Here is a 115,343-nt window from a genome sequence, read left to right on the forward strand (position 1 = left end):
ACCCAGACACCCACCGAATAACCCGCAAAGCTGGTCCAACGGGTGGGTCAGAATTCAATGCAAATCCCGGGTCAGGATTCCGTGCAAATCAACAGAAGAGCTACTGCGATATGCCGCACAGTTCAAGATAGTGGTTCGGTTCGAGTCCCCATCTGACGCGATGCCCGGCACCACGGGGGCGCTAATGGCAGAACGGGCAACACTCTGGGAGCTCCGCGAGCCCGCGCATTTGTTCGGTGAAGGGTTCAGCCGTGAGATGAGAGCCCTGACTACCTTGAGCCGGTATCTGGAGTTCGATACCTGGACGCCTGAAGCCGCAGCTATGCTCATTTGCGGCCTTCAGGCCCCCATCATTGACGGCCAGCTATGCGTGGAGATTCCCGAAAAAGGCGCAATGGGGCTCGATAATTGTTTCATCACGGATAGCCAAGACCCGTTTCACGAGGCAAAACGAGTGCTGGGTATTTGGCGTAGCCAAGAGAATCCACCTACCAGGGTGCGTCTGCTCGAATTCATCCGCTGGTGTCAGACGAGAGGTTTCGATACTTCCTGGCTGCGAAGCATCGAGGAGGACGCGGTCAACAGGGAGCGAGAGGTAGCCCTGCTGTCACCGGACGGTCTTCCAGTAAAAGAGGACGGCCAAACATGCAGCTCAACACCAAGGTCCATCACAAAGCACGCCATCGGGACACGCAGTAATCCCCTCAGGGCGGTCATTGAAAAAGCCAAGTCTTCGGCCGCAGACCCGAGCGACATTCACTCGGTCTGGGCCTCCCTCGTGAAACTGGCACAGAACACCAACCGTCCGGCCCCGTTGCTTGGCTATGCAGACGTCGAGGGCGTCAAGTGGGACGCTAACGGAACTGTAAAATTCTTCACGAAGAAGAACCTAGCGGACCGTATGCGGCGCGCTAACACTCGCTAGGGCGCGCAAAGCCTCGCCGTAGTGCGCGCCTATCGGGGAAAGCGAAGATATGCAAAAAAATCCGTAGCACCTCAATTCAACGCCGGTAGGCGGAAAGGTGATACGAGATGCGCAAGCAGCAACCAACGGATGTTTTAGCAAGAACGGTACAGGGAGAGCGGCAGGTACGTCGGCATACTTTCCGTGTCGTGGAAATTGCCGCGCTCATTGATGCGTGTGGCCACTTCGTGGCTCAACTCGACGCGCATCAGGTGGGTGCCGCTATCAGCCTCTGCGTCGTGGCCTTAGCGGCCTCCGGCGCTGTGGCCGTTGCCTTAGCCTTGACGCTGCGTGCTGCGCTGGCTGCGTGTGGGCGCGTATCGACAAGAAAAGGGCGAAGTCGGTGCGGACGATAGCCATCAGCCTGTTACCAAGGAAACGCGCCGCCTGACTTGCTGGAAAGAGCGACATGCCCAGAGCTCGGGAAGGAACGTCGAGGTTCCAGCCTACGCGTCGCTCCCGATTTTTTCTGGCAAAGCTGCGGCATTAGGCTGCGCCGCGCCTGTACCGAGAAGAAGCGTTCCGTTGCGGTGCTCCTCCTGCGATTGCTCTCAAAACTGGCGGTCGCGAACTCGGATTCTTTGCTGAATTCACACAACACAGAAAAAGCGTTCCGCGCCCCGTTCGGTAAGGTTTTGAGGAGATTTTGCCCCCTACTACGGAACACATTTACGACAGGTCACGGAACGCTTTCGTTTGGTGCGAACAACACCTTGCGACGCGAGAACCTCTCTTGCTCCACCGTCACCGAGTCCGCCAGATTCCACGTTTTGTCTGCATCGCGCTGAAAGAGGTCAACGACTGCGTTATTGGGTGTGTCTGAAGAGCACAGTAGCCTGCCGATAAAATACAAAAAAACTACTTACATAAAAATTCAATAGCTCCCGCACTGAGAATCCGATGTTCTCCGGTTACGAGGCAATCTACGGTCACGGTAAGAGCTCGACAGACTTTATCGTCGCCCGACAGACTTAATTGTTTCCTATCACCTATCGCCCACATAGCCAGTAGTGTCTTCAAGCATATCGTCAAAATACGATATATGATTCGTCTTGTAGCGATGCAGGTGCATGGGCGCCAACCGGCGTTCCACGCCTGCGTGTTGTTGGCAACCATGCAACCGACCCGAACGACGCCCGACATCGACGCGATTCACAAAGCGCTGGCCAACCCGTTACGCCGGGAGATTCTCGGCTGGCTGCGGGAACCGTATGCGCATTTCGCCGATCAGGAATTGACGCTCGACCATGGCGTATGCGCCGGCAAGATCGACGCACGTTGCGGTCTGTCGCAGTCCACCGTGTCGGCGCACCTCGCGGCATTGCAGCGCGCGGGCCTCGTCACGTCGAAGCGGGTTGGCCAGTGGGTGTTTTTCAAACGCAATGAGCCCGTCATTCAAGCCTTTCTCGAACACATGAACGAGCAGCTTTGAGGGTTTCATCCGCGTCAGCACGCCTTTTTCATCACGTCTTTTTTCAGGCCGGGCCACAAGCTCGTCGCCGAAGGTGAACTCTTATGCCGACTCTTTTCGATCCGCTTCAAATTGGCGATATCACGCTGTCGAACCGCATCATCATGGCGCCGCTCACGCGCCAGCGCGCTGAAGAAATCCGCGTGCCGAACGCGTTGATGGCGCGTTACTACGCCGAGCGCGCAAGCGCTGGCCTGATCATCAGCGAAGCCACCTCGGTCACCCCGCAAGGCGTGGGCTACGCCGACACGCCGGGCATCTGGTCGCAGGAACAGGTTGAAGGCTGGAAGCTCGTCACGAAGGCCGTGCATGACGCCGGTGGCAAGATCTTTCTGCAACTGTGGCACGTCGGCCGTATTTCGGATCCGATGTTCCTCAACGGCGAATTGCCCGTGGCGCCGAGCGCGATCGCCGCGCAGGGGCATGTGAGCCTGGTGCGCCCGGAACGTCCGTTCGTTACGCCGCGCGCGCTGGAACTCAACGAAATCGCCGGTCTGGTCGACGCGTACCGCAAAGGCGCCGAGAACGCGAAGACGGCCGGTTTCGACGGGGTTGAAGTGCACGGCGCGAACGGCTATCTGCTCGACCAGTTCCTGCAGGACAGCACCAACCAGCGCACCGACGCCTACGGCGGTCCGATCGAAAACCGCGCGCGTCTGCTGCTGGAAGTCACCGATGCATGCATCGAAGTGTGGGGCGCGAATCGCGTGGGCATGCACCTCGCACCGCGTCGCGACGCGCACGACATGGGCGACTCCGATCCGGCAGCAACGTTCGGTTATGTGGCTCGCGAACTCGGCAAGCGCAAGATCGCGTTCATCGCGGCCCGTGAAGCGCTTGGCGACGACCGCCTCGGCCCGCAACTGAAGCAGGCCTTCGGCGGCCCGTACATCGCCAACGAAAAATTCACCAGGGAAAGCGCGCAACACGTGCTCGACGCGGGTGAAGCAGACGCGGTGGCATGGGGTCAACTGTTCATCGCGAACCCGGATCTGGTGCGCCGCTTCGAAACGAATGCCCCGCTGAACCAGCCGAATCCGGCGACGTACTATGCGCGCGGTGAAACCGGGTATGTGGATTATCCGACGCTGGAAACCGTGGAATAAGCGGGTGGAATAAGCGGGTGGAATGAGCGCCTGCTACGTGGCAGCGCGCTCGCTGTAGCAAGCCGTAAAACGACGCGGTGGATGTGACCGGAAAGAAATAACGGTCACATCCGCCGCGTTTTTCTTTGCGCTGCCGCCCGCGTGCTTCATTCGCACCGCCTCACGCGCCGTCAACATCGGCAAGCCGCAACCCACCCCACCTCAAGCCAGATCGCGCCGCATGAACACGCGTTTCGATTCGTCGAGCCCGCGCGCGATATGCGCGTCGCGCCGTTCGATCAGATGCGCGTCGAGGTCCGCTGTTTCGATATCGCGAAACCCGAGCCGTCGATAGTACGGCGCGTTCCACGGCACCTCGCGATAGGTGGACAGAATCAGTTGCGTGAGCTGCCGGTCCGATGCGTGTTGCGCGACCTGCTCGATCAACGCCGCGCCGATACGGCGCCCCGCATGCGACGTCAGCACATCGAGTTCCTGAATATAGATGCGCGTGGGTTGCGGTTCGAACATAACGAAACCAACGCGCGTCGCATTGGCATCGACGGCGACGATGATCTCGCGCGCGGCGATCTTGTTCTCGACACGCTCGATGTCCATCGGCGGCGCATCGGCAATGCCCGTCAAGCCGACGCTGGCGAAACGCTGACCGGCTTCGAATTCGATGGCGCGGATCGCGTTCGCATCGGGCGGCGCGGCAAAACGGAAAGTGACGGAAGAAGCTTGTGGCATAAAGGTTTCGCAGGTTTGTTTCCGGTTTTATTTGCGCGTGACACAGCGCGATATTGACATCTCTCCAAGGAAATAGACAGGTACTCGCGCCGCCACCGGGCTACACTCCCGAACATCCCAATTCCCCCGCGCCCCGAGATGGATCTGATGCATGTGTTGCAGGTCGCCCTGCACTTCGACCAGCACCTGAGCGGTCTGATCGTGCAATACGGCACCGCCGTTTACGCGATGCTGTTTCTCGTGATATTCGTCGAGATCGGTTTTCTGCCGCTGTTCTTCTTGCCCGGCGATCCGCTGATTTTCATTTGCGGCGGCCTCGCGGCGACCGGTGCGCTGAACGTCTGGCTCGTGATTCCCGTGCTGTTCGCGGCCACTGTCGCCGGCAGCATCGTCGACTATGCGATTGGCCGTGCAATCGGCGAAAAGGTTTACACCGCCGACTATCGCTGGCTCGACAAGAACGCACTGCGCAAGGCGCATGTGTTTTACGAAGCGCGTGGCGGACTGACGTTTCTGCTGTCGCCGTTCATTGCGGTGGTGCGGACCTTTGCGCCGTTCGTCGCGGGCGTTTCGCGCATGACGTTCGCGCGTTTCCTGTCGTTCGTCAGCGCGGGCGCGGCGCTGTGGATCGTGTCGTTGGTGACGGCCGGTTATCTGTTCGGCAATGTGCCCCTGGTGCGCGATCATATGAGTTCGATCGTGTTGCTGGGTGTGGGGCTTGGTGTCGGGTCGTTGCTGGTGAGTGCGGTGTGGCGGTTCGTGAATCGGCGCTGGCGCGCTCGCTGATTTTTTCGGAGATTGTGATGACAGTATCGGCTTTGCTGGTTTTTGCCGTGGCGTTGATCGTCGTGGCCGGCACCCCAGGCCCCAGCGTTGCCGCGCTGGTAGCGCGCGTGCTGACCAATGGCTTTCGCGACGTGCTGCCGTTTCTCGCCGCCATGTGGCTGGGCGAAGCGCTGTGGCTCACCTGCGCGGTCGCCGGACTCGCGGTGCTCGCGCGCAGCTTTGGCATGCTGTTCGTCGTTTTGAAGTTCGCCGGCGTAGCGTACCTGCTATTTCTCGCATGGAAGATGTGGCGCGCGCCGGCGAACGTCGCGGGCGACGACTTGCCACGCGGCCAGTCGCCGTGGCGCATGTTCGTTGCCGGGCTGCTCGTTACGCTTGGCAACCCGAAGATCATGATGTTCTATCTCGCACTGCTGCCAACCATCATCGATCTGTCGCGCGTCGGCACGCTCGCGTGGTTGGAACTGACGCTCACCATGCTGTTCGTGCTGATGACGGCGGATTTCGCGTGGGCGTTGCTCGCTACGCGCGCGCGTAAATTGCTGACCACGCGGCGCGCGGTCAGAATCAGCAACCGCGCGAGCGCGACGGTGATGGCGAGCGTGGCGGCGGCGATTGCTACGCGGTGAGCCGCGGTGATAGTGTGGCTTTGGACCGACGACGTCGGCTGTTCGCATCGTTGCGAATCACGCTCGGCAAACAACATCGCAGCCAGTTCGCATAACCAACCATTTTCAGAATGAATTCAGACTGACTCCCGTTGCGCGCGTCTACGATTTCGTCTTACATTACGGTCCTCCAAAACACGTTCGTGCATGGCGTGCGGCGCGGCAATTTCCGCCTCCATCCCGACGGCCGATTCGGCATCAACGAAGGATGCATCGCCATACAGTCTCCCGCGAGATTCGACCAATTGCGTGCGTATCTGATGGCGCAAGACGCCAAAGCTATTCCCGGCACCAACATCCGATATTTCGGCACGGTAGACGTACGATGAAAACCCTACTGCGCGGCCTATTAGCAATCGCCTTGACCGTACCCGTTTTCCTCGGCATCGCACCGATCAACGCCCTGCTCGCGTGGCTATACAGCGAGAGCGGATATCAGGCGCTTGGCCCGCTGTTCCATCTGTTTTGCACGGTCGGCGTAGAAGGCCACGAAAGCGTGATAACAAGCCTGCTGCTCACTCTGAGTTTCGTCCTCTCCGCGCTCATCGTGTGGCTCGGTGCCGCTTTGCTAAGCCGCAGGCGGTAGACCCCCATCCCCCACTTCCGCGCGCAACGCTGCCAGCAAAGCCTGCCACCACTCCCCATGCCGCAATAGAAACACCCGATCGGGAAAATGATGGCGCGCCACGTGTTCCTGCGGCACCGTATCCCAGCCACGATGCTCGACGGTCACCCGCGTCTCGTCTCCCATCGCTTCGAAACGCACCTCGACATGCGTATGCTGCCCAGCGGAAAAACTCGCCTGCCGCCAGCCGAATGCCAACCGCTCGCCCGGCTCCCACGTCGTGACGCGGCCCACCTCGAACACGCTGCCGTCCGGTTGCGTTTCGATCAGGCGTCCATGGCCGTCGCCACCTTCCTCAACCGGTTCGAACGATAAAACCCCCGCTCCTTGCGGCGTGAATTGAAACAGACCATTAGGGCGCCACCATCGGCCGATATCGCGCGTAAACACTTCGAATGCACGCAACGGCGAAGCGGCAACGCGTAACGACACCTGCACGCGCGAGCTCATTCCTGAGCCTCCAAATGTGCCTTGAACGACAAAAGTTGTTCGGACCACAACGCTTCGGTCTGCTCGAGCCACGCTTTCAATTCGTTCATTGGCGTCGATCGCAATACATAAAGCCGCACGCGCGCGTCGACGCTGTCGCCGCGCGATTCTTCGATCAGTTCACTCGAACGCAGCACCCGCAAGTGCCGGCTCATCGCTTGTGGCGAAAGGCCGGTGGCCTGCGCAAGTTCACCGGCGCGCATGGGTCGCCGGCTCAGCAGATCGACCACCTGACGCCGGTTCGGATCGGCCAGCGCGGCCAGCGTGCGGTCGAGCCGGTCGAGCGAAACGCTCGCGGGTAGTCCCATGCGTTACACCCAGCCTTCGATTGTCAGTCCGCTCTCACGCTCGGCTTCTTCACGCGACACCGCGCGCACCGTCTGCCCAAAGCTCCAGACATGCCCCTCCGGATCGCGAGCCACGTACACACGATCGCCGTAAAACTGATCGGCCAATTCACGCGTAATCACCGCGCCCGCGGCGCACGCGCGAGCGCAGTGTTCGTCGATACCGTCACGTAGTTGCACGTGCACCGACTGCGTATTCTTGCCGCCGATCGACGCCGGGCTCGCCGCATCTTCCGACCATTCGCGGCAGATCATCACGTAGCTGTCGCCGAAACGCATTTCCGAATGGGCCAACTGGCCGTCGCTGTCCGTAATGACCATCTGCCGCTCGAAGCCGAAAGCCTTTTCCAGCCAGTCGAGCGCGGCAAACGCGTCCTTGTAGTACACCGACGCCCCCAACGAAGGACGTTCAAACGATCCGCTCATGATTGCCTCCCTTGATAAACCCTACGGTTAATATTTCACATTATAGTTAAATAAACCGACAAGGCAAGGACGGCAGGTGCAGGCGTGTTCGGCCATGACAACGGCGAACCTGCAGCGAGGCGTTACACGCCTTCCTCCTACGGCACGAACACCGTCCGGCAAGCACTATCCGGATGCCCCCAATGGGTGCCCAGCGCCGCCAGCGGCACCGTTTGAGTCGTCACCTGCAAACCGGCAGGCCCAGCGGCATCGAACACCGCTTTCAGCGCCCCGAACAGATGCGCCAACGGAACGCTGCCGATCCCGCTGCCCACCAGCCTGATATCCGCCGAACGCAGCACGGCCGCCGGCAACGCAATCTCCGCGCCGCTAATCGCGCCGATCTGAACCACGCGCACCGCGTGACCGTCCACCGATGCCTTGGCTGCCGCGATCAACAACGACCGCGCGCTCGCGCCCCACAGATAATCCAGCACCACGTCCACGCCCTCGCGAAACACCGCTTCGAACGCGCGGCTCAGGTTGGCTTCGTCCTGATCGAGTGCAATCGTGTCATCGGCGCCGATGAGCTTGAGCGCTTCCAGCGAAGCCGCGTTACGCCCCGTCGCGATGATTCGCACCGCGCCGAGGTGCTTCGCGACCTGCACGGCCAAGCGTCCAGAGGTGCCCGTTGCACCGTTGATCAACACGGTTTCGCCCGCCACGAAACCCGCCCGCTCGACCAGCGCCGCCCACGACGACATGCCTGGAATCGCGATCGCCGCGGCCGTGACGTCGTCGAGCGTATCGGGCAACGCAATGCAATGCGTGTCCGCGACGAGGCTGTGTTCCGCCATCGCACCGAACGGCGCCTGCGGTTTGAAGAAATAGACGCGTCGTCCGTCGTCCAGTCGGCCGGTGCCGTCCACGCCGGCAACGAACGGAAAGCCGCCCGCGGACGAATAATGCGAGCCCGCGGCCCTGGAACGGGTGACGTGACTGAGCGCGGACGCCGTGACATCGACGACACGCAATCCACCCGACGCTTCGGGTCGAGCGAAATCCGCGTAGACGGGCGCCTCGCCCGCCGCTTTGACAATGGCTGCTTTCATGACGGCTCCTTGCTGTTAGCCTGGGATTGCGTTGAAGCCTGGGATTGAAGCGCTTGGCGTTGCCGCATCTGAACCCACTCGCGCAACGCGTGATCGCGAATCTCGAGCACGTCGAACAGGCCGAGAAGCTGCAATGCAGGCAGCGCATCGACCATATCGGCTTCAGCTTCGGCGTACGCCGCTTCGCTTGCGTTGGGATCGGTCCACACACGCGCATTGGCGAGAAAAGCCGCGACGGTGCCCTTGCGGATCGTCGTACCGCCAATCTCGGTCTGATTGATCGAATCGGGAAGAACCTGTTCAGCTCGCATCGCACTGCACTCCTTGCTGGTCACAATGGAATTCAGTGTAGGCGTGCAAAAGCGGCCGGTCTCCGGTATAAAGGCCAATCAATACGGTATTCAGGCCATGATCCAACCTTTGATTCGCCCGGATCTCGTCACCTCGCCCGCCGGCCCTTTCCTCGCCGCGGCCGAGCTGACGCAAACCGAGGCGCGTTCGACCTCCTCGCATAGTCATGCGCGCGGGCAACTGATGGGGGCGTTGAGCGGGCTCGTCTCAGTGGGCCTCGACCGGCAGCAATGGGTCGTGCCCGCGATTCACGCCATCTGGATTCCGCCGCATTACGAGCACTCGGTGCGCTCTTACGGGCCGTTTTCCGGCTGGAGCGTGTTTATTACCGAGCAGCGCTGCGCGCAACTGCCGCGCGAGCCGCGTGCGATCAAAACCACGCCGTTGCTGCGCGAAGCCGTGCGGCGCGTGGCGAGTTGGCCGGGCGTCGAACTCGACGACGCGCAAACGCGCATCGCGGAAGTCATCGTCGACGAACTCGCGGCGTCGAAAGAGGAATCACTGGATTTGCCGCGGCCCGACGACGCCAGGCTCGTGCGTCTCACGGACGCGCTGATCGGCGATCTGTCCGACAATCGCCGGCTCGACGAATGGGCGGTGTGGGCGGGCCTCGCGCCGCGCACGCTGAGCCGTCGTTTCGTGGCGGAGACCGGTATGACGTTCGCGCAATGGCGGCAACAGGCGCGCCTGCTGCGTGCGCTCGAACTGGTAGCGGACGGCATGCCGGTCACGACGATCGCGCTCGAACTCGGCTACGACAATGTGAGCGCGTTTATCGACATGTTCCGCCGCGCGATGGGCACGACCCCTGGGCGCTATCTGGCGGCCGAAGCGCAGGAGTCGCCGCCGGATTAGTCGGCATCAGGCGTATTGGCGAACTCGCGCGGGAATGAGCCGCGCGGATTCGGCGACTCAGGCCGTCGATCAATCAGCGGCCTACGAGCCTATTCAGCCGCCCCGCCGGCATAGTTACGCTGACCGCGCAAACGCTGCACGATACGACCGAACGCATACCACTGCTGCGCGATCACCCCCCCGCCATACGAGCGGCCCGCACCGTGCGGCACGGGCAACTGATCGCGAATGCCGGTCGGCTCGACGGTGCGATCCCACGACACGGTGCGGAACATCATGTCCCACCACGGAAACAGCACGCCGAAGTTGCACCCATAACGCGTGCCTTCATGCCCATAGCCCACCGCATGATGCCGGCGATGAAAAATCGGGCTGACGATCGCGCGCTCCAGCAGCCATCCATAAGGCAAACGCGCATTCACGTGCTGCACGCTCTGCATGAAATTGCCAACCGCGACCAGCACGACGAACTGCGTCGGCTGCACGCCGATAAACAGCGAAATCGCCGCAAAAAACGCCGCCTGAATGATGTCGTCGAGAAAGTGGTTACGGTCGTCGGCCCACAGCGACATCTGCTGCTGGCTGTGATGCACCGCGTGCAATTCCCACCACACGCCGAAACGGTGCTGCCAGCGGTGATACCAGTAGCCGAAGAAGTCGAGCAAGATCAGGTAGATCAGGAACGACACCACCGGCTGATCGGTCACGCCGGGCCACAAACTGTCTACGTCGATATTCGGCACGTCGTAGATCGCCATCAGGCTCTGCCAGTGATTGAACAGCGGCGTGAGCAGGAAAAAGACCGCGATGTTGATAATGCCGAGCTTGGCGATCCACGTGTAGATCACATCGGCGCGCAGCGCGCGGCGATCCTGCCAGGTCTCGATCGGCCGCAACGCTTCGAGCGGCCGCAACGCGGCATACGTCACGACGATTTCGAGCACGCCGATGATCACCCAGTAGAGCGCGTCGTACGTGTCTTCGTCATAGCCCATCAAGCCGAACTTGAAGAAGAACGGCTGCACCACGTCGACATACAGCAGCGTTTGCAGCGCCGAGATGCCGTTGTCGAGCAGCGCGAGGATATCGTGAATCATCGAAAAACCTCTGAAAAACAGGTGCTGTAATGAAAGCGCAAGCTTGCCGCTTCAATGGGCCTCGAGCCTCCAGCCTTAATCCGGATTCGGCGCGGTGACCGGCGCGCGATTCGCGAAATACAGGCCATGCGGCGAACGTCCGACAGCAATCGTGTCGATAAGTTTTCGCGTCGTGAGATCGATAATGCCCACGTGCTTCGCAAAACGGAACGTCACCCACAGGTAGCGGCGATCGGCGGACAACTCCATGTCGTCCGGTCCCGGCATCAGACCGGTAATGTCGCCGACTTTCGTCAGCGTGTTGTAATCGAGAATGCTGATCGTGCTCTCCACGCGGTTCGACACCGCGATGTGCTGACCGTCGTCGAGATTACGGAAGTTATGCGCGCCACGACCGGTCGGGATCTTCTTCACGAGTTGCTGCTTGTGCCAGTCGACCACGGCCACGTCGTCTTCACCCGTCATGCCGATCAACAGATAGCGATCGCCGGGCGTCATCCACAAACCGGCCGGCGTGTTGCCGATATGCAGCTTCCACAGCACCGTCTGGGTCGCGAGATCGATCGCGGCGACTTCGCCGGTGTCCTGCAGCGTGACGAACACCGTGCGGCTATCCGACGAAAAGGTCATGTGGCTCGGCGTTTTCGACAGCGGCACGCGCTTCGCGAGCGACACGTTCTGACCGTCGTAGCGATACACGTCGACGCGATCCAGCCGCAGCCCCGCCGTGACGAACCACTTGTGATCGGGCGAAAAACCCAGTTGATACGGGTCTTCGATATCTTCGACACGGCGCTGCACTTTGCCCGTGTGCGGGTCGAGAAACATCAGGTCGTTGGACACCGAATCGGCCACGATCAGCGAGCGGCCGTCGGGCGTGATCATCAGATGGTGCGGTTCCTTGCCGGTCGGCTCGGTGCCGATCACCTGGTGGGTGGCTTCGTCGACGAGCGAGAGTTTCGCTTCGCCGGAATCGAGCACGATGACGTTGTCCGCGGCCTGCGCGAGGCCGGTCGCGAACAGGCCGCACAGCAGCGCGGCGCGCACGCCTGCCTTGGAAATCGTCGTGATCGTTGAAAGTGGAAATGACATGTGATGAATTTCGCGCGCGAAAAAAACCGATGGGGAATGGGGGGCAGACTGGCGAGCATCGGCATCGAGATCGACGACAACGACGGCAAGCACGGCTGTCCCTTCATAACGTGACAACCCGGCTCGCCGATGACACGAATCGGTCATTCGCGGCAGGAAACACCGGAAAAAATGCCGGAGGTTACGCTGTCATTCATTTGACTTAAGCCCAGCTTACATTCACGGCTCAAACTTAATCCCAAAGAGGACACAATCCGTGAACCACTCCTACCGCATCGCGGCGGTCGGCTGCTGTCTGGCCGTTTCCGTCTGTCAGTCGAACACCAGTTTCGCCGCCTCGGAAGCTTCTTCCTCTTCCTCCGTCACGTTGTACGGCATTATCGATACCGGTGTCGAATTCCTCAACAATGCTTCGGCCACCAAGGGTCAGACGCACGACGTCACGCGTTTGACCTCAGGCAATCTGTCAGGCTCGCGTTGGGGCCTGACCGGCACGGAAGATCTCGGCGGCGGCTCGAAGACTTTCTTCCGGCTGGAAAGCGGCTTCAACGTGGACAGCGGCGCGCTGCTGCAAGGCGGCCGCGAATTCGGTCGGCTCGCGTACGTAGGCCTGTCGGACACCACTTACGGTTCGCTGTCGCTGGGTCGTCAAGGCGGCCTGTTCCTCGACTGGATGAGCCTCTACAACCCGCTCGGCAATGCGGTCTACGCGATCAAGATGCAGGACCCGGCGTTCTCCGACAGGCTCGACAACACGGTCCGCTATGAGCACCATTTCGGCCCGGTCACCGCGCTCGTCCAGTACAGCCTCGGTTACGACAACGTCACGTACGGCGCGCAACCGGCCGGCGACACGCGCAATGCGCGCGTGATCGAAGCCGGCCTGCGCTACAAGAGCGGCCCGCTCAGCGCAGCGATCGCGTACGACCAGAAAAACGGCGGCAGCACCAGCCCGACGGCGGCACACACTACCAAGGCAGGCGGCTACGAAGGCGACGTGGACCGGCGTATCGGCGTCGGCGTGCGCTATGCGCTGGCCTCCACGGATCTGTTCGGCGGCTACCGCTACCTCAATTCGAAAGCGATCCACCTGAGCACGCTCTCCACCGGCCCGGTCGAAGCGACCAGCCTCTACTGGCTCGGCGCGACTTATCACGCGAGCGCCGCGCTGAACCTGTCGAGCACGGCGATGTACCAGAACTTCTATGGCACCTCGCGCGATCCGTGGTCGTTCCAGGTGGACGCGGATTACTTCCTGTCCAAGCGCACCGATCTGTATCTGAACCTCGCGTATGCGCTGAACCGCAACGGCTCGAATCTCGGCCTGAACGGTTTCGCCACCGACGTCGTGGCGGGCAAGAATCAGGTCGGCCTGATGGCCGGCATTCGCCACACGTTCTGAGGACGGCGGGATGGAAAGCGCGAGCGTATCGATCCGCGTGCGCGGACTTCGTCAGACTTTCGGCGCGCAGGCCGTACTCGACGGCGTCGATCTCGACGTGCCGGCGGGCACCACGCTCGCGCTGCTCGGACCGTCCGGCTGCGGCAAGAGCACCTTGCTCAAACTGCTGGCCGGGCTGCTGAAACCGGACGCGGGCCGCGTGATGTTCGGCGACGAAACCGTCGCCGATGCGGCGACCTGTGTGCCGCCCGAGTCGCGCGGCCTCGGCATGGTGTTTCAGGACTATGCGTTGTGGCCGCATATGACGGTGGCCGGCAACGTGTCGTTTCCGCTGGAAATGCGCGGCGTCGGCCTGCGCGAGCGCGGCGAGCGAGTTGCCGCGGCGCTCGCGCGCGTCGGTCTCGACGGGATCGGCGCGCGGCGTCCGTCGGCGTTATCGGGCGGCCAGCAGCAGCGCATCGCGCTGGCCCGCGCGATCGTCGCCGAGCCGCGCATCCTGTTGTTCGACGAACCGCTGTCGAACCTCGACAGCCCGTTGCGAGCGAGTCTGTGCGACGAGATCGGCGGGCTGCTCGCGCAACTCGGCACGACGGCGGTCTATGTAACGCACGAGCGCAAGGAAGCCGAAGCCCTCGCCCATACGATCGTCACGCTCGCACACGGGCGCGTGGAAAGCGTCCTTCACCGGTAAAGGAATCGCTACAATGTTCAAGTCAATTTTCTTCGTTATTCTCACCATGTCGTTGACCCTCGGGCTGGGCACCTCCTCGGCCGAAGCTGTTTCTATTACCGTCTATACCGCCGGCCCCGGCAACCTCAGCAAGAAACTCGCGCTCGGTTTCGAGCGCAAGACGGGCATCAAGGTCGATCTGTTTCAGGCCACCACCGGCAAGGTGATGGCGCGTCTCGAAGCCGAGGCGAGCAATCCGCACGCGGACGTGTTGATCTCCGCTTCGTGGGACACCGCACAGGATCTGGAAAAACGCGGCTGGCTGCTCGACTATCAAAGCCCGAATGCCGCGCACGTGTCGCCCATGTTCAAAGGCCCCGCGTATGTCGCGCAAGGCATCTCGGCGCTCGGTATCGTGTGGAATACGCGCACCGGCAAGCCGGAACCTCACGACTGGCGCGATCTCGCGGCACCGGCTTATCGCAATCAGGTGACCACGCCGAATCCGGCGCTCTCGGGTGCCTCGCTCGATCTGCTGCTTGGCTTGCAGGATCGGCTAGGTGAATCCGCGTGGTCGCTGTTCGACAGCCTGCACAAGAACGGCATGGTCGTGCTCGGTCCGAATGCGCAGGCTATCAACCCGGTGCTGCAAGGCGCGAAGTCAGCGGTATTCGGCGCGGTCGACTACGTGGCTTACGGCGCGGCCTCGAACGGCGAATCGGTCAAGGTGATCTTTCCGAGCAGCGGCACCGTGATCGCGCCGCGTCCCATGATGATCCTCAAGACCTCGCACGTGCAGAACGAAGCGCGCGCGTTCATCGACTACGTGTTGTCCGACGAAGGCCAGAAGCTGGTCGCCGACGCGTGGCTGATTCCGGCGCGCGACGATATCGCCGGTACGCGTCCGCCGTTGAAAGATCTGAAGCTGCTGCCGCAAGACGACGGCTCGAACACCAAGACGCGTGCCGAAGTGCTCGCGCGTTTCAATACGCTGTTCGGCGATCACTAATGGCTCGCGTGATGATGCGCGCCGCGCCGCCGAACGGTGCGCCGCGCGGCGGTTCGGCCTGGCTGCTGACGCCGCTGCTCGCCGCGCTCGCCGTGCTGATCGCGTTGCCGATCGGCTTCGTCGTGCTGCAGGCGATCTTTCCGTTGCTCACCCGCGGCTCGTTCGCGCATCCGTTTAGCGCGTTCGGCGCGGCGCTGGTGCGCGCCGATACCCTCCCCTTGCTCGGCAATACGGTGCGCTTCGGTGTGAGCGTTGCGCTCGCCAGCGTGGCGCTCGGTTTGCCGCTTGGCGTCGTGCGTGGTTTGTTCCGGCTGCCGGGCGCGCGCGTGTGGGATCTGCTATTTCTCGCGCCGTTTCTGATTCCACCGTACCTCGCGGCGTTCGGCTGGATTCTGCTGCTGCAACCGAACGGGTATCTCGAACAGTTGAGCGGCGTGAATCTCGGCCGCTTTCTGTTCTCGTTCAACGGCGTGGTCGCGGCCATGACGCTCGGCGTGTTTCCGGTCGTCTACTTTTCGGTGTCGCGCACGCTGGCCGCGTTGGGCGGGCGCCTCGCCGACGTGGCGCGGGTGTTCGGCGCGGGCCCGTGGCGCAGTTTCGCGCGCATCACGTTGCCGTTGATGCTACCCGCCCTCGCCGCCAGCGCACTGCTGACCTTCACGATGGCGATCGAGGAATTCGGCGTACCGTCCGCGCTGGGTTCGCGTGCCGGGTTTAGTTTGATGGTGACGTCGATCGAAGAACGCTTCTCCGATTGGCCGATCGATCTGCCCGGCGCCTCGGTGCTCGCGCTGCTGCTTGCCTTGCTCGCATTAGCGGCCTTTGTGCTGCAACGGCGCCTGCTGGCGGGCCGCGACTTCGAAACGCAGACCGGCAAGCCCACCGCAACGTTACGGCGCGAATTGGGCCGCTGGCGTTGGCCGGTGCTTCTGATGTTCGGCTTCGTTGCACTCTGCGCCGCGATCGCGCCGTTGTTCGCCATCGTCACGACGGCGTTCTCGCGCACGCTGTCGGGTGGCTTCGCGATCGACAACCTCACGCTCGCGCACTTCAAGGCGCTTTCCGCAGGCAGCGACGGCGCGAGCGCGCTCGGCACGAGTCTCGCGCTTGCCGCCGCGACGGCTTTCGTGACGGGTGCATTGGGTTTTCTCAGCGCATGGGTCGTCGTGAAAACGCGCCTGCGGGGCCGTGCCGCGCTCGACGCGTTGACGCTGCTGCCGCATGCGTTGCCCGGCATCGTCGTCGGCGTGGGGTTGATACTCGCGTGGAATCTGCCGATCTGGCCGGTCACGCCGTACAACACGTGGGGCATTCTGTTGCTGTCGTATAGCTGCCTGCTGTTGCCGTATCCGATTCGCTATACGAGCGCGGCGTTGCGTCAGCTCGGTTCGGGACTCGAAGCCGCGGCGCGCGTGCATGGCGCGACGAGCACGCGCGTGTTGCTGAGAATCGTGTTGCCGCTGGTTGCGCCGGCGTTGATATCGTCCGTGATGATCGTGTTCGCGGTCGCTTCGCGTGAGCTGGTGACGTCGTTGCTGCTCGCACCGAGCGGCGTGCAGACCGCGTCGATCTTTATCTGGCAGCAGTTCGAGCAGGGTTCGATCGGCGACGGCATGGCGATGGGCACCGTAACCCTGTTGATCAGTGGCGCGTTGCTCGGTTGCGGCGCGCGCTGGGCGAAACGTTTCGACGACGCGGCTTGAATGTGACTGGAAGCGAGTGCGGTGAGTTGATCAGTTTCACCGCACTCGCCTGGGTTCTGCGCTAATGCTGTGATTTTTGCATTAACGCAGAACCGCTCTACCGTCCTACCGCCTTACTGTTTTACTGCCCGCAGAACGTCGGCTGATACTTGTACACCCACGCGGTCTTCGTCGAACTCGGCGACTGCACCCAGTTCGTCATGCCCTGAATCACGCTGAACATGAGTTGCGAGCGCGAGGTCACCTTGTCGGTGAAAACACCGTCGCTGTTCACGTCGACCTCGAAAGAAATCTCCGCCAGTGCGGGCGTCGTCGACCCGTTCGCGTACCAGACCGTCATCGTGAAGTCGGCATCTTCCTGACCGAGATCGCTGAGCACGCCGTCGTACGTGACTTCGTGAATCGACAGCCCACTCACCGGCACCAGCGTTTGACCGCTGATGCTGTCGAACACGTGCGTGGTCGGGAACAGATCCTTGATGTCGCTCAGGTGGTTGATGTTCTTCGAGTCCGACAGCGGTTCATTGGTCGAATGCGAATAGGTCTGGTTCGACGGCGGCGTAATGTCGTCTTCGAGTTTGCTCTTCGCTTTCGATGAACTGCCGCTCACGTCGGTATTCGCCGACGTCGTCTGGTTCGGCGAGCCGAACTTCAGTTCGATATTGCGGCCGCTGCTGTCGTCGCGTTCGCGCATCGAATAGCCGGCCTGCTTCACCGCGCAAGTGCCCGGTGAGTCGTAGTACAGCACGGTGCGATCGTTGTCGGCCTTGAAGCTGCCGGTGACCGTGCGATCGAAACCATTGGCCGCGAGACTCGCCTGCAGATCGGTGAGAAAGCGATTGGCCGCATCCGCCGGCTGGCTCGCGAAACCCGCGGGGTCGAGCAGTACTTTGTATTCACGACTGCCCACCGACGGCGTGCCCGCGTGAGCGACGCTGCTTGCGCATAGCAAGGCAACGGTTCCTGCATGATGCCATCTGATCTTTGTCATTTCGGTTCTCATGGATTGAAAGGGTACAGCCCCTCCAATCTACGAGTACCGAGTGACAACGCAGTGAAGCGAAGCGATTCAAAATCAGATTCCGTGAGACCGCTTCGCGTTGCAGCGAACCGGCGTTTGCGTCACGGTCGTATCACTGTCGCGTCGCGCTCCGATCCGAACGTCGCTCCACGAAACGCCTCACATAGTCGTCCGCCGGTCGCGTCAGAATTTCGTCGGGCGTGCCTTGCTGCACCAGCTTGCCGTCGCGCAGAATCGCGATACGATTGCCGATCCGCAGCGCCTCGTCGAGATCGTGTGTGATAAACACAATCGTCTTCTTCAGCGTGGCCTGCAATTGCAGCAACTGATCCTGCATCTCCGTGCGAATCAGCGGGTCGAGTGCGGAGAACGCTTCGTCCATCAGCAACACGTCCGTATCCGCGGCGAGCGCACGCGCAAGGCCGACACGTTGACGCATGCCGCCGGACAACTCGTCGGGATAGTGCTCGTCGTAACCGTTCAGGCCCACCTTGCCGAGCCACACGCGCGCCTTGTCATTAGCCTCGGCGCGGCTTTCGCCGCGCACGCGCAATGCGTACGAGGTGTTGTCGAGCACGGTTTGATGCGGCAGCAGCCCGAAGTTCTGGAACACCATGCTGACCTTATAGCGGCGCAATTCACGCAAGCCCTGCGCGCCAAGCTTGATGACGTCCGACCCATCGATCACGATCTCGCCTGCGGTCGGTTCGATCAGCCGGTTGAAGTGGCGCACCAGCGTCGACTTGCCGGAGCCGGAAAGTCCCATGATCACGAAGATTTCGCCCGAACCGATGTTCAGGCTGACGTCGTTGAGACCGACATTGCAGCCGGTTTGCGCGAGCACGTCGGCTTTACCTTTGCCGCCGCGCAACAGGTCCAGCACACGCGCGTGACTCGTGGGCGGGCCGAACAGCTTGTACACGTGTTTGACTTCGATCGCTGCCATCTCGCTCTCCTGGTGCTTTGCTCTGAATGGACTATTGGGCTATCGGGTGCGGCAATTACTTCGCCGCGCGGGTTTCGAGCCCGCTTTCCGCCGCGCCCTGCTCATTCGCCTGCGCGCTACCCACGCGATACGGAATCCGCGAGGCCGCTTTTGCCTTTCTGCGCTGCGCGAACAGACGCCGTGTACGACGGTCCTGCCCATAGCCCTGACTGATACGGTCGATCACGATCGCGAGGATCACGATGGCAATGCCCGCCTGCATGCCCTTGCCCACGTCGAGCGTCTGAATCCCGGCGAGCACGTCTTCGCCGAGACCGCGCGAGCCGATCATGGAGGCGATCACCACCATGGAAAGCGCCATCATCGTGGTCTGGTTGATGCCGGCCATGATGCTCGGGCGCGCCAACGGCAGCTGCACGTTGACCAGCAACTGCCAGCGCGTGGTGCCGAACGCGCGCGCCGCCTCGACCACTTCACCATCCACGTGACGAATGCCGAGGTCGGTCAGGCGAATCAGCGGCGGCAACGCGTAGATGATCGTCGCAAGAATCGCCGGCACCTTGCCGAGACCGAACAGCATCAGCACCGGGATCAGGTAGACGAAGCTGGGCAGCGTCTGCATCACGTCGAGCGTGGGCAACAGCAGGCGACGCAGCCACGCGCTGCGCGAGGTCAGAATGCCGAGCGGCACACCGAACGACACCGACAGCACCGTGGCCACCAGCATCAACGCGAGCGTCTGCATCAGCTTTTCCCACAGGCCGAAGCAACCGATCGCGTAGAGCAGCAAGATAAAGAACCCGGCGATGGTCAAGCGCCGGGTCGCATTCCACGTGATCGCGCCGACCGCGAGCAGGATCAGCCACGGCGGCAACGCGCGCAGCGCGCCTTCGAGCGGCACCAGCACATAGCGCAACACGGTAATGCTGAACTGATGAAAACCGTCGCCGTAGCGGGTCACGAACGATTGCACGGCGTCGTTCACCCAGTCGGCAATCGAAAGATGCAGAAAAAACGAATTCATGATCAGGCCTCCACGGCAAACGCAAAGCGAGTCGCCGCGCTTGTGCGTCTGCGGTCCGGCGTGAACCTGTCCAGGCCTCACGCCGTCGAAATCGGCCGGACGTTATAACCGCCCGGCACTGCGCTATCGATCAGGCGCCGCTGAGTCCGGCCTGCACTTTGGACGCGACGTCGGCCGGCACCCATTGCTTCCACATCTCCGGATGCTCGCGCAGGAACTGCGTGGCCATGGCCGAGCCATCGAGTTTCTTCATGCTCATTTCGAGGATCGTGCTGTTCAGAAAGTCCATCGGAAACTTGACTTTGTTGAGCATGGACACGAGTTGCGGATCGGCGTCGTAAAACGGTGTGGACACGCCTACGGTGACATGCGAAACCATGTACGACGATGCGCATTGCGACGTACTGCTCTCATCGCGCAAGGTCTTCCAGCAGGCGTCGTTATAGGCCGGCATTTTCAATTCGACGAATTTGTACTTTGCCATCAACGCGGCCGGTCCCCAGTAATAGAACACGATCGGCGCGCCGCGCTGATATGCGGAGGCGATCGCCGCATCCAGTGCCGCGCCGGTGCCCGGATGGAAGTTGGTATAGGTCGCGTCCAGATTCAGTACTTTCAGCAGGCGCGTATTGACGCGTTCGCAGTCCCAGCCGGTCGGGCAGTTGAGAAAGCGGCCCTTGTCCGGTTCCTCGTCGTCGGCGAATACGCTTTTGTATTTCGGCAAATCGGTCACCGCGACGAGACCCGGTGCGAGCGGTTTGATACCGCGTTTCGGATCGCCCTTCACCACGTATTCCGGCACGAACCAGCCCTCTTTCGTACCGCCCGGCAAGGTATCGCCGACCAGTTTCACGCTGCCCGACGCGACCGCCTTCTCGGTGATCTCGCTGCGGCCGGTCCATTGTTCGGCCCACACCTGCACGTCGTTGTGCGCGAGCGCGGTTTCGGTGGCCGCCGTACTGCCGGGCACGACGTCGGTTTTGCAGCCGTAGCCCTTCTCCAGAATCTGCCGCAACACTTCGGTCGCGAAGGAACCGCTTTCCCACGTGATACCGGCAAAGTGGACGGTCTTGCCTTGCGTGCACCAGCTATCCGCGGCGTGCGCGGTCGTGCCGGTCAAGGCGATGGCGGCGGCGCACAGCACCGCGCGGAGTTGTCTGCATTGCATCGTGGATCACCCTTGGAGTAATGAATTGCATGGAATGGGTTGGCAGGGCAAGCGTCGGCCGCAATGTCTCCGAATGCGGCCGCGCCGGGCGTTCAGGCCAGCAGGCGTTTCTCGAATGGATAGTCGGAGAGCAGTTCGACACGGCCGTCGTCGCGCACGTACACCTGCTCTTCCAGCTTGACGCCCTCACCGCCGGCTTCATGGCCGATATAACTTTCGATGCACAGCGTCATGCCGGGCTCGATCACGCCGTCGTACCCCTTGGCCTCGTTATCCTCGCGATGGACGATGTACGGATACTCCCCCGTCATGCCCACGCCATGCGCGAGCGCGAAATAGCGGCGCGCCTGATACGGACCGGGAATCTTCCACGCCTTCGCGATGAACTCCTGGAAGGTCGTGCCGGCGCGCACGTTCTCCATATTCGAATGCACCTGCTCGTAGGCAAGCTGGTAGAGCGTCTTTTGTGCGGTGGTGGCGGGCAGATCGCCACACAGGAAGGTGCGCGAGAAATCGGCGTAATAGCCGAAGCGTCCCACCACGTCGGTGTCGAGGCCGACGAGTTCGCCCGCCTGGATCTTGCGCGGACTGCTCTCCTGGAACCACGGATTGGTGCGTGGCCCCGAACTGATCAGGCGCGTCTCCACATAGTCGCCGTCGGTCTCGATGATGTGCTTGTGCAGATACGACCACAGTTCGTTTTCGCTAATGCCTGGCACGAGCGCCGCTTCGAGTCGACGCACGCCTTCTTCGGCGGCACGCAGCGACGAGCGGATCATCTTGATCTCGTTGGGCACCTTGATCGAACGGGCGCGTTCGAGCGGTTCCTGGGCGTCGCTGATCTGATAGCCGCGCGCCTGCAGCGCGAAAGCCGCCGCCGAAGTCGCGCTTTCGATCGCGATCCGCTTGCCGCCGCCGCTTTGCCTGACGAGTTCGTCGATCTCGTCGGCCCAGCGTTCGGTGACGCGGCCCAGCATGTCGTCGCAGAAGTAGTAGGAAATCGCGGTAGCGGGTCGCACTTCGTCGACGGTGTCGAGCCCGTCGGCGAGGAAATCACAGCCCGCGTATTCGAACAGCACGACCTTGCCCTCGGCCGGTACGAACAGATAGCGCGCGGGATTGCGCATCGAATACACCTGCATGTTGCGCGAGCCGGTGGCGTAGCGCATATGCGTCGGGTCGAACAGGATCGCGGCGGTGAGGTCGCGTTTTTTCAGTTCACGGCGCACGGCGGCGAGCCGGTCGCGTTGAATCTGTGCGATTTCTTCCGCGGTCGGTTCGCAATCTTCCGGAAGATGAGTCGGGCGAATAATCGTCATGGTTTCTCGACAGGGGGACGGAGTTATCAGTTTGGTAAAGCGGTTTCAATCGACCAGGTTGTCGGCACGTACCAGTCTCTGCTCGGCCTCCAGGTGCATTTCGGAGACGCGCCCGTATAACTGCCGGGTTCGTTCGAGCCGGCCGATCACACCCGGCTTCTGCGAGTACGCGAAGATCGCCGTATGACGTTCCACGGTGCCTTCCACCCGCGTGACGCGGTGCAGCGAAAAGCGCCCTTTGAACAGTTGCAGATCACCCGGCTGCAACGTGATTACGTTGATCGGCGCGCGCGTCTCACCGCGCACCACGCTGCCCACGCCGCCGTAGTTCTCGCCTTCGGGCGAGCGGATATTCGGGCAATACTCGAAATCGCCGCCCGCTTCGGGCTGTTGCGTCATCATCGATACGATGAATTCGTTGGTGTCGTAGTGCCACGGCTGTTCGGTGCCCGGCGGCATGACGTTCTGCACCAGGCCGGCGTAGGGGTCCGCGTATTCCCACACGCGCGTTTCGCCGAGGCAGGCGGCGACGAACCGCTTCATGGCCTGCGCCACATAGATGCGATGCACGATCGCGTCGGCCGGAATCACGTCGCGCGTCACGAAGCCGCTGGTGCGGTCCATGAAGACGCGGCGCGGATCGTCGGCGGGCAGGGATGGATCGTCCGCGGTGAAATAGGCATTGACCTTACGGGTTGAAAAGTAGGTCTTGGCGGCCAGCGCCACGCCTTCGGCGCGCGCCCGGGCCAGCGCCTCGGGCCGCAGGAAGCCGTGCAGCACGGCACTGCCGTTGCCCGCCAAGTGGGCGCGGCAGCTCGCCACCAACTCGCGCATGCGCGGGTGGTCCGGATCGTGCAGCGGATAACGCCCGGTATCGACGATGTCGCTCAAATCGTTGCATTCGGCATCGGCAAGAGAAAGACGGACTGACACGGCGGGACTCCAGATTAGGGGTTCGGACTGATTTGTGACGCGAATTGTTTTCGACAACAATCACCTCACTGACGCCCCCATGTTTTGATCGCCAAATTTCTTTGGAAAGCGAGTAATTCCGATGGCTTCCATCAGCGGACCCGATTGGTCAAAACTGAGTTCACTCGATCCCGAACTGGTGCGCGCCTTCGTGGCCGTGGTCGACAGCGGCGGATTCACCGCGGCGGCGAAGTTGCTGCACCGCACCCAATCGACCATCAGCCTGCGCATTCGCACGCTGGAAGAGCGGCTGGAAACGCATATGTTCCTGCGCAACAGCCGGCGGCTCGCGCTATCACGCGACGGCGAAAACTTTCTGATTCACGCCCGCCGCATTATTCAGGTGCAAAACGAAGCAATCGCCGCACTGAACCGGAGCAATAGCGACGGCGTGATCCGTTTCGGTTTGCCGGAGGACTACGCGGAGCTCTGGCTGCCGGAGCTTCTGAAAAAGTTCTACGCGCTGCGGCCCGGCGCGCGGCCGCATATTCATTGCCGGATGTCGCTCGAATTGCTGGAGCGCCTGCAGGCCGGCGAACTGGATCTGGCGCTGGTGGTGCGGCACGGCTCACAGACGAGCGGGCGGCATCTGGGACGTGAAGAGGTGGTGTGGGCGGCACATCGGGATTTCGTGCTGGAGCCCGACGCACCCGTGCCGCTGGCGCTGTTTCCCGAAACCTGCTGCTATCGCCAGCGCGGACTCGAAGCACTCGCCGCCTTCCAGCGGCAATACCAGGTGGTCTACACCAGCCAGAGCCCGACGGGGATCAAGGTGGCCGTCAATCACGGGGCGGCGGTGACGATTATCGACCGCTGCACGTTGCCGGAGAACTGGCGCGTGCTCGGCGTGCGTGACGGCCTGCCATTGCTGCCGGCGGCGGATCTCGAGTTGCATCGTTCATCGGTCAATCGCGATCCGGCGGTGGACGATCTCGCCGCGCTGATCGAAGCCATGGTCGAAGAACGCAGAAACGTGGCGCTCGGCGTGGCGGCTTGACCGTGAAGTCCGCCTTTGCGGTCTTCATTGCAAGGCGGTGACTTTTCCGGCGGCGCTACGCAGAGCGCCGCCGCGTTTCATCGAAACACTTAGCCTGACCTCACACGCTTCCTCTCTCCGGCGAAACCCTTCGCCTCTCCTCGAAGTACTTCGGATCGCCAACGTTTGAATGCGAGCTCGCGTTCTCCAGCGCTTGCTCCATCGGCGAAGCCGATCGATCCCATCAGAATTCCTCGCTTTGCAAAAAGTATTGGCCGGAAAATCATGCCACGGCCCCTAACCAATACACACTGGAGATCTCATGAAAAAGAAAGTCATCGCCCTCGCCCTGCTGGGCGCCGCTTCCCCCGTGTTCGCGCAAAGCAGCGTCACGCTCTATGGCGTGATCGATGAAGGCATCGACTACACGAATAACGTCGGACACGGCAGCGTCGTCGAACTCGCCAGCGGTTATGCGCAAGGCAGCCGCTGGGGCCTGAAAGGCGCGGAAGATCTCGGCGGCGGACTCAAGGCGATCTTTCAACTCGAGAACGGCTTCGATCTGAATTCCGGGCGGCTCAATCAGGGCGGCCGCATGTTCGGACGTCAGGCGTATGTGGGGATTAGCAGCGATAAATTCGGCACGGTGACGTTGGGCCGTCAATACGATTCGGTGGTCGATTACCTCGCGCAGACCACCGCCAACGGCAATTGGGCCGGCTATCTGTTCGCGCATCCGTACGACAACGACAACACCGACAACTCGTTCCGCCTCGATAACACGATCAAATACGCGAGCCCCGAGTTCTCGGGTTTTCAGTTCGGCGGCACGTATAGCTTCAGCAACGACACGAACTTTGCCAATAACCGCGCATACAGTTTCGGCGCGCAATACGCGACCGGCGGACTGCTGGTCGCCGCGGCCTATTTGCAGGCGGACAATCCGGGCGTGGGCTCGAACGGCGCGATCACGGCGAACGACGCGAGCTTTATCGCCGGCCGCATGCGCGTATTCGGCGGCGGCATCAACTACACGTTCGGTTCCACGACGCTGGGCTTCGCGTACACCAACTCGAATTACCAGAACCCGACCGGCAACGGCTATATCGGCATTCCGCTGGCCGCGGCCGGCGTCACGCTGAACACGCTGAAGTATCAGAACTTCGAGGTGAACGCGAAATACCAGTTCACGCCCGCGTTCTTCGTCGGCGCGCAGTATGTCTACACGATGGAGAACTACGACGCGTCGTCGGGCAGCGTGAAGCCGAAGATTCATTCAGTCGGTCTGATGGCGGACTACAACCTCTCCAAACGCACGGACGTCTACGTGCAGGGCGAATATCAGAAGGTGGCCGGCAGCTCGACCCACTCGATTCTCGACGACGCGTTCATTCCGGGCGTGCAGTCGCCGTCGTCGACGCAGAATCAGGTCGTGGCCCGCGTTGCGCTGCGTCATAAGTTCTAAGGTCCGCCGGCTAAACCTCGGACGGCGCGTGCTCTCGGTTTAATTCCGGGCGGTCGCGCCGCCACTCAACCGCTCTCCCCCCATCGCCTTGACTCGACGCAGATATGAAGGTAACCTTTGTAGGTAACCTTCATATCTGTAAGCCATGAGTCAGAGCGATACACCGTCCGCTTCACCTGCCTCAGCACCCGATGCCGACGCGCTGCACACCATGGCGGAAGATCTGCGCGTGGTGACCGGCAAACTGCGCCGGCGACTGCGGGAAGAAGCCCATATCGGCGACTTCACGCCGTCGCAGATTCAGGTGCTGAGTTTGCTGGAACGCGAAGGCTCCGCCACCGTCAGTTCCCTTGCGCGCCTGCACGGCATGCGCCCGCAATCCATGGGCGAGATGCTTTCGGCGCTGAAAGCCGCCGGGCTAGTGACCGGCGCGCCCGATCCGAACGACGGCCGGCAAACGGTGCTCTCTCTCACCCCCGCTTTCCGCAAGAAGGTCAAAGCCAGCCGCGCGGCGCGCGAAGATTGGCTGTTCCGCACCATCCAGACACGCTTTTCGGCGACCGAGCAGCAGCAACTCGCGATCGGCGTCGACTTGCTCAAGCGCCTCATCGACTCGTAACCGCAGGAGAAACTCCATGGCACTTACCACGCTCGACGCAAAGACCGCACTGGTCGTGATCGATTTGCAGCGCGGCATCGTCGCACTGCCCACCGCACACCCCACCGCCGAGGTCGTGCAACGCGCGGCGCTGCTGACCAAAGCATTCCGCCGTCACGGCTTGCCGGTCGTACTGGTCAACGTTGCCGGCGGCGCGCCGGGTCGCGCGGACCAGACAGGCCCGAAGGGTGACTTCCCCGCCGGTTTCGCAGACCTGGTGCCTGAGCTGAACCAGCAGCCGTCCGATCACGTAGTGACAAAACGTACGTGGGGCGCGTTCACGAACACCGATCTGCAAGCGTATCTGCAGCAGCAAGGCGTCACGCAAGTGGTGCTGCTCGGTGTGGCGACCAGCATCGGCGTCGAATCGACCGCGCGTTTCGCGCATGAACTCGGGCTGAACCTCACGCTGGTGGTCGACGCCATGACCGATATGCATCTGGAGGCGCACAACAACACGCTGGCGCGCATCTTCCCGCGCATCGGCGAAACCGGTACGACGCAGGAAGTGCTCGACCTGCTCGAACGGTCCCACGCATGAGCGAGTCTGCCAGTCCGCGCGCCGCGCCGGTCTTCACGCTGTTCTTCACAATGGGAACGATCCGTTGAAAGGTACTTTCCGTTCGCTGCGCACATTCAATTACCGGGTCTGGGCTAGCGGCGCGATCGTGTCCAACATCGGTACGTGGATGCAGCGCACGGCGCAGGACTGGCTCGTTCTCACCGAGCTTACGCATCACAACGCGACGTCCGTGGGTGTCGTCATGTCGCTGCAGTTCGGCCCGCAAATGCTGCTGTTGCCGCTCACCGGCTATGCGGCCGATCACTTCGATCGCCGCAAGCTGCTGTTCATCACGCAGGCGGCGATGGGCTCGCTGGCGCTTGGGCTCGGGATTCTCACCGTCACCGGACTCGTGCAACTCTGGCAGGTCTACGTGTTCGCGGGGTTGCTCGGCTGTGTCACTGCGTTCGATTCGCCGGCGCGCCAGACCTTCGTGTCAGATCTGGTCGGCGAAGAGGATATGTCGAACGCGGTCGCATTGAATTCGACTTCGTTCAACGCCGCGCGCATGATCGGGCCGGCGGTCGCGGGGCTATTGATCGCCTCGGTGGGCACGGGTTGGGTGTTTCTGATAAACGCGCTCTCGTTCGTCGCCGTGCTCGGTTCGCTGCGCATGCTGCGGCTCGACCAGTTGCATCTGAAGCCGCGAGCGACGCGTGCACGCGGCAGTTTCGTGGAAGGCTTCAAGTATGTATGGACCCGTCCCGATCTGAAGGCCGCATTGTTGATGCTGTTCCTGATCGGCACATTCGGACTCAATTTCCCGATCTTCATCTCCACCATGTCGGTCACCGCATTTCATGCGGGCGCAAGTCAATACGGCGTGTTGAGTTCGACCATGGCGATCGGCTCGGTGACCGGTGCATTGCTCGCGGCCCGCAGGTCGAAGCCGCGCATGGCGCTGCTGCTCGGCGCGGCGGCAATTTTCGGCGTGGGCTGCACGGTGGCGTCGCTGATGCCGAACTACGTGCTGTTCGGTATGGCGCTGGTCGTGATCGGCATGTCGACGCAAACTTTCACCACGTCGACCAACAGTCTCGTGCAACTCTCCACGGAACCCGCCATGCGGGGTCGCGTGATCGCGATTCTGCTGGCTATCGCGCTGGGCGGCACACCGCTCGGCGCGCCGGTGGTGGGCTGGGTTGCGGACCGCTTCGGTCCGCGTTGGGCGCTCGGCGTGGGGGCGGCGTCGGGATTCGCGGCGGCGCTGGTGGGATTGATGTATCTGGTGAAGTACCGGCAGTTGCGCGTGTACGTGGAGCGTGGACGGTTGCGCTATACGATCGACGATCCTCGGCAAGGGCCGGCTTATGTGAGTCCGGCCACGGCGGTACAGAACGCGGTGTTGAACGAGGCGGAAGAAGATACGTCGTCGAGCGTGTGACGTGTTAGAGGTGAGGCGGACGCGGCGGCGAGCGGGTAGTTGACGTATCCGCTATCCATGGACCTATCCGCCGCCGCGTTCGGGAGTCATCAAACTTGTCCCGGCGAGGTCAACTCGTTCGGCGCCGGTTTCAACCGGCGTTCGATTCATCGACACCAAGGCTGGCTGCGAGTGCCTTGAGTGCTTCCTCGTCTGCCGTGCCAATCATGACGACCAGCGCGATAAAGATTGCCGCCGGCGCTTCATTTCTCCGCTGCAGCGGTGTGTTGCCGTCCCTCAGCAATACGCCGAACATCGTCTCTTCCGCCATACAAATCACCGACACCACGCCCTGGATAATCATCAGATCGAGCTGCATGCAGTCGATCCGTTCCATCGTCGACCACGTCATGTCCGACTGACTCACGATGTCGTCCCAACCCACCGCTAGCTGCGACGATGTATAGCGACAAATCTCCTGCCCCTCGTCGTCGACCCACATCCAGTTTTCGTGCGATGGAGAAGTGAGCCAATGCCCGGTTGTCAGGGTCCACGGTGCGTGACGGCTTAACCAGCTACGATTTACTTCGGAGGAGAAATCGGCCAGTGTCAGGCGTACCAATTCTTGCTTGTCATTCATGATGTGCTCTCGTCTTCAGAATAAATCCAGTTTGTCGCGCCCCATCTGCTACCCGCAAAGATCGGCATGATTTCTCCCGCTTCGAAATAGCGACGGCTGTCCGCCTTCGCGGGGGTTTGCCACCATCCCGCTTCGGGGCACGGGCTACCACCCGGCACGCTGTGGCGAACGGGTTTACGTTCGACAGGGAACGGAACGATGGTCGGCGGCTCGGGAATGGGCGGCGCATCGGGTAGATCGAAACGCGCTGTCCATGTCCGCGCATTCTTCGCGTCGGCATGCGGAAGATGCGGGTCGTATAGATGAAGGCCGTCCGGTTTCGGGTCACGCAGCACTCGCAAGACGCTGTTCACGAAGACGTAAGGTTCGGGTAGACCCTCTTCGGGCGCGCCGAGACGCGGGAAATCGCCTGCGCGAATCAGTAATGACGATCCGATATGCTCGATGTGGATGTCGGGGCGGTCGAGTGCTTTGCGTAGTGCGGTTTCGCTGCCAAAACGCTCGACAAAGAAATCGCCGAGAATCGTGTACCAGTTCACGCCTTTGATGAAACCCCATCGACCGACCTTTGCTCCGGGGTGCAGGTGATCGTAGGCCGCAGTCAAATCATCCCTCGACTCACCTTCATATGAAACCGGGTCGTAGCTATAGATCGACAGATGCGCCGCACTGTCGATTTCCAGCCCACTGAATCGGCTGGCAAGTACCCATTCCTGCGATGTATAGCGGTGATAGCCATAGGGAAGAATCGGAGAAAGGCCACCATAACCGCCGCGCACAACCAACTTTTCACACACGTAACGCAGGAAACTTTCGTACTGCGCGATGCCCTCTTCCGTCGTCACCAGATCCATCGGCACATTGAATTTCAGATACGACAAGCCGGACTCTTTGCCCTTGGGTACTTTCAATCGCCCCGTGGGCGAAATATAGTCCTCGGGATTCGCGACCCCGGTTAGTGTCTTTATGTTGTAATCGGCCGCCGCGTCCTGATTGGTTGCGCTAGAACGAATCGCGCTGACTCCCAGGTACGACGGAGTATCCAGGATAGCGCGCCTTATCTTTTCGACGCCAGCGGCGGTGCGCTTGGTGAAATTGCCGAGGTCGATGTCTTTGCCGCCCTTCAGATGCTCGCCGAACATTTCCTCGAAGTAATCGAAGCAATCGAGAATGGCTTGACGCACAAGTGGTTGGGAACCGCGCTCAAAGTACACCGTGCCAATCACACCCGGTAGCACGCCCATACTGTTATCCGCGAGGCGCACGCTCAAATCTTCCTTGTAGCGTGCCAGCGCCTGCAAGGGAGTCAATACGGGTTTTGAATCACGCAGCGTCATAGTCTGTCCTGTATCTGTGGAGTCTATTGAAGGATTAACCAGCGGACGCAACCACTGTCACTCGCGCGAACCAAACTGAGACTCGGGTCCGACGAAAAATCGGCCATCGTTCGACGTACCATTCCTTGTCCTTCAGTCATGACATACTCTCGTCTTCAGACCAGATCCAGTTTGTCGCGCCCCAGCGGCTACCTGAAAAGACCGGCATGATTTCTCCCGCTTCGAAATAGCGGCGACTGTCCGCCTTCGCGGGCGTTTGCCACCATCCCGCTTCGGGGCACGGACTACCGCCCGGTATGCTGTGGCGAACGGGTTTACGTTCGACAGGGAACGGAACGATGGTCGGCGGCTCGGGAATGGGCGGCGCATCGGGTAGATCGAAACGCGCTGTCCATGTCCGCGCATTCTTCGCGTCGGCATGCGGAAGATACGGGTCGTATAGATGCAGACCGTCCGGCTTCGGGTCACGCAGCACTCGCAATACGCTGTTCACGAAGACATAGGGTTCGGGTAGATCTTCTTCGGGCGCGCCGAGACGCGGGAAATCGCCCGCGCGAATCAGTAATGACGATCCGATATGCTCGATGTGGATGTCGGGACGGTCGAGTGCTTTGCGTAGTGCGGTTTCGCCGCCAAAACGCTCGACAAAGAAATCGCCGAGGATCGTGTACCAGTTCACGCCTTTGATAAAACCCCACTCGTTGACGATCGCGCCGGGCTGCAGGTGACCGTACGTTGCGGTCGGATCGTCCCTGGATTCGCCCTCATATGAGGCGGGATTATAGGTATCGATCGATAGATGCGCCGTACTGTCGATTTCCAGTCCACTGAATCGGCTGGCAAGTGCCCATTCCTGCGATGTATAGCGGTGATAGCTATAGGGAAGAATCGGAGAAAGGCCACCATATCCGCCGCGCACAACCAACTTTTCACACACGTAACGCAGGAAACTTTCGTACTGCGCGATGCCCTCTTCCGTCGTCACCAGATCCATCGGCACATTGAATTTCAGATACGACAGGCAGGACTCTTTGCCCTTGGGTACTTTCAATCTACCTGTGGGCGAAACATAGTCGAAGTTTGTCGCGACACCGATTAGCGTATGAATACTGTACTCGGCGGCAGTATCCTGATTGGTTGCACTTGAGCGAACCACGCTGACTTCGAGGTGTGACGGAGTATCCAGGATGGCCCGCCTGATCTTTTCGACACCAGCGGTAGTGCGTTTGGTGAAATTACCGAGATCGGTATCCTTGCCTCCCTTCAAATGCTCACCGAACATTTCCTCAAAGCGGTCGAAGCAATCGAGAATGGCTTGACGCACAGCCGGTTGGGCACCACGTTCAAAGTTCAACGTGCCAATCACACCCGGCAGCACGCCCATACTGTTATCCGCGAGGCGCACGCTCAAATCTTCCTTGTAGCGAGCCAGCGCCTGTGAGGGAGTGAGCACGGGTTTTGAATCACGCAGCGTCATAGTCTGTCCTGTATCTGTGGAGTCTATTGAAGGATTAGCCAGCGGAAGCACTTACCGTCGCGCCAAGCGCCAAGGCAAGTGCCGCAAGCGCTTCTGCACTCGCCGCAGAAACAATCGTGGCTAGCGCGGTGAACATGGCGACCAGCACCGGAGCAAGCAGGACGACAATTGCGACACCAGCAACCACGACGACAATTGCAGCCAGCACCTTGAGCGTAGTAATGGCGACCTGAGCCCAATCAATCTGTTTAAGCAACTCCCAAGTCATGTCGGTGGTGCGCACAATCTCATGCCAGCCGGCCTGTAACTGCTCCATCGTGTAGCGATAAATTTCCTGCCGTTTTTCATCGACCCACACCCATGCATCACTGGCCTTGTCCTCAACCCACTGACCAACCGTGAATATCCAAGGTGCCTGCTCGTGGAGAAAAGCGCTCGTTTCTTCCGACAGGTAGGTGTAGCCGCGATGAACCGCGTCCCATATCGGCGCGACCGCTTCGGCGACGTCTTCGACGTGCCGTTCCGCCGACGACCACCAGTCCTCATACCAGACCGGTTCAGTCACGGGCGCGATTGTGCGGATAGGCACGCGTCGTCGTTGTCTTCCCTTGGTGGACTGCAGAGCAGGCGCGTTCGCCAATGCGCGTTGACGCGCTTTTTCCAACTCCCGGTTGCAATCGCTAACGTCAATCACCGTCATGCGATTCTTGAAGTCACCTGCGATCATTCGGTATGCTTCCTCTTGCCCTTCGCCCCACGTATCGCCGGGAAACTTAACCTCAACTAGTCGCAGCATATTGTCGCGATGAGATACACCAACTCGATCGACGTTACCGCGACCGGGCCATCGGTCTGCCGGATTCTTTACGATAATCACGTCCGGTCGCCGCAGGAACTTCGGCTTCCTACCTTGCGGAAACGGGTTCACGCTATGACGTTGGCCTCCCGGCCCTAGCGGCTCGTCGCTCAGGAAGGGAATGGGTGCTTCAGCACCACGCGAGATGGCGGTTGGCCACATATCAAAGCTCACCTCCGCCTTGTATTGCCATAGAAACTTGTTCGCCTTGTTGTCGAGGTTGCGGTTTTCATCGTAGCGAATCGCCAACGTCATCGCGACCTGCTTCAACAAATTGACCGTCGTCCTACCATCCGGCAACCGGATGTACACGATCTTCGGCATTTGCAACGCGTGCTCGACCTTCTCCTGTAAATAACCCTTTCTGCCCGGCGGAATTCGCGCGTACTCCGGTTTCTCATCGATCGTCGTGCAGGTCGAACCTCCTTCCTCAAGCGACGCCCCCATGCTATATAGCCTCCTGTCTCATTCAATCGTTACCGGCATCGACCAGATAGTCCGCCTCGATATCTGCCTGCCCGCCACCCGCAAACTTCCATGGCTTAACCTCGGCCGTATCCTGTTCAAGCGCCCGCAAACGCACATCCTGCGCACTGGACGTAAACACCCGCACCGTCTCCCCCAGATCATTCGTGCGCCCCTGCAACGTGCGCCCAGAAGGCAGCTTCAATTCATAAGGGTGGTGAATCATCGGTGTGCCGTCCGTTTCGCTTTCCAGAACGTATTGCGCCTGATATGGCGGCCTGAACGGCGGCAAGGGATAAGGCTGACTAGCTGGCCCATCGAAGCTGTACTGACTACCCTTGAAAGAGATCTTGCCGGGCGCCTGAATATTGACTTCGCCGCCAGCTAACTCGATATAGCCTTCGCCCGACGACAGCCGGATGCCATCCAGCGCCGCGATATCGACTTTCCCCTTGATAGCCAGCAACTTGATCACCCGCTCGGCGATCACTTCGATATCGTCGTCGTGAGCCTGAATCCGGACCGGCCCCTTCGCGGCAAATAAATCGATCCCGCCGCGCTGTACGAACAGGCTGATCTTCTCGACCGCCCCCGCAATGAACGACTTTCCGGCCGCCACGAAAGTACTCAGGCCACTCGCGAGATTGATGTGCCGATCGGCAGTTGCGTGAATGGAAGCCTTGCTCGAAAGACCAATGTCCTCCGGGCTTCCAAGCGCCAGCAACGGTTTGGCAAAGACATTCGCATTCCCGGTGCCGCCGCCTGCTGTCCGCCCTCCCTTCGACGTGCCTGACACGCTGTGCCGCGTCGCATCCGAAAAGCCCTTCAGTTCCTGATGCCCCGGCTTCAGACTTTCGGCCTGGATCTGTTCACTTGCGTCAGCTAAGGTTTCAAGCAGGCTTGCCGAATTGCCGAGTTGCTCCTGCGTCTCGCGCGCATCGAGCGGCTGGCCGTTCGACGGTTTCGTATACGTGCTCACATACAGGCCGCGATTGGCCCGTATCGCGCCCCATGCATCGGTCTTCAGATCGAAGCCCGAGCCGAGATAGGCGCCGCGCGCATTGTCGTTCTGATCGATCAGGTAGCCTATTTGCAGCAGGGTGATGCCGTTACTGCCGCTATTGAACAATTGAGCGCGTGTCTGGCCCGTCGCATCGTCCATGACGAAGTGACTGAAATCCGAGCCGTGATATTCCTTCGACCGGTAGCCCGAAAGAATGCCGTTCGTGTGCCACGCCGGACGCACCGCGCCGTTGTAGACGCGATGGACCGCAAGCGGTCTGTCGCAATCCCCGCCCACGTGATCGACGATTAACTCTTCCCCTACTCTCGGCACATGCACGCCGCCGTAACCTGCGCCGGTATCGGCCTGCGCGGCACGAATCCAGCATGACGCTCCCGCGTTGCCGGGGTTGTGCCGGCCCCACAAAAACACCACCTTGATACGGTTCAGGTCGTCCGTGTAGACCTCTTCGCCCTTCGGTCCAACCACCATCGCGGTCTCGAGATGCATCACTGGCTTTTTATGTTCGAACGGACTGCGATACGGCACCGTCGTACGCTGTGCTTCGATCTCGACCAGACAGCATCCTTCACTGCCGTCGAAGTGACGAATCTTCAAGAACTCGTGGTCGGCGCGGCCCGCCATCGCCTGCTGCAACTCGCGTTTCAGGCTGTGCGGATAATCCGGCTCCTCACGCGAGACGGGCAGATTGTTCTCGAGGTAGCGCCATACCTTGAGCGCAACGAATTGCCGCTGCTCTTCCGGCTCGCGATCATGTTCGGGATGGTCCACCAGTTGGAAAACGCGACCCGCATCGATACCGGGCAGACCACCCAATCCATGAAACCGCTTCGCGCGCGACTCCCATTCTTCGACGCGAATCTTCGACAGCGCCTGACCCCGCTCACTTTCCCGGTACGTGTACGCACCAGTGAACTCGAAGATTTCAGTCTGCCCCGGCAACGCCCCCTGATTCGGGCGAGCGTGAACAAGCGTGCCTTTCGGACGCGACGGTATAGGCGGATGCTTGTAATCGGAGGTACGTGTCGCATACGCGGCACTTTGCAGCGTGCGCGAACCCGACCACAGCGTGAGCGCACCGACGTCGCTGCCGTGTAGATCGGATCGGTAGTAGCGCACGGGCGCGATCTCGTCGACGTACCGAAGATTGTCCGTAATAACGAACGTATGCGATTGACCGTCGGCGCTGTATCGGAAGAATCCGTATAGCCCCTCCGACTCCATTAGTCGGTGGACGAAATTCCAGTCGGTTTCACTCTGCCGGCAATACGACAGCAACGGCAAGGATCGCGATAGTGCGAAGGTGAATTTGCCCTGCGCCTGCGGGTGCTCGTTGAAGACGTCGCTGATAATGTCGTCGACGGAACGGTCCTGCCAGATTCGCATGTCGCTGCGCAAGTGCAGAAAATGCAGCCATGACGCGAAGCTGATCTGATAGCTGGTCAGGTCGCCGTTGGCGCCGAGCCGCCGGAACCGATGAACATAGCCGTTGATAGGCAGATAGGATTTATCGGCCTGCTGAATCCAGAGCGTTATCGACTGAGACATTAACGTCTTGAGTCCGATATCGCTGTCTACCGAGACCATGTCGATCGTGACGCTGAAATCGCGACCGAGTTCGGCATACGTCACCGCCCGGCGCGGTAATAGCGTGTTGGCAGGCAGCGACGGAATATCCGTTTTTAGCAGTCGCTCATGCTGGATCAGATCGCTGCGAATGGCCTGAATCAAATCAGTTAGCTTCATTCTCCTTGCCCAATTCTTGTCTCCCTCGGCTCGTGTTGCTAACGCTAGCGGGCCAGAATGCGCGATTCTACGTAGGACGCGATGACGAAATTGACGAGGCAAAGATGAGAAATTTCAGAAAGCCTTCTGATTCAATGCATAACGAATATCTAGCGCATTTATAGGCCTGAAATAAAAAAACCACGCCTGAATCAGGCGTGGTTTTCTCGTTACAGCAAGTCTTCTTTTTTATTCTCTATCCACTACTTCGCGACCGGCATCGTGAACTCCGCACCCTTCGCGATGCTATCCGGCCAGCGCTGCATGATGCTCTTGTAACGCGTATAGAAGCGCACACCCTCTTCGCCGTAAGCATGATGATCGCCGAACAGCGAGCGCTTCCAGCCGCCGAACGAGTGCCACGCCATCGGCACCGGAATCGGCACGTTGATGCCGACCATGCCGACCTGAATCTGGCGGCCGAATGCGCGTGCCACGCCGCCGTCCGACGTGAACAGCGACACGCCATTGCCGAACTCATGCGCGTTGATCAACGCAACCGCGCTCGCGAAATCGGGCACACGCACCACGGCCAGCACCGGGCCGAATATCTCTTCCTGATAGATCTTCATTTCAGTCCCGACGTTATCGAACAACGTGCCGCCGATAAAGAAACCCTCTTCTTCCGCCACCGGATGTGTGCGGCCGTCGACGATCAGCTTCGCGCCTTGCTCCACGCCCGAAGCGATATATCCGGCCACCTTGGCCTTATGTTCGGCGGTCACCAAGGGTCCCATCTCCGCGTCGAGATGCTCGCCGTTCCTGATCACCAGCGACTTGACGCGCGGCACCAGCTTCTCGATCAACGTGTCGGCGACATTACCCACCGCGACCGCCACCGAAATCGCCATGCAACGCTCGCCTGCCGAGCCGTAGGCCGCGCCGATCAGCGCGTCGACCGCCTGGTCCAGATCCGCGTCGGGCATCACCACCAGATGGTTCTTCGCGCCGCCGAGTGCCTGCACGCGCTTGCCGCGCTTCGACGCTTCCGTGTGAATGTATTCGGCGATCGGCGTGGAGCCGACGAACGACAGCGCCGCGACGTCCGGGTGCTCGATCAATGCATCGACCGCGACCTTGTCGCCGTTCACGACGTTGAACACGCCGTCCGGCAGACCGGCTTCCTTCAGCAACGCCGCGATCCGCAGCGACGCGGAAGGATCTCGCTCCGAAGGCTTCAGCACGAACGTATTGCCGCAAGCCAGCGCGACCGGGAACATCCACATCGGCACCATGACCGGAAAATTGAACGGCGTGATGCCCGCGACCACGCCGAGCGCCTGACGCAGATTCCAGTTGTCGATGCCGCCGCCGATCTGGTCGGTGAAGTCGGTCTTGAGCAGGTTCGGAATGCCGCACGCGAATTCGACCACTTCGATACCGCGCACCACTTCGCCTTGCGCGTCGGTAAACACCTTGCCGTGTTCGCGCGTGATCAGCATGGCGAGTTCGTCGTGATGCTGGTTCAGCAATTCCTTGAACCTGAACAGAATGCGCGCGCGCTTGAGCGGTGCGGTTTCGCTCCACGCCGGGAACGCGGCCTTGGCGGCCTGCACGGCCGCGTCCACTTCCTCGACCGACGCCAGCGCAACCGAACCGGTCACCTTGCCGGTGGCCGGATTGAACACGTCCTTGAAGCGGCCGCTGCTCGCCGCAACCGGCGCGCCGCCGATGTAGTGGCCCAACTGCTGCACCGACAGCTTCGCCTGCTCGTTCACTGCATTCATGTCCTTACCTCGGGTTCGGGATCGGCCGCGACGCAGGTCGGGTTCCCGGCCGCTGGCAAAAAGATCAGGCCGAGCCGCGTCGCACACGAGCGGTATTCCGCTCGCCGGCCGGCTCGCCAAGACCTGCAAACTGTATCGACGGCGCCGGTGGGATTCCCGATACAGCACGATAAAACCGCGCCGCACTGTATTGTTTTTTGCGCGGCAACTGTATTGGTTAAAGGGGTGTGGCCGCTGGCGCAATCAGCGCCAAAGCTCCGTCAGCTCGTTGGCCAGCACCATCTTCTCGCGAACCCGTTCAATGAACGCTGTATCGGTCGCGCCTTGCGCCTTGAGGAATTTCAGCGCGGCGGAGTGAACAGCGCGCATGGACCGTCCGTCGATGCCGGTCATGCGCGCTGCGCTGCGCCGCGTCGCGTCCACCAGGTCGCGCGCGCTGCCGAAATCGGGCGAAAGACCGCATTGCGTCTCGAACGCGGCGCGCAAGCCGGCCGCGTAATCGCGCGACTGCCCGAGTTGGTCCATATCGATCAGCAGATCCACGCCGTCGGCCATGCGCAACGCGCAAAGAATCCACAACGCGACGAACGCCCGGTACGCGTTATTGGCTTCCGCGCTGCGCGCGTATTGCTCGCACGCCAGCGCATACGCGTCGTCCGAGTTGGGCGAGACGGGCGGCAGGCTCACGCCGCAGACCGCGATGGCCTCCCTGACCAATGGGTCCGACTGATTCAAACCCAGCACACGAAACGGCGCCGCGACAAAGAACGCGTTGCTCCATTGCTGACTGAGCAGCCAGCCCGACGCGAACTGCGACGCCGGATTGCGCAACACGCCCACATGCATGGCCTGCGCAAAGGCCTGCTTCAGCCACGGCAAGCGGCCCGACGAACGGCAGAACTTGAACACCGGCACACGCCCGTGCTCCAGCGTGCGGTCGGACAGATTGCGCAAATAGGCCTGCAATGCGGGGAATTCCGCATCCGGTGCGAGGGTGAAGCGATCGATACCGAAGCGCTTTCCATAGCCTTCGACACCGCGCGCACCTTCGTGGAGAAACGGCCGGTATTCGTCGAAATAAGGCGCGGCGAGCGGCGGATGACCGGATGTCAGCGTGGGGCGCGACGCGGCGACATCCGCGAGGCTCAAATCCGCGAGCACGTTGCTGAGCGGTTCGTAGAAACCGGTCGCAGTGTCGAGCGCGCGCAGACGCGACCAGACCCACGTTCCCGCGCTACGCCAGCCCGTGTGCAGAAATACCCCTTGTTTCAGGGGACTTTTTTGCGCGGTGGCATCCGGCTGCCGGGCCGGATCGTTCGACGAGGCGGCGCCTGACGGATTGGCTGAAGACGACATGGAACTTCTCTTCCAATGAAAGCGGCAACGATGCGAAGGAAAAAGGACGCGGCCTGCGCCGCTTCAATGCTGGCGCACACTTTAGCGGGTCAAGCTGTCGACTGCGTTACAGAAGCATCACTTTACCTTGCAATGGCGGCCGCGCATTTTGGGCGGCGCAGACAGGACAGCGGTGGAAACCTCGTGTCCAGAAACGCTAAAACGCTTTGAAGCCCTTTGAAAGGCTTTAAGCTGCCGGATTCCCGCATTCAATCATCGCCGATATGAACGATTCGACCGATATCCGTTTCCTGCTGACCATTCGCGACAGCGGCAGCCTGATCGCCGCGGCACGAAAACTGGGGCTATCGCCGTCGGCGGTGACACAGCGTCTTCAGCAACTCGAAAAGAAGTTGGGCACGCAACTGGTGAATCGCACCGCACGCCGTCTGCAATTCACGGAAGAAGGCGCACTGCTGTGCGAGCGCGGCGCCGAACTCGTCCAGCAGTTCGACGCCTTGTTCGACGATTTGCAGATGCGCCGCGGCGGCCTGATCGGTACCTTGAAAATCAACGCACCGCTCGGTTTCGGCCGACGCCACCTCGCGCCGGCGGTGGCGGCGTTCCAGCAGGAGAACCCGGATATCGACGTAGCGCTCACGCTATCCGACCAGCCGTTGACGGAGACGATGGATCGCTTCGACATCGTCGTGCATATTGGCGAGCTGCCGGTGTCGAACCTGGTCGGCTATACGATCGCACCGAACGCGCGCTTTGTCTGCGCCGCGCCCGCGCTGATCCGGCGTGCCGGTGCGCCGGAATCGCCGGAACAATTGAGCCGGCTGCCCTGCATCGTGCTACGCGAAAATAACGAGGACGTCACGCTCTGGCAGTTCAGCAAAGGCCGCGCGCGTCACAGCGTGCGCGTGGCGCCCCGCATGAGCTGCAACGACGGCGACGTGATCCGCCAGTGGGCGTGCGAAGGCCGCGGCGTGATTTTGCGCTCGGAATGGGATGTCGCCGACGACCTCGCCAAAGGCAAGCTGGTGCGTTTGCTGCCGGGATGGAAGGCACCCGACGCCAACGTGATCGCGCTCACGCACCAACGCGCCGGACTGCCGGCGCGCACCCGTCATTTCATGCAGTATTTGCAGGGCCGGTTCAGGCCGCTGCCGCCATGGCGGCGCTGAACATCGGAGCGCCGTGCATGACGTGCGCGCAGGCGCAAGATTCAACCCGGCTGAATTTATGAGTAAATCCGGCTGAACGCCGCGATGCCGAGGCAAATCTATAATCGGTTCACACTCAACGCCGGGCACATCATGACTGACACATCCGCACCCTCCGCGTACCCGAAAGCGGTGCTGTTCGACCTTCTGACCGCGCTGCTCGACTCGTGGACGTCGTGGAACCATGCCGCCGGGTCCGAACCGACTGGTCGCGCATGGCGGGCGGCCTATCTGCGTTTGACCTACGGCTGCGGCCAATACGTTCCGTATGAACAACTGGTGCGCGACGCGGCCAAGGAAGTCGGCTTGCCCGAATCCGCGCCGCTCGCGCTCGAAGCCGACTGGCTGAAACTCGCGCCCTGGAGCGGCGCTGTCGAGGCGTTGCAGGCGCTCGCACCGCATTGCAAACTGGCGGTGGTCACCAACTGCTCCGCGCGCCTCGGCAAGCAGGCCGCGAATCTGTTCCCGGTTCACTGGGACGCGATCGTCACCGCCGAAGAAGCCGGCGTGTACAAACCCGATCCACTGCCCTACCGCCTCGCCCTCGACCAGCTCGGCGTAGCCGCGCACGAAGCCGCGTTCGTCGCAGGCTCCAGCTACGACATGTTCGGCACCGCCGCCGTCGGCTTGCGGACATACTGGCACAACCGCGTCGGCTTGCCGCTCGTGAGCGGCGCGCAGCCGCCCGAAATCGAATCGCCCACGCTCGACCAGTTGGTGCCGTGGCTGCGCCGCTTCGGTCTGAACTGAACTCTCGCTATTCACCGGTGAATACACGAAACTCGACATGAAACTCGACCACATCGAAACACCCGCCGCGCTGATCGACGTCGCGCGCATGCAGAAGAACATCGCCCGCATGCAGGGGCAGATGAACACGCTGGGCGTGGCGTTCCGCCCGCACGTGAAGACCACCAAATGCATCGACGTGGTGCGCGCGCAGATCGCCGCCGGTGCGCGCGGCATTACGGTGTCGACGTTGAAGGAAGCGGAGGCGTTCTTCGCGGCTGGGGTCGCCGACATTCTGTACGCGGTCAGCATGGTCCCCGCCAAATTGCCGCGCGCGTTGGCATTGCGCCGCCAGGGCTGCGATCTGAAGCTGGTGGTGGACAACCCGGGCGCCGCATCGGCAATTGCCGCGTTCGGCGACCAGCACGGTGAAACGTTCGAGGTCTGGATCGAGGTCGACACCGACGGACACCGCTCCGGCATCACACCCGAACAGGACACCTTGCTCGTGGTCGCCCGGATTCTGCATGAGAACGGCGTCAAGGTAGGCGGCGTGATGACCCACGCCGGTTCCAGCTACGAACTGAATACGCCCGAGGCGCTCGCCGCGCTCGCGGAGCAGGAACGTGCGGGCTGCGTGCGCGCGGCGCAGCGGCTGCGCGAGGCCGGCATTGCCTGCCCCGCCGTCAGCGTGGGTTCGACACCGACCGCGCTGGCCGCCGCGCAACTGGACGGCGTGACCGAAGTGCGCGCCGGCGTCTACGTGCTGTTCGATCTGGTCATGCACAACGTCGGCGTGTGTGCGCTCGACGACATCGCGTTGAGCGTGCTCGCGACCGTGATCGGTCATCAGGCGGACAAAGGCTGGGCGATTCTCGACGCGGGCTGGATGGCGTTGAGCCGCGATCGCGGCACCTCGAAGCAGGCGCACGATTTCGGCTACGGCCTGCCGTGCTTGCTGAACGGCACGCCGCTCGCCGGCTACGTGGTGAGCGGCGCGAATCAGGAGCACGGGATTCTGTCGTCGGCCACGCCCGAGACCGAGAGCGGCGCAGGTTTCGCCGACGACATCACCCAGCGCTTTCCGCTCGGCATGAAGCTGCGCATTCTGCCGAACCATGCGTGCGCAACCGGCGCGCAGTTTCCCGAGTATCACGCGGTCGCGCCGGACGGCGCCAGCGTGGAATGGCGACGCTTTCATGGCTGGTGAGGGGCTCGGATTCGCCCCTGGCTCGCCGTGATCAGAACTGGTGCTGAATACCCGTTGTCACCACCAGTTGCCGGCGCGTGCTCGACGGACTCACGCCATGGATCTGCTCGGCCAGCGGGACAACGCCAACAACACGATGACCGCCGGCGCGGGCAACCAAGCCACGGGCTTACTCGTCCTCGTCTTCAAGCCCGGCCAGCAGATCGTCCACCGCGCGATACACACGCTCGACGATCTCCGGTCCGACCTTGCGCTCCAGCTCGCGGTAATGCGCTTCGAGATCTTTTGAAATCACCCGCACCAGTTCCACGCTGGTATCGGTGAGCGACACCAGCACGCGGCGCTGGTCTTCCGCGAAACGCTCCTTGATCACCAGTTCCATGCTCTCCATGCGCGCGAGCACGCCGGCCATGCTCGGGCTCGAAATCGTACAGATGTCGGAGATGTGACGCGGCTCCATCGGACCATGCTCGTTGAGCGCGCGGATCACGCGCCATTGCTGCTCGGTCAATCCATGCGCGGTAATCAATGGGCGAAAACGCTCCATCATTTTTTCTCGGGCGCGCAGCAACAGCATGGGCAGGTTGCGGTGCAAAACTCGGGTGGAGGCAGCGGACATGTTCGAAGAAGAATTAAAAAAAGCAGCCGTCGAAGCTTAAGGGAAAACCCGTGATCAGCCGACATGGCTATTGACCATGGATCATATCAAGCGCGATACTACTAACATGTTAGTGTTTTTGCCGAGAGACAGCCAGACTATGTTTGCACTTGCCGATCATCTGCTGCATCCCGAAGGCGACGCGCTGCCTCGCGATGTGGACGCCGCCAGCGCGGCCGCCCTGCTGGGCCGCGGCGTCGCGTGCCGCGCTCCGGTCAGCGGCGCGGTTTATGGCACCTTGCTGAACGACCGCGCCGCGCTCGCGGCGCTGGGCGACGCGATGCTCGCCGCGCCGTACAAGGCGCCGCCGCAAGCGCCGGTGCTGTATCTGAAACCGCGCAATACGTTCGCCGGGCATCGCGCGCAGGTTGTCGTGCCGGACAACGCGTTGGGCGTGGAAGTGGGTGCGTCGCTCGGTATCGTGATCGGCCGCACTGCAACACGGGTTCGTGCGCAAAATGCGTTGGAGTACGTTGCCGGTTACACGCTGGTGGGCGACCTCAGCGTGCCGCATGCGAGCGTGTACCGCCCATCGGTACGGTTCCGCGCGCGCGACGGTTTTTGCGTGATCGGACCGGCGCTCGTTGCAGCGCATCATGTCGCCGCGCCGGATCGTCTCGACATCGCGGTGTCGCTCAACGGCGCCGAGCCGTTCACGGCGAACACGGCTTCGTCGGTGCGTAACGTGGCGCAACTGCTCGCCGACGTCACCGATTTCATGACCCTCGGCGCAGGCGACGTCATCATGCTCGGCGTGCCGTACGGTTCGCCGGTCGCGCATGTCGGCGATATTGCCACGCTCTCTATCGGCGCATTGCCGCCGCTGACCATGTCGTTTATCGCCGCGCCAGATGCCGCAGCGGGTGCAACAGTACAAGCAGGAGAACCGTCATGATGCGCGGCCGTGTAGCGTATGCCGGCGCGATTCACGAAGCCTATCCGGATGCCCAGGGCGTGCGCCTTGCCGATGGCCGCGTGCGTCGCGAGGATGAAGTGGTCTGGCTCGCGCCGGTCGACGTCGGCACGATCTTCGCGCTCGGCCTGAACTATGCCGAGCATGCCAAAGAGTTGCAGTTCAGCAAGCAGGAAGAACCGCTGGTTTTTCTCAAGGGACCGGGCACGGTGATCGGCCATCGCGGCGTCACGCGTCGGCCCGACGGTGTCGCCTTCATGCACTACGAGTGCGAGCTGGCGGTGGTGATCGGCCGCACCGCGCAGAACGTGACACGCGAGCACGCCATGCAGCACGTGGCCGGCTACATGATCGCGAACGACTACGCGATCCGCGATTACCTCGAAAACTATTACCGCCCGAACCTGCGCGTGAAGAATCGCGACGGCGGCACGGTACTGGGCCCCTGGTTCGTCGACGCGGCGGATATCGCCGACGTCACGCAACTGGAGTTGCGCACGTTCGTGAACGGCACGCGCCAGCAGCACGGCAACACGCGCGATCTCGTCACCGGCATTCCCGCGCTGATCGAATACCTGAGCGGCTTCATGACGCTCGCGCCTGGCGACGTGATCCTGACCGGCACGCCGGAAGGCATCGTCAACGTGAATGCCGGCGACGAAGTGGTCTGCGAAATCGACGGCCTTGGCCGTCTCGTCAATACGATCGCCTCCGACGCGGACTTCGACCGCGTCTGATCGCCCGATCGACACTGAATAGAGAAAGGACAAGGCAATGCGAATCGACCATCTGATCAACGGCAAAGCGAGCGCCGCGCAGGATTACTTCGAAACGGTCAATCCGGCCACGCAGGAAGTACTCGCCGAAGTGGCCCGGGGCGGCGCGCAGGAAGTGGACGCCGCCGTGCGTGCGGCCAAAGACGCGTTCCCCGCATGGGCCGCGAAACCCGCCGCCGAACGCGCGAAGCTGATCCGCAAGCTCGGCGAACTGATCGTGAAGAACGTGCCGGAGATCTCCGAGACCGAAACGAAAGACACCGGCCAGACGATCTCGCAAACGCGCAAGCAACTCGTGCCGCGCGCCGCCGACAACTTCAACTACTTCGCCGAGATGTGCACGCGTGTCGACGGCCATACGTATCCGACCGAGACGCATCTGAACTACACGCTGTTCCATCCGGTCGGCGTGTGCGCGCTGATCTCGCCGTGGAACGTGCCGTTCATGACCGCCACCTGGAAGGTCGCGCCCTGCCTCGCCTTCGGCAACACAGCCGTGCTGAAGATGAGCGAACTGTCGCCGCTCACCGCCTCGATGCTCGGCCAGCTCGCACTCGAAGCCGGCATTCCGGCGGGCGTGCTGAATGTCGTGCACGGTTTCGGCAAGGACACAGGCGAACCGTTGGTCGCGCATCCCGACGTGCATGCCGTGTCGTTCACGGGATCGACCGCGACCGGCAACCGGATCGTGCAGACCGCCGGCCTGAAGAAGTTTTCGATGGAACTGGGCGGCAAGTCGCCGTTCGTGATTTTCGACGACGCCGATTTCGAACGCGCGCTCGACGCCGCCGTGTTCATGATCTTCTCGAACAACGGCGAACGCTGCACCGCCGGTTCGCGCATTCTGGTGCAGCGCTCGATTTATGCGCGTTTTGCCGAGCGCTTCGTGGAGCGTGCCAGGCGCCTGACGGTGGGCGATCCGCTCGCCGACAGCACGATCGTCGGACCGATGATCAGCCAGGGGCATCTGGCGAAAGTGCGCAGCTATATCGAACTGGGCCCGAAAGAAGGCGCCACGCTCGCGTGCGGCGGCCTCGACGCGCCGCACTTGCCGGACGCCATGCGCAAAGGCAATTTCGTGAAACCGACCGTGTTCGTCGACGTCGACAACCGCATGCGCATCGCGCAGGAAGAAATCTTCGGCCCGGTCGCGTGCCTGATTCCGTTCGACGACGAAGCCGAGGCGATCCGGCTCGCCAACGACATTTCGTATGGCCTGTCGAGCTACATCTGGACCGAGAGCACGGGTCGCGCGTTGCGCGTCGCGGCGGCGGTCGAGGCCGGTATGTGCTTCGTCAACAGTCAGAACGTGCGCGATCTGCGTCAGCCGTTCGGCGGCACGAAAGCCTCGGGCGTGGGTCGCGAAGGCGGCACGTGGAGCTATGAAGTGTTCCTCGAACCGAAGAACGTCTGCGTGTCGCTCGGCTCGCATCACATTCCGCGCTGGGGCGTTTGAGGCGCCACACTGCATAGCGCCGCAACCGCGTTGCGGAGATCAAGAAACGCACCATGCGGCCCGGGCCGGCGCTGAAGCGCTAACGCGGGTCGACAGGAGACTGAGATGGGCAAGCTCGCACTGGCGGCAAAAGTCACGCACGTCCCGTCGTTATATCTGTCCGAACTCGACGGGCCGCATAAAGGCTGCCGTCAACCGGCGATCGACGGTCATCATGAAATCGGCCGCCGCTGCCGCGAACTCGGCGTGGATACGATCGTGGTGTTCGACGTGCATTGGCTGGTGAACAGCGAATACCACATCAATTGCGCGCCGAAGTTCGAGGGCGTCTACACCAGCAACGAACTGCCGCATTTCATCAAGAACATGCCGTACGCGTACCCCGGCAATGTCGGGCTCGGCGACCTGATCGCCGAAGTCGCGAACGAAATGGGCGTGAAAAGCCGCGCACATAGCCAGACCACGCTCGAACTCGAGTACGGCACGCTGGTGCCGATGCGCTATATGAACGCCGATCAGCACTTCAAGACCGTCTCGGTGGCAGGCTGGTGCATGTGGCACGACCTCGCCACCAGCGCCCGCTTCGGGCTCGCGGTGCGCAAGGCGATCGAAGAGCGCTACGACGGCACCGTCGCGATTCTGGCAAGCGGGTCGCTGAGCCACCACTTCGCCGATAACGGCACCGCCGAGCAGTTCATGCATAAGGTGTGGAACCCGTTTCTCGAACAGATGGATCGCAAGGTGGTCGAGATGTGGGAAGCCGGCGACTGGAAAACCTTCTGCGAGATGCTGCCGCTCTACAACGAGAAATGCTGGGGCGAAGGCGGCATGCACGACACCGCGATGCTGCTCGGCGCACTCGGTTGGGATCGCTACGACGGCAAGGTGGAAGTCGTCACGCCGTATTTCGGCAGTTCGGGCACCGGCCAGATCAATGCGATCTTTCCGGTCACGCCGCTGCCCGTTTGAATCAGCCTGAATTAGCCTTGAGGAGCCGAACGTGCCGCATCTCACACTCGAATACAGCGCCAATCTCGCGGACGCCGAGCGCATCGGACAACTGTGCAGCGCACTCGCACAGAGCCTCGACGCCCAGCGCGAAAACGACCAGCGGGTCTATCCGATCGGCGGCATCCGCGTGCGCGCGTTGCGCTGCGAACAGTACTGCATTGCCGACGGCCGTCCCGACGCCGCCTTCCTGCACGCGAACCTGAAGATCGGCGCGGGCCGCTCGGAGGCGGCCAAAAAGGCCACCGGCGAAGCCCTGTTCACGCTGATCAAACAGCACTTCGCCGCGGAATTCGAGCAGCACGGCCTCGCGTTGTCGCTGGAAATCAACGAGTTCAGCGAAGCCGGCACCTGGAAGCACAACAACCTGCACGCGCGGCTCAAGGCGTGATCCGGCAGGAAAAACCGCGGCTCATCGGGAACCCATCATGCTAGACGAACAGACTATCCGCGACCTCGCGGCCGAACTCGACCACGCCGAGAAAACCCGCACGCAACTGCGCCACTTCTCCGCCCGGTTTCCAGCAATGACCGTCCAGGACGGCTACGCGATTCAACGCGAGTGGGTCAAGCTCAAACTCGCCGCGGGGCACGTGATCAAAGGCCGCAAGATCGGCCTGACGTCGCGCGCCATGCAGCGTTCGTCGCAGATCGACGAGCCCGATTACGCACCGTTGCTGGACAGCATGTTTATCGAAGCCGGCCAGGACATTCGCGCGGATCGCTTCATCGCGCCGCGCGTGGAAGTGGAACTGGCGTTCGTGCTGAGCAAGCCGCTGAAAGGCCCCGGCGTGACGCTGTTCGACGTGCTCGACGCCACCGCCTACGTGACGCCCGCCGTGGAAATCATCGACGCGCGCATCGAACAGTTCGACCGCGAGACCAAAGCGCCGCGCAAGGTCTACGACACGATCTCGGACTTCGCGGCCAATGCGGGCATCGTGCTGGGCGGGCGTCCGGTGCGGCCGCTGGACGTCGATCTGCGCTGGGTCGGCGCGCTGCTGTACAAAAACGGCGCGGTCGAGGAAAGCGGCCTGGCTGCTGCGGTGCTCAACCATCCGGCGACCGGCGTGGCCTGGCTCGCCAACAAGATCGCGCCTTACGACGAATCGCTGAACGCCAACGACGTGATCCTGAGCGGTTCGTTCACGAGCCCGATCCCGGCGCGCGCGGGCGACACGTTCCATGTCGATTACGGCCCGCTGGGCGGCATCGGTTTGAATTTCATCTGAGGCGGCTCATGTCCCTATCCCTACCGCACAACCCCTTCAAACGCGCGCTGCGCGAAGGCACACCGCAATTCGGCCTGTGGGCGGCGCTCGCCGATGGCTACGTCACCGAATTGCTGGCCACGGCCGGTTTCGACTGGCTGCTGATCGACAACGAACATGCGCCGAACGACGTGCGCAGCACGCTCGCGCAATTGCAGGCCGTGGCCGCGTACCCGTCGCATCCAGTAGTGCGGCCGGTGCGCAGCGACAGCGCGCTGATCAAGCAGTTGCTCGACATCGGCGCGCAGACCCTGCTGCTGCCCATGATCGATACCGCCGCGCAAGCCGCCGAAGCGGTCGCCGCCACGCGTTATCCGCCGCAAGGCATTCGCGGCGTGGGCAGTGCGTTGGCGCGGGCCTCGCGCTGGAACCGGATTCCCGATTACCTGAACGCTGCGGCGAGCGAACTGTGCGTGCTGGTGCAGGTGGAGACCGTGCAAGGCCTGGAGAATCTGCCGGCCATCGCGGCCGTGGTGGGGGTCGACGGTGTGTTTTTCGGACCGGCGGATTTGAGCGCGTCGATGGGCTTGCTGGGCAAACCCGGCGACCCGAGCGTGCGTGAAGCGATCCGCCGAGGCATCGACGTCGTGCGGCGCGCAGGCAAGGCGGCGGGTGTGCTGGCGCCGGACCCGGCGCTCGCGGCGGATTATCTCGCGGCGGGCGCGACGTTCGTCGCGGTAGGAACGGACACGGGCTTGCTGAGTCGCGCAGCGGCGGATCTGGCGGCGTCGTATAAAAACACGGCGGGCGCGGCGGCGGCGGTTAAAGGCGGGTATTGAGTTCGCCGCCTGAGTGCACCGTCCGGTGACCGCTAACCGGTCACCGCTTACCAATCACGCAAGCCCCGGCTTGCAGTGAGCGCAGACCGCTCACTGGCAGACCCGAGCCGCTAATCCCCCGCCGGCCACGGCAACCCCAGCGCCGACCAGTCCAGCTCCACACCAATCACCGAGCGCCCGGTCGCGAACTGCACCGCCAGCGTCACGGCGACACACGGCCGGCCGCTCGCCAGCGAGAGATAAGGATTGCTCGCCACCGCCACGCCCGGCAGCAGCACCGCATTGCGGTAATACGGCCGGTGATCCCAGCGCGCATCGCGCGGATTCGCGACCGGATGCAGCGACGCACCCTCGCTGCTGTGCGCCGGCCCAGGCACTTCATGCCCAACCTGCCGGCCGGCGTCGTCGAGAATGAAGCAACTGATGCAGCGCTCGAAGCGCGCCAGCGCGGCAAACGCGTCGTCCATCACGACGCCCGCCTGAAGCGCTTCCGCGGCGGCGCGCAAACCCACCCGGTAAGGCTCCACCTCCGACTCGAACAACGCATGCTGATGCGCGCGACCCTGCGCGATCACGTCGAATGCATCGTCGATACGCCGGTGCACCGACTCCGGCGGCGCAATCTCCGCCGCCGGCCGCCCGAGCAGATAGCCCTGCGCGAAATCCACGTTCGACTCCACCGCGAGGATCAGCTCCTCGGTCGTCTCCACGCCTTCGACCACCACCAGCATGCCCGCCTGGTGCAGCAGCGACACGAGCTTCGGCAGGATCGGCTGTTCGGTGCCGGGGCTGGTCGCGCGAATCAGTTCGCCGTCGAGCTTGACGAGATCCGGGCGGATACGCAGCAAGCGGTCGAGATTCGACTGACCGGCGCCGAAATCGTCGACGGCGATCAGGAAGCCGTGCTCGCGATACAAGGCCGCCGCGCGCGACATGTCGTCGACGCTGCCGCCGTGCGACTCGAGAATTTCGAGGATCACGCGTTCAGGATCGAGCCCGACCGTCCGCACGATCTTCGCGAGCTGATCCGCATAACCGTCCGCGATGAAGGTGGCCGGCAAGATATTGAGGAACAGCCAGGAATCGCCGGGCAGCGACTTGCACGCATTGCCCAGATGGACCGCATGACTCGCACGGTCGAGCGCGCCCTCGTCGCTGGACGGCCTCGGCGCGAACAGCACCACCGGCGGCACCAGCGTGCCGTCGTCCTGTTCGCCGCGCAGCAAGGCCTCGAAGCCGACCTGCTTCTGATGCGACAGGCTGTAGAGCGGCTGGAAGTGCGACGTCAGGTAATACTCCTCCCAGCGATGCCGGCGCAACTCGCCTTCGACGGAAAAATCGTCGCCGAGCAGTTGCAGCGCTTCGAGCGGCAGCGCGCGTTCGGCGCACACGCGGTTGCGCCCGGAGTGCTTGGCGCGCAGCAGGGCTTCGTCGGCGCGATCCAGCAGCACCATGATGCTTTCGCCGCGCCGATGCTCGGCCACCCCGAAGCTCGCGCTCAGATGACCGTCCGGCCGCTCGATCGCAGCGATCGCGCCACGCAGCCGCTCGGCCAGATGCAACGCGCCGGCCAGCCCGTCGCGCCGCAGCACCGCGAACTCCTCGCCGCCGATCCGGCTCACGCTGTCTTCCGCCGAGGTCTCCTCCATCAGCACCTGAGCGACCTGATACAGCGCATGGTCGCCGACCGCGTGACCGAAGCGGTCGTTCAGCGATTTGAAACTGTCGATGTCCAGAAAGATCGCGCTGATGCGCTCGTCGGGCGCACCGGCGTCGAGCCGGCGCTCGGCCTGCTTGACGAACGCGCGACGGTTTTGCAGGCCGGTCAGTGGATCGGTCGCCGCGAGTTGCGCCAGTTGGCTTTCGAGCAGAAAGTGGTTGCGCCGGAACCGGTAGAACCCGAAGTGAAACACCACCGAAGTCGGCATGCCGATTGCCGCGATCCACATCCACATGACCACGTTGACGTCATGCGGGTGCGGCTCGCCGGACAGCAGCGCGAGGGCCGCCGCATAGAACAGCACGGTGCCGGTGAAAAAATGCGTGGGCGTGAGCCACAGCGGCGCGGCGCAAATGGGGATCACCGCGAGAGCCGGCAGCACCCACAGCAAGGGCGCCTCGACACCGGCTACGTTCAATGCCATGCCGGCCACCAGCACCTGCAGATAGACAATGCCGATCACACCGAATAGCCAGATGGTTCGGGCTCGGGGAATCGCCAGCACCAGCAGGGCGAGTACGAGCGCGCACGTGAGCCGGTAGGCGAGCGGCGCGGCCGGACCGCCGACCAGGTTACGCGCCCCGACGAAACAAAGGAACGCGACCACCGTGAACGCCATGGTCACCGTGGACAATGGACGCTGGTGTTCAAGCGATCGTCTGTGGAAGCGATCGCGTAAACCGGAATCGGACAGATGTTGCGTGGAGTTCGAAAGCATATTGATGGGTATCAGGCTCGTTCCGGTCACTCTGCCCATGGTTATCGGCAAACATCTGACTAATATTTAACCTTTCCACGCAAATCGATACGAACGCCCGTTCGCATCAGGCTGCTTCAGGCCGTTCCGGGCTCCCTCACCCGGCTCCCGTGCACCTCATGCCGCTTGCGCCGTGGCGGCCATCACGCGGTTGCGACCGGCCGCCTTGGCGGCATACAGCGCCTGGTCGGCGCGCACCATCAACTGCGCGAGCGACTCACCCTGCCGATACTGGCCCACGCCGACGCTAAAGGTGTAGCGCAAGCCGCCGGGCGGCAACTCGGCCGGCGCGGCCGCGGCCAGCCGGGCCCGTAGCCGGTCGAGCAGGCTCACCGCCTCGGCGGCGCCGGTCGCCGGGCAGAGTACGCCGAACTCTTCGCCGCCGAGCCGGCCGAGCACATCGCCGTCCCGCAGATGAGCGGCGACGAACGCCGCGAAATGGCTCAGCACCTGGTCGCCAGCCGCGTGACCGTGACGGTCGTTGACGGCCTTGAACGAATCGATGTCGATGATCGCCAGCGCCAGCGGCACACCGCTGCGCCGCGACGCGTCGAGCAGCGCGTCGCCGAGTTTCAGGAACGCGCGGCGCGCCAGCACGCCGGTCAGATCGTCGATGTTCGCCAGACGTTCGAGCCGCTCGGCCAGCCGGTCGTGCGCGAGCATCACCACGCCGATCGACAGACAGGGCGGCGCCAGCACCCCGAGCGCGAGAAAAATAACGTTGGACGGCGTGACCTGCATCAGGTCGGTCTGGACCAGCCACCCGAAGCCGTACATCACACCGCGCAAGGTATGCCCAGCAGATAGCAAGGCGGCCGCGACCGCGAGGAAGTAATAGCTGTAGCACGGCCGGTTCGACGGCCGGCCGCGCAGCAGGATCACGGCCAGCACCGCATACAGCACCGCGTGGAACACCGACACCAGCGTGACGCGCGCGTTGAAGTCCGGCGCGGCGAAGGTCCAGTAGCACAACCCGGCGAACAGAGCGACCAGACCGGCGTAGGCCACCGAGGGCCGCGCGGGGCGCGCGAGAAAGCGCCGGCAGCCCGCCACGATCAGCAGCGGCGAAACGGCCAGCAACATGTTCGAGGCCACGAAGGTCAGCCAGCGTGGCGCGTGCCCTTGCAACGAGAAGGCCAGTAACGCGACGATCGCCAGCGCGTTCGCCACGATCCAACTGCCGACGCCGGGAATGGCCGCGCGCCGCAACGAGCCGAGCACAGCCATCGCCATGGCGCTCGACAAGACGGTGACCAGCAGAATACTGAGTGGATTGAGCATCGCAATGAATGGATCGAACGGCAATGCAACGGCGCGCTGCACATGCTTGCCTGGTTAAGTCCGCACCCTTGTCCGACACAGTCGACCGTTGTGCGTCCGTAAGCTTAGCTGGCCGCGGCAGAAGATGGGGGCTCGGCAAACAGCAGGAAGCAGGAAAGAATCGGAAAGAATGTCTGCTTGGACCCGTGTGCCCATGCCTGCTCTTACGGCGTAGCGTTGCACTCAACACGAAAAAGAAAAGCTAAAACAACCGCGCAAACTGCCGTTAGTCAGGTGAAGCGATCGATCTTACGCGGTGCGCCAAGCGCAAGCTCTGACACAACGCAATCAGAAAAAATTACGTTGTTGCGCTGCATCCGAAGCAATCGATTGCGCGTATCAAAAGACGAATGGAAAGTGGCTAAAACTTAACGTCTTAAGTAGACTCCTGCGCATTGTGTCTGACAAAGTTTGACAAACCAGGCAAGCCGGTAAAAACAACCTGGCCGCGTGCAAGACGCGACTCCCGAAACACATTTTTTTTGCACCGGCCGTCATCGCCTGCCTGTTTTACGAGGAGGCACAACGACCACTTCCCGGAAAACATGGTCCCCATTCTCGATTACCTGCTGGAACGCCAGATCTCGCCACAATGGCGCGGCATGCTGAGCGCACTGGCGACCGAGTTCGAAGCGCAGATTGGTCGCGATGAACTACGTCAGCTGATGCACCGCGTCGGCAGCCGCTTCGCGAGCGCGCATCCGCTGCCGGCCTGCGGCTCGACCGCCGAACTCGCGCACACGTTGAACCTGGTTTGGCATGACATGGATTGGGGCTACGTGGAACTGGCGGACGAACCCGAGTCGTTGCGGATCGTTCACTTCTGCTCGCCGCTGCTCGCCTTCGGCGGCACGGCCTTGACGTGGACGCCGGCGTTTCTCGAGGGCGTCTATCAGACGTGGCTGAGCGCGTTGGGTGCGCAAGGCCTGTCGGTGGCGCAGACGAGCGGTTACGGTGAGGACACTGCGATCGAGTTCCGGCTGGGACGCCATCCGGGTTGAACGTGGCTTGCGATCAGAGAGTGAGTAAGCGCAATCGCGCTAGCAAAGACAGCCGCGGTAGCCGTTGCTTTTACGCGGGCGGCATCAGGTAGTTCAAGCAGTGGAACAACGCGCCAGACCGGTGCGCGTGCAATGGCAGGATCCGCTTTCCAGCGCCGGAAGCAGGCAGGCACGTCACGGCGCCGGGGTTACGCAAGTCACGAACAAGACGGTGGCACTATGAGTTCATCCAGCGACATCGAAAAGCTTTTCGATCATTTCGGCGGCGACGCCAATGCGTACCAGGAAATCGGCCGCGAAAACGAGGCGCGCTCGGCACGCACGCGTTGGCCCTTGCTGGTCAAGCTGGATCTGAGTCAACCGGCGATTCCCGCCATCGGTCAGCGCGTGGCGCGGGCTCAGCCGCCAGTGGCCGTGCCGCTCGCCGTCGATCCGCACGACACCACGCCGAAAGACGCCGCCTCGGTGACGCGCGCGAAAGCGCCGTTGTTCACCCGTTCGCATCGGCGCGATATTCCGCCGGTGGCGGTGGCCGCTGCGCCGTCCACGGCGCCGCGCGGCGCTTCGCGTTTCGGCGAACTCGATCTGCCTGAAACCGTGGCGAAGATCGATGCCGTTGCGCCGGCGGCACCCGCCGCCGTGCGGGTGGACGCGGTGGCGGCGGTGGCGGCGGAGGTCGTGCCGGCTGCCGTGCCGGTGGCTCCGGCCGCCCCAACCGCCCCAATCGCCCCGGTCCAGTTCCGTACGCCGGTGATGCAACCGATCCCGCCGATCCAACCCGCCGCGCCAGCCTGGGCGCAACCGGCACAACCGGCACAACCCGCCGCCCCCGCCGCGCCGCCTTCGATCCTCGGCAAACTCTTCACCCCCGAGCCCGCCGCCACGCCGCCGCGACCCGCCGCGTCCCAGGCCGCCGGCGCACCGCTGCACTCGGTCTTCGACCGGCTGCGCGGCACGCCCGCCCCGATAGTCGCCGCCCCGGTCAGCGCCACGCGCGCCGCCGCGCCCGCCCCTTCCAACTCGTGGCTGGTCAACGGCCCTCGTCGCTCATGAAAGTCATCGCGGTGGTGTCCGCCAAAGGCGGGGTCGGCAAGACCACCCTCGCCGCCAATCTCGCCTGCGTGCTGGCTGCCGGCGGCCGGCGCGTGATCGCGATCGACCTCGATCCGCAGAACGCGCTGCGTCTGCATTTCGGCGTGCCGCTCGACAGCATCGACGGTTTGTCGCGCGCCACGCTGACGGGCGACCCATGGCAAACGGTGTTGTTCGACGGTCTGGACGGCGTGACCGTGCTGCCCTACGGCGCGGTGCTCGAAGACGACCGCCGCCGCTTCGAAGCGCTGATCGACCAGGACCCGCACTGGCTCGCGCAAGCGTTGCAGAACCTGCGGCTCGATGCGTCGGACGTGGTCATTATCGACACGCCGCCGGGTTCGTCCGCGTATGTCCGCGCCGCGCTGAGCACGGCCACCTTCGCGCTGAACGTGGTGCTCGCCGACGCCGCCTCGTACGCGGCGATTCCGCTGATGGAGCGGCTGATCGATACCTATGCGACGCCGCGCGCCGAATTCGGCGGCGTGGGCTACGTGGCCAACCAGATCGACCAGTCGCGCCACCTCACCAAAGACGTGCTCAAGGTGCTGCGCCAGATGCTCGGCGCGCGGCTCTTCCCCGGCGTGATCCATCTGGACGAAGGCGTGAGCGAAGCGCTCGCCTGCGACACCACGCTGATTCATTACGATCCACTCAGCCAGGCCGCCGCCGATTTCCGCGCGTGCGGCGCCTGGCTGATAAGCGCCGTCGACGCGATCGCCGTCTCGCCGAGGAACGTCGCATGAGCACGGCACAGCCGCAGGACATCGAGGCCGGCGAACCATCGCGGCTGGAGCGTTTCGTCGACGCGCGCTTCTGGAACAGCCGCGTCGTCACCGGTCTGGTGACGCTGTTCGCGCTGATCATGCTGTACTTCGTGTTTACGGTGCCGCTCGCGTTCTACGAGCAACTTACATTCGCGACCTGCTGCTTCGTGACCGCGCTGCTGTTCCGCCGCCTGCCCGGCCGTTACGCGACGATGGTGATGATCATGCTGTCGGTGGTCACGTCGGGCCGCTATATGTACTGGCGGCTGACCGCCACCACTTACTGGGAGCATCCGCTCGACGCCGCCTGGGGTCTGCTGCTGGTGTCCGCCGAAGTCTATTCGACCGTCGTGCTGATGCTCGGCTACTTCCAGACCGCCTGGCCGCTCAAGCGCAAGCCGATGCCGCTGCCCGCCTCGCGCGACCTGTGGCCGACCGTCGACATTTTCATTCCGACCTACAACGAGCCGCTTTCGGTGGTGAAGCCGACCATCTACGCCGCGCTCGCGCTCGACTATCCGGCCGAAAAAATTTCGATCCACGTGCTCGACGACGGCCGCCGTCCCGAGTTCAAGGCGTTCTGCGAAGACGTCGGCGTGAACTGGACGATCCGCACGCATAACCGGCACGCGAAGGCCGGCAATATCAACGAGGCGCTGAAGATCACCAGCGGCGAATACCTCGCGATTTTCGACTGCGATCACATACCGACCCGCTCGTTTTTGCAGATCGGCCTCGGCTGGTTCCTGCGCGACAAGCTGCTGTCCATGCTGCAGACGCCGCACCACTTCTTCTCCGCCGATCCGTTCGAGCGCAACCTCGGCACGTTCCGCAAGGTGCCCAACGAAGGCGAACTGTTCTACGGCCTCGTGCAGGACGGCAACGACCTGTGGAACGCAACCTTCTTCTGCGGTTCGTGCGCGCTGCTGCGCCGGACCATGGTCGAGGAGATCGGCGGCATCGCGGTCGAAACCGTTACCGAAGACGCGCACACCGCGCTGAAGCTGCACCGCCTCGGCTACACCACCGCGTATCTGGCGATTCCACAGGCCGCTGGTCTCGCCACCGAATCGCTGTCGGGCCACATCGGCCAGCGGATTCGCTGGGCGCGCGGCATGACGCAGATTTTCCGGATCGACAATCCGCTCACCGGCAAGGGCCTCAAGATCGGTCAGCGGCTGTGCTATCTGAACGCGATGATGCACTTCTTCTACGGCATTCCGCGTCTGGTGTTTCTGACCGCGCCGCTGTCGTATCTGTTCTTCGGCGCGCACGTGATCGAGGCCGCGGCCAGCACGATCGCGATCTACGCGCTGCCGCACATGATGCATGCGAGCATCACCAATTCGCGGATGCAGCGCTCGTTCCGCCATTCGTTCTGGGCCGAAGTGTATGAGTCGGTGCTGGCCTCGTACATCACCGCACCGACGCTGCTTGCGCTGATCAACCCGAAGCTCGGCAAGTTCAACGTGACGGCCAAGGGCGGCCAGATCGAGAAGAACTATTTCGACTGGGCGATCTCGCGGCCGTATCTGTTCCTGCTGTTGCTGAACCTGATCGGCTTCTGCGTGGGCGTCGTCCATATCTATTTCAACTGGCATCTGCGCAGCGTGGTGCAGACCACCGTGCTGAACCTCGCGTGGACCACCTACAACATGCTAATTCTTGGCGCGAGCGTGGCCGCCGCGAGCGAGCGTCGGCAGATTCGCGCGGTGCACCGCGTGGCCATGCAAATGCCCGTGATGCTGAAGTTCTCGACCGGCCGCACGCTCGCCTGCGAAACCATCGACTACTCGGAAGGCGGCGTGGGTGTCGCGCTGCCCGCGGCGATCCAGGTGCCGATGCACGAACGCGTGACCGTGTCGCTGTTTCGCGGCGACGAGGAATACGCATTCCCCGCGACGGTCGGCTTCACCGCGCCGGGCCGTGTCGGCCTGCGCTTCTCCCAGCTCACGCGCGAACAGGAATACGAGTTCGTCAAGACCACCTTCGCCCGCGCGGATGCATGGACCGGCTGGGCCGAAGGACGCCAGCAGGACACGCCGCTGCGCGGCCTGTCGCATGTGCTGACGGTCGGCGCGCGCGGCATCGTGGGCCTGTTCGAGCATCTTTACGCCGACCTTCGCAGCTCGATGAAAAGCCGTCCAGTGGACGTCAAGAAGCTAAAAACCAAAGACTGATCTATGCGCAACCGGATGGCGAAGGCACACAACGAACGCTCGCGCGACGAGCGCGGTGGAATGGGACCGGCAGCGCGCCGCTTCGCAGGTCCCGGCTCGCAACGGCTGATGCGCGGGCTCGCCTGCTGGCTCGCATTGCAGACCGCCCTGGCGGCGCCGCTCGTGTCGGTCGCCGAGGCGGCTGAAGCCGTCGCGGCAACGGCGAGCCCCGCAGCGGACTTAACCCAGACACGCCAGACACGCGCGGCAGCGGGTGAGCAAAGCGCACCGGGCGCACCAGGCGCCCCGGCCACGCCCGTCGCCACCGGCGTGGGCAGCGTGCCCGCGCCGAGCCCTGCCGTGCCGTACGATCCGAACACGCTCGCCCAAGCCGCGTTGGCGACGCCGACGCCCGCGCTCGCCGCGTCGTCGGTGAAGGCGTTGGGCATCAAGACGCCGACCACCGCCGAACCCGGCACGCTGGTGCCGGGCGGCCGGCGTCAGACGCTGACCTTCGCCGATCTCGGCGCGCTCGATCCGCTGCAACTGCGCGGCACCGACGGCCAGAACGGCGTGGCGTTCTCGGTGCGCGGCGACGAAGTGGTGACCGGTGCAGTGCTGCACCTCGTCTACAGCTACTCGCCCGCGCTGCTGCCGAACATCTCGCAACTGAAAGTGCTGGTGAACGGCGAAGTCGCCGCGACCCTGCCGGTGCCGCATGAACAGTCCGGCATGCTGGTGGCGCGCGACGTGTCGATCGATCCGCGCTTCATCACCGAGTTCAATCACCTGAACGTGCAGTTGATCGGCCATTACACGACGAGCTGCGAGGACCCGGCGAACTCGTCGCTGTGGGCCACCGTCAGCAACGCGAGTTCGCTCGATCTGACCTACGCGTCGCTCGCCAGCAAGCCGGATCTGGCGGCGCTGCCGCAGCCGTTTTTCGACCGTCGCGACGTGCGCCGGCTCGAACTGCCGTTCGTGTTTCCGCAAAAACCGGGCGCGGCGACGCTCGAAGCGGGCGGCATCGTCGCCTCATGGTTCGGTGCGCTGGCCGGTTATCGCGGCGCGGTGTTTCCGGCGCAACTGGACAACGCGCCGTTGTCGGGCAACGCGGTGGTGTTCGCCACCTCCGACCAGCGCCCGGCCGGCATCGAGATTCCGGCGATCTCCGGTCCGACCATCGCGGTAGTGGATCGCGAAGCGCCGGCGCGCGGCAAGCTGCTGCTCGTGCTCGGGCGCACCGAAGCCGAACTGAAGACCGCCGCGAAGGCGCTCGGCATCGGCCAGAACACGTTGACGGGTGCGAGCGCAACCATCACGCAGTTGAACGAACTCGGGCCGCGCGCGCCGTACGACGCGCCGAACTGGTTGCCGACTCACCGCGCGGTGCGCTTCGGCGAACTCGCCGACGCGCGCGATCTGACCGTGTCCGGCTACGACGCCGACGCGGTGCGCGTGAATCTGCGCGTGCCGCCCGATCTGTTCATGTGGCACACCAAGGGCGCGCCGATCGATCTGCGCTACCGCTACACGGTGCGCCCGCATGTCGACCGGTCGTCGTTGAACGTGAGCGTGAACAACGGCTTCGTGCAGGCCCTGCCGATTCCGGCCGAGTCCGCTTCCGTGTTCGAGCTGAGTCATTACTTCGCGCGCGTGTTGCCGGACCGGACCGCCGAGGCGCGCCGCACCGTCTACATTCCGCCGCTGCTGCTGACGCCGCGCGCGCAGGTGCGCCTGCACTTCTACTACGACATTCCCGATACCGGCGAATGCCACGGCCGTCTGCTCGACAACGTGGTCGGCGCGATCGATCCGAATTCGACGATCGACCTGTCGTCGTTCCCGCATTACATGGCACTGCCCGATCTGGCCGCGTTCGCCAATAGCGGCTTTCCGTTCACGCGCATGGCGGATCTCTCCGAGACCGCCGCGATCCTGCCGAACGACGCCGATTCGAGCGACTACAGCCTGTTTCTGCTGACCATGGGCCGGATGGGCGCGTCGACCGGATATCCGGTGAACGGCGTGAGCGTCGGCACCGCGGACGACGTCGATAAATACGCCAACAAGGACCTGCTGGTGTTCGGCGCACCGGGTAAGCAGCCGCTGCTGCAACGCTGGGCCAAATCGATGCCGTTCTCGAGCGACGGCGATTCGCGCACCTTCCAGCTCTCCGACATCGTCTTCAAACTCGAGGACTGGTGGCATGGCGAGCGCGGTGTCGAACGCACGCCGGCGCGCGCCGACCTGACGCTGGTGAGTTCGAACGGGGACGCGCTGCTGACCGGTTTCGAGTCGCCGCTGCAGAAGAACCGCAGCGCGGTCGCGCTGGTGAGCACCGCGGGCCAGTCGGACGCCGATCTCTCGGCGGCGCTGCTCGATGCCGACGTGCTGCCGGAAATTCAAGGGGCGATGGCCGTGATTCACGGCCGCACCGTGACCATTACGTCGAACGGCGAAGCGTATTACATCGGCCATCTGTCGCCGCAGGAGTATCTGCGCTGGGCGCTGTCGTCGCATCCGCTGCTGTTGATGCTGGGCGGCGTGCTCGCCGCGCTGATCATCGCGGGCCTGTTCTACCGGACGCTGCGCTCGGTCGCCGCGCGCCGCCTGAAGGACTGAGGACTGAGGACTGTTTATGCAGGTTCGAATCAACCGGAAGGCATGGCTCGCCTTGACGCTCGGCTTCGCCGCGTCGGCGAGTTTCGCCAGTGTCGTGAAGGTGGCGCAGGTGAATCCCGCGTCGGGCGCATGCGGTGAGTGGACCGGCTACCGGCGCTTCGTCGAACGTTTCGTGCAGGCCGACGGCCGCGTGATCGACTATTCGACGCCGACCCAGCAAACCACCTCCGAAGGTCAGTCGTACGGTCTGTTCTTCGCGCTGGTCGCGAACGACCGCGCGACCTTCGACCGGCTGCTCGCGTGGACCCGCACCCACCTCGCGGACAATCAGTTCGACGCGCAAAACATGCGGCTGCCGTCGTGGCAATGGGGCAGGAAAGCAGACGGCTCGTACGGCGTGCTCGATCCGAATTCCGCCTCAGACTCCGATCTGTGGATCGCCTACGACCTGCTGCAAGCCGGCCGTCTGTGGAACGACCCCGCCTACACGCAACTCGGCCAGGCGCTGGCCACGCAGATCGCGCGTCAGGAAATGACCAGCTTGCCGGGCGTCGGCCCGATGCTGCTGCCGGGGCCCCAAGGCTTCAAGGCAGGCGGCGTGACGCGTCTGAATCCGAGCTATCTGCCCTTGCCGGTACTGCGGGCGCTCGCCCATGAACAGCCGGGCGGTCCGTGGGCCAAGCTCGCCGAGAGCGCCTACCGGCTGATCAAAACCACCGCGCCGCAGGGCTTCGCACCCGACTGGGCCGCGTGGCAAAACGGCCAGTTCGTGGTCGATCCGAAAAGCGGCGACACCGGCAGCTATGACGCGATCCGCGTCTATCTGTGGGCGGGTCTCACGTCGGCCGCCGATCCGCTCGCCAAACCCTGGCTCGCGGCGCTCGGCGGCATGCGCGCGAAGGTCGCGCAAACCGGCATTCCGCCCGAGAAGGTCTCGTCGACCAGCGGCGCGGCCAGCGGCGAAGGTCCGCTCAGTTACTGGGCGGCGCTCGCGCCGTATTTCAAGGCGCTCGGCGACGAACGCGGCCTCGGCCTCGCGCGCACCCATCTCGCCGCGCTCGACGCCAACGTGCCCGGCCGCGAGCCGGTTTACTACGATCGTGTGCTGGGTTTGTTCGGCACGGGGTTTATCGACGGCCGCTATCGCTTCGACGAAGCCGGCCGTCTCGTGCCAAGCTGGAGAAACGCATGCGATTGAGCGCCCTCGCGTTGTCATTGCGCTTCGCGCTGAGCGTCACGGCGGTCTGCTACGTGGCGACCGCCGCGCCCGACGTCCTCGCGCAGGCGTCGAAAGATCCGCTTAACGTGCTGATCGATCAGGGCAAATACTGGCAGTCGCATCAGCGCGGCGACCTCGCCGAGCAGGCCTGGCTGAAGGTGCTGCGGCTCGACCCGAAGCAGCCCGACGCGCTCTACGGCATGGGCATGGTGCTCGCCGACCGCAAGGACGGCGCGGGTGCCCAGCAATATCTGGCGCGACTGAAAGCGGTCGCGCCGAACTACCCGAATCTGGATGAACTCGGTCGCCGTCTCGGCGAATCGAGCCTGCGCGACCAGACCGTGAACGACGCGCGGCGGCTCGCGCAAAGCGGCCAGAGCGCGAGCGCGGTCGAGCAATATCAGCGCGCGCTGAACGGCAAGCCCGCCACGCCCGAATTGCAGCTCGAGTATTACCAGGCGCTGTCGGCCACGCCGCAAGGCTGGGACCAGGCGCGCCGCGGCCTCGAACAGCTCGCGCGCGACAACCCCGACGACCCGCGCTACGCCCTCGCCTACGCGCAGCATCTGACCTATCGCGACGTCACGCGGCGCGACGGGATCGCGCGTCTGCAAAAACTGTCGGCCGACAGCACGGTCGGCGCGTCGGCGAAAAAGAGTTGGCGTCAGGCGTTGTTGTGGCTCGACGCGCGTCCCTCCGATTCCGCGCTGTACGAGTCGTATCTGCAAAGCGCCGGCGACGACGCCGCGGTCAAGGCGCGCTTCGATTCGATGGTGCAGCAGGACAAGGCGGCGCGCGACCGCTCGCAGGAAAACGCCGCGACAGATGCACGCGGGCGCACCGTCGCCGACGGTTTCGCCGCGCTCGACAAGGACGACATCGCGACCGCGCGATCCAGGTTTTCCTCGGTGCTCGCCAACAGCCCGAACGACACCGACGCGCTCGGCGGCATGGGGATCGCCGCGCTGAAACAGGAGCGCTTCGCCGAGGCGCGCAATTATCTGGAACGCGCGTCGCGCAACGGCAATCCGGCGCGCTGGAAAACCGCGCTCGACAGCGCGACTTACTGGACCTACACCAGCGACGCCATCGGCGCGCGCAGCAACGGCGAATTCGCCAAGGCGAAGTCGCTGTTCGAACGCGCGATCGCGCTGAATCCGTCCGACGTCACCGCGCAGGTGCTGCTCGGCGAAATGCTGCTCGCCAACAACGACCCGGTCGGCGCGGAACAGGCGTACCGGATGGCGCTGCGCCGCCAGGCCGACAATCCCGATGCGGTGCGCGGACTGGTCGGCGCGCTCGCCGCGCAGGGCCGCGGCGACGAGGCGCTGCAGTTCGCCAATCAGTTGAACGCCGAACAGCAAACCAAGGCCGGCGGCATCAACCGTCTGCGCGGCGAGGCGCAAGCCGCTCAGGCGCGCGCCGCCGAAGCGCGCGGCGACCTCGGCAGCGCCCGCAGCCTGTTCGAAGACGCGCTGCTGAACACGCCCGACGACCCGTGGCTGCGCCTCGACCTCGCGCGCATTTACGTGCGCCAGGGCGCGGTCGCGAACGCCCGCAGCATGATGGACGGCCTGCTGGCCGCGCATCCCGACATGACCGACGCGCTCTATGCGAGCGCGTTGCTGTCGGCGGAAACGCAGGACTGGTCGGCGGGTCTCGCGCAACTGGAGCGCATTCCGGCCGCCCAGCGCACCGACGCGATGACGACCTTGCAGCATCGCCTGTGGGTACACCAACAGGCCGATCTCGCGACGCGCATGGCGCGCAACGGCCAGAACCAGCAGGCACTCGCCACGCTGCATGCGGCCGAACCGGTCGCCGGCAACAACCCCGAACTGATCGGCGTGATCGCCGCCGGGTATCAGCAGGCCGGCGACCCGAACCGCGCGCTGGGTCTGGTGCGCAGCGCGATGAATGCGGCGCCCGGCAACACCGATCTGCTGCTGCAATACGCGGGCATTCTGTCGGCCACGCAACAGGAAAGCGAACTCGGCATGGTGATGCGCCGGCTCGCCGCGATGCAGTTGACGCCGCAGCAACGCACCGATTTCGGCAATCTCAATCTGGGCATCGTCATCAAGCAATGCGACGCGGTGCGGCAACGCGGCGATCTGGCCAGCGCCTACGACGTGATCGCGCCGTGGCTCGCGGCCATGCCGGACAACCCCGATCTGCAGGCGGCGCTCGGGCGTCTTTATTCGAGCGCCGGCGACGACCGCAACGCGCTCGCCAGCTATCGCGTCGCGCTGCAACGCAAGCCCGACGACCTGAACCTGTTGCAGGCGACGATTCCCGCTGCGGTCGGCGCGAAGCAGTTCAGCTACGCCGAAACGCTGGCGAATCAGGCATTGCGCGCCGCGCCCGGCGATCCGGGCGTGCTCGCCACCGTCGGCCGCATGTATCGCGCGGAAGGCAAGCTGTCGCTCGCGTCGACGTATCTGCAGCGCTCGCTGGTCGCCGCCAACACGCCGCTGATGGCCAACGCGCCGCGCACCCCGGCGAGCAACGTGCCGCGCGGCTGGGAAGTGGCCATGCGCCGGATCGGCGCGACGCCGCTGCCCGGCACCAATCCGTTCGAAGGCAAAAGCGCTACCGTCACACCGTCCGACGCCGACAATGCCGTGCTGGGCGGCGGCAATTACACCGCCGCGCGCGCCGCGCTTCCGTACTCGCAGTCCTCCTTGCCGACACAGACCGTGCCGAACTATCCGCCGCCCACGCAGCCCGCACCGTATGTCGCGCCTTATTCGGCGCCCGCGCAACCTTATGCGCCGAACGGCGCGCCCGCTGCCTTGCCGTACAACACGCCCCGCCCCGCCGTGAATTCGGGCGGCTACGGGCAGGACACTTATGGGTCGAGCCAGTCGGGCGCGCCGTTGCAGCCTTACCCGGGGCAAGGGCAACAACCGATGCAGGCACCGCAGCAGTCGTATAACGCGGGCTACGCGCAGCAGCAGCCGTATAACTCCGGTTATCCCCAGCAGGCGCAATACGGCGCGCCGGACGGTTACGCCGCCACGCCGTGGCCGATGTCGCCGGCCGCGCGCGAAGCGCAGGCCAACGCCGGTTCGATGCAAGCGCAACCGTATGCGTCTTATGGCGCAAACGCGAAACGGTCGACCTCGACCGCCAGAAAGCAGACTGCGTCGAAGAGCAAACGCAGCGCGCAGACCTACGCGCAAGCGCCTTATGGACAACCACAGCAAGGCTATCCGCAGCAACAGGGGTATTACGCCCAGCCGCCGTATCCGCAGCAACAACAGGGTTACGCGCAGCAGCCTTACCAACCGTATCCGCCGCAGCAGCAAGGCTATGGCCAGCAGCCGTATCAACCGGTGCCGCCGCAGGCTTATCCGAATCAGGGCTATTACGCGCAACAGCAGCCTTACATTCCGCAGCCGCCCAGCGGCTACGCGCAGGCGTATTACCCGCAGCAACCGGGTGCGAACGGTAATGGTGGCAACGGCGCGAACTACGCACCGTCGAATGTCGCCAACACGCAAACGCTCGGCGTCGCGGAAGAACTGGCGCAGGTCAATCGCGAGCAATCGAGCAGCGTGACGGGCGGGATCGTGTTCCGCAACCGCACCGGCGAGGACGGCCTGTCCACCCTCACCGATATCGAAGCGCCGGTCCAGGGGCGCATCAAGGCGGGCAACGGACACATCGTCATCACGGCCACCCCGGTGACGCTCGATGCGGGCACCGCCGCCGGCACCACGTCGACGCTGGCGCGTTTCGGCGCCGGCCTGTCCAACCCGCAGTCCGCGATCGCGGCGGTGGCCGGCAACAATACGTACGGCAGCCAGACCGCGAACGGTGTGGGCCTGTCGCTCGGTTACGAGGGCCGCAGCATCAGCGCCGATATCGGCGTGACGCCGCTCGGCTTCCCCGAGAAAAACATCGTGGGCGGCGTGCAGTACAACGGCGCGATCACCGACAAGGTGAGCTACTCGCTCGCCGTCGCCCGGCGCGCGGTGACCGACAGCCTGCTCTCCTATGCCGGCGCGCGCGATTCGGGCTCCGGCCTCGAATGGGGCGGCGTCACCTCCAATGGCGGCCTCGGCAGCCTCGCTTGGGACGACGGCACGAGCGGCCTGTACGTGAACGCTTCGTACCAGCACTACATGGGCTACCACGTCGCGAGCAACAACGCGGTCAAGGGCGGCGGCGGCGTTTATACGCGTCTGCTGAAAGACGCCGATCAGACGCTCACGGTCGGCGTGAACACCACGCTGATGACCTATAACAACAACCTGTCGTACTTCACGTATGGCCAGGGCGGTTACTTCAGTCCGCAGCAGTACATGATCCTGAATCTACCGGTCGAATGGATGGGCCGTAACGGCGCGTTCACGTACGACGTGAAGGGTTCGATCGGCGTGCAGCATTACCGGCAGGATGCGTCGAACTACTTCCCGCTGAACGACGGCTCCAATCGTCAAACCAACGCGGCGGGACAGGCCAATTCGCTCGGCGGCGGCCTCGACGGCAACGCGGTTTATCCTGGCCAGAGCAAGACCGGTGTGTCGTATTCGCTGAGCGCTGTCGGCGAATATCAGCTCGCGCCGCAACTGGCATTCGGCGCCACGGCGTCGCTCGGCAATGCGTACGAATACCGCGAATGGCTCGCGGCGGTTTATGTGCGCTACAGCTTCAGCAAGCAGACCGGCTTGCAGCCATTCCCGCCGACGCCGCTCAGTTCGCCGTATCTGTCGTTGTCGAACTGACGTGGGAGTTTGCGGTTTTTGCGGGTTGCGGCGATGGTGGCTGTTTCGGACCACTGTCGCCGTTGCCGTTGCCGTTGCAGGCTGCCGGGATGCTCTGTCAGTCGTCCCGGCGTTCGGTCGCGTAGCGGCGGCAATGCTCCAGGTAGCCGGCCGCATGGCTGCTCACCAGTTCCACGATGCTGGTCCACAGCCAGCCCGGTGCGTCGAGCGTCTTCGAGCGATTGCGGCGCAGTTCGGTGAGCCATGCCTTGCGCTCGCCGCTATCCATCTGCCGCGCATGCGCCTTGCCTACCACCAGCGCGAGAAAGCGTGCCGCTTTCATGGCTTCGTCGCGGGTCAGTTGTTCGATCGTCAGTTTCATGTCCTGCGGTAGCAGCTCACGGATCACGACCGCGCGGTCCGCGAGGCGTGCCGCCCGCATCCGCTCGCCCAGCGACGGCGACAGATGCCGCGCGCCCTCCACCACCCGCTCGGCGTTGTCGCGCGGCATCCGCACGCGCGGATAACGCGGCGCCGCCGCCTGCGCGGCCTCCTTGATATCGATCAGGCACAGATCGTCGCCCTCCAGCGCGGCGCCGTCGATATCGAGCAGCACCGCGTAGCGCAATCGGCCCAGCGAGCTGCAGCCCTTGACCCAGTACGCGGCGTCGAGCACTTCCACGTCGGCTTCGTCGCCGGCGCCGCGCAGCACGGTGGCCAGTCGCGCCAGCGTGCCCTTTTCGAACAACGCGTCGATCTCGCGCCGCTCGCTTTTCGCCAGCGGCCAGAAGCGCGGCCCGAGCGGAATGGTCGGCTCGATATCCTCGATCCGTTCTTCCGCCAGATGACGCCACGACCGGCGCACCGCTTCCCTCATCACCACGCGCACCGCCTCGGGCTTTTCGGCGTGGATGTCGGCGTCGCCCGCGGCTTCGTCGAAGGCGCGCTCGTAGCCGTCGGCAAGCGCTTCCATCATGCGCACCGTCGTCACGCCCGGCAGGTCGGAACCGCGCGCGGCGGTAGCCAGTGAGAGGCCGAGACGAATCAGGTCATGCGCCGGATTGCCGATCACGGTCTGGTCGAGATCGCGAATCTGGATTTCGACGCGCCCTTGCGCGTCGGCCACCGGCCCGAGGTTGCCGGTGTGGCAATCGCCGCAGATCCAGATCGCCGGGCCTTCGGGCAAGGTATGGCTCTCCATGCCTTCGAGCCATTCGTAAAACTTGCTGGTGTTGCCGCGTACGTACGCGTGCGCGGAGCGCGCCATCCTGGCGTTGCGGCGTGTGATCAGCAGCGCCTGGCGGGCGTCGGCTTTCGGTAGTTTGGCGCGTGTGGGGGTTTTCTTCGGCATGGTAGGGTCCGCGTTTATTGATGTTCGAATTCAGCGTGCTGTCCAGTTGCACCTTGCGCTCATTGGCGCGCGCGAACAAGTAGCGGGAGCAGGAATCGGGCCTGACGGGCGGCAACGGAGCAACCGGGTTTGCGCCGTGAGGTTGTGGCCTACAATGATCTGGGCCGCGCGGCCGTCGGCGCGGGCGGCGCAATTCACACGGCTTCGCTTATGGACATCCAATGCGGCACCGCTGGCTGGACCGACAAGACGCTGATCGCCTGCAAGCGCTTCTATCCGCGCGGCAGCAGTAGCGCTGAAGCGCGGCTGCGCTTTTATGCGTCGCAATTCCCGCTGGTCGAAGTCGATTCGGCTTACTACGCCATGCCGTCGGCGAGCAATGCGCAGCTCTGGACCGAGCGCACACCCGAGGGCTTCACCTTCAACTTCAAGGCGTTCCGCCTGTTCACCGGGCATCAGACCTCGCCCGATGCACTGCCCAAGGACATCGCGATGGCGCTGCCGGCAGGTATCACCGGTCCGCGCAAAAAGAACGTGTACTACCGCGACATGCCCGCCGAGATCCTCGACGAATTGTGGCGCCGCTATCTGGAAGCACTCGAACCGCTGCGCGTCAGCGGCCGCCTTGGCGCCGTGCTGTTCCAGTTCGCGCCGTGGATCACGCGCGCGCCGGATGGCCTCGCGCTCGTCGACGAATGCCGCACGCGCATGGCGGACTATCTGATGGCCGCCGAGTTTCGCAATCAGTCGTGGTTCGACGACCAGCATGCGCCGTGGTCGCTCGATTTTCTGCGTGAACGCAGCCTCGTGCACGTGATCGTCGACGCGCCGCCGGACGTGACGAACCGCGTGCATACCGTGTGGGAAGCGACGAATCCCCAGCTTGCGATGGTGCGTTTGCACGGCCGCAACACCCAGACATGGAGCGCGACAGGCGCGGCGAGTGCGGCGGATCGCTTCGATTACGATTACGACGACGACGAGTTGCGCGAGCTGGCGGCGCCGATTCGCGCGATCGCGACGAAGGCCGGGCGAACGCATGTCATTTTCAATAACTGCTTCGAGGACCAGGGGCAGCGGAATGCGCGAACGCTGGTGCGACTTCTGGGAGACAGCGCAGCCGTTCCGGTTGCCTGATCAGACCATGAATACGCGCGACGCTCGATGCGAGGTCGCGATCCTTGCCGCCTGTGTATTACCCCGATTCTGTCGCGGAAAGTGATCCCGGAAGACGGCAAATGCCGATGCTCGGTAGACTGTGCGTTTGGATCACACAAGTTGCGGGAGAAGGCAGCATGGACCGCATGACGGCGATGGAAACTTTCGTAACCGTGGTGGACGCGGGCTCGTTCTCCGGCGCCGCCCGGCGCTTGAAGTTGGGACAGCCGGCGGTCTCCAAGTCTATTGCTCAGCTGGAAGAACATCTAGGTGCCCGGCTCCTGCTGCGTTCAACGAGGGGCCTCACGCCAACCGATGCGGGTCAGCGATTCTACGAGCATGCACGACGCGCGATCGATGAGGCGGATCAGGCAGAACAGGTGGTACGGGAAACCTCGGATGGGCTCTCGGGGCGCTTGCGGATCAGTGCCGCCGTCACGTTCGCGCGGCTGCATGTTCTGCCCGCGCTGAAAGTCTTCCTCGACCAGCATCCGAAACTAAGCGTCGATATCATTCTCGACGACCGCTCTATCGATCTGCTCGAACAGGGCGTCGACGTGGCGCTGCGCATGGGCGCGCTCGACGACTCGGCGATGACCGCCAGGCGCATCCTGCGCGGACGTCGGCTGGTGATCGGAACACCGCGCTATTTTGCGGAAGCCGGCATTCCGACGACGCCGGCCGAACTGAGCCGCCACCAGGCAGTCGTCTATTCGCTGCGAGGCGGCGGCGAGTCCTGGTCGTTTAGCAGCAGTGACGGCAGCGAGGTCGCCGTGACCGTTTCGGGCCGCGTCGCCGTGAGTGCCGCCGAGGGCGTGCGCACAGCCGTGCTCGGACACATGGGCCTCGCCGTCGCGTCGGAATGGATGTTCTCCCCCGAGCTCGCCGACGGAACTGTCCAAGCCGTCCTCACCCAGTGGACGCTGCCACCGATCGACGTGTGGGCGGTCTTCCCGTCCGGACGCATGGCGACGTCGAAGGCGCGCGCGTTCGTCGCTTTCGTCGAGCAGCTGTTTGGCAAGCACAGTGACAATACGCAGGTCGACCCGGCATCCGCGTTTGCCGATTGAGCCGCTGCGCCGTACGGTAAGACAACACAATCCGGAGGCGGGCCAATTCCCCTCTACACCTTCGCGATAGCCTTCTCGAGCACCGCAAACATGTCGGCCGGATCGGGTCTGAACGTATAGTCAGGATGGACTTCCGAGTACAGCACGATACCGTCTTGCCCGATGACGTACCGCGCAGGCATGGGCAGAGTCCAGCTGGGATCGTCGTTGAAGGCCGGCAGGTCGTTTCTTAGCCGCCGGTACAGATCGACGAGGTAGTCAGGCAGCGGGAAGCGCAGGCCAAATGCCGCGCCGGTCTCGCCGTTGACGTCGCTCAACACCGGGAACGCCAGCTTGTTCTCGCGCACCGCCTTGCGGCTGTTAACCGGCGTCTGCGGCGAGATCGCGACCACGTTCGCCCCATAGGCGCGGATCTGCGGCAGCACGTCGTTGATCGCCTGAAGCTCCATGTTGCAATACGGGCACCATATGCCCCGATAGAACGTCACGACAAGGGCGCCTTGCGCGAGCAGGTCGACCGACGAGACCTCGCGTTCACTTTGGTTCTTTAGCGTGAACTGCGGGGCACGGTCGCCTGCCTTGATCGCGCGGGCTGCCTGGCCGCTTGCGATCAGTTCGGCGGTCGCGCGCTCCATGATCGGGTGGATGTCCGGCGGTGCGTAATACGGCGGCTTGCCGGCCTTGAATTCGAGTTTGAATGCATCGAGTCTGTCCTGCAGTGCCATCGCGAATCCCCTTGAGTGGTGAGGTCGTTTGGGCCGTTACGCCTGGCCGCTCACGATAGCCAGGATCATCAACGGAAGACATCCCGCGTCGATATCAGTTATTCCGGGCGGGCATGTTTCGCGTGGCGCACCTTCACCCTTTTGCCCATCGCGGCAATACCCGGCATTGCAATCGGCTTCCGATCCGCAAAGGCGTATCGCGCCAGGAATAGAAGCTATTCCTCGCCGGTGACTACCGGGTATCGCGACGCAAGCGGACGATACGCATCAACCAGTGCATGCGTGCATTGGCGCACATGCAGAAGTCCGCGAGTCCCTGCGACCAGGCATGTGAGCAGACTCATCAAACTCACTATCAAGGTAATCATGACTCAAGCTCTGAAAGGCAAACTTGCACTCGTGACGGGCGCTTCTCGTGGCATCGGGGCCGCCATCGCGGCCCGTCTGGCACGGGACGGTGCATCGGTCATCGTCCACTATGCGTCGAGTCCGGAGCGCGCCACGAACGTGGTCCAGGCGATTCGCGATGCGGGTGGCGAAGCCGAGGCAGTCGGCGCGAATCTGTCGAACCCCGAAGGTGTGGCCGCCTTGATCGGTTCGTTGAATGGCGTTTTCGGCGGCAAGTTCGAAGGCCGGCTCGACATCCTCGTGAACAACGCGGGCACCGTCGAATACGGACTCTTCATCGAGTCGTCGGACACGTCGTATGACACGCACTTCAATCTGAATGTGCGTGCACCGATCGAACTGGCGAAGGATGCGGCAAAGCGCATGATCAAGACGGGCTGGGGGCGCATCATTAATGTCGGCTCCGCTTTCGGTGAAGCAGCGCCGCTGCCTGGCGTGACGCTTTACATCGCGTCGAAGTTCGCCCTTCGCGGCTTCACCCGAGGTCTTTCGCGCGAGCTCGGCAAGCACGGCGTGACCGTCAACGCGGTCCAGCCTGGCCCGATCGACACCGAACTGGCGCCCCAGCCTGGCACGGAGGCCCACGCCACGATGACCAAACTCGCCAGCGTCGGCCGCTTCGGTAAAACGGAGGAAATTGCGGCAGCAGTAGCGTACCTGGCGAGCCCCGAAGCAGGCTACACGACGGGTGAAAGTCTGACGGTCGACGGTGGGTGGATCGCCTAGTCGCCGGAACCTTCGCCGGGCGTCGATTCGACGCCCGGCGGGGAGCCTTGATTACTTTTTCGCCGCGCACGCTAAGGCGGCGCAAACGACCTTCGACACCTGATCACCCATGCAAACGGACGAAGACGCCAAAATGCTCGCTTTGAGCGTAATTGCACACCGGTCGCGATTGGCCATCTTCCGGATGCTCGTTGCCGTGGGGTCGCGCGGTATGCCGGCCGGCGAGATTTCTGCGCGGCTGGGAATGGTTCGGTCCAGCCTGTCTTTCCATCTCAAGGACATGTTGCAAGCGAATCTTGTATCGGCCCGCCGGGAGGGGACCTTTATCTTCTATTCCGCGGTCCTGGATACGGTCCATGGAGTCATCGACTTTTTGACGGAGCATTGCCTCGCGTGTCCGACCGGCGTTTTTCCTCCAGGTGAAAAAGCGGCGATATCACGGGTGCGGATGAGCGGTTCTGCGGAGGGAGCGGTCACCAATGAGGTGTCCCGTTAGATGGCGGTTTTGAGTCGACTATGGAACGTCATTGCGCTGGTCGGTCGTCAAACTCTCTACGCGCCTTGTCGACCTCATCAAGATTATTCGCCGCCCAGACCCACACGCCACAAAACGCGGCGCCCAAAGTTATGCCCAGATCCGTGAGCTTGTACTCGACCTTCGGTGGCACGACAGGATACACAGTGCGCGTCACGAGGCCATCGCGCTCCATTGCGCGCAGGGTCTGCGTAAGCATCTTCTGACTGATGCCTTCGACGAGCTCGCTGAGGCGGCTGAAGCGGAGCGGTGACCTCTCGGTCAGAACGTCGAGAATCAACATGGTCCATTTGTCGGCAACGCGGCCGATGAGATCCCTCACGAGGGATGCGATCCGCGGATCCAGATCGACCGGTGGCGTGAGACTCGCGTAGTACTGCGCCGCCGCAATCTGTTCCTTCGTGAATTCCGGAACCCGCTTCATATGCACACTCTCCGCTTGGTAAGTATCTAACTTTCAAGTGCCTTCTTCCCTTTGGATAGTATGCCCTTCAAACTACGCTCGTGTTCACCAGACGAGAGCGATCAAATGAAAATGACCGGAAGGACCGTGTTGATTACGGGTGGAACAAGCGGGATTGGCCTGGAACTGGCCAAACAGCTAATTGCGCGCGGCAATACCGTGGTAGTGACAGGTCGTCACCCCGACAGGCTGCAAGCCGCCGTAAGGAGCGTGCCCGGGCTTCACGCTCTCGCTAGCGACGTAAGCGATCCCGCCAGTATCGAATCCTTGTATGAAACAGTGTCGGGCCGGTTTCCGTCCCTGGATACGCTCGTGAACAACGCGGGAGCGATGCGCAACATCAAATTGAATCAGTCGTGGCGATTGAACGATCTGACCGCCGAGATCGATGGCAATCTGAAGGGACCGATGTGGATGGCTCAGACATTCCTTCCCTTGCTCCGCCGTCAGACGCGCGCGTTGATCGTGAACGTATCGTCGGGTCTGGCGTTTATCCCGTTCCCCGCCGCTCCGGTGTATAGCGCGTCTAAAGCCGCGCTTCATGCCTATACGCAGTGTCTGAGGGCGCAACTGGAAGGCACGTCCGTATCGATAGTCGAGCTTGCTCCTCCGGGCACCGAGACGCCGCTGTTCCGGCGCGAGTTCGCCGAGGAAATGAAGAGCGAGAAAGGTATGGACGTGGATGTGCTCGTAAAACGCGCCATTGCAGGAATCGAGGCCGGGAAGCTGGAGATCCGTCCAGGGGTAAGCAATCTGCTGAAAATTGCCAGCCGTGTGGCGCCCCACTTCATGTTCCGGCAGATGGTGAAACTCGGCCGTACGGAACCCTCCGGATCCTAGAGGCCATTTTTCCATCGATCGCGCTCTTCACGGGCGATCCGCTCAATTCCACGAGAAGCGGTGATGACAGCAGAAAAGTCCGCAGCAACATCAGTAGCAACCGGGCGAATTGCGTCATCTGACGGCACATCGATCGGATATGAATCATTCGGCGAAGGTCCTGGCATCGTTCTTGTGCAGGGCGCGATGGGAACCGCACGGAATTATCATCAGCTTGCCACCTCGCTGTCGGACCGATTCACGGTGTACGTGCCGGATCGACGCGGCCGTGGATTGAGTCCTCGACCATATGACGTGCGGCATTCAATTGAACGCGATGTCGAGGACGTTGACGGTCTTCTCAAACACACCGGTGCAACATATCTTTTTGGATTGAGTTCCGGCGCGATGATCGTCCTCGAAAGCCTGCGGCGCAAGCTGCCGATTGACCGGGCAGCTGTCTATGAGCCACCGTTCTATCCGGACGGAATCGACGAGTCTTGAGAACGGCTCGTATCCGATGGCGCATTCCGCTCCGACCCGCTGAGTGAGCGTGACGGATCCACTTTCGGACAATCGACGTCCGCATGGCCCTTCTGGATGGGTCGTACATGAATGTGCACCTCACCTGGCGCCCTTCAGACGCGGAGCGATTCTCGGATAGATATCCAGCCAATATTCGTGATCGACAGAAAAAAACCCTACTGCCAGCGCCTCCTTCCCGTAAGCAATTCAACGCCTGTGACCCCTTTTCTCCGAGGAGCCCGTGGACGTTTTCATGTCGACCTCGTTTGATGTTCGGAAGGTCTTGATGAGTGCAGATGCGGCGCAACCGTACCGGAGGATTTGCTCGAGCACGACTGCGTCAATTTCAAACGCGCGGCGGCCCGCTGGCCGCTTCGCAAAGACGGCGTCGATTATTCGTGGACGCTCGAAGGCAGCGTGGAGACCGACAATGGCGACACTCAGGGTCAACTCGCCACGGAAGGCATCGGTATAGCGCGCGTATGCGCCGAGACGGTGGACCACCAGATCAAAGCCGGCCAACCGGTACCGCTTTTGGAAGCGTTTAACCCAGGCGACGGCGAGGATATTCATGCCGTGTTCGTCGGCGGGGCGCATATTCCGGCACGCGTGCGCTGCTTCGTCGACTACCTGGTCGAGCGGTTCGAATAACGCGCCGACTCTTTCGCCCGTTAAAGACTCACCTCTATTTATTTCCTGGTCGGCTTTCGCTTCGCTTGTTTCGTTTGTGCGGTTTGTCGCACGACGATCGCCTCGACAATCCGCCGCGCCCGAACTCCGATCTCCGCGACCGACCTGTTCTGCGCCACAACCTGCGCGCCCTCGAGCACGATCATGATCTCGTCCGCGGTCTCTTCCGGCAATGCGAGCCCGGCCGCCTCACACAGTCCGGCAAGCCGCGTCCACTGACGCGCCTTGTGTTCCTCGATCAGTTGCCGTGCCGGATGCTCACGGTCCGGCAACTCCGCAATCGAGTTGATGAACGGGCAACCGCGATGTGACCACGCCGCCACTTCGTCGGCGGTGAAGGTGGCCCAGCCGAGAATCTGCGCGCGCGGATCGCCGGCATGCGCCGCTTCGATACGATCGAACGCGGCCCAATAGTGGCCGGTGACCTGACGCAACCATTCGACGATCAGCGCGTCTTTCGACTGAAAGTGACGATAGAGCGCCATCTTCGTGGTGCTCGCGCGTGCGGCGATCGCTTCGACGCCGGTGGCGCGAATTCCCTCGCTGTAGAAAAGCTCGGCGGCGGCGGCAAGCACGCGCTCGCGCGGTGGCTCCTGCTTTGCCGCGCCGGAAGACTTCGCTGTCGTGCCGCGTTTGCCGGCGAGCCTGGCCGATGCTTTGACAGGCAATTTCCCCGCTGCTCTCGCTGCCGATTTCGCCGAAGCGCTCACACCCTTTTCACTACCGTGAATTTTCTTCATATCGCCTTGACAGTGATACCACTCGGTATCAGTATACCAGCCCACAAAGATACCGACCGGTATCTCAACACGATGGCAGCGCGCGCCGAGCCTGTTGCCATCCCCAGGGAGCATTCCATGATGAAACTGTCGGAGTACGTCAACTACGACGCTGTCGGTTTGGGCCATCTTGTCGGTCGCGGCGAAGTCAGTCCGCAAGAACTCGCCGATGCGGCTCTTCGCGCTTGCCAGGCGGTGAATCCGCACATCAACGCAGTGATCGAAACATGGCAGCCGGAACTCGCGGACGTTGCGCCGGCGCTGGCGCGTCGGTCGCCTCTCGCAGGCGTGCCGTTCCTGATCAAGGACGTCGGCGTGACCATGGCCGGCAGGAAGCTCGAATTCGGCAGCCGCCTGTCTTCAGGCTTCACGCCGGCAGCGGATTCGATGCTGATGCAGCGCTTTCGCGGCGCCGGCCTCGTCACGCTAGGACGCACGACGATTCCCGAGTTCGCGTGGAGCGGCACGACGGAATCCGCGCTGTGTGGGGCGACGCGCAACCCGTGGCATCTCGGGCACGGCGCCGGCGGCTCCAGCGGTGGCGCGGCGGCAGCGGTCGCGGCGGGCATCGTGCCGCTCGCTCATGCAACCGACGCAGCCGGGTCGATCCGCATTCCATCGGCCAGTTCCGGCGCGTTCGGCCTGAAGCCGACGCGTGGCCGCGTCTCAAACGGTCCGGCGTTGGACGAAGCGATCAACGGACTTGCGGTGCAGCTCGGTATCAGTCGCTCGGTGCGTGATAGCGCGGCCTTGCTCGACGCCGTGCAGGGCGCAGCCGGTGGAGAGGCGTTCGCGATTGCGCCGCCCACGTCGCGGTATCTGGATCAGGTCGGCACCGCGCCGGGCAGCTTGCGAATCGGCGTGCTGGCGCAAGCGTGGGGCGGCCGGCGTACGCAGCCCGTGGTCCTCGAACGTCTCGCGGCGGCGGCACGACTCTGCGCGTCGCTGGATCATGAGGTCGAGGAAGCGGAGATGCCGCTGGGCGTCAGCTGGGAAGCGTTTGTTCATGCAAGCTCGGTGCTGTGGGCCGTCAACATCGCGGCGTGGATCGACGACATGGCGGCGGTGACCGGTCGCACGATCAATGCGACGACCCTCGAACCGCAAACACTCGCGGTGTATCGAACGGGACGTGAAATCAGCGGGCTCGACATCATCCGCGCGCTCGATCTGCGCAATACCGTCACCCGTAGCGTGGCAGCGTTTTTCTCCCGCTACGATATGCTGCTGACACCGACCTTGCCTGACCTTGCGCCGCGTATCGGCACCTATGCACGCGGCGCGGAGACCCTGAACGGGCACGAATGGACTGACCGCGTGTTCGGCAGTTCGCCGTTCACCCCGGTATTCAACGCGGCCGGATTGCCTGCCATGTCGGTGCCGCTCTTTAACGACGACGCGAGCGGTCTGCCGATCGGCATGCAATTCGTCGCGTCCGCAGGTCGGGAAGATCTGCTCTTCCGTGTGGCAGGGCAACTCGAAGCGAGTTTGCCGTGGGCGGGCCGCACGCCGGGCGTGTGGGCAGGGTCGACAAACATCTGACGAAGCGGGGATTCAGGCAGTCGGCGACGCGCTGGAAGGATGCGCCGTCCCGTGGCGACGGATCTCGACTTTGCTAACATTCTTCAATCGTTGTCGCTACGTGGTTCGCTCGCGAGAAGACGTTAGACGCGAGCGCTTACCCGAATCCCAACATCCCACGAAGAAGACCGGTAAGCTCTCCCCATCCCCACCCATCAACGCGCCATCCATGACTCCCCTGCCCACTGACCAGATCGCACAACAGCTTGCCTTCCTCGTGGAACTGGACAAGCTGAAGTCGATTCTGCGGCAATCACCGCTGATCGATCGGAGCCGAAAAGAAAACTCGGCCGAGCATTCCTGGCACCTGAGCATGTTTGCGCTCATCCTCTCAGGGCATGCGAAAGAAAACGTCGACACGCTCCACGTCGTCAAACTTCTGCTTGTTCACGACGTGGTCGAGATCGACGCCGGCGATCATCCGATCCATGCTTCCACCGGCCAGGCTGCGCAAATCGCAGAGGATGAACAACATGCCGCCGAGCGCATCTTTGGCCTGCTACCCGAACCCCAGGGCCGCGAGCTGCTCGAACTCTGGCGCGAGTTCGAGGCCGCGCAGACACCCGAGGCGATTTTTGCAAAAGCTTTGGATCGATTGCAGCCCCTGTTGATCAATACGCTGTCTAACGGCGGAACATGGACAGAGAACGGGGTCACGCAGCAGCAGGTCATGGAAAGATACGGCCCCGTGATCGCGCGCGGCTCGCCTGCCCTGTGGGAAGTGGCAAGCGAGCGCGTCGGCGAATTTTTTGCCGCGCGTGGCAGCAGCTAACTGAACTGTGACACGAGGAGACTTCAATGGCTGGTCAAGACAGGTTGCATCCGCTACGTCCGCTACTGAAGAACTGGATCTGGGAGCATGGCCGGATCGGCACTCGCTATCTGGACTTCGCCGACGGCGAGATCAAGTTCGACGAAGGCAAGAAATCGCACTTCGCGTCTGAGGAATACATTTACGTGCCGCTCGACAGGCAGGCCGCCGACGATCCCGCCGCGCATGGACCCGCGATCCAGGAAGCGGGACTGGCGCGATTCCTGAGAGCCGCGCAATTGGGCAAGCCGGAGGAAGCCGGCTCCGCGGCCGAGGTCTCGCGCGCGGTGGAAGACTGCCTCGAACTCGGCCTGTTCTCCGCTTATCAGAGCCCCGCTCGCGAAGCGCTTGCGCGATACGCGCAGGAGGCCATGTTCGACGACGAAATCCGCGCGGCGGTGGTCGACGATATAAGGCGGCTCTACAGCGACGCACGCGAGCAACTGGCGCTATACGATTTCAGCGTGCTTTACGGGCTGCCCACGCCGCTGCTGATCAGCGACACCCCCTTCATCGACTGGCGCGTGCGCGCCACCCCCGCCTTACCGTTCGTGTCGCTGCCGCTTGGACCTTACTGCCTGCTGGTGGGCGCCGCGTCGGGCAGAAAAAGCCGCGCCGCGCCGGTGGTCTGGAAAGCCGTCTCCGCAATGGGTCCGCTGAAGGACCACAACCGCCAGATCACGGAGCACGCGCGCTTGTGGCTCGTGGCCACCACCGACGATCAACTCATTGCGTGCAAAGCCGCTTTGCCACGACTGGCGACATAACGTCGCCGCTCGTGTTCAAATGCACTTTTATTCACGGAGGCGGGCATGGTCGCAGAAGGTCACGATAACGTTAAGGGCCACGACGGCACGGTCAGGCAGTACCCGGTGCGCGATTTTTTCCGCCGCCCCGACCAGCATGCGTTCGTCATTGCCCCCGACGGACGGCACCTGTCGTTTCTCGCCAAGCGCTCCGGCCGCGAGAACATCTTCGTGCAGGAAATCGATGCCGACGGCGCGCCCGTGGGCGAACCGCGCGCCTTGACCAATGAAACCGAACGTGACGTGCCCGGCCACTCATGGAAGGGCAACGACCAGATTCTGTTCGTCAAGGACTTCGGCGGCGACGAGAACTTCCACGTGCTGTCGGTGCCGATCGACGGCGGCGAGCCGCGTGACCTGACGCCGTTCGACGGCGTGCGCGCCGGCATCGTCGACGATCTGCGCGAAGACGATCGCCACGTGCTGATCCAGATGAATCGTCGCGACCCACAGGTCTTCGACGTCTTTCGCGCCGACGTCAGGACCGGCGAGCTGACGCAGATCGCCGAAAACCCCGGCAATATCATGGGCTGGATGACGGACCACGAGGGGCGCTTGCGCGTCGCGATCGCGTCGGACGGTGTGAACCAGACCCTGCTCTACCGCGACGTCGAGACCGAGCCTTTCCGTGCCGTCGTCACGACCGACTTCCGCGAAACCCTCTCACCGGTGTTTTTCACGTTCGACAACAAAGCGCTCTACGTCATGTCGAATCGCGGCCGCGACAAGGTCGCCATTTTCGAGTTCGATCCGCAAACCGGCCAGGAAGGCGCCTTGCTATTCGAGACCGGGCAGGTCGATGTGAGCGGCCTCACGTATTCGGAACATCGCCGCGTGCTGGTCGCGGCGTCCTACGTGGACGACCGCGCTCATCGTCATTTCTTCGACGACTGGGCGCGCGACGTGATCGCCGATCTCGAACGGCAGTTGCCGGGTCAGGAAGTCGGCATCGCCAGCCTGACGCGCGATGAGTCGCGCGCGATCGTGCATGCCGCGAGCGACCGCTCGGCCGGTTCGACCTGGCTCTATGACGTCGAACGCCGGCATCTCGTCAAGCTGGCGGACCTGAAACCCTGGCTCGATCCGGCCGATATGGTGCCGATGTCGCCGATTCATTTCACCTCGCGCGACGGCTTGCAAATCAACGGCTATCTGACCTTGCCGGCGGGATACGAGCTTGGGCAACCCATCGCCAGGCCCTTGCCGCTGATCGTCAATCCGCACGGCGGTCCGTGGGCGAGAGACACGTGGGGTTTCAACGTCGAAGCGCAACTGCTGGCGAATCGCGGCTATGCGGTCGTGCAACTCAATTTCCGCGGTTCGGTCGGCTATGGCCGCGCCTTCTGGGAAGCGAGCTTCGGGCAATGGGGCCGCACGATGCAGAACGATATCGACGACGGGGTCGACTGGCTCGTGGCCCAAGGGATCGTCGATCCGGCGCGTGTGGGTATTTACGGGGCGAGTTATGGCGGTTACGCGACGCTGGCGGGCGTGGCGTTCACGCCGGATCGCTACGCGGCGGCCGTCGATTACGTCGGCGTATCGAACCTGTTCACGTTGCTCGAATCGCTGCCGCCGTACTGGAAGCCGATGATCGACATGATGTACGAGATGATCGGCGATCCGCGCACCGAAGCAGGCAAGCAGGCATTGCACGACGCGTCGCCGCTGTTCTTCGCGGACCGCATCGTGACGCCGCTGCTGGTCGCGCAAGGCGCGAACGATCCGCGCGTCAAACAGGCCGAGAGCGATCAGATCGTCGAAGCTTTGCGTGCGCGCGGTGTGGACGTCAAGTACATGCTCAAGGAAAACGAAGGGCACGGCTTCCATAACGAAGAGAACCAGTACGAGTTCTATGAAGTCATGGAGGCGTTTCTGGCCGAGCATCTCGGTGGGGTGTCGAAGCGGTGAGGCGGTAGCGGCCCGTCGAAGGCGGTGACGCAGGTCCCGCCGACATGGCCCCCCTCAGCTCGCAAGATACTGATGAACGGCCTGAATAGCGGCCGCGCCCTCGCCCACCGCCGCCGCAACTCGCTTGACGGAACCGCTACGCACGTCGCCGGCCGCAAAAACGCCCGGTGTGCTGGTCTCGAGATCATGCGGCGGCCGCTCCGCTTTCCATGCGGCGCCGGTCGCTGCGCCGGTCAGCACGAAGCCGGCCTTGTCCAGCGCGACACAACTGCCGAGCCACTTGGTACTCGGCTGGGCACCCAGAAAAAGAAACACATGCCGCACGGCCTGGTGTTCGATTTTCCCCTGCCGATCCCACTTGATCGCCTCGAGTTGCGACTCGCCGCACAACTCGACGATCGTTGTCTTCGTATGAAGCGTGATATTGGACGCGACGTTGATGCGGCGAATCAGGTAATCCGACATGCTCGCACTGAGCCCTTCGCCGCGAATGACCACGTGCACATGCTTCGCGAACTTCGCCAGAAAGACGGCGGCCTGACCGGCCGAATTCCCGCCGCCCACCACGATCACCTCGTGGTTGTTGCAAAGCGCCGCCTCCATGAAAGTTGCGCTGTAGTAAACGCCGCGCCCTTCGAATTCCTCCAGCCGGTTGATCTCCGGCTTCCGGTAACGTGCGCCGGTCGCGATCACGACAGCACGCGCATGAACGATCTCGTCATAGTTGAGCCCGATATGAAAGGCCCGCCCGTCGTCGCAATCGATCGTCAACGCCTCGATCGGCACGCCCACTTCCGCCCCGAACTTGCGGCATTGCGACAGGCCACGACCGGCCAACGCCTGCCCCGATATGCCGGTAGGAAAGCCGAAATAATTTTCGATCTTCGAACTGGTCCCTGCCTGGCCGCCCGGCGCCTTGACGTCCAGCACCGCGACCTTCAATCCTTCCGACGCGGCATACACCGCGGCCGCGAGTCCGGCCGGCCCCGCCCCCACCACGACGAGGTCGAAGGACGCGCCGTTCAAGCGGTCCGGACTCAGGCCGATCGCATCGGCGACGGCCCGGTTGCTGGGCCGCCTGAGCACGGTGCCTTGCGAGGTGACCACAATGGGGATCTCGGCTGCCGTTACCTCGTAACGCGCCAGCAGATCTTTCGTCTCGGCATGTTCGACGAGATCGAAGTACGCCGACGGCTGACCATTGCGGCTCAGAAAATGACGCACATGATGCGTCGCGGCCGAGGCGGTGCTACCGATCACCATCACTCCGGCATGCGCGCCCTGAATGAAAGCGACCCGGCGCAGGATATACGCGCGCATGATGGTTTCGCTCAACTCGGCTTCCGCCACCACGAGCGTGCGCAGCGATTCCTCGTCGATCACCACGACCTCGCAATCGGTGATGGCGCGCGCATTGGCTGCGGCGGCGCGGCCGGCGAGCGTGCCGACCTCGCCCGTGAAATTGCCGGGACCATGCGTGCCCAGTATCTGCGTACCTAGAACGGAGGTTCGGCTTGCCTCGATCGTGCCGGCCAGGATGACGAACATGGCTGTGTGCCGCTCGCCTTCGGCGTAGAGAATGTCGTTCGCTTTCAGCTTGCGGCGCTCGCCATATCGCTCCAGGATCGCCAGTTGTCTGTCGTCGAGGGTGGGATAGACCTGATGGTGTCGGCTGCCACCTAACGACAGATCCCCCGGAGGGGCTGAAGAATCTTTGCTCATGATGGGCTCCGTCAAGTCGTGTCACGACAGGACGCGATCCCTGCCGTGGAAATGCTGCATCCAGGGCGGATAGATTACCTCGTGTTGCGACACGCGAACGAGTCGATCTCGTTGATTTCCCGTAGGGACCCGTCGTCGAGCGCTCAGCTTATCGCCACGCCGAGCCTGCGCACCCGCGCCGAACGTCATGGCGCAGGGCGAATCGCGCGCCGCCTCAGCCGGCTCGCGACACCAGTTCCCGCACGACCGCCTCCAGCGTCACACGGCCCTTGATCACGCTCGCTGCGTCGCCTTCGAAATCGATCCAGCCTTCGTTGAAACCGTCGAGCATGCGGATGCGCGGCATCGGCTCTTTCATGCCCTGCCCTCTGAACAACGACTCCCACGTTGCGCGCGCCACGGCCTCGGCGCGGACCGGTCGTCCGAGCACGGCGGCGAACGCCGCGGCAAGATCGTTCGGACTCACGCGATGCGGTCCCTCCAGTTCCACCACGCGCTTGCCGCTCCAGGTCTCCTGCAGCAGTTGCGCGGCGACGTGGCCCACATCCGCCGTGGCCACCATGGGTACGGGTTTGTCGAGCGGCTGCAGAAAACTGTGCAGCACGCCTTCGTCGCGCGCCGGGGCAACGTCCCATGCGGCGTTTTCGAGGAACCAGCCGGGACGTAAAAACGTTACCGGCATCGGCAGTTCGTTGAGTGCCTGCTCCATCAGCGTGCGTTGGGTCAGCAAATTCGATTGGACGGCTTGCGCGCCGATCGTCGACAAACAGACCACCTTGCCGGGGCGCGCCGCGGCGAGCGCCGACTTCACGGCGTCGACAAAAACCCGCGCCTCGGGAAAGCCGGGCGACGGATCGAATTCCGACGGCGGCAGGATAAACGCGCCGGTCGCCCCGTCGAACGCCGCTGCGAGCGACGGGGCGTCATCCATATTGGCGGCCGCCAGTTCGCAGCCGCGCTCGGCCCATGCCTGCGCGCGCGCTGGATCGCGCACGACGGCGCGCACGGGGAGACTGGCCGAGAGCAGCGTGTGAGCCAGCGCGCCGCCGACTTTGCCGGTAATGCCAGTGATTGCGTACATGATCTGGTTTCCTTATCCGATTGAATGCCGGCGCACGGGTAGTCCGCTCAGAAGGCCCGCCCAACTGACGCGACCCGCGCTGCGACGTGTTGCTGAACGGCATTGTCGGCAAACGCGAAGAGAAACTAAATGACATGAATTACACTTGTGAGGTGACACAAAGTTACTAATCAGCCGTAGATCGCGACAATGACCGGAATGGAGCGCCGATGAGATCACCCACTGAGAACCTGTCCAGCGGGATCGGCGTGTTCGCCGCCGTCGTCGACGCGGGCACCTTCGCCGCCGCGGCCGATTTGATGGGCATGTCGCCGCCGGGCGTGAGCCGGGCTATCGCGCGACTCGAAAAGCGGCTGAAAATACGGCTCTTCAATCGAACGACCCGCTCCGTGTCGCTGACCGAAGAAGGCCGGCGTTTCTACGAACAGGTCATGCCGCACTTGCGAGGAATCGAGGAAGCGGCGGCCTGCGCCACCGGCGGTGCCACGACCGTACGCGGGAAACTGCGCATCAATCTCGACCCTGTCTCGTCGCGAGTCATTCTGGGCACGAGGCTGGATGCCTTCATGGATGCGCACCCCGAACTCGAACTCGAGTTCATTGCGCGCGATCAGCTTGGCGATCTGATCGTGGACGGTTTCGATCTGGCGTTGCGATTCGGCGAACCGCGTTCATCCACGCTGGTGGCACGCAAGCTTCTCGACACGCCGGTCGTGACGGTCGCGGCGCCCTCGTACCTCGCGCGTCATGGGCACCCTACCGGGCCGCAAGAACTGGAAAACGGCGCGCACCGATGCCTGGAGTTCCGCAATCCGGAAACCGGCAAGCCGTTTCCGTGGGAGTTTCATCGCAAGCGTAAAAAGCTGATTGTCGAGACGAAGGGCCGGCTGACGGTCAACGATCCGAGCGCGCTCATCAACGCCTGCCTGGCGGGCTCCGGGATTGCGCAGATGCTGCTGTTGGGATCCGAGCATCTGATTCAGGAGGGACGGCTGGTCCAGCTTTTCGCGGACTGGCCGGACGAGCGCTTTCCGCTTTACGCGTATCACCCGTCGCGGCACCACACACCGGCTAAAACGCGGGTGTTTCTTGATTTCATTGTTGGGTTGACTGGTGCGGGGTAGGAGGAAACGCCTCCCTCAGAAACCAACGCGCCCTCGATAGACGACGAAACAACGAAATTCCCTACCCGCTACGCGCCCCTCACCGCCAGCGCGCCATCGTCTCAAACACTCCATCGCGCCTCACCAGCGCATGCAACAGCGCCGCCGCCAGATGCAGCAAGATCAGCGCGAAGAAGCATAGCGCGAGGATCCGATGCGCGTTCCACAGCAGCGTGTGCAGCCCGTTGCTATGCGGCAGGATAGACGGCAACTGCACACCGAACACCACCACCGGATAATCCGCGGCCGACAACATGCCCCATCCCAGTAGTGGCAACGCAATCATCAGCACGTAAAACGCGAGATGCGACAGATGAGCGGCCAGCTTCATCGGCTCCGGCATCGACGCCGGCAACGGCGGCGCGCCGCGCGTCAATCTCACCACGAGGCGAATCAGCGCCAGCACGAGAATCACCATGCCCAGCGGTTTGTGGATGGACACCAGCGACAGATAATCCGGGCGCACGGTGGACACCATCCCGACACCGATGAACAACATCGCCAGAATGCAAACCGCCATCAGCCAGTGAAGCGCGCGTTGCAGCGGTGTGAAGCGATCGTGGATCGGGTTCATGGCGTGGTTCCTCCCGCCGGATGGTGCGGATAGTCCTTGTCTTCAGCGGTCCGCCGGTCGAACGAGACGGCATAGGCGGCCGAGCGCGCGGCGGGAAACGGATCGTCCGAGACGTGCATGCCGGGCGGTAGCACCGTCGGATCGAAGTTGATATCCCGGCACGGCCCGTCAGCCTCGGGCTCGATGGCATTGACCACCAGCGTACCCGCTTCCACTTTGCGCCGGTCGTCCGGCCAGGCTTTGGTGGGGTCCGCGGTCGGGTCGCCGGGATTGGCGAGCGTGAAGACCAGCGTCCAATGTTGCGGCGCGCTGTGGACCCGTTGCGTGATGTCCGCCGCGAGGAAGTCGGCGTCGCGCGCTTTCAACAGATCATGCGCAACGGCTTGGGGCGGCGCGGCGGGGATGAAAGACCAGCGCACCGCCTGGTCCTGTCCCGCGGCATTCGTGAAGATGAAGCTATTGAGGCTGTTGTAGCGCTCCTCGGCATAGGAAGCCGTCCACGGCGCACTGCCCGCCCACGCGACGAACGCGCCGAACTCCGGGTGCGCGCCGATGAAATTCTTCATGGCGTCCGGGTCTTTCTTGTTGGCCGACGCCTGCAGCAAACCGTAGAAAGCCTGCGGTGTGGAGACCGCAAAGAACGGCGCATCGATCATCGCGGTGCGCCATTCGCGTCCGTCCGGCGCGACGATGCGCAAGCTGAGGCCGCGCACCCGAACGGCGGCGTCCGGTGCCTTGGGGTCCGGCGTGGCGAGGTTGAAGCGGCCGGTGACCGGGTACGAGCCGGCCGCCAGCATCGGCGCCGTCGACAGCATCGCGGCCGTGCCGTTGGATTCGAAGCTGCCGGTAAAGCAGATGCCCTTGGCATGATTGCGCCGGAAGCCGAGCGTCGGACCGCCGGGAGGCGCCAGTCCGTTGACGATCCTGGCGGGCGTCAGACGGCCCGGAGAGAGCCACCCGGCCGTAAAGGCGAAGGCCGCCACCAGCGCGACCACCACGACTGCAATCAGTACCAGCGAACGAATGGGGGACGCGCTGGAAGTCGGTCTGTCGGCCATCTATCTCTCCCGATCTGGATTCGGCTGGGTGAAAGTCCGGCAAGCTGACGCCAATAGTGCCATCGATCCGCGGACTGCGCTCATTCACTGCCGTTCGCCAGCGCCCTGATGCGCCACCCATGGTTTCACCGGGCAACCGTTCCGAATCTGCGACCGCTGACGGCGCACGGCTATAATCGCGCTCGACCATTGCCACCATTGCCACCATTGCCCCATCGCCCCATCGTCCGGAAAGTCTCGCTCGTGAAAAAGATCGCTACCTTTGCGCTCGCTGCGCTAGCCCTCACGGCTTGCTCGTCCGCTGAAAAGCAGGCTCAGCAAGCCCAGCAATTCGTCCATGACGAGGCAGGTCTGACCGCTGCCCAACGCAACGCTACAGTCAATTGCACCCCGGCAAATTGCGACGCCGCGTGGGCGCTGACGAAACGCTATATCGAGCAGCATTCCGACACGTCCGTGACGCGCGCCGACGCCGTCGCTGTCGAGACCGACGTACCGTCTCGTTCAGGCAAGGTCGCCTTATCGGCAACCCGCGAAGCGAAGGGCGGCGGCGCGACGCTCACCCTGTTCGCGCAGTGCCGCAACATGTACGGACCGGACAACGAGCAAGGTTCGGACTATGACGAATGCGCCGGGAAAATCATCAACGCCCAGAATGGGTATGCGGCGTTTCTACGCACGCATGCGTCGGGTCAGTAAGCGCATCGATCATCGTGGCTGTCGCAAGCTCAACGTCGGTTGCGGCTTCGAACTGGGCCTCCATGAATTCGAACATGGCGGGCGTGACCTCGAATGCAAAGGTATCGCCCTTCTCTTCGTTTCTCGTCGTGACGCGGGCCTTGCGTAGATCGTACGGCGCGGTGACATAGTGAAGGCGTGCTGCAACGCCGGCGTCGCTGGCACGCGCGATAAACGCGGAACGGTTCTGGACTTTCATGAAACCCAGATCCAGCACAACGCTCGCACCGTTTTGAACGATCTGTTGAGCCACTGACCAGATCTGGCGCTCGCACCTCTGCACCCGCTCCATAATCCAGGCGAGATTCATCGGACTCGGCAGATCGGGACCGTATAAGCCGGCCATCCATTCATCGATAGAAAAACGCGTGGCCTTGCGTGACTCGGCGAGCTTGCGCGCGTAAAAAGACTTCCCCGCTCCTTGCGGTCCGAACACAATGTGTACTTGCGACACGGAACTCCCTGTTGGTATTAGTTGTTTTGGGCTGTCATTGAACAGATTGAGGTCGGCGCGTTTCGCCACTCTGCACGCGCCAACTCCATCCATGCCTACGCGACGCTCGTCGCCCCGAGTTGCAACACTGTCGCGGGTCCGGCTCGAAACGTCGGGCTATGCGCATCCGCCGCGATCATGTGGGCGGTAATATCGTGCGCCGCCAGTGCTTCTTTCGACGACCACTTTTCCAGCAAAACGAAGCGATCCTCGTCACCCGCGACAGGGTGTAAGTCATATTGCCGACACCCCTCCTCCGCTCGAACGATCGGCGCCAATTGACGGTAGGCCGCGAGTTGCTCAGCGCCCCGCCCGGGTTTCGTTTGAATCAGGATCATCAGCATGACTTCATCGGCCATCAACTTCCCCTCGGTATTCGAATCGTTTTTGAAGAACATTGCTCGCGCAACGAGATTGATCTTAACGGATAGAACCTCACTCTGCCCCCGGCAGCCTCGGCGAATACCGTATATAGCGGAATGCATTGCCATATGCCGTGCACATTGAAGCTCAGAACCCACACCCCCGGTTCAACCGCGTACGGTCGTTATAACCGCACCGTTCAAAACGTTAAATCAGCAGTTCATCAATCGCGAAGTCGAAAAAGAACATCTCTATTTTCACGAGACACTCGCACGTAATAATTCGAAACTATCTTCTCGGCATCGCGGACACCCATGAGCCGCGTTCGCCGGCGCGCGCTCGCGTCCCCTCGGTCACTTTCATGGAGACACTCATGCCGGGTCTGGCATTCCGTCCACTCGCGCTCATTGGCCTGTTTACCGTCACCGCGCTGCTCGGCGCGTGCGGCGATAACGTGTCGCCCTCGGCGGCACCCGTGGCGAAATCCGCGTGCGGCAATACGCCCGTCGCCAACACGCACATGAGCTGTCCTCCGGGCACCGTCTCGCCCGCCTCCTGACATCGGAATTCCAATTAGGTCCTTCGCATGGCCCCCAAAACCCGTCGAGATTTTTTGAAGCTATCCGCCGGACTTGCCGGCGCGACAGCCGCCAGCACGCTGTTTCCCGAATCGATTCGCAAGGCCCTGGCCATCGAACCGACTTCGGTCACCGGCACGATCCAGGACGTGCAGCACATCGTCGTCTTCATGCAGGAGAACCGCTCGTTCGACCACTACCTCGGTCACCTGAGCGGCGTGCGCGGCTATAACGACCGCTTTCCCGTGACCCTGCCGAACGGTCAACCCGTGTGGTTCCAGCCGCGCCAGGAAGATCAGACCAAGGTGATCGCGCCGTTCCGCTACGACACCACCAATCCGGGCATCAACGCCCAGTGTATTGGCGGTCTGCCGCACACGTGGGCCACGACGCACGGCGCGATCGACGGCGGCCGCGCCGACCAATGGGCGGTGCAGAAAACCAACATGACGATGGGCTATCACGAGCGTGCGGACATTCCGTTCCACTACGCGCTCGCCGATGCGTTCACCGTGTGCGACAACTACTTCTGCTCGATTCCCGGCAACACGCACCCGAACCGCATGTATCTGATGACGGGGATGGTCGACCCGCTGGCTACCGGCGGCGGCCCGCTGCTCGACAACACCGATTACATCGACAATCAGTTCGACGCCATCCAGTTGCAGCCGTTTAACTGGACCACCTACCCCGAGCGCCTCGAAACGGCCGGCGTGTCGTGGCAGGTCTATCAGCAAGGCACGGGCTTCGACAACTTCACCGGCAATTACGGCACCAACATGCTGGCCGCGTTCAAGAACTTCGTGAACGCGCCGGCCGGTTCGTCGCTGGCGAATCGCGGCATGAGCACGCGCTCGCTGACGCAACTGAAGGCCGACGTGCAAGCCAACGCGTTGCCGCAAGTGTCGTGGCTGCTGCCGCCAGCCGCCTATTCGGAGCATCCGAAATTCACGCCGCTGTACGGCGCCAACTACATCTCGACGATTCTCGACGCACTCACGTCGAATCCCGACGTGTGGAGCAAGACCGTCCTGTTCATCATGTACGACGAGAACGACGGCCTGTTCGATCACGTCGTGCCGCCGCAGGCGCCGACGGTGCCGGGCTCGGGCATGAGCACGGTGGACATTTCGCTGGAACGCCACAACGTCGTGACCGCGACCCAGGCCGGCACCTACACCGTCGACAACCTGCCGTACGGCCTTGGCCCGCGCGTGCCGATGACGGTCGTGTCGCCGTGGTCGAAGGGTGGCTTCGTCTGCTCGCAGGTGTTCGATCACACGTCGGTGCTGCAATTCATCGAGAAGCGTTTCGGCGTGATGGAAACCAATATCTCGCCGTGGCGCCGCGCGATTTGCGGCGACCTGACCACCGCGCTCGACTTCTCGAAGTCGGACTCGACCGTGCCGTCGCTGCCGAACACGACGACTTATGTCTCGCAAGCCGACCTGCAATGCGCGCGGCCGACGGCGCAAACCGCCCCCGCCAGCACGGCGCAGCAACTCGTGACCGCGCAGGAACCCGGCACGCGGCCGGCCCGCGCGCTGCCGTACGAATTGCACGTAAACGGCCAGTTGCAGGCGCAAGGCTACGCGTTGACGTTCGCCAACACCGGCACGCAGGGCGCGCATTTCTGGGTCTATACGGGCGACCCGACCGCGATGCCGCGCCGCTATACCGTCGAAGCCGGCAAGCAGTTGACCGACACCTGGACGCTGGATGCGAACGGCAACTACATGGTGAACGTGTATGGGCCGAACGGCTATTTCCGGCGATTCGGCGGGACGGCCGTCGCGGATGCCGCGGCAAAACCGGACGTGGTGACCTGCTACGACGTGGCGAACGGCAACGTCTACGTCACGCTCTCCAACGCGGGAACGACGCCGCTGACGGTCACGGCCACCGACGTCGCGTACGGCACGCCGCCGCAAACGCTGACCGTGCCGGCAGGGCAAACCGCCGAGGCGCACTGGGACCTGTCGTGCAACAGCCAGTGGTACGACTTTCAGTTCGCGGTGGCGGGGAACGCAAACTGGATACGACGCATTGCCGGCCACGTCGAAACCGGCAAGCCGAGCATCACGGACCCGGCCGCGGTTGCGCCGGTGACGACGGCGATCTGATTCAGGCGAGCGTTAAGCCGTAGCCTGAGTTGTCGTATCGAGGGTTTTTGCACCGCTGCCTGCATCAAGTAAAACGTCTGCTACGCGAAGCGCGCAGCAGACGTTTCTTTTTGTGGCGTCGGGTTCGGCAGCGCATCAGTTTCAGTTCAGCGCATCGCCCGAAAACATCAGAACGTATACGCCAGCTTCCCGAACGCAGTCCGTCCCAGCGTGTTGTACCCGTAAGCGGTCGAGTACTGGTGATTGAAAAGATTCGACAGCGACGCGGACAAGGTCAGATGCGAATTGACCGTGTAGGCAGCACGCAGACCGACCGTGGTGTAAGAAGGCAGATACGTCGTATTAGCCGGATCGTCGTAGGTCGAGCCGCCGTACTGCAGCGTGAAGCCGGTGCTCAACGCGTGCAGATGAAATTCGTCCCAAGTGTGATCGACGCTCAGGCTAACCGTCTGACGCGGCCGGCGATTGAGCCATGTCTGGTCGGTCACGTCCTGCGGATTCAGAAAACCGAGCGCGAGACTCACCGGCGTCGAGCGGCCGAGCGTGCCCCGGTACGACAGATCGATACCCTGAATATGCGCGCGCCCCACGTTCACCGGTGCAAACGTCACCGGGTCGTACGTGATGAGGTCATGCACCCGCGTGTCGTACAACGCGGCCGTCAACGTGCCGATCGACGTGGTGGCATCGAGCGCGGCTTCGACCGTATCGCTGCGCTCGGGCACCAGGTTCGGGTTGGAGAAACCCGGGTAATACAGATCGTTGAACGTCGGCAGGCGGAACGCGTTGCCATACGAAACGCGCGCGGTATAAACCGGCGTGATCGCGTACGCGAGCGCCACGTTGCCGGTATTGACCGACTGCCCTTGCACGATCTCGTGGCGTCCCGCGAGGAACAGCGTGAACGCCCCCAGCGCAACCGATTGATGCAGCGAGACAGCCGAATCGTTACGAGCGGGCACGCCCGCCGGAATATCGATCGGCAGGAAAGCCTGCTCGCGCGAGAAGTCGTAAGCGAGCTTCGTCTCGCCGGACAACGGCAGGCTGAACAGCGTATGCCCATGCTCCTGATGCGTCAGCGAAGTCGACGTGCTGAAACGCGTCGAGTCGATTTCGTCGGTGGCGAGGGTCGGGTCGTTCGCGTACAGGAACTGGCGGTCGTTCGCGTAGCCGAACGACTGGTCGAATTGCGTGTACGGCGTAATGTCCACATGCAGCGCGATACCGGTCGTCAGTTGATGATCGAGTTGCTGGTTGTCGCCGCCGGCGTTGTCGTAAGAGAACGTGGACTTGTGATAAAGCGCGAAGGTCGAGATCGACCAGTTGTCGCGCGCATAGCCGAGCCGCGCGTCCACGTCTTGCGCGTGGTACGGATTGCGACCGTCTTCGTGACCGTACGCGAACGGTTTGGTGGCGTCGATCCCCGCCGTGTTGTAGTCGTGCAGGCCCAGCGAGTACGTCAGCCCGGACAACGCCGAGAGCGGGCCGGTGGACGGAATGCTGCCCGAGGTGCGCAGTTGCGTGTCGAACGTCTTGTTCGAGCCGCCGCCCACCGAGACCGTGGTCCGGTTAGGCTGATTCGCCGCGTGGTTCGTGAAGAGCTGAACGACGCCGCCCACCGCGTCCGCGCCAAACGATGCCGCCGCTGGTCCCGAGATGACCTCGACGCGGTCGAACGCGGAAGTCGGCAGATCGGCCCACTCGGCCTGACCCGTCGTTGCGGAACCGACCCGGATACCGTCGATGAATACCGCCACCTGGCTGCCGCTCGACCCGCGAATGCTGACGGATGCCGTCGCGCCCGGTCCGCCGTTTTGCGACACGGTGACGCCGGGCAACGTAGCCAGCGCTTGCGTGATGCTCGGATCACCTGGCGACAAACGCTCGAGATCCGCCTTGTCCAGCACCTGCGTCGACGCATAGCGCTGATCGAACGATTGCGGCAGATGCTGCGTATCGCCCGTCACGAGAATATTCGGCAGCGTGGTTGGGGCCGGCTGTTGCGCGGCGGGCGACAGCGACGCGTCGTCCGCGGCGTGCGCGGTTTGCCAGGCGGACACTGAGGAAACCGTCAGCGCGGAGGTAATGAGAAGATGACGGAGCTTCATAGCGAGCGAATGCCTGATGCGCAAACGCGAAGGCACAACGCCCCCGCGCGTGGAGCGTGTTGAAAAATACGAGTGGACATGACAGGTCCTGAGGTTAGGCTGTCTTTGCAACGAGCAACCGCATATGGCGATGCCGGCGCGTCGGGACACCCCGCCCGACACGGCTGCGCAGACCTCGGTCGATGGCAGGTCTCCTGGCTCGCGAGTCGCCGTTGCGCGCCGACCTTCCCGGTGTCCCAGTGGTCATGAGTGGCGCGAACTCGTCGCTTACAGTTGCGGGGGCAGCCGCAGACTCGGCGCATTGCTGCGCCTCACTGCATTCCCTTTTGATCCCGGTCAGGGGAACCATCAGGGCGCAAGGGTAACAGGAGCCGCCGCCGATGGAAATGACCAGGTGGCTTGCCGCGCGCCAGTTCGTGATGCCGTGCAGTGCGCGAGTCACGCTATGATTCAGCCAGCTCGAACGGCGCAGCTCGACAGCATCGAGCTGATCTCCACTCATCCTCATTAACCGGAAATCTCTTGATGAAAAAAATCCTGATCATCGGGATCGGCGCGGGCGATCCGGATTACCTGACGGTTCAGGCGATCAACGCGCTCAACCAGGCCGACGTGTTCTTCGTGATGGACAAAGGCGTCGCGAAAGAGAAGCTGATCGCGCTGCGCAAGCAGATCATCGAGCGTTTCGTCGAAGACGAGCGCTACCGGATCGTCGAGGCGACCAACCCCGAACGCCGGCCCGACGACGGCGACTATCGTGCGGCGGTCGACGAGTTGAACCGCGACAAGCAACGCATTTTCGAACGCCTGATCGCCGAGGAACTGAACGACGGCGAGGTCGGCGCGTTTCTGGTGTGGGGCGATCCGTCGCTGTACGACAGCACGATCCGCATCGTCGAAACGATCGCCGGGTCGGTCGTGGCAGGCGGTAGCGAAGCGCTCGACTACGAAGTGATTCCCGGCATCAGCAGCGTCCAGGCGCTGGCGGCGCGGCATAAGGTTCCGCTGAACCTGATCGGCCGCTCGATCACGATCACCAACGGCCGCTCGATCGCCGAAGGCTTCCCGCACAACGTGGACAGCGTCGTCGTGATGCTCGACTCGCAGAATGCCTACCGGCATCTCGCGAATGACGATCTCGACATTTACTGGGGCGCCTATGTCGGCACGCCGGACGAAATTCTCATCGCCGGAAAACTGCGCGACGTCATGGACGAAATCGAACGCGTCAGGGCCGAGGCACGCCGCACGCATGGCTGGATCATGGACACGTATCTGCTGCGCAAACGCGCGCGCGCCTGACCAAACATGACGGCGCCCGAGTCCGCCTGACGCGGGCGGCGCAATGCCACAAGGGCGCGCTACCCCGCTGCGGCGCCGCTCGGGCGCCCGCCGGGTTATCTGCTGTAACCGCCGGTATTGTGCTTTTTATCCTCCTTGCGCCAATGCGGCTTATATTGATGTTAGAGGTGTTCCCGCAGCGACAAGTCCGTTGATTGGGCCTGACATGCGCGGCACACATGCGCCCGGGTATGATGCCGGTCGCACTCTGAGCGGAGTCCGGTTCGCCGGCGCTCCTCACGTCGCCTTTTTCAGCCACGAGAATCATCATGCCTGCCCAACACGACGAAGCCCCCACCGCCCACGCCACGCCGGGCAAGGCGAAACGCAGAGCGCTGCCAGTGCCGGCGCGCAATCTTCTGATGGTCGCCGTCGGCGTCGTGGTGTTCGCGATCGTCGCGGGCGTCGTACTTTACGGTCCCATTACGTATGGCGACGAGATTCCGAACTTCGGCATCATCCTCATGCTGACCGTGCCGGTTATCGCGGGCGTGGCGTTCCGGGTCGGGCTGGATGCCTGGCTGGATCGGGTCTAAGCACAATCCACTACGCGAGCGGCAGTACCACCCACACCTCCAGCCCGCCGCCCTCGCGCGCATGAAACTGCAGGCTGCCATGGTGCAGCCGCGCGATCCGCTCGACGATCGCCAGTCCGAGCCCCGTGCCACCGCTATGCGCGCGCGCATTGCTGCCGCGCTGAAACGGCGCCTTCAGTTGCTCCAGTTCCTGCGCCGACAACCCTTTGCCGCGGTCACCGACCGCCACGTACACCGCCTCCGGCGTCGTCCAGCTGCGCACCGCGAGTCCCGTTCCGCCATAGACGATCGCGTTCTGCATCAGGTTCATCAGCAGACGCATCATGCTGATCGGCCGGTACGCGATAGCCGGCAATACCGCGAGCGACAACGCGAATTCATGCCCTAGCCCCGCGAAATCGCCCGCGAGGCGTTCGATCAAGGCATTCAGATCGCCGGGTTCCGCGGCCTCGCGTTCGCCGCTGCCCGCGTAATCCATGAACTGCTGCAGGATCGTTTCGATCTGGTCGAGGTACGACTCGGCGGCGACCACAAAACTGCTGTCGCTGCCGTGCGGCATCGCCATGGCCATCGAGAGGCGCAGTTTGGTCAGCGGCGTGCGGATGTCGTGCGAGATGCCGGCCAGCATCAGCGCGCGGGTTGCCTCGGCCTGCTGCAACGCCTGTGTCATCTGATTGAAAGCATGGCTCACCGTGGCGATTTCAGTCGGACCGTCGGTGGGCAACGGCGCGGGGGTCTCGCCGGCGCTCACGCGGCGCGCGGCGCGCGTCAGTTGCTGGAGTGGCTGGTTGAGGTGGCGCTGGATCACATAGCCGGTCAGCGCCGCCAGCGCGCCCAAACCGAGCGACAGCAGGATCGCGGCGTCGAGTCCGTTGCCCTGCGCGTCCTCGGGAATCGGCAGTGCGATCCAGTACGGCGCTTGCGGCGCATCGGCCGGCCCATGCATCCGGATCCACAGCCGCTGACCGCCGACCGACTGCCAGCGCGCCGGCATGTCGGCAGGTAGATGCGCGCGCAAGCTATCGAGAAACACGTTGCGCTGATAGATGCGATAGGCGCGCAACAGATTGGTCGGCTGCGCTTCTATGGCATCGTCGGGCAGTTGCGCGCGAGCGTCGAGCCGCGCGGTCAGCGTGGCGCGCGCGCTAGGCGGCGTGGCGGCGAGCAGGTTGTCGAGCGTCGTCACGTAAGTCGCGAAAACGGCGGCCGCTCGTTCTACACGCGGCCGCTGCACGTAATGCAGCAACACGCCGAGCGCGCAGGCCTGGCTCAACATCACCAGCACGATCAGCAAGGCGATGTTGCGCGCGAGCAGCGTTCTGGGCAGCAGCGCTCGTAGCACGCCGGCTGGTGCCGCTTGCCCCGCTCCTTGCACGCCGCTTTGCACGTCGCCTTGCACGGCGTGTTTTTGCGTTCCGTCCGGCTCCGCGCGCGTCATGAGTCGACGTCCGCGGCCAGCATGTAGCCGATGCCCCACACCGTCTTGATGAAGCGCGGCTTGGACGGATCCTCCTCGACGATCTGCCGCAGCCGCAGCACCTGCACGTCGATGCTGCGATCGAGCGCGTCATGCTCGCGGCCGCGTGCGCGCGCCAGCAGATTGTCGCGGCTCACCGGCCGGTTCGGCGACGAAGCCAACGCGACCAGCAACAGCATCTGCGCCGAATGAATCTCCAGCAGCGCGCCCGCGCGCGACAATTGCTGCTTGCCGACGTCGAGCGAGAAATCGCCGAAACGCACCGATTGCGAGGTCACCGTGACGTCGCCGGACGCCATTTTCTGGCGCCGCAGCAGCGCATTGATACGCGCCACCAGTTCGCGCGGCAGGAACGGTTTGGCGAGGTAGTCGTCGGCGCCGGTTTCGAGGCCGACCACGCGGTCGAGCGGATCGCCCTTCGCGGTCAGCATCAGGATCGGCAAGGTCTGCCCCTGTTCACGCAGACGCGCGCAGATTTCGAGGCCGTCTTCGGCGCCGATCATCAGATCGAGCACGAGCAGGTCGAACGGCTCACGCTCCAGATAACGGTCGAGCCGCTTGCTGTCTTCCGCGACGCGCACGTCGAAACCGTGGCCGCGCAGGAAGCGCTGCAGCATGTTGCGCAATTCGACTTCGTCGTCGAGCACGATAATCTTGGCGGGGCGTTCCATGCGAAAGCTCCTCGATTTAAGCGTCGGGCGGCGTATGGCGCGCCGCGTGCCGTTCGGCCAGACGCTGCAACAGCACGTAGAACGACGGAATGAACAGCACGGCGATACACGTGGAGGCGAGCATCCCCGAAAATACCGCAATCCCGAGCGAACGGCGCGCGCTCGCACTCGCGCCGGTGGCGATCACGAGCGGCACCACGCCGAGAATGAAGGCGAACGAGGTCATCATGATCGGCCGGAACCGCAAACGCGCCGCTTCCACCGCGGCCTGCGCAATGCCCACGCCCTGCGAACGCAAATGCCGCGCGAACTCCACGATCAGAATCGCGTTTTTCGCCGACAACGCGATCAGCAGCACGAGGCCGATCTGCGTGTACAGATTGTTGGCGGCGCCGAGCAGCGCCAGCGTGCCCGCCGTGCCGAGCAAGGCGAGCGGCACGGCCAGCACCACCGCGACCGGCAGCAGCCAGCTTTCGTACTGCGCGGCCAGCACGCAGAACACCAGCAACACGCCCACGGCGAAGACCCAGTAGGCCGAGTTGCCGACCAGCTTCTCCTGATACGACATCGCCGTCCATTCGTAGCCGACGCCGGCCGGCAGAATCCGCGCGGCCTCCTGCTCGAACGCCGCGATTGCGTCGCCGGTGCTGTAACCGTTCGCCGGATTGCCGTTGATGGCCGCGGCCGGCGCGAGGTTGTACAGCGTCGCGACGGCCGGGCCGACGCTCGTGTGCGCGTCGATGAAGGTGCCCAGTTCGACCATGTGGCCGCTGTTGCTGCGAATCTGCAAACGGCGAATGTCGTCGGTGTCGCGACGGAATGCGCCGTCGGCCTGCACGAATACCGGGAACGTATGGTTGAAAGTCGTGAACTGGTTCACGTAACTGGAGCCGACATAGTCCTCCAGCAGATCGAACACATTGCCGACCGGCACCTGCAACGATTCGGCCTTGGCGCGATCCAGCGTAAGTTCGACGGTCGGCACCGACGCGCGAAACGGGCTGAACACGCGCTGTAATTCAGGCCGCTTCGAGACGCCCGCGATCAGCGCGTCGGTAGCGTCCTGCAGCCGCTGATAGTTTTGCGAGCCATCGGTCAGCATCACCTGCATCTGTACGCCGCCGCTATTGCCCAGGCCCTGGATCGGCGGCGGCACGATCACCACGGAGCGCACGTCGGGCAGCTTCGCGAGTTCGCGGTTCATGCGCAGATACAGCGAGCGCAGGTCTTCGCCTTTGCCGCGTTTGCTCCAGTCGTCGAGCGTCACGTAGATCAGCGCGGAGTTCGGCAGCGAGGCGTTATTGTCGAGCGGCGAGATGCCGCCGATCGACACGACATGGCTCACACCGGGAATCGCGCCGATCAGTTTTTCGATCTGCTTACTTGCCTCGCGAGTGCGCCCGAGCGACGCGGCATCCGCGAGTTGCGCGGCGATCAGCATGTAGCCCTGGTCTTCGAGCGGAATGAAGCTGGTGGGAATACGCGTGAGCAGGAACGCGGACGCCGCGCCGAGCGCCAGCGCGATCACGAGCGCGAGGCGGCAACGCGCCACGAACCACGCAACCACCCGCACGTAGCCGCTTTCCACGCGTGCGTAGCCTTTGTCGAACACGCGATACACCACGTTCGGCTTGCCGGGCCGCGCCGGCCGCAACCACCTGGCGCTTTGCACCGGTTTGAGCGTGACCGCATTGATCGCGCTGATCACCGTGGTGGCGACCACCACCAGTGCGAATTGCCGGTACATCTGTCCCGTCACGCCGCCGAGAAACGCCGACGGCAAAAACACGGAGATCAGCACCAGTGTGATGCCGATAATCGGCCCCAGCAATTCGTGCATCGCGTCGATGGCAGCCTGCCTGGGCGTCTTGCCCAGCTCGATGTGTTGGGTGATCCCTTCCACCACGACGATCGCGTCGTCCACCACGATCCCGATGGCCAGCACGATCGCGAAGAGCGTCAGCAGGTTGATCGAAAAGCCGAGCAGATAGATCGCGCCGAACGTGCCGACGATGGTCACCGGAATCGTCGTGGCGGGCACCAGCATCGCGCGCCAGTTCTGCAGAAACAGCAGGATCACCGCGAGCACCAGTAGCGCCGCCTCGAACAGCGTCTTGTAGACGTCGAGCACCGATTGCCGTACGAAGGTCGTCGTGTCGAACGGCAACTGATAGCTGACGCCTTTCGGCATGCCTTTTGCGAGACGCGCCATGGTCGCCTTCACCGCATTGCCGACCTCCAGTGCATTCGCCTCGGGCAACTGATAGATCGCGATGCCGGCCGCGGGTTTACCGTCGAGATTGAAGAACTGCCCGTAGCTGGATGAGCCGAGTTCGGTGTGCCCGACATCGCGAATACGCACGAAATGACCGCCGTCGTTCGGATCGGCTTTGACGATGATGTCGTCGAATTCGTGCGGATTGGTGAGCGCGCCTTGCATCGTCAGCGTCAGTTGAAACGCGGCGCCGCCCGCGTTCGGTTCCGCGCCGAGCTGACCCGCGCTCACGTCTTTGCTCTGGCTCTGGATCGCCTGCATCACGTCGGCGGCGGTCAAACCACGTTCGCTGAGTTTCTGCGGATCGAGCCACACGCGCATGCTGTATTGACCGGTGCCGAACACGGTGACGTCGCCGACACCCGGCAAACGCGCGAGCGTGTCGCGCAGCGAAATCACCGCGTAGTTGCTGAGGAACAGCGAATCGTATTTCGGATCGGGCGATTGCAGCGTGTACAACTGCAGGATCGCGGTGGAGCGCTTGCGCACGGTGACGCCCTGCTGCTGCACCGCCTGCGGCAATTGCGCGGTGGCGGCTGAAACACGGTTCTGCACCAGCACCTGCGCCTTGTCGACATCGGTGCCGACGGCGAAGGTCACGGTGAGCGTGTAGGTGCCGTCGTTGGTGCTGGTCGATTGCATGTACAGCGCGTTTTCCACGCCGTTCACCTGCGTTTCGATCGGCAGCGCCACGCGATCGATTACCGTCGCCGCGCTCGCGCCGGGAAACCGTGCGACCACCTGCACGGTGGGCGGCGTGATCGGCGGATACTGCGCGATCGGCAGATTGATCAGCGCCACGCCGCCCAGCAGCATCACGATCAGCGCGATCACATTGGCAAAAACCGGGCGCTCGACAAAGAAGCGGATCATGACCGACCCTGCGCGGCCGCGACCACCTGCACGCGGGCGCCGGGCGCGATGGCTAGCGCGCCGCCGGTCACCACCTGGTCGGTTGCGTTCAGGCCCGACGTGACAGCGCGCAACGTGCCGTACAGACCACCGGTTTGCACCGTGCGCTTCTCGATCACGCCCGCGGCATTCACGATCAGCACGAATGCGCCCGCCTGCTCGCGCAGCAAGGCGGTATCGGGAATCAGCAAAACGTTGTGCGGTGCGCCGGCCGGGATATGCACCTCGACCGACATGCCGGGAATCAGATGCGCGTCCTGATTGGCGATATCGGCGCGCAGTTTGAGCGCACCGCTGCCCGAATCCACGCGGGTATCGACGAATTCGAGCGCGGCGTCTTCACCCTGCGCAGCCGGCGCGCCGAGCACGTTCACGCGCACGGTACGCGGCGGTTTCGTGAACAGCCCGATACGGTTCGCGTCACGCTCGTTCAGCGTGAAATTCACGTACACCGGTTGAATGCGGTCCAACGTGGCGAGCTTGCTGGAGTCGGACGCGCCGACCAGATTGCCGACGTCGAATGCACGCGCGCCGATGCGGCCCGCGAACGGCGCGCGGATTTCCGTATAGCCGAGATTGATGCGCGACATGTCGCGTTTGGCGAGCGCCTGGTCGCGCGTGGTCTGCGCTTTCTGCAACGACGATTCGGAGGTCGCGTTGTCGGACGTGAGCTGCTTCTGGCGCGTCAGCTCCTGATCCGCGTTGACGAGCGCGGCCTGGTCGTACGTGAGTTGCGCACGGTACGAATCCGGCTCGATGCGAAACAGCAACTGGCCCTGCTTCACGTACGCGCCGTCGGCGAAACCGATCTGCTGCAATACGCCCTGCACGCGCGCCACCAGCGTGACCGTGGCGGACGGCGCGACGGTGCCGCTCAGGTCGAGTTGCTCGCGCACCTCGCGCGGCACGGGTCGGCTTACGCTGACTTGCGGCAGCGGCGCGTTTTGCGCGGCCTGGGTGGTGTCGTCGTGGCAGGCCGTTAGCGTGAGGATCAGCGTGGCGAGCACGAGCGCAGTGACGACCGGCCGCCGCGCAATGTCAGACGCGGTTGCGGAGCTCATTGCGCTCTTCGTCAGGCTCTTTGTTTGGATGTTTGTTTGGCCCCCCGTTCGGCCCTTCCCCCAGCGCATTAAAGCGCCCTCGGCCCCGCCCCACTCGTTGTTCGCGCATCGATTCGCCATGTTCTTATTTCCCGTTCTCAGGCTGCGTCACGTTCGCACGCGCCAAAGCGGAACCGGCAGGCGGATTCAGCAACCGCCCCCAATCCGTGCGCTGCGCCATCTGCGTGGCAATCTGCTCGCTGACCACCTGCTGCCCTTGCGCCACCTGCCATCCGCCACCGAGCGCCCGATACAGCGACACGGCCGCAAGCGCCGCCAGCCCCTGGTTTTGCGCAAGCGCATCGCCGTCGCGCAGTGCCGAACGCGAGGCGTCCAGCACCGGATCGTAGGTCACCGAACCCGCGCGATACTGCGCGTTGGCGAGCCGCAGCGCACGCTGCGATGCATCGGATGCCCGCGCCGACGCCGCGAGCGCATCCAGCGACGTGCGTAACGCAGCAATCGCGTCTTCCACTTCCTTCTGCGCTTGCAGCACGGTGTTCTGATAGTCGAGCACCGCTTCCTGAAACGTTGCATCCTGCACGCGCACCGCGTTTTTCAACTGACCGCGATCGAGAATCGGCAGCGTGATGCCCGCCGAAAACAGCCCGATCGTCTTACTGCCCCATTGCGTCAAACCAATGCCGTGCTGCTCGCCCGACGACAGCCCGAATAGCCCGGTCAGCGACAGCGACGGATACAGCTTCGCCTCCGCGGCGCCGATCAGCGCCGATTGCGCCGCCGCGTTGAGTGCGGCCTGACGCACGTCGGGACGGCGCCGCAACAGATCGGCGGGAATACCCACATCGATCTGCGTGGGCGGCACGGGGATCGCCGTGCCGCCTTTGAGTTGCGCCTCGATGGCGTCGGGCGGATCGGCGAGCAGCACCGCCAGCGTGTCGCGATCCTGCGCGCGCGCCTTGATGAGGGGCGGAATCTGCGCTTCGGTTTCGGCCACGAGCGTGGCGGCCTGTTCGACGTCGAGCTGGGTCGCCGCGCCGTGCCGGTAGCGCGCCTGCGTCAGCGTAAGGCTCTGCTGCACCGACTTCAGATTCTGCTGCGCCACCGCGATGCGCTGATCGAGCGTGCGCAAGTCGATATAGGCATTCGCGAGGTCGCCGAACAGCGACACCAGCGCGTTGTCATAGGCGGCCTCCGACACCCGCAGTTGCGCGCGGTCCGATTCGATCTGCCGACGATACTTACCCCAGAAATCGATTTCCCAGCCGGCGTTCACGCGTAAATGCTCGGCCCACAAATGCGTGGGCGGCAACGGGCCGACGCCGCTGGTGTTGATATGGTCCGCGCCCGCCGACGCGCTGCCCGACTGCGGCAGCAGATTTTCCGCGCTGGTCGCGAGTTGCGCGCGCGCCTTGAAGATATGCAGACCGGCCACCTGCAGCGACAGGTTGCGTCGATACGCGCGCTCTTCGAGCGCGCTCAGCACGGGGTCGTTGAACGCGGTCCACCAGGCGGCTTGCGCGGCGGGTGTGGCCTGCCCGGCGTCCGGCAAGGTTTCGAGCCAGCGGTTTTCGAGCGTCACGTCCGGCTGTTTGAAATCGGGGCCGACACTTTTGCAGGCGCTCAACGCCACGCTCATCGAGACGATCATCGACGCGCAGGCAAAGCGCAAACGGCGGGACGTGGCGGATCTCATCGCGCAGGGTTGTGGGTCAAAGGACGGCCGAGGGTCCGGCTGCGCAACGGCTCGCGCGCCGTGCCACGGCCCTACGATCACGCCGATCCCCACGCGGTTCAGTGCGCTGCCCCGCGTTGCTGCATGAATGCCTCGATCTGCGGCAACGTGATATAGCCCGCTTTCTGCGCGTCGATCTCGTCGAAGTGCTTCGCCACCATCGGCATGCCGGCCGCGGCCTGGTCTTTGGTGAGCTTGCCGTCGTGCGTCGTGTTGGCATTCGAGAAACGCGTCTGCAACTGCTGCTCCATACGCTGCATGCGCTGAGGATTACCGGCCTGCGGCGCGGCGGATTGAGCGAACGTAACGGTGGATGCGCAGCACAGCAACACGATGGCGAACAACTTCTTCATGACCGACTCCTTGATGGGTCGTCGAGCGTCGCCTGCTGGTGCCGCGATCCGTTCGATGACAGGCCGAATTCTTGGGCAAGCGCCGGGCGAACGCAATTTCAGAATCATGTCGAGTTATGTCACGACCAGCCGGTGCCGCGATAAGCGCCGCAAAACCGCTTTGGCAAGCACGCCCCCGCAATACAGCACGCACTCCCAACACGCCGTCGCGTCGCGCCGCCAGTTCGGCGTGACATGAAATGAAATGACTTTGCGACGCCGTTTCGACCGCGCTTTGCGTATCTTTCGTCTGCCGGCTCAAGCGATACAGCAAGCGCCATCAGCGCCGCAGCCACCCGCGAAACGCCCCCCGGCTCTCAAGCAATCCGAACCACGCGACAGGCTTTTTCACCGCAGGAAGCACGGCGTCGTTCACCGTCTCAGGAGTACTCCGTGACCCTTCGCCTCGTTTGCGTCTCCACCGTTACCGCCCTCGGCCTCGCGTGGTCGCCGGCCCCATTCGCCCGCACGCTCGCGCTGCTGCCCGCCGCCGTGACCTATGCGCCGCCGCCCCGTCCGGTCTACCGCAACGTGCCGGTCAATCCGGTCTACGTGGCCGCGCCTCCGCTCGCGCCGGTTCGCGTGGCGCTACGGATCGTCGCCACGGCGCCTCGGGCAGCCGCGGATCAGGTAACGATTGCAAAAAAGGCTGTTGAATCAGCATAGGACATGCTGTCGGCAAGATTGCCTGGTGAATTCCCGTTGTGCTGAGGAATGGCGGACGGGACGCAAGCCGCGAGCGCCGCCGCTCAGTTGATCAGGATCCGCGCGCCCAGCGCCAGCACGAGTGCCGGCAACATCACCACCACGCCGACCTTCAGAAACGTCAGGAAGCCGACGTCCTCCCCTTCGCGGCGAATCGCGTTGAGCCAGAGGATCGTGGCCAGCGACCCCGTGATCGACAGATTCGGCCCCAGGTCGACGCCGATCAGCAGCGCGTCGATGACGCGCTCCGGGCTATGCGCCTGCATCACGGTCGAACTGGCGATCAGGCCGGCCGGCAGGTTGTTCATCAGATTGCTGCCCAACGCGATGGCCGCGCCGGCCCACCCCGCGGTGCTCAGTTCGTTGTGCAGCGCCGCGCGCCGCGTCAGCCCGGCAAGCGTCGTGATGACGCCGGTGTGGTCGAGCATCTCGACCAGCACGAACAGCGCGGCAACCAGCGGCAGCACGCTCCACGAGATTTCGCGGATCATCGGCAGCGGCGATTGGCGCTCCTGGATCAGCACGACCAGCGCCGTCAGCGCGCCGAGGATCGCGGTGGGCAGGCCGAGCGGCAGATCGAATGCGGACACCGTCAGCAACGCGACGGCGGTCACCGCAATGCCCGCGAGCGCGACGCGGCCGCTCGCCGACAGGGCGAGCGGCTCCAGATTCGCCTCGCACGTGCCGGCCAGCGCGTCGCGCTGGCTCCAGCGCAGCATCAGGTAAGTCACGACGATGGACAGCAGCGAAGGCAGCGTGAAACGCATCAGCCACGCCCCGAGCGCGGGCGTGTGATTGCCGTACAGCACGATGTTGGCCGGATTCGAGATCGGCAGCACGAAGCTGGCCGCGTTGGCAATGAACGCGCAGACGAACAGCAGCGGCAGCGGGTGGGTCTTCGCTTTTTTGGCGGCGGCGAAGACGGCCGGGGTGAGCACGACCGCGGCCGCGTCGTTGGAAAGAAAGGCGGTGATCACCACGCCGACCAGATAGACCAGCAGGAACAGCCTGCGCGGCGAACCCTGGGCATGATTCACGGCAAGCACCGCGACCCAGTCGAACAGCCCTTCGCGGCGGCCCACTTCGGACAGCAGCATCATGCCGAACAGAAACAGATAGACGTCGGTGCCTTTGCCGACCGCCGCGATCGCCAGATCGACTGGCAGTAGCCCCAGCGACACCAGCAGCAACGCACCGGCCACGGCCCAGACTGCCTCGGGCCATTTGAACGGCCGGGTGATGACGCCGGCCGTGGCGGCCGCGGCGATACCCCAGGAAAGCAAAACGGAATTCAAAACACGAGCCTTGATTAGAGTTCGGACCGCACCGTTGCGGTCGCCATGCAGCATGCGTCGTGGTACGGCCGCTGCCGGCGCTGGGACCGCAAACCTTGTGCCAGCAACGCCGCGGTGTCACCACCGCGCAACCGGGGTCAGCCGACCCGGTTCACCGCCGCGATGCAGTCGCGACCATTGTCTTTAGCGAGGTACAACTGCGAGTCCACCAGATTCACGAACGCCACCGGATCGGCCTCGGCTGCCGGAATGAGTGTGCCGACGCCGAAACTCGCGGTGACCGTCTGCCGGAACGGCGAACGCTCGTGCGCAATTTCTGCCGCCGAGAGCCGGTCGCGGCATCGCTCGACGACTTGCCGCGCGGCTTCCGCGCCGGTATTCGGCAGAATCAGCACGAACTCCTCGCCGCCGAAACGGCCGACGAAATCGCCTGGCCGCACCGCTTCGCTGAGGACGGCGGCCACCCGCTTCAGGCACGCGTCCCCTTGCACATGGCCGTAGTAGTCGTTGTACGACTTGAAGAAATCGATGTCGGCCATGATCAGCGAGAGCGGCGCGGCGTGCCGCTGCGCCGCGTTCCATTCGCGCTGCAGCACGGCGTCGAATTCGCGACGATTGCCGACGCCCGTGAGGCCGTCCTTGAACGACAGCGCTTCGAGTTCGCGTTGCAGTTCGGCCAGCTTCTCTTCGGTCTTCTTGCGCTCGCTGATGTCGAACATGAAGCCGACCAGCGCTTCGACCTCGCCGTTGGCGTTGCGCACCACATGCACCACGTCGCGCAGCCAGACGTATTCGCCGCTGCGCGTCAACGCGCGATAGTCCGCTTCGTGATCGGTGCCCGCCTGCGACTGCGCGACGCAGAATTCGACCACCTTGTCGCGGTCTTCCGGATGCATGCGCGCGGCCCAATCTTCCACGGTTTTCCAGCTCGACGGCGCCCAGCCGAGCAGCGTCTCGATCTGCGGACCGATATAGGCGAACGCCATGGTCGCCCAATCGATCTTCCACGGAATCGCTTTGGTCGATTCGAGCAGGGTGCGGTAGACGGCGGCGTCGTGCTCCATGTAACCTTCCACGCCGGCTGCAGCCGGTGCGGAGTCATGCCGCAGAAAATCCGCGCCGAGCGGTGCGTTGTGCTTGCCAGTACTCGTCATCGATTCAATCCTTCGTCGCCGTCCAGACGCGCAAATTAACACAGCGCCGGATGGGTTCAGGCATTTGCGTATTTGCGCATTGACGCGGTTTATGTATAGCCCGGCGTTTTATTCCGCGGCCATTAGCGTCACCACCACAACGATCTGTTCTCTTCTACCCGTCTATTCAGTTTTCATTGTCCTGCCTACTATCCGCATTCACGTGCGATATCGCACCCCCAACCCACAGCAAAAGAATGAAATCCCGTCCTTCAGATCCTGACCGCTATCACGGAACCGCCATCGCACTGCATTGGCTGATCGCTGCGTTGATCGCCTGCGGTTTCTATATCGGCTGGATCATGACCGATATCCACGGCTTCACGCCGACCAAGCTCAAGTACTTCTCGTGGCACAAGTGGATCGGCGTGACGGTGTTCGCCCTCGCTGTGATCCGCGTGCTGTGGCGCGCCACCCACCGCGCGCCGGCGCTCGATAGCGCCACGCCCACGTGGCAGAAGGCCGCGGCGCATCTGGTGCATGGTCTGTTATATCTGCTGATGCTGGCGATCCCGCTGTCCGGCTACCTTTATAGTTCGGCCGCCGGTATTCAGGTGGTGTATCTGGGCATCGTGCCGTTGCCCACGCTCATCGGCCCGGATCAGGCGCTCAAGGCCACGTTGCGCACGGTTCACGTGCTGCTCAATTACACGCTGCTGGCGCTGGTTGTCATGCACGTGCTGGCGGCGCTCAAGCATCAATTCGTCGATCGCGACGGCCTGCTCGGCAGGATGATTCCGTTCCTCAAATAAGCTCGCTTAACCATCATGAGACAGGTGTAGCCGGTGATTGGCCACAGCCTGTTGGCAATCTAATTCCCAGCGGTGTGCAATCAACGCACGCGGGTTCGATAGGATGCGTACCACTATGAAATCAAACTTTTATCACCTCGCCGCTCGCACGGCGGTTCGCCCTGCGATTCGACCTATCCTCGCCGGCATCGCGGCGCTTTCGCTGTTCGGCGCCGGGCTCGCGCATGCCGACGTCGATGCGAGCAAAAGCAGCGTCATTGCCACCACGAAACAGATGAACGTGCCGGTCGACGGCAAGTTCAAGAAGTTTTCCGCGCAACTGAACTTCGATCCCGCCAGGCCGACCGCCGGCAGCGCCAACGTGTCGATCGACACCGGCAGCTACGACCTCGGCGCGGACGATTACAACAAGCAGGCGCGGGGCAAGGAATGGTTCGACAGCGCGACTTATCCGGCCGCGACCTTTGTTTCCAGCGCGATCGCGCCGGCCGGCGGCAACCAGTACAAGATCACCGGCAAGCTGACCATCAAGGGCAAATCGCAAACCGTCGTGGTGCCGGTCACCGTCACGGCGCAAGGCGCGACGCAAACCTTCGACGGCTCGCTGCCGATCAAACGCTCGCAGTTCGATGTCGGCACGGGCGAATGGAAAGATACATCCGTGGTAGCCGACGAAGTCGTCATCAAATTTCACCTCGTCGCGTCGAAGAAGTAATTCGACACCCAAAGCACCGCAGTTTTTTTAGACACCCTCTTTCAGTCACCTGGAGAACACCTTGAAGAAATCCTTTTTGCTCGCCGCGGGCGCGCTGGCCGCTGCCCTGTCGTTCAACGCAATGGCTGCCGACACGTATCAGCTCGACCCGACCCACACCTACCCGAGCTTCGAAACCGACCACTTCGGCGGCATCTCGACATGGCGCGGCAAGTTCAAGAAGAGCAGCGGCACCGTCGTGCTGGATCGCGCGGCGAAGACCGGCACGGTGGACGTGACGATCGATATGAGCTCGGTGGATATCGGCAACGACAAGCTGGACGCGGAACTGGTCACGGATAAATTCTTCGACGCCGCGAAGTACCCCACTGCAACGTACAAGGGCACGCAGATCCGCTTCGACGGCGACAAGCCGGTTGAAGTGGTCGGCACGTTGACGATGCACGGCATCACCAAGCCGGTCAATCTGAAGATCGAATCGTTCAAGTGCTTCACGAACCCGATGCTCAAGCGTGAAGTGTGCGGCACCGAATCGACCGCCACGTTCAATCGCGACGACTTCGGCATCGACTTCGGCAAGGCTTACGGCTTCAAGATGCAAACCACGCTGCACATTCAGGCGGAAGGCATCAAGCAGTAAACACCGGATTCGGTGAGTATCGAGGCAGTCGCGGTAGCGGGTCGACAGATCCGCAATTACCGCGACCGCTTTCCATTTGACGCGCCGGGTTTTCAGAACCCCATTCATCTGATGAATAGTCCTTTAAAACAGGCGTATTCCGTCATTTACAGGTCATAAGTTCCGGTTTCCGCTCGCCCGAAAACTTGAGCGTGAAGAGCCGCCACATCTCCCCGTTGTTCGCCCGTTTGAACCTCCCGCCTCGACCTTAAAGTCGCCGGCACGGAATGACCTTATCGGGAGACATTGGGTGAATCAGGTGAAACTTGCGGCGCTCGCCGCAACGGTGATGGCAATGACAGCAGCGGCCACGCAGGCCGAGGCTCAGGAAATCTACGCGCACGGCGGCACGCTCGGCGCGGGTGTCGGCGCGGCGCTGCCGCTGAATTCGTGGGCGGGCGTGCATGCGGAATTCGAAGGCTTCGGCCTGTCGCGTTCGTTCAACGTGGACGGCAATCAGTACGACGGCCGTCTGAAGCTTCTGCAAGGCGGCCTGTATGTGGACCTGTTCCCGTTCAGGTCGAGCGGGTTTCGCGTGACCGCAGGGGCGCTGATCAACGACGACGACGTCACGGCCCACGCCGTGCCGAACGCGCAAGGCAACTACAAGATCGGCGACGAGTTCGTGCCGGCCGTGGGCGCCGCGCCGTCCACCACGATCACGCTACCGCGCGTCATGCCCTACCTCGGCATCGGCTATGGTCATAAGCCCGTATCGAAGGGCTTCGGCCTGACGCTCGATCTCGGGGTCGCCTATGGACGGCCGCGCACCTCGTATAACGTGCCGGCGATCTATTCGACGCTTGCCACTCAGGCCAACATCGACCAGGAAGAGCAGAACATCAGCAACAAGGTGGAGCGCTACAAGCTTTATCCGGTCGTGCAGATCGGCGTGAGTTACCGGTTCAACTAACGCGCGGCATTCATCGCGAATGGATCTCGCGATGAGGTGATGACCCGATCGGTTGATCGGTCGATTGGTCGATTGGTCGATCACGCAACCAAATAGCCGCCATCGGCCACTAGCGCGTGTCCGGACACGCAACTCGAATCGTCCGGCGCGAGCAACGCCACGATGGTGGCCATGTCCTCTGCGGCCCCCCTCCGCCCGGCCGGTGTGCGCTCCGGCATGCTCGACGATGCAGGCAAATCGATATCGCATGCGCCGGTCTGGGTTTCATTCAATCGACGGAGTACCTCGCGCTGCCGCGTAGGGAAAGCGCTCGGGCCGATAGTCACTTTTCACTGCACGGCAAGGTACTATGGCGGTTTGGCATCCAGCGCGATAAGCCTTAACGCGACGCAGCAGGGCAAGCGACTTGACCGGGCCACCTGCTGCCGTTATCCCGTTACCGTCGTTACCAACCGTCATGAATTCTGCTAGCCGCCGCATTGCGCATCTCGACATGGATGCGTTCTACGCGTCCGTCGAACTGTTGCGCTATCCGGAACTGCGTGGTCAGGCCGTGGTGATAGGGGGCGGCCGCAACGCCGCACCTCAACTCCTCGAAGACGGCACTCGCCGCTTTGCGAAGCTTCGCGATTACGCGGGCCGCGGCGTGGTCACCACGTCCACCTACGAAGCGCGCGCGCTCGGTGTGTTCTCGGCCATGGGCATGATGAAAGCCGCCCTGCTCGCGCCCGACGCGATTCTGCTGCCCACCGATTTCGATTCCTATCGCCATTACTCGCGCGTCTTCAAGGCAGCGGTCGCGACGTTCACGGATCGGATCGAAGATCGCGGCATCGACGAAATTTATATCGACCTCACCGACCTGCCGGGCGAGCCGCGCGAGATCGCCGCGCGCATCAAGAGCGCGGTCAATGAAGCCACCGGCCTCACCTGCTCGATGTGCGTCGCGCCTAACAAGCTGTTGGCTAAGATCGGCTCCGAACTCGACAAACCCGACGGCCTCACGATCCTCACCCCGGCCGACGTGCCCCTCCGCGTCTGGCCGCTACCGGTGCGCAAAGTCAACGGGATCGGCCCGAAGGCCGCCGAAAAACTCACCGCGCTCGGTTTCGCCACGGTCGGCGATCTGGCGGCGGCGGAAGCGGGACTCTTGCAGGATCACTTCGGGCGCAGCTATTCGGCGTGGCTCATGCAGATCGCGCAAGGCTACGACGAGCGGCCCGTGGTGGTCGAATCGGAGCCCAAGTCGATGAGCCGCGAAACCACCTTCGAACGCGATCTGCACCCGCGTCACGACCGGCCGGCGCTGTCCAGTTCGTTCACGGGCCTGTGTGTGCGGGTCGCTGAAGATCTCGTGCGCAAGGGTTACGTGGGCCGCACCGTGGGCATCAAACTGCGCTACGACGACTTCCGCACGGTCACGCGCGACTTGACGCTGGACGAACCCACCGCCGACGCTGCCGAGATCCGCCGCGCGGCGACCGAATGTCTGCGACGGGTGGAATTGAACCGCAAGCTGCGGCTGCTGGGTGTACGCGTGAGCGCGTTGACGCCCGCCAACGCGCAAACGGTCAAGCCGCGCCGGCCGGTTCAGGCTGACTTGCCTTTCACCAGCGACGAATAACCCGTCGCCTCGGCCGTTGCGTTGGCGCTGTTGCCGGTAGTACTCGGGCGCATGCTCGGCAACGCCGTGTCGATCTGCGAGGCCGCAATCGAAAACGCAAACGTGTTGATGCCATTCGCGCTGTGCGCCGACACGGTGCCGCGATGCATTTCCGCGATCGCCTTCACGATCGCCAGCCCAAGGCCATGGTTTTCGCGGCTATTCGTGCGCGAGACTTCCGCGCGATAGAAGCGGTCGAACAGATGTTCGAGCACGCCGGGCTCGATCGGCTCGCCGGGGTTGGCCACCGCCACCCGCACCTGGTTTTCGACGCGCGCGATCGTTACGCTGATTGCCGCGCCCGGTTCGCAGTGCTGGATCGCGTTCATCAGCAGATTCGTGCAGGCGCGGCCGAATAGCGAGCGGTTCACGCGCGTCTGTGCGTCGCCGCGAAGTTCGGCATGCACGCGTGCCTCCTCGAGCGGAATCTCGAGAAACTCCAGCGTATGCGCCACTTCGGCGGCCAGCGACACCTCGACCAGACCCGTCGCGCGTTCGCCCTGATCGGCGCGTGCGAGGAACAGCATGTCGTTGATGATCGTGCGCATCCGCTCGAATTCTTCGAGGTTCGATTGCAACGTATGACGCAGGTCGTCCACCGAACGATTGCGGGTCAACGCCACTTCGGTCTGGCCGATCAGAATCGTCACCGGCGTGCGCAGTTCGTGAGCCACGTCCGCGTTGAACGATTCGAGACGGCCATACGCGCCGTCCAGCCGTTCGAGCGCACCGTTGAACGAGTTGGCGAGATCGTTCAGTTCGAGCGGCAGCGAAGCGGTATTCAGGCGCTGCGAGCGGTTGTTCGGACTGACCGCCGAAGCGTCGCGCGTCAGGCGCGTGAGCGGCGCGAGACCGAGACGTGTCACCGAATAACTGAGCAGCAGCACCGCGAGACTGCCCAACGCCGACAGCGCGGCGAGCGCCGAGCCGAAGACGCGCATGGTGCGAATGTTCGGCGAATAACTCGCGGCCACCTGCAATTGCAGCGGCGGGCGCGCGTCGTAAGAGGGAATCGTCACCGTGGAAGTCAGCATGTCTTGCCCGCCGCCGGCCGGCTTCACACGCGCGTAGCCGCCCGGCCAGCTCTTCACCACCGTGCCCTCGACCGGTTGCCCGTAGTGAAAATACGGATCGGTGCTCGACACCGAGTACATCGTGCTGGCGTCGTGCGGCGTCATGTCGGTGAGTTTTTCGCGGCACATGCGCCACTTTTCCGGCGTCACCGCGTGATAGACAATGATGCGCGCGATCTGCACGCGATCGTCGAGCGACTCGCGCAGATGGTGTTCGAGCTGCGTGCGCAACACGACGAAGAGTCCCGTGCCGACCAGCGTGAACACGGACAAAGCGACCAGCGCGAACATCAGCGCGAGGCGGCGGGCGATCGACCGGTTCATGTCTGTTCGGCCTCCTCGCGCACTTCGAGCACGTAGCCCATGCCGCGCACGGTATGCAGGAGCTTGGACGGAAATGGACCGTCGAGCTTCGCGCGCAGGCGTTTGATCGCGGTCTCCACCACGTTCGTGTGGCTGTCGAAATTGACGTCCCAGACGAGTTCGGTGATCGCGGTCTTCGACAGAATGTCGCCTTGCCGGCGGGCCAGCACGCTGAGCAATTGAAACTCTTTGGCGGTCAGGTCGAGGCGCACGCCGTCGCGCGTTGCGCGCCTGCCGATCAGATCGACGAACAGGTCACCGACGGAGATCAGTGTGGATTCCTGCGAGCGCGTGCGGCGCGCCAGCGCATGCAGCCGCTCGACCAGTTCGAGGAACGAAAACGGTTTGGTGAGGTAATCGTCCGCGCCTTCGCGCAGGCCGCGCACGCGGTCGTTCACATGGTCGCGCGCGGTCAGCATGATGACGGGCGTGGATTTGCGCATGCGCAGCGCCTTCAGCACGCTGAAGCCGTCGCGTTTGGGCAGCATCACGTCGAGCACGATCACGTCGTAATCGAACTCGGTGGCCAGATGCATGCCCTCCTCGCCATCTAGCGCGACGTCGACGACCCAACCCTGCTCTGTCAAACCGGAGCGCAGATAATCCACCACCTTGTGCTCGTCTTCAACAATCAGCAATTTCATGCGCGTCCCCTTGTCTGTGCATTATACGAAACGCCTCGCATTGCCTGCCCATCCCTCTCCCACCCACACCTGTTCATGATCGGCCGGCTCACCGCGTGGGGGCCATCGCCTCCTTCGCGTCGTTCGATTGTCCTTCTTTCGCAGCGTCATTCGCGGCGCTTGCCAGCGGCGTGCCGGCCTCCCAGCCGCCGCCCAATGCCTTTACCAGCGCAACCGACAGCGTCATCTGCTGGCCATGAATCTGCACGTCCTGGCGCTCGCTCGTGAGCAGCGACTGCTGCGCGGTGATCACGTCGAGGTACGCGACGAGGCCGCCCGAATAGCGGTCGTTGGCAAGCGACAGCAGATGCTGCGCGTCCGTCACCGCTTCGTGCGACTGCTTCGCCGCGCCGTCCAGCACCGACAGGCCGGTGATACCGTCCTGCACCTGCTGGAATGCGGTCAGCACGGTTTGCCGGTAGTTGGCCTCGTCGGCCTTGTAGCCTTCGCTCGCGAACTTTACGTTCGCCGCGCGGCGGCCGCCGTCGAACAGCACCTGGCCGACCGTCGCACCGAGCGTCCACATCAGGGTCGGCGCGCTCAGCAGACTGGCGAACTGGGTGGCTTCCCAGCCGATGCCCGGCGTCAGCGTCAGGCTCGGAAAAAAGGCCGCCTTGGCCACACCGATCTGCGCGTTCGCGGCGGCCATCGCGCGTTCGGCGGAGGCGATATCCGGACGGCGCTGCAACACGTCGCTCGGCACGCCGAGCGGAATCGCCGGCACCTGCGTGTCGAGCACCTTCGGGGCGATGGCGAACTGCGGCGCGGGGACGCCGACCAGCGCGGCGATTGCATGTTCGAATTGCGCGCGCTGATTCAGGAGAAGTTGCGCCTGCACCTTCGTCGAGTCGAGCAGCGACTTCTGCTGCAACACGTCGAGCCCCGACACCGAGCCGAGATCGTGCTCGGAGGTCACGTAGTCCAGCGCTTTCTGCTGCAGCTTCACCGACTGGTTCAACACGTCGATCTCGGCGTCGAGTTCGCGCAGCGAGAAATAGTCGGTGGCGAGGTCGGTGGTCAGCACCAGCCGCGCGTTGGCGAGGTCGTCGGCCGATTGCTCCGCCGACGCCGTGGCGCCTTCCACCTGACGACGTATCCGGCCGAATAGATCGGTGTCGTAGTTGATCGTCGGGCCGAGCTGCACATTGTTCTGCACCGTCGACGTGGTCGGCACCGCGTAATTGGTCAGCGGACGATCCTTCGAAATACGGAAGCGCGAGCCGGAGGCCCCAAGGTCGACCTCGGGAATCTGCTGCGCGCGCGTATTCGCGAGCGTCGCCGTGGCCTGCGCGTAGTGAGCGCTAGCGGCCGCCAGCGTCTGGTTTTGCGCAAGCGCCTGGGTTTCCAGCGCGGCCAACGCCGGGTCGCCGAAGCCGCTCCACCAGTCGAGCGCGATCGGCGCGTGCGACGGCTCGGCGACCCGCCAGTACGAATCGGTCTGCCACACAGGCGGCACCTCGGCTTGGGGCCGCCGATAGTCCGGACCGACCGTACACGCCGCGAGCAAGGCCGCGCCCGCGAGTGTCGCGATCGCCCGGTATGGACCCACGCCCCTCACGACGCCTCCTTGCCGTTTTTCGACGGCTGGGCGATCTGCACGCGATCGCCGTCCGCGATCGAATCGCTCGGGTTGATGATCACTTTGTCACTTGCCTCGATCCCGCTTTCGATTTCGAGTGTTTGCCCGAGATCCTGCGCGATCACGATCTTGCGCAACTGCACCTTGCCCTGCCCGTCGACCACCGCGACTCGCGGACCTTCCGCGCGGAACAGCAGTGCGTTGCCCGGCACCATCAGTTGCGCGTGGGCCACTGCCGGCACCGCGACCTGGACATAGGCGCCGGGGCGCAGCTTGCCGTCGGGGTTCGGCAGCGTCACTTCGATCTGCAGCGAACGGGTCGGCACGTCGATCGCGCCGGACATGTGCGTGATCGTGCCGTGGAATTGCTGACCGGGCAGTTCCGCCTGCGTCACGACCACCTTCTGATCGACCGAGACGTTTTGTGCGTAGGCCTGCGGCAATTGCACGTAAACGCGCAGCGGGTCCGACTGCGCCAGCGCGAACAGCGCCCGGCTCGTGCCGCTGCCCGCGTCGATCAGGTCGCCGACGTCGACGTTGCGTTGCGTGACCACGCCCGCGAACGGCGC

Annotated in this window: 103 protein-coding genes, 2 pseudogenes and 1 riboswitch (1 of these 106 running past the window's edge); of the genes and pseudogenes, 57 read left to right on the forward strand and 48 right to left on the reverse strand. The window is 63.2% G+C overall.

Translation table 11 applies throughout. The annotated features are described in order from the left end of the window. From BX591_RS20845 to BX591_RS20855, 3 genes and pseudogenes are all read left to right on the forward strand, one after another. Window positions 1-925 (forward strand): annotated as a pseudogene (locus BX591_RS20845) (hypothetical protein); the annotation flags it as partial. Between the two features lie 1,153 nt (window positions 926-2,078). After that, window positions 2,079-2,396 (forward strand): ArsR/SmtB family transcription factor, encoded by a 318-nt coding sequence (locus tag BX591_RS20850; RefSeq protein ID WP_111933335.1) that lies wholly within the window; start codon window positions 2,079-2,081, stop codon window positions 2,394-2,396. 83 nt (window positions 2,397-2,479) lie between these two features. Next, window positions 2,480-3,541, forward strand: coding sequence for an alkene reductase (locus tag BX591_RS20855; RefSeq protein WP_111933211.1), 1,062 nt, complete (start codon window positions 2,480-2,482; stop codon window positions 3,539-3,541). A gap of 201 nt (window positions 3,542-3,742) precedes the next feature. Here BX591_RS20855 and BX591_RS20860 read toward each other — a convergent pair whose 3' ends face one another. After that, window positions 3,743-4,270, reverse strand: coding sequence for a GNAT family N-acetyltransferase (locus BX591_RS20860; RefSeq protein ID WP_111933212.1), 528 nt, complete (start codon window positions 4,268-4,270; stop codon window positions 3,743-3,745). Between the two features lie 138 nt (window positions 4,271-4,408). Between BX591_RS20860 and BX591_RS20865 the strand changes: the two genes are divergently transcribed. The 4 genes from BX591_RS20865 (at window position 4,409) to BX591_RS20880 (ending at window position 6,310) form a co-directional block, all read left to right on the forward strand. Further along, the gene (locus tag BX591_RS20865) at window positions 4,409-5,056 is read left to right on the forward strand and encodes a VTT domain-containing protein (protein ID WP_111933213.1); all 648 of its coding nucleotides are present in this window, start codon (window positions 4,409-4,411) and stop codon (window positions 5,054-5,056) included. Window positions 5,057-5,073: 17 nt separating this feature from the next. Next, a complete protein-coding gene (locus tag BX591_RS20870) occupies window positions 5,074-5,685 on the forward strand; it encodes a LysE family translocator (RefSeq protein WP_111933336.1) in 612 nt (203 codons plus the stop codon). A 182-nt stretch (window positions 5,686-5,867) separates the two neighbouring features. Next, window positions 5,868-6,053 (forward strand): tlde1 domain-containing protein, encoded by a 186-nt coding sequence (locus tag BX591_RS20875; RefSeq protein ID WP_276330775.1) that lies wholly within the window; start codon window positions 5,868-5,870, stop codon window positions 6,051-6,053. Next, window positions 6,050-6,310 (forward strand): hypothetical protein, encoded by a 261-nt coding sequence (locus BX591_RS20880; RefSeq protein ID WP_111933215.1) that lies wholly within the window; start codon window positions 6,050-6,052, stop codon window positions 6,308-6,310. Before BX591_RS20875 ends, BX591_RS20880 begins: the two co-directional genes overlap by 4 nt. Here the strand turns inward: BX591_RS20880 and BX591_RS20885 are convergent. The 5 genes from BX591_RS20885 to BX591_RS20905 all read right to left on the reverse strand — a co-directional run bounded on the left by BX591_RS20885 (window position 6,293) and on the right by BX591_RS20905 (window position 9,013). Beyond that, entirely contained in the window at window positions 6,293-6,799 is a 507-nt protein-coding gene (locus BX591_RS20885; RefSeq protein ID WP_111933216.1) for an SRPBCC family protein, read from the reverse strand. The two genes, BX591_RS20880 and BX591_RS20885, sit on opposite strands and share 18 nt — an antisense overlap. After that, window positions 6,796-7,146, reverse strand: a complete 351-nt coding sequence (locus BX591_RS20890) for an ArsR/SmtB family transcription factor (RefSeq protein WP_111933217.1) — start codon at window positions 7,144-7,146, stop codon at window positions 6,796-6,798. Before BX591_RS20890 ends, BX591_RS20885 begins: the two co-directional genes overlap by 4 nt. A 3-nt stretch (window positions 7,147-7,149) precedes the next feature. Next, on the reverse strand, window positions 7,150-7,611 hold the full coding sequence (locus BX591_RS20895) for a VOC family protein (protein WP_111933218.1): 462 nt from the start codon (window positions 7,609-7,611) through the stop codon (window positions 7,150-7,152). Between the two features lie 137 nt (window positions 7,612-7,748). After that, window positions 7,749-8,702 carry a quinone oxidoreductase family protein gene (locus tag BX591_RS20900; RefSeq protein ID WP_111933219.1) on the reverse strand — a complete coding sequence of 318 codons (954 nt, stop codon included), beginning with the start codon at window positions 8,700-8,702 and terminating at the stop codon, window positions 7,749-7,751. After that, on the reverse strand, window positions 8,699-9,013 hold the full coding sequence (locus tag BX591_RS20905; protein ID WP_111933220.1) for a hypothetical protein: 315 nt from the start codon (window positions 9,011-9,013) through the stop codon (window positions 8,699-8,701). Before BX591_RS20905 ends, BX591_RS20900 begins: the two co-directional genes overlap by 4 nt. Before the next feature lie 97 nt (window positions 9,014-9,110). On the opposite strand from BX591_RS20905, the gene BX591_RS20910 reads away from it, so the two are divergent. Then, window positions 9,111-9,908 (forward strand): AraC family transcriptional regulator, encoded by a 798-nt coding sequence (locus tag BX591_RS20910; protein ID WP_111933337.1) that lies wholly within the window; start codon window positions 9,111-9,113, stop codon window positions 9,906-9,908. Between the two features lie 89 nt (window positions 9,909-9,997). Here the strand turns inward: BX591_RS20910 and BX591_RS20915 are convergent, their stop codons facing one another. After that, the gene (locus BX591_RS20915; RefSeq protein WP_111933221.1) at window positions 9,998-11,005 is read right to left on the reverse strand and encodes a sterol desaturase family protein; all 1,008 of its coding nucleotides are present in this window, start codon (window positions 11,003-11,005) and stop codon (window positions 9,998-10,000) included. A gap of 75 nt (window positions 11,006-11,080) precedes the next feature. Beyond that, on the reverse strand, window positions 11,081-12,097 hold the full coding sequence (locus tag BX591_RS20920; RefSeq protein WP_111933222.1) for a YncE family protein: 1,017 nt from the start codon (window positions 12,095-12,097) through the stop codon (window positions 11,081-11,083). 256 nt (window positions 12,098-12,353) lie between these two features. Between BX591_RS20920 and BX591_RS20925 the strand changes: the two genes are divergently transcribed. The 4 genes from BX591_RS20925 to BX591_RS20940 are packed head-to-tail and all read left to right on the forward strand — an operon-like array spanning window position 12,354 to window position 16,881. After that, a complete protein-coding gene (locus BX591_RS20925; RefSeq protein WP_111933223.1) occupies window positions 12,354-13,499 on the forward strand; it encodes a porin in 1,146 nt (381 codons plus the stop codon). A gap of 10 nt (window positions 13,500-13,509) precedes the next feature. Then, window positions 13,510-14,190 carry an ABC transporter ATP-binding protein gene (locus tag BX591_RS20930; RefSeq protein WP_111933224.1) on the forward strand — a complete coding sequence of 227 codons (681 nt, stop codon included), beginning with the start codon at window positions 13,510-13,512 and terminating at the stop codon, window positions 14,188-14,190. Window positions 14,191-14,203: 13 nt separating this feature from the next. Further along, a complete protein-coding gene (locus BX591_RS20935) occupies window positions 14,204-15,178 on the forward strand; it encodes an ABC transporter substrate-binding protein (RefSeq protein ID WP_111933225.1) in 975 nt (324 codons plus the stop codon). Then, window positions 15,178-16,881, forward strand: coding sequence for an ABC transporter permease (locus BX591_RS20940; RefSeq protein ID WP_208459637.1), 1,704 nt, complete (start codon window positions 15,178-15,180; stop codon window positions 16,879-16,881). The genes BX591_RS20935 and BX591_RS20940 overlap by 1 nt, the downstream gene beginning before the upstream one ends. 121 nt (window positions 16,882-17,002) lie before the next feature. On the opposite strand, the gene BX591_RS20945 is transcribed toward BX591_RS20940, so the two are convergent. From BX591_RS20945 to BX591_RS20970, 6 genes are all read right to left on the reverse strand, one after another. Further along, window positions 17,003-17,872: a hypothetical protein gene (locus tag BX591_RS20945; protein WP_146749803.1), complete on the reverse strand. Its 870-nt coding sequence runs from the start codon at window positions 17,870-17,872 to the stop codon at window positions 17,003-17,005. 142 nt (window positions 17,873-18,014) lie between these two features. Further along, window positions 18,015-18,848: a quaternary amine ABC transporter ATP-binding protein gene (locus BX591_RS20950; protein WP_111933227.1), complete on the reverse strand. Its 834-nt coding sequence runs from the start codon at window positions 18,846-18,848 to the stop codon at window positions 18,015-18,017. Window positions 18,849-18,903: 55 nt separating this feature from the next. Beyond that, window positions 18,904-19,872, reverse strand: a complete 969-nt coding sequence (locus BX591_RS20955) for an ABC transporter permease (RefSeq protein WP_111933228.1) — start codon at window positions 19,870-19,872, stop codon at window positions 18,904-18,906. A 130-nt stretch (window positions 19,873-20,002) separates the two neighbouring features. Beyond that, entirely contained in the window at window positions 20,003-21,040 is a 1,038-nt protein-coding gene (locus BX591_RS20960; RefSeq protein WP_111933229.1) for an ABC transporter substrate-binding protein, read from the reverse strand. 92 nt (window positions 21,041-21,132) lie between these two features. Then, window positions 21,133-22,359 carry a M24 family metallopeptidase gene (locus BX591_RS20965; RefSeq protein ID WP_111933230.1) on the reverse strand — a complete coding sequence of 409 codons (1,227 nt, stop codon included), beginning with the start codon at window positions 22,357-22,359 and terminating at the stop codon, window positions 21,133-21,135. A 45-nt stretch (window positions 22,360-22,404) separates the two neighbouring features. Then, window positions 22,405-23,292, reverse strand: a complete 888-nt coding sequence (locus tag BX591_RS20970) for a HalD/BesD family halogenase (RefSeq protein WP_111933231.1) — start codon at window positions 23,290-23,292, stop codon at window positions 22,405-22,407. Window positions 23,293-23,413: 121 nt separating this feature from the next. On the opposite strand from BX591_RS20970, the gene BX591_RS20975 reads away from it, so the two are divergent. The 5 genes from BX591_RS20975 (at window position 23,414) to BX591_RS20995 (ending at window position 28,376) form a co-directional block, all read left to right on the forward strand. Beyond that, window positions 23,414-24,328, forward strand: coding sequence for a LysR substrate-binding domain-containing protein (locus BX591_RS20975; RefSeq protein ID WP_111933232.1), 915 nt, complete (start codon window positions 23,414-23,416; stop codon window positions 24,326-24,328). Window positions 24,329-24,629: 301 nt separating this feature from the next. After that, complete coding sequence (locus BX591_RS20980; protein WP_111933233.1) at window positions 24,630-25,772, forward strand: porin; 1,143 nt, start codon at window positions 24,630-24,632, stop codon at window positions 25,770-25,772. 145 nt (window positions 25,773-25,917) lie between these two features. Then, on the forward strand, window positions 25,918-26,391 hold the full coding sequence (locus BX591_RS20985) for a MarR family winged helix-turn-helix transcriptional regulator (RefSeq protein WP_111933234.1): 474 nt from the start codon (window positions 25,918-25,920) through the stop codon (window positions 26,389-26,391). A 16-nt stretch (window positions 26,392-26,407) separates the two neighbouring features. Next, a complete protein-coding gene (locus tag BX591_RS20990; RefSeq protein ID WP_111933235.1) occupies window positions 26,408-26,971 on the forward strand; it encodes an isochorismatase family protein in 564 nt (187 codons plus the stop codon). 64 nt (window positions 26,972-27,035) lie between these two features. After that, window positions 27,036-28,376, forward strand: a complete 1,341-nt coding sequence (locus BX591_RS20995; protein ID WP_111933236.1) for an MFS transporter — start codon at window positions 27,036-27,038, stop codon at window positions 28,374-28,376. Window positions 28,377-28,506: 130 nt separating this feature from the next. Here the strand turns inward: BX591_RS20995 and BX591_RS21000 are convergent, their stop codons facing one another. The 7 genes from BX591_RS21000 to BX591_RS21030 form a co-directional block, all read right to left on the reverse strand. Then, entirely contained in the window at window positions 28,507-28,995 is a 489-nt protein-coding gene (locus BX591_RS21000) for a hypothetical protein (protein ID WP_146749804.1), read from the reverse strand. After that, window positions 28,992-30,332: a type VI immunity family protein gene (locus BX591_RS21005; protein ID WP_111933238.1), complete on the reverse strand. Its 1,341-nt coding sequence runs from the start codon at window positions 30,330-30,332 to the stop codon at window positions 28,992-28,994. The genes BX591_RS21000 and BX591_RS21005 overlap by 4 nt, the downstream gene beginning before the upstream one ends. Before the next feature lie 136 nt (window positions 30,333-30,468). Beyond that, entirely contained in the window at window positions 30,469-31,809 is a 1,341-nt protein-coding gene (locus tag BX591_RS21010; protein WP_111933239.1) for a type VI immunity family protein, read from the reverse strand. 34 nt (window positions 31,810-31,843) lie between these two features. Continuing rightward, entirely contained in the window at window positions 31,844-33,112 is a 1,269-nt protein-coding gene (locus BX591_RS21015; RefSeq protein WP_111933240.1) for a VRR-NUC domain-containing protein, read from the reverse strand. Between the two features lie 22 nt (window positions 33,113-33,134). Beyond that, on the reverse strand, window positions 33,135-35,900 hold the full coding sequence (locus tag BX591_RS21020) for a type VI secretion system Vgr family protein (protein ID WP_111933241.1): 2,766 nt from the start codon (window positions 35,898-35,900) through the stop codon (window positions 33,135-33,137). A gap of 242 nt (window positions 35,901-36,142) precedes the next feature. Continuing rightward, entirely contained in the window at window positions 36,143-37,666 is a 1,524-nt protein-coding gene (locus tag BX591_RS21025; protein WP_111933242.1) for a CoA-acylating methylmalonate-semialdehyde dehydrogenase, read from the reverse strand. 243 nt (window positions 37,667-37,909) lie between these two features. Beyond that, complete coding sequence (locus BX591_RS21030) at window positions 37,910-39,022, reverse strand: hypothetical protein (RefSeq protein ID WP_244147083.1); 1,113 nt, start codon at window positions 39,020-39,022, stop codon at window positions 37,910-37,912. Window positions 39,023-39,285: 263 nt separating this feature from the next. Between BX591_RS21030 and BX591_RS21035 the strand changes: the two genes are divergently transcribed. The 3 genes from BX591_RS21035 (at window position 39,286) to BX591_RS21045 (ending at window position 42,169) form a co-directional block, all read left to right on the forward strand. After that, entirely contained in the window at window positions 39,286-40,191 is a 906-nt protein-coding gene (locus tag BX591_RS21035) for a LysR family transcriptional regulator (RefSeq protein ID WP_111933243.1), read from the forward strand. A 132-nt stretch (window positions 40,192-40,323) separates the two neighbouring features. Beyond that, window positions 40,324-40,980, forward strand: coding sequence for an HAD family hydrolase (locus BX591_RS21040; RefSeq protein WP_111933340.1), 657 nt, complete (start codon window positions 40,324-40,326; stop codon window positions 40,978-40,980). A 37-nt stretch (window positions 40,981-41,017) separates the two neighbouring features. Continuing rightward, complete coding sequence (locus BX591_RS21045) at window positions 41,018-42,169, forward strand: DSD1 family PLP-dependent enzyme (protein WP_111933244.1); 1,152 nt, start codon at window positions 41,018-41,020, stop codon at window positions 42,167-42,169. Window positions 42,170-42,338: 169 nt separating this feature from the next. Here BX591_RS21045 and hpaR read toward each other — a convergent pair whose 3' ends face one another. Next, window positions 42,339-42,746: a homoprotocatechuate degradation operon regulator HpaR gene (hpaR, locus tag BX591_RS21050; protein WP_111933245.1), complete on the reverse strand. Its 408-nt coding sequence runs from the start codon at window positions 42,744-42,746 to the stop codon at window positions 42,339-42,341. A 181-nt stretch (window positions 42,747-42,927) separates the two neighbouring features. Between hpaR and BX591_RS21055 the strand changes: the two genes are divergently transcribed. From BX591_RS21055 to hpaI, 7 genes are all read left to right on the forward strand, one after another. Next, window positions 42,928-43,722: a fumarylacetoacetate hydrolase family protein gene (locus BX591_RS21055; protein WP_111933246.1), complete on the forward strand. Its 795-nt coding sequence runs from the start codon at window positions 42,928-42,930 to the stop codon at window positions 43,720-43,722. Beyond that, window positions 43,719-44,477 carry a fumarylacetoacetate hydrolase family protein gene (locus BX591_RS21060; protein ID WP_111933247.1) on the forward strand — a complete coding sequence of 253 codons (759 nt, stop codon included), beginning with the start codon at window positions 43,719-43,721 and terminating at the stop codon, window positions 44,475-44,477. Before BX591_RS21055 ends, BX591_RS21060 begins: the two co-directional genes overlap by 4 nt. 37 nt (window positions 44,478-44,514) lie before the next feature. After that, window positions 44,515-45,972: a 5-carboxymethyl-2-hydroxymuconate semialdehyde dehydrogenase gene (gene hpaE / locus BX591_RS21065; protein WP_111933248.1), complete on the forward strand. Its 1,458-nt coding sequence runs from the start codon at window positions 44,515-44,517 to the stop codon at window positions 45,970-45,972. 105 nt (window positions 45,973-46,077) lie between these two features. Next, window positions 46,078-46,941: a 3,4-dihydroxyphenylacetate 2,3-dioxygenase gene (gene hpaD / locus BX591_RS21070; protein WP_111933249.1), complete on the forward strand. Its 864-nt coding sequence runs from the start codon at window positions 46,078-46,080 to the stop codon at window positions 46,939-46,941. Window positions 46,942-46,972: 31 nt separating this feature from the next. Further along, the gene (locus BX591_RS21075; protein ID WP_111933250.1) at window positions 46,973-47,371 is read left to right on the forward strand and encodes a 5-carboxymethyl-2-hydroxymuconate Delta-isomerase; all 399 of its coding nucleotides are present in this window, start codon (window positions 46,973-46,975) and stop codon (window positions 47,369-47,371) included. Between the two features lie 37 nt (window positions 47,372-47,408). Next, window positions 47,409-48,212, forward strand: a complete 804-nt coding sequence (gene hpaH / locus BX591_RS21080; protein ID WP_111933251.1) for a 2-oxo-hept-4-ene-1,7-dioate hydratase — start codon at window positions 47,409-47,411, stop codon at window positions 48,210-48,212. An 8-nt stretch (window positions 48,213-48,220) separates the two neighbouring features. Then, window positions 48,221-49,030, forward strand: a complete 810-nt coding sequence (hpaI, locus tag BX591_RS21085; protein ID WP_111933252.1) for a 4-hydroxy-2-oxoheptanedioate aldolase — start codon at window positions 48,221-48,223, stop codon at window positions 49,028-49,030. A gap of 110 nt (window positions 49,031-49,140) precedes the next feature. Here hpaI and BX591_RS21090 read toward each other — a convergent pair whose 3' ends face one another. Both BX591_RS21090 and BX591_RS21095 read right to left on the reverse strand, forming a co-directional pair. Next, a complete protein-coding gene (locus tag BX591_RS21090; protein WP_111933253.1) occupies window positions 49,141-51,468 on the reverse strand; it encodes a bifunctional diguanylate cyclase/phosphodiesterase in 2,328 nt (775 codons plus the stop codon). Between the two features lie 156 nt (window positions 51,469-51,624). After that, window positions 51,625-52,830 (reverse strand): GGDEF domain-containing protein, encoded by a 1,206-nt coding sequence (locus BX591_RS21095; protein WP_244147082.1) that lies wholly within the window; start codon window positions 52,828-52,830, stop codon window positions 51,625-51,627. A 542-nt stretch (window positions 52,831-53,372) separates the two neighbouring features. On the opposite strand from BX591_RS21095, the gene bcsD reads away from it, so the two are divergent. The 7 genes from bcsD to BX591_RS21130 all read left to right on the forward strand — a co-directional run bounded on the left by bcsD (window position 53,373) and on the right by BX591_RS21130 (window position 66,423). Then, window positions 53,373-53,828 (forward strand): cellulose biosynthesis protein BcsD, encoded by a 456-nt coding sequence (gene bcsD / locus BX591_RS21100; RefSeq protein WP_111933254.1) that lies wholly within the window; start codon window positions 53,373-53,375, stop codon window positions 53,826-53,828. A gap of 219 nt (window positions 53,829-54,047) precedes the next feature. Beyond that, complete coding sequence (gene bcsP / locus BX591_RS21105; RefSeq protein WP_111933255.1) at window positions 54,048-54,881, forward strand: cellulose biosynthesis protein BcsP; 834 nt, start codon at window positions 54,048-54,050, stop codon at window positions 54,879-54,881. Further along, window positions 54,878-55,666 (forward strand): cellulose biosynthesis protein BcsQ, encoded by a 789-nt coding sequence (bcsQ, locus tag BX591_RS21110; RefSeq protein ID WP_111933256.1) that lies wholly within the window; start codon window positions 54,878-54,880, stop codon window positions 55,664-55,666. Before bcsP ends, bcsQ begins: the two co-directional genes overlap by 4 nt. Further along, window positions 55,663-57,867 carry a UDP-forming cellulose synthase catalytic subunit gene (bcsA, locus tag BX591_RS21115; RefSeq protein WP_111933257.1) on the forward strand — a complete coding sequence of 735 codons (2,205 nt, stop codon included), beginning with the start codon at window positions 55,663-55,665 and terminating at the stop codon, window positions 57,865-57,867. The genes bcsQ and bcsA overlap by 4 nt, the downstream gene beginning before the upstream one ends. Before the next feature lie 3 nt (window positions 57,868-57,870). After that, complete coding sequence (gene bcsB, locus BX591_RS21120) at window positions 57,871-60,471, forward strand: cellulose biosynthesis cyclic di-GMP-binding regulatory protein BcsB (RefSeq protein ID WP_111933258.1); 2,601 nt, start codon at window positions 57,871-57,873, stop codon at window positions 60,469-60,471. Between the two features lie 16 nt (window positions 60,472-60,487). Further along, entirely contained in the window at window positions 60,488-61,669 is a 1,182-nt protein-coding gene (gene bcsZ / locus BX591_RS21125) for a cellulose synthase complex periplasmic endoglucanase BcsZ (protein WP_111933259.1), read from the forward strand. Continuing rightward, the gene (locus tag BX591_RS21130) at window positions 61,660-66,423 is read left to right on the forward strand and encodes a cellulose synthase subunit BcsC-related outer membrane protein (protein ID WP_111933260.1); all 4,764 of its coding nucleotides are present in this window, start codon (window positions 61,660-61,662) and stop codon (window positions 66,421-66,423) included. Before bcsZ ends, BX591_RS21130 begins: the two co-directional genes overlap by 10 nt. A gap of 97 nt (window positions 66,424-66,520) precedes the next feature. On the opposite strand, the gene BX591_RS21135 is transcribed toward BX591_RS21130, so the two are convergent. Then, window positions 66,521-67,753: a DUF2252 domain-containing protein gene (locus BX591_RS21135; RefSeq protein ID WP_111933261.1), complete on the reverse strand. Its 1,233-nt coding sequence runs from the start codon at window positions 67,751-67,753 to the stop codon at window positions 66,521-66,523. A 210-nt stretch (window positions 67,754-67,963) separates the two neighbouring features. Between BX591_RS21135 and BX591_RS21140 the strand changes: the two genes are divergently transcribed. Next, window positions 67,964-68,890: a DUF72 domain-containing protein gene (locus BX591_RS21140; RefSeq protein WP_111933342.1), complete on the forward strand. Its 927-nt coding sequence runs from the start codon at window positions 67,964-67,966 to the stop codon at window positions 68,888-68,890. A 158-nt stretch (window positions 68,891-69,048) separates the two neighbouring features. Beyond that, window positions 69,049-69,981 carry a LysR family transcriptional regulator gene (locus tag BX591_RS21145; RefSeq protein WP_111933262.1) on the forward strand — a complete coding sequence of 311 codons (933 nt, stop codon included), beginning with the start codon at window positions 69,049-69,051 and terminating at the stop codon, window positions 69,979-69,981. Window positions 69,982-70,034: 53 nt separating this feature from the next. Here BX591_RS21145 and BX591_RS21150 read toward each other — a convergent pair whose 3' ends face one another. Further along, window positions 70,035-70,706, reverse strand: coding sequence for a peroxiredoxin-like family protein (locus BX591_RS21150; RefSeq protein WP_111933263.1), 672 nt, complete (start codon window positions 70,704-70,706; stop codon window positions 70,035-70,037). Window positions 70,707-71,072: 366 nt separating this feature from the next. On the opposite strand from BX591_RS21150, the gene BX591_RS21155 reads away from it, so the two are divergent. Both BX591_RS21155 and BX591_RS21160 read left to right on the forward strand, forming a co-directional pair. Next, window positions 71,073-71,840, forward strand: coding sequence for an SDR family NAD(P)-dependent oxidoreductase (locus BX591_RS21155; RefSeq protein WP_111933264.1), 768 nt, complete (start codon window positions 71,073-71,075; stop codon window positions 71,838-71,840). Between the two features lie 109 nt (window positions 71,841-71,949). Next, window positions 71,950-72,336, forward strand: a complete 387-nt coding sequence (locus BX591_RS21160; RefSeq protein ID WP_111933265.1) for an ArsR/SmtB family transcription factor — start codon at window positions 71,950-71,952, stop codon at window positions 72,334-72,336. A gap of 28 nt (window positions 72,337-72,364) precedes the next feature. Here BX591_RS21160 and BX591_RS21165 read toward each other — a convergent pair whose 3' ends face one another. Beyond that, complete coding sequence (locus tag BX591_RS21165) at window positions 72,365-72,799, reverse strand: winged helix-turn-helix transcriptional regulator (protein ID WP_111933266.1); 435 nt, start codon at window positions 72,797-72,799, stop codon at window positions 72,365-72,367. A gap of 105 nt (window positions 72,800-72,904) precedes the next feature. On the opposite strand from BX591_RS21165, the gene BX591_RS21170 reads away from it, so the two are divergent. The 3 genes and pseudogenes from BX591_RS21170 to BX591_RS21180 form a co-directional block, all read left to right on the forward strand. Then, a complete protein-coding gene (locus BX591_RS21170) occupies window positions 72,905-73,678 on the forward strand; it encodes an SDR family oxidoreductase (protein WP_111933267.1) in 774 nt (257 codons plus the stop codon). A gap of 63 nt (window positions 73,679-73,741) precedes the next feature. Further along, window positions 73,742-74,161: an alpha/beta fold hydrolase gene (locus BX591_RS21175; RefSeq protein ID WP_111933268.1), complete on the forward strand. Its 420-nt coding sequence runs from the start codon at window positions 73,742-73,744 to the stop codon at window positions 74,159-74,161. Between the two features lie 333 nt (window positions 74,162-74,494). Beyond that, a pseudogene (locus tag BX591_RS21180) lies at window positions 74,495-74,833 on the forward strand (LysR substrate-binding domain-containing protein); the annotation flags it as partial. A gap of 38 nt (window positions 74,834-74,871) precedes the next feature. Here the strand turns inward: BX591_RS21180 and BX591_RS21185 are convergent. Then, window positions 74,872-75,540 carry a TetR/AcrR family transcriptional regulator gene (locus tag BX591_RS21185; RefSeq protein WP_244147081.1) on the reverse strand — a complete coding sequence of 223 codons (669 nt, stop codon included), beginning with the start codon at window positions 75,538-75,540 and terminating at the stop codon, window positions 74,872-74,874. A gap of 192 nt (window positions 75,541-75,732) precedes the next feature. Between BX591_RS21185 and BX591_RS21190 the strand changes: the two genes are divergently transcribed. From BX591_RS21190 to BX591_RS21205, 4 genes are all read left to right on the forward strand, one after another. After that, complete coding sequence (locus BX591_RS21190) at window positions 75,733-77,193, forward strand: amidase (protein WP_111933343.1); 1,461 nt, start codon at window positions 75,733-75,735, stop codon at window positions 77,191-77,193. A gap of 208 nt (window positions 77,194-77,401) precedes the next feature. Further along, the gene (locus BX591_RS21195) at window positions 77,402-78,004 is read left to right on the forward strand and encodes an HD domain-containing protein (RefSeq protein ID WP_111933270.1); all 603 of its coding nucleotides are present in this window, start codon (window positions 77,402-77,404) and stop codon (window positions 78,002-78,004) included. Between the two features lie 26 nt (window positions 78,005-78,030). Continuing rightward, complete coding sequence (locus BX591_RS21200; protein ID WP_111933271.1) at window positions 78,031-78,810, forward strand: hypothetical protein; 780 nt, start codon at window positions 78,031-78,033, stop codon at window positions 78,808-78,810. Between the two features lie 45 nt (window positions 78,811-78,855). Further along, window positions 78,856-80,760 carry an alpha/beta hydrolase family protein gene (locus tag BX591_RS21205; RefSeq protein ID WP_111933272.1) on the forward strand — a complete coding sequence of 635 codons (1,905 nt, stop codon included), beginning with the start codon at window positions 78,856-78,858 and terminating at the stop codon, window positions 80,758-80,760. Window positions 80,761-80,814: 54 nt separating this feature from the next. Here BX591_RS21205 and BX591_RS37170 read toward each other — a convergent pair whose 3' ends face one another. Then, a complete protein-coding gene (locus BX591_RS37170; protein WP_111933273.1) occupies window positions 80,815-82,482 on the reverse strand; it encodes an FAD-dependent oxidoreductase in 1,668 nt (555 codons plus the stop codon). A 214-nt stretch (window positions 82,483-82,696) separates the two neighbouring features. Then, complete coding sequence (locus BX591_RS21215; protein ID WP_111933274.1) at window positions 82,697-83,563, reverse strand: NmrA family NAD(P)-binding protein; 867 nt, start codon at window positions 83,561-83,563, stop codon at window positions 82,697-82,699. Window positions 83,564-83,772: 209 nt separating this feature from the next. Here BX591_RS21215 and BX591_RS21220 point away from each other — a divergent pair, with 209 nt between their 5' ends. Next, window positions 83,773-84,687 carry a LysR family transcriptional regulator gene (locus tag BX591_RS21220; RefSeq protein WP_111933275.1) on the forward strand — a complete coding sequence of 305 codons (915 nt, stop codon included), beginning with the start codon at window positions 83,773-83,775 and terminating at the stop codon, window positions 84,685-84,687. Between the two features lie 79 nt (window positions 84,688-84,766). Here BX591_RS21220 and BX591_RS21225 read toward each other — a convergent pair whose 3' ends face one another. Then, window positions 84,767-85,300, reverse strand: coding sequence for a cytochrome b (locus BX591_RS21225; RefSeq protein ID WP_111933276.1), 534 nt, complete (start codon window positions 85,298-85,300; stop codon window positions 84,767-84,769). Further along, window positions 85,297-86,358 carry a catalase family peroxidase gene (locus BX591_RS21230; RefSeq protein ID WP_111933277.1) on the reverse strand — a complete coding sequence of 354 codons (1,062 nt, stop codon included), beginning with the start codon at window positions 86,356-86,358 and terminating at the stop codon, window positions 85,297-85,299. Before BX591_RS21230 ends, BX591_RS21225 begins: the two co-directional genes overlap by 4 nt. Before the next feature lie 243 nt (window positions 86,359-86,601). Between BX591_RS21230 and BX591_RS21235 the strand changes: the two genes are divergently transcribed. Beyond that, window positions 86,602-87,057, forward strand: coding sequence for a hypothetical protein (locus tag BX591_RS21235; RefSeq protein WP_111933278.1), 456 nt, complete (start codon window positions 86,602-86,604; stop codon window positions 87,055-87,057). Here the strand turns inward: BX591_RS21235 and BX591_RS21240 are convergent. Next, complete coding sequence (locus tag BX591_RS21240; protein WP_208459635.1) at window positions 87,002-87,619, reverse strand: P-loop nucleotide/nucleoside kinase family protein; 618 nt, start codon at window positions 87,617-87,619, stop codon at window positions 87,002-87,004. The genes BX591_RS21235 and BX591_RS21240 overlap by 56 nt on opposite strands. 26 nt (window positions 87,620-87,645) lie before the next feature. Further along, complete coding sequence (locus tag BX591_RS21245) at window positions 87,646-87,987, reverse strand: putative quinol monooxygenase (protein ID WP_244147080.1); 342 nt, start codon at window positions 87,985-87,987, stop codon at window positions 87,646-87,648. Window positions 87,988-88,325: 338 nt separating this feature from the next. On the opposite strand from BX591_RS21245, the gene BX591_RS21250 reads away from it, so the two are divergent. Both BX591_RS21250 and BX591_RS21255 read left to right on the forward strand, forming a co-directional pair. Further along, window positions 88,326-88,511 (forward strand): hypothetical protein, encoded by a 186-nt coding sequence (locus BX591_RS21250; RefSeq protein ID WP_111933279.1) that lies wholly within the window; start codon window positions 88,326-88,328, stop codon window positions 88,509-88,511. A gap of 27 nt (window positions 88,512-88,538) precedes the next feature. Next, window positions 88,539-90,653 carry a phosphocholine-specific phospholipase C gene (locus tag BX591_RS21255; protein WP_111933280.1) on the forward strand — a complete coding sequence of 705 codons (2,115 nt, stop codon included), beginning with the start codon at window positions 88,539-88,541 and terminating at the stop codon, window positions 90,651-90,653. Between the two features lie 167 nt (window positions 90,654-90,820). Here BX591_RS21255 and BX591_RS21260 read toward each other — a convergent pair whose 3' ends face one another. After that, the gene (locus BX591_RS21260; protein ID WP_111933281.1) at window positions 90,821-92,761 is read right to left on the reverse strand and encodes a TonB-dependent receptor domain-containing protein; all 1,941 of its coding nucleotides are present in this window, start codon (window positions 92,759-92,761) and stop codon (window positions 90,821-90,823) included. A 167-nt stretch (window positions 92,762-92,928) separates the two neighbouring features. Beyond that, window positions 92,929-93,126, reverse strand: a riboswitch (cobalamin riboswitch). 160 nt (window positions 93,127-93,286) lie between these two features. Between BX591_RS21260 and cobF the strand changes: the two genes are divergently transcribed. Then, complete coding sequence (gene cobF / locus BX591_RS21265) at window positions 93,287-94,063, forward strand: precorrin-6A synthase (deacetylating) (RefSeq protein WP_111933282.1); 777 nt, start codon at window positions 93,287-93,289, stop codon at window positions 94,061-94,063. 308 nt (window positions 94,064-94,371) lie between these two features. Next, window positions 94,372-94,638, forward strand: a complete 267-nt coding sequence (locus tag BX591_RS21270) for a hypothetical protein (RefSeq protein WP_111933283.1) — start codon at window positions 94,372-94,374, stop codon at window positions 94,636-94,638. A gap of 10 nt (window positions 94,639-94,648) precedes the next feature. On the opposite strand, the gene BX591_RS21275 is transcribed toward BX591_RS21270, so the two are convergent. The 6 genes from BX591_RS21275 to BX591_RS21300 form a co-directional block, all read right to left on the reverse strand. After that, a complete protein-coding gene (locus tag BX591_RS21275) occupies window positions 94,649-95,914 on the reverse strand; it encodes an ATP-binding protein (protein WP_244147084.1) in 1,266 nt (421 codons plus the stop codon). Between the two features lie 158 nt (window positions 95,915-96,072). Next, entirely contained in the window at window positions 96,073-96,786 is a 714-nt protein-coding gene (locus BX591_RS21280) for a response regulator (protein WP_111933284.1), read from the reverse strand. Window positions 96,787-96,802: 16 nt separating this feature from the next. Further along, window positions 96,803-99,934: an efflux RND transporter permease subunit gene (locus BX591_RS21285; RefSeq protein WP_111933285.1), complete on the reverse strand. Its 3,132-nt coding sequence runs from the start codon at window positions 99,932-99,934 to the stop codon at window positions 96,803-96,805. Next, window positions 99,931-101,034 carry an efflux RND transporter periplasmic adaptor subunit gene (locus BX591_RS21290; RefSeq protein ID WP_111933286.1) on the reverse strand — a complete coding sequence of 368 codons (1,104 nt, stop codon included), beginning with the start codon at window positions 101,032-101,034 and terminating at the stop codon, window positions 99,931-99,933. The genes BX591_RS21285 and BX591_RS21290 overlap by 4 nt, the downstream gene beginning before the upstream one ends. Before the next feature lie 124 nt (window positions 101,035-101,158). Continuing rightward, complete coding sequence (locus BX591_RS21295; RefSeq protein WP_111933287.1) at window positions 101,159-102,730, reverse strand: efflux transporter outer membrane subunit; 1,572 nt, start codon at window positions 102,728-102,730, stop codon at window positions 101,159-101,161. A 98-nt stretch (window positions 102,731-102,828) separates the two neighbouring features. Further along, a complete protein-coding gene (locus BX591_RS21300) occupies window positions 102,829-103,122 on the reverse strand; it encodes an EF-hand domain-containing protein (protein WP_105508596.1) in 294 nt (97 codons plus the stop codon). 432 nt (window positions 103,123-103,554) lie between these two features. Between BX591_RS21300 and BX591_RS21305 the strand changes: the two genes are divergently transcribed. Continuing rightward, the gene (locus tag BX591_RS21305; RefSeq protein WP_176343107.1) at window positions 103,555-103,827 is read left to right on the forward strand and encodes a hypothetical protein; all 273 of its coding nucleotides are present in this window, start codon (window positions 103,555-103,557) and stop codon (window positions 103,825-103,827) included. A gap of 83 nt (window positions 103,828-103,910) precedes the next feature. Here BX591_RS21305 and BX591_RS21310 read toward each other — a convergent pair whose 3' ends face one another. Next, window positions 103,911-105,161, reverse strand: coding sequence for an arsenic transporter (locus BX591_RS21310; protein ID WP_111933288.1), 1,251 nt, complete (start codon window positions 105,159-105,161; stop codon window positions 103,911-103,913). 137 nt (window positions 105,162-105,298) lie between these two features. Continuing rightward, window positions 105,299-106,315 (reverse strand): GGDEF domain-containing protein, encoded by a 1,017-nt coding sequence (locus BX591_RS21315; RefSeq protein WP_111933289.1) that lies wholly within the window; start codon window positions 106,313-106,315, stop codon window positions 105,299-105,301. Between the two features lie 236 nt (window positions 106,316-106,551). On the opposite strand from BX591_RS21315, the gene BX591_RS21320 reads away from it, so the two are divergent. The 4 genes from BX591_RS21320 (at window position 106,552) to BX591_RS21335 (ending at window position 109,413) form a co-directional block, all read left to right on the forward strand. Next, window positions 106,552-107,106, forward strand: a complete 555-nt coding sequence (locus tag BX591_RS21320; RefSeq protein ID WP_111933290.1) for a cytochrome b — start codon at window positions 106,552-106,554, stop codon at window positions 107,104-107,106. A gap of 115 nt (window positions 107,107-107,221) precedes the next feature. Further along, entirely contained in the window at window positions 107,222-107,821 is a 600-nt protein-coding gene (locus tag BX591_RS21325; RefSeq protein WP_111933291.1) for a YceI family protein, read from the forward strand. 61 nt (window positions 107,822-107,882) lie between these two features. Further along, the gene (locus tag BX591_RS21330; protein ID WP_111933292.1) at window positions 107,883-108,461 is read left to right on the forward strand and encodes a YceI family protein; all 579 of its coding nucleotides are present in this window, start codon (window positions 107,883-107,885) and stop codon (window positions 108,459-108,461) included. A 328-nt stretch (window positions 108,462-108,789) separates the two neighbouring features. Then, on the forward strand, window positions 108,790-109,413 hold the full coding sequence (locus BX591_RS21335) for a hypothetical protein (RefSeq protein WP_111933347.1): 624 nt from the start codon (window positions 108,790-108,792) through the stop codon (window positions 109,411-109,413). 80 nt (window positions 109,414-109,493) lie between these two features. Here BX591_RS21335 and BX591_RS21340 read toward each other — a convergent pair whose 3' ends face one another. Next, entirely contained in the window at window positions 109,494-109,631 is a 138-nt protein-coding gene (locus BX591_RS21340; protein WP_276330776.1) for an SDR family oxidoreductase, read from the reverse strand. Between the two features lie 239 nt (window positions 109,632-109,870). On the opposite strand from BX591_RS21340, the gene dinB reads away from it, so the two are divergent. Then, window positions 109,871-111,037 (forward strand): DNA polymerase IV, encoded by a 1,167-nt coding sequence (dinB, locus tag BX591_RS21345; RefSeq protein ID WP_111933293.1) that lies wholly within the window; start codon window positions 109,871-109,873, stop codon window positions 111,035-111,037. Here the strand turns inward: dinB and BX591_RS21350 are convergent. The 4 genes from BX591_RS21350 to BX591_RS21365 all read right to left on the reverse strand — a co-directional run. Continuing rightward, window positions 111,004-112,473 (reverse strand): heavy metal sensor histidine kinase, encoded by a 1,470-nt coding sequence (locus tag BX591_RS21350; RefSeq protein WP_111933294.1) that lies wholly within the window; start codon window positions 112,471-112,473, stop codon window positions 111,004-111,006. The genes dinB and BX591_RS21350 overlap by 34 nt on opposite strands. Continuing rightward, entirely contained in the window at window positions 112,470-113,156 is a 687-nt protein-coding gene (locus BX591_RS21355) for a heavy metal response regulator transcription factor (RefSeq protein ID WP_028200263.1), read from the reverse strand. Before BX591_RS21355 ends, BX591_RS21350 begins: the two co-directional genes overlap by 4 nt. Window positions 113,157-113,244: 88 nt before the next feature. Continuing rightward, window positions 113,245-114,753 carry an efflux transporter outer membrane subunit gene (locus tag BX591_RS21360; RefSeq protein ID WP_111933295.1) on the reverse strand — a complete coding sequence of 503 codons (1,509 nt, stop codon included), beginning with the start codon at window positions 114,751-114,753 and terminating at the stop codon, window positions 113,245-113,247. Beyond that, window positions 114,750-115,343: the 3' portion of an efflux RND transporter periplasmic adaptor subunit gene (locus BX591_RS21365; protein WP_111933296.1), read on the reverse strand. Its footprint extends 630 nt past the window's final position; the window shows 594 of its 1,224 coding nt (coding positions 631-1,224); the start codon falls outside the window, past its right edge; its stop codon occupies window positions 114,750-114,752. The genes BX591_RS21360 and BX591_RS21365 overlap by 4 nt, the downstream gene beginning before the upstream one ends.

The organism is Paraburkholderia bryophila (assembly GCF_003269035.1).
GTDB classification, from domain to species: domain Bacteria; phylum Pseudomonadota; class Gammaproteobacteria; order Burkholderiales; family Burkholderiaceae; genus Paraburkholderia; species Paraburkholderia bryophila.

Bases quoted from the DNA above. Each gene is read 5' to 3' on its own strand.
- BX591_RS20850 (WP_111933335.1), top strand. From the start codon at position 2,079: ATGCAACCGACCCGAACGACGCCCGACATCGACGCGATTCACAAAGCG.
- BX591_RS20855 (WP_111933211.1), top strand. From the start codon at position 2,480: ATGCCGACTCTTTTCGATCCGCTTCAAATTGGCGATATCACGCTGTCG.
- BX591_RS20860 (WP_111933212.1), bottom strand. From the start codon at position 4,270: ATGCCACAAGCTTCTTCCGTCACTTTCCGTTTTGCCGCGCCGCCCGAT.
- BX591_RS20865 (WP_111933213.1), top strand. From the start codon at position 4,409: ATGGATCTGATGCATGTGTTGCAGGTCGCCCTGCACTTCGACCAGCAC.
- BX591_RS20870 (WP_111933336.1), top strand. From the start codon at position 5,074: ATGACAGTATCGGCTTTGCTGGTTTTTGCCGTGGCGTTGATCGTCGTG.
- BX591_RS20880 (WP_111933215.1), top strand. From the start codon at position 6,050: ATGAAAACCCTACTGCGCGGCCTATTAGCAATCGCCTTGACCGTACCC.
- BX591_RS20885 (WP_111933216.1), bottom strand. From the start codon at position 6,799: ATGAGCTCGCGCGTGCAGGTGTCGTTACGCGTTGCCGCTTCGCCGTTG.
- BX591_RS20890 (WP_111933217.1), bottom strand. From the start codon at position 7,146: ATGGGACTACCCGCGAGCGTTTCGCTCGACCGGCTCGACCGCACGCTG.
- BX591_RS20895 (WP_111933218.1), bottom strand. From the start codon at position 7,611: ATGAGCGGATCGTTTGAACGTCCTTCGTTGGGGGCGTCGGTGTACTAC.
- BX591_RS20900 (WP_111933219.1), bottom strand. From the start codon at position 8,702: ATGAAAGCAGCCATTGTCAAAGCGGCGGGCGAGGCGCCCGTCTACGCG.
- BX591_RS20905 (WP_111933220.1), bottom strand. From the start codon at position 9,013: ATGCGAGCTGAACAGGTTCTTCCCGATTCGATCAATCAGACCGAGATT.
- BX591_RS20910 (WP_111933337.1), top strand. From the start codon at position 9,111: ATGATCCAACCTTTGATTCGCCCGGATCTCGTCACCTCGCCCGCCGGC.
- BX591_RS20915 (WP_111933221.1), bottom strand. From the start codon at position 11,005: ATGATTCACGATATCCTCGCGCTGCTCGACAACGGCATCTCGGCGCTG.
- BX591_RS20920 (WP_111933222.1), bottom strand. From the start codon at position 12,097: ATGTCATTTCCACTTTCAACGATCACGACGATTTCCAAGGCAGGCGTG.
- BX591_RS20930 (WP_111933224.1), top strand. From the start codon at position 13,510: ATGGAAAGCGCGAGCGTATCGATCCGCGTGCGCGGACTTCGTCAGACT.
- BX591_RS20935 (WP_111933225.1), top strand. From the start codon at position 14,204: ATGTTCAAGTCAATTTTCTTCGTTATTCTCACCATGTCGTTGACCCTC.
- BX591_RS20940 (WP_208459637.1), top strand. From the start codon at position 15,178: ATGGCTCGCGTGATGATGCGCGCCGCGCCGCCGAACGGTGCGCCGCGC.
- BX591_RS20945 (WP_146749803.1), bottom strand. From the start codon at position 17,872: ATGACAAAGATCAGATGGCATCATGCAGGAACCGTTGCCTTGCTATGC.
- BX591_RS20950 (WP_111933227.1), bottom strand. From the start codon at position 18,848: ATGGCAGCGATCGAAGTCAAACACGTGTACAAGCTGTTCGGCCCGCCC.
- BX591_RS20955 (WP_111933228.1), bottom strand. From the start codon at position 19,872: ATGAATTCGTTTTTTCTGCATCTTTCGATTGCCGACTGGGTGAACGAC.
- BX591_RS20960 (WP_111933229.1), bottom strand. From the start codon at position 21,040: ATGCAATGCAGACAACTCCGCGCGGTGCTGTGCGCCGCCGCCATCGCC.
- BX591_RS20965 (WP_111933230.1), bottom strand. From the start codon at position 22,359: ATGACGATTATTCGCCCGACTCATCTTCCGGAAGATTGCGAACCGACC.
- BX591_RS20975 (WP_111933232.1), top strand. From the start codon at position 23,414: ATGGCTTCCATCAGCGGACCCGATTGGTCAAAACTGAGTTCACTCGAT.
- BX591_RS20980 (WP_111933233.1), top strand. From the start codon at position 24,630: ATGAAAAAGAAAGTCATCGCCCTCGCCCTGCTGGGCGCCGCTTCCCCC.
- BX591_RS20985 (WP_111933234.1), top strand. From the start codon at position 25,918: ATGAGTCAGAGCGATACACCGTCCGCTTCACCTGCCTCAGCACCCGAT.
- BX591_RS20990 (WP_111933235.1), top strand. From the start codon at position 26,408: ATGGCACTTACCACGCTCGACGCAAAGACCGCACTGGTCGTGATCGAT.
- BX591_RS21000 (WP_146749804.1), bottom strand. From the start codon at position 28,995: ATGAATGACAAGCAAGAATTGGTACGCCTGACACTGGCCGATTTCTCC.
- BX591_RS21005 (WP_111933238.1), bottom strand. From the start codon at position 30,332: ATGACGCTGCGTGATTCAAAACCCGTATTGACTCCCTTGCAGGCGCTG.
- BX591_RS21010 (WP_111933239.1), bottom strand. From the start codon at position 31,809: ATGACGCTGCGTGATTCAAAACCCGTGCTCACTCCCTCACAGGCGCTG.
- BX591_RS21015 (WP_111933240.1), bottom strand. From the start codon at position 33,112: ATGGGGGCGTCGCTTGAGGAAGGAGGTTCGACCTGCACGACGATCGAT.
- BX591_RS21020 (WP_111933241.1), bottom strand. From the start codon at position 35,900: ATGAAGCTAACTGATTTGATTCAGGCCATTCGCAGCGATCTGATCCAG.
- BX591_RS21025 (WP_111933242.1), bottom strand. From the start codon at position 37,666: ATGAATGCAGTGAACGAGCAGGCGAAGCTGTCGGTGCAGCAGTTGGGC.
- BX591_RS21030 (WP_244147083.1), bottom strand. From the start codon at position 39,022: ATGTCGTCTTCAGCCAATCCGTCAGGCGCCGCCTCGTCGAACGATCCG.
- BX591_RS21035 (WP_111933243.1), top strand. From the start codon at position 39,286: ATGAACGATTCGACCGATATCCGTTTCCTGCTGACCATTCGCGACAGC.
- BX591_RS21040 (WP_111933340.1), top strand. From the start codon at position 40,324: ATGACTGACACATCCGCACCCTCCGCGTACCCGAAAGCGGTGCTGTTC.
- BX591_RS21045 (WP_111933244.1), top strand. From the start codon at position 41,018: ATGAAACTCGACCACATCGAAACACCCGCCGCGCTGATCGACGTCGCG.
- hpaR (WP_111933245.1), bottom strand. From the start codon at position 42,746: ATGCTGTTGCTGCGCGCCCGAGAAAAAATGATGGAGCGTTTTCGCCCA.
- BX591_RS21055 (WP_111933246.1), top strand. From the start codon at position 42,928: ATGTTTGCACTTGCCGATCATCTGCTGCATCCCGAAGGCGACGCGCTG.
- BX591_RS21060 (WP_111933247.1), top strand. From the start codon at position 43,719: ATGATGCGCGGCCGTGTAGCGTATGCCGGCGCGATTCACGAAGCCTAT.
- hpaE (WP_111933248.1), top strand. From the start codon at position 44,515: ATGCGAATCGACCATCTGATCAACGGCAAAGCGAGCGCCGCGCAGGAT.
- hpaD (WP_111933249.1), top strand. From the start codon at position 46,078: ATGGGCAAGCTCGCACTGGCGGCAAAAGTCACGCACGTCCCGTCGTTA.
- hpaH (WP_111933251.1), top strand. From the start codon at position 47,409: ATGCTAGACGAACAGACTATCCGCGACCTCGCGGCCGAACTCGACCAC.
- hpaI (WP_111933252.1), top strand. From the start codon at position 48,221: ATGTCCCTATCCCTACCGCACAACCCCTTCAAACGCGCGCTGCGCGAA.
- BX591_RS21090 (WP_111933253.1), bottom strand. From the start codon at position 51,468: ATGCTTTCGAACTCCACGCAACATCTGTCCGATTCCGGTTTACGCGAT.
- bcsD (WP_111933254.1), top strand. From the start codon at position 53,373: ATGGTCCCCATTCTCGATTACCTGCTGGAACGCCAGATCTCGCCACAA.
- bcsP (WP_111933255.1), top strand. From the start codon at position 54,048: ATGAGTTCATCCAGCGACATCGAAAAGCTTTTCGATCATTTCGGCGGC.
- bcsQ (WP_111933256.1), top strand. From the start codon at position 54,878: ATGAAAGTCATCGCGGTGGTGTCCGCCAAAGGCGGGGTCGGCAAGACC.
- bcsA (WP_111933257.1), top strand. From the start codon at position 55,663: ATGAGCACGGCACAGCCGCAGGACATCGAGGCCGGCGAACCATCGCGG.
- bcsB (WP_111933258.1), top strand. From the start codon at position 57,871: ATGCGCAACCGGATGGCGAAGGCACACAACGAACGCTCGCGCGACGAG.
- bcsZ (WP_111933259.1), top strand. From the start codon at position 60,488: ATGCAGGTTCGAATCAACCGGAAGGCATGGCTCGCCTTGACGCTCGGC.
- BX591_RS21130 (WP_111933260.1), top strand. From the start codon at position 61,660: ATGCGATTGAGCGCCCTCGCGTTGTCATTGCGCTTCGCGCTGAGCGTC.
- BX591_RS21135 (WP_111933261.1), bottom strand. From the start codon at position 67,753: ATGCCGAAGAAAACCCCCACACGCGCCAAACTACCGAAAGCCGACGCC.
- BX591_RS21140 (WP_111933342.1), top strand. From the start codon at position 67,964: ATGGACATCCAATGCGGCACCGCTGGCTGGACCGACAAGACGCTGATC.
- BX591_RS21145 (WP_111933262.1), top strand. From the start codon at position 69,049: ATGGACCGCATGACGGCGATGGAAACTTTCGTAACCGTGGTGGACGCG.
- BX591_RS21150 (WP_111933263.1), bottom strand. From the start codon at position 70,706: ATGGCACTGCAGGACAGACTCGATGCATTCAAACTCGAATTCAAGGCC.
- BX591_RS21155 (WP_111933264.1), top strand. From the start codon at position 71,073: ATGACTCAAGCTCTGAAAGGCAAACTTGCACTCGTGACGGGCGCTTCT.
- BX591_RS21160 (WP_111933265.1), top strand. From the start codon at position 71,950: ATGCAAACGGACGAAGACGCCAAAATGCTCGCTTTGAGCGTAATTGCA.
- BX591_RS21165 (WP_111933266.1), bottom strand. From the start codon at position 72,799: ATGAAGCGGGTTCCGGAATTCACGAAGGAACAGATTGCGGCGGCGCAG.
- BX591_RS21170 (WP_111933267.1), top strand. From the start codon at position 72,905: ATGAAAATGACCGGAAGGACCGTGTTGATTACGGGTGGAACAAGCGGG.
- BX591_RS21175 (WP_111933268.1), top strand. From the start codon at position 73,742: ATGACAGCAGAAAAGTCCGCAGCAACATCAGTAGCAACCGGGCGAATT.
- BX591_RS21190 (WP_111933343.1), top strand. From the start codon at position 75,733: ATGAAACTGTCGGAGTACGTCAACTACGACGCTGTCGGTTTGGGCCAT.
- BX591_RS21195 (WP_111933270.1), top strand. From the start codon at position 77,402: ATGACTCCCCTGCCCACTGACCAGATCGCACAACAGCTTGCCTTCCTC.
- BX591_RS21200 (WP_111933271.1), top strand. From the start codon at position 78,031: ATGGCTGGTCAAGACAGGTTGCATCCGCTACGTCCGCTACTGAAGAAC.
- BX591_RS21205 (WP_111933272.1), top strand. From the start codon at position 78,856: ATGGTCGCAGAAGGTCACGATAACGTTAAGGGCCACGACGGCACGGTC.
- BX591_RS37170 (WP_111933273.1), bottom strand. From the start codon at position 82,482: ATGAGCAAAGATTCTTCAGCCCCTCCGGGGGATCTGTCGTTAGGTGGC.
- BX591_RS21215 (WP_111933274.1), bottom strand. From the start codon at position 83,563: ATGTACGCAATCACTGGCATTACCGGCAAAGTCGGCGGCGCGCTGGCT.
- BX591_RS21220 (WP_111933275.1), top strand. From the start codon at position 83,773: ATGAGATCACCCACTGAGAACCTGTCCAGCGGGATCGGCGTGTTCGCC.
- BX591_RS21225 (WP_111933276.1), bottom strand. From the start codon at position 85,300: ATGAACCCGATCCACGATCGCTTCACACCGCTGCAACGCGCGCTTCAC.
- BX591_RS21230 (WP_111933277.1), bottom strand. From the start codon at position 86,358: ATGGCCGACAGACCGACTTCCAGCGCGTCCCCCATTCGTTCGCTGGTA.
- BX591_RS21245 (WP_244147080.1), bottom strand. From the start codon at position 87,987: ATGTTCTTCAAAAACGATTCGAATACCGAGGGGAAGTTGATGGCCGAT.
- BX591_RS21250 (WP_111933279.1), top strand. From the start codon at position 88,326: ATGCCGGGTCTGGCATTCCGTCCACTCGCGCTCATTGGCCTGTTTACC.
- BX591_RS21255 (WP_111933280.1), top strand. From the start codon at position 88,539: ATGGCCCCCAAAACCCGTCGAGATTTTTTGAAGCTATCCGCCGGACTT.
- BX591_RS21260 (WP_111933281.1), bottom strand. From the start codon at position 92,761: ATGAAGCTCCGTCATCTTCTCATTACCTCCGCGCTGACGGTTTCCTCA.
- cobF (WP_111933282.1), top strand. From the start codon at position 93,287: ATGAAAAAAATCCTGATCATCGGGATCGGCGCGGGCGATCCGGATTAC.
- BX591_RS21270 (WP_111933283.1), top strand. From the start codon at position 94,372: ATGCCTGCCCAACACGACGAAGCCCCCACCGCCCACGCCACGCCGGGC.
- BX591_RS21275 (WP_244147084.1), bottom strand. From the start codon at position 95,914: ATGTTGAGCCAGGCCTGCGCGCTCGGCGTGTTGCTGCATTACGTGCAG.
- BX591_RS21280 (WP_111933284.1), bottom strand. From the start codon at position 96,786: ATGGAACGCCCCGCCAAGATTATCGTGCTCGACGACGAAGTCGAATTG.
- BX591_RS21285 (WP_111933285.1), bottom strand. From the start codon at position 99,934: ATGATCCGCTTCTTTGTCGAGCGCCCGGTTTTTGCCAATGTGATCGCG.
- BX591_RS21290 (WP_111933286.1), bottom strand. From the start codon at position 101,034: ATGAGCTCCGCAACCGCGTCTGACATTGCGCGGCGGCCGGTCGTCACT.
- BX591_RS21295 (WP_111933287.1), bottom strand. From the start codon at position 102,730: ATGAGATCCGCCACGTCCCGCCGTTTGCGCTTTGCCTGCGCGTCGATG.
- BX591_RS21300 (WP_105508596.1), bottom strand. From the start codon at position 103,122: ATGAAGAAGTTGTTCGCCATCGTGTTGCTGTGCTGCGCATCCACCGTT.
- BX591_RS21315 (WP_111933289.1), bottom strand. From the start codon at position 106,315: ATGACGAGTACTGGCAAGCACAACGCACCGCTCGGCGCGGATTTTCTG.
- BX591_RS21320 (WP_111933290.1), top strand. From the start codon at position 106,552: ATGAAATCCCGTCCTTCAGATCCTGACCGCTATCACGGAACCGCCATC.
- BX591_RS21325 (WP_111933291.1), top strand. From the start codon at position 107,222: ATGAAATCAAACTTTTATCACCTCGCCGCTCGCACGGCGGTTCGCCCT.
- BX591_RS21335 (WP_111933347.1), top strand. From the start codon at position 108,790: ATGGCAATGACAGCAGCGGCCACGCAGGCCGAGGCTCAGGAAATCTAC.
- BX591_RS21340 (WP_276330776.1), bottom strand. From the start codon at position 109,631: ATGCCGGAGCGCACACCGGCCGGGCGGAGGGGGGCCGCAGAGGACATG.
- dinB (WP_111933293.1), top strand. From the start codon at position 109,871: ATGAATTCTGCTAGCCGCCGCATTGCGCATCTCGACATGGATGCGTTC.
- BX591_RS21350 (WP_111933294.1), bottom strand. From the start codon at position 112,473: ATGAACCGGTCGATCGCCCGCCGCCTCGCGCTGATGTTCGCGCTGGTC.
- BX591_RS21355 (WP_028200263.1), bottom strand. From the start codon at position 113,156: ATGAAATTGCTGATTGTTGAAGACGAGCACAAGGTGGTGGATTATCTG.